Here is a 113550-nt window from a genome sequence, read left to right on the forward strand (position 1 = left end):
CCGCCGGAACGCGCCGGGCCGCTCCTCGGCACCCGCCCGCTCGACCTCGTCGAACAGGTCGCGGATCAACGCGTGCCGGCGCAGCAGCAGATCGACGACGTCGCCGTCGTCCGTCCGCTCGGTGGCCTTGTCATCTTCCCTCATGATCTGCTCCTCGCGGGGTCACCGGCCGGCGCGCAGCCCGTCCACCGGATGCGGTCCTTCGGTCTCCAGCCGGTACTCCTGGCCGCTCTTGGCGCGGTTGTCGGCGATGACCTGCTCGGACGGCAGGGGCTCGCCCCCCATGATCGCCTCCTGCATGCGCTCGAAGCGTTCGTGGGCGTCCTGGACGTAGCCGGTGCCGAGCGTGGTGAAGTCGATCTGGGTGGCGATCAGCTCCCGCAGGTACTCCTTGTTGGGCTCGAAGGTGACCGGGGCGGGCAGTTCGGGGGCGAGCACCTGCTCGGGGTCGCGGCCGTCGTGCTTCTTGAACAGCTCGGCGGCCAGGCGCAGGTGTTCGATCTCCATGTTGAGGTGGAGCTCCCAGATGGCCTTCACCTTGGGGTCGGACTCGGTCTCCATGAACGAGTGGTACAGGTAGCACTCGTTGTACTCGTGGTTGAGGAGCATCTCCCACCAGCTCTCCCCCGGGTCGACCAGCGACTCGTAGTGGGTGACGTGCTCCTCCTCGATCAGGCCGATCTCCTGGTAGAGCTGCCGGGCGATGGGCTCCATGTAGGTGGGGCCGACGTTCATGTAGAAGTTCATGGTCTGCTGCTCGGCCGCCATGATCGTCAACGCGTGCAGCTTCGACAGGGGAGCCGCGCTCGCCTTGTCGTACGGTTCGCGGACGTTGTCCACCGGGTCGCGGTGGTGCAGGTAGGTCGGCCTGCCGGGCATCACCTCGGTCAGGTTGTCGACGATCTTCTCGGCCTTGCGGTGCTCGATCATCTCGTACAGGTTGGCGTACCGGTAGAGATGGTCGAAGTCCTCCAGCACGCCGAACTGGTAGGCCCGCTTGAGGTAGGGGTCGGGTTCCATCCGTGCCACCCACGCGGTCAGGTCCACCGCCACCTGCTCGTAGGCGATCGTGGTCTCCAGCACCGACGCCAGCCCCGGCAGCAGCCAGTTCACCGCCTTCTGCTGCTGCGCCTCGATATAGCGCACCCGTGCGAGCTGCTGCTTGAGCTCCACGCTCGGGCAGTGCCGGGCGAGCTGGTGGCTGAAGAGGATCGCCTCCACCTCGATGCCGTTCATCGCGATGATCCGGCACCGGGTGTAGGGGTCCGCGTGGTCGGGGTCGAGCGGGGTCACGTCCAGCTCGCGCCACGTGCGGAGCTGCTTGTCGAGAGGGATCCCACGCTCGTGCAGAGGGTTGAAGGTCATGGACGCACGCTCCTAGTGGTGTGTCGGGTGGCGGCGGGACAGGAGCAGGCCGAGGCCGATCATCCCTACGGCCAGGACCAGGTGGAGCCAGTTGTCGGGGGTGTTCAGGGGAACGAGGTTGGCGTCGCTGTCGTGGTCCACGATCAGTCCGTAGATCCACAGCAGCCCGTAGACGATCCCCCCGGCGATCAGGAAGTTCCTGGCCCCCTCCCACGTCCGGGACAGCACGACGCCCGCGACGCCGAAGGCCAGGTGGACGATGTTGTGGAGGACGGAGACCTGGAAGACGCCCAGCAGCATGGCGTCGGAGTGGTGGCCCGCGAACCGCAGCGTGTCGTAGTCGGTCGTGATGCCAGGGATGAACCCGAGCACACCGACGAGGAGGAACACCACGCCGCACGCGAAGGCGGCCCACTGCAGGGTTGACCGATCTGTTCGTGCTCGTGTGGTGGCCATTGGCTCTCCCTTGGGGTGTGGCCGGATGGGGAAGGCGCCACGGAGACGCGGCGAGGCGGGGCGACGGAGATGGCGGGATCATGTGCCGGGTACGGCACGGCGTGTGTGACGCGCTGGCCGGAGAAGCTTGAGAGCCTCGACGATCCCCACGGACGCCGGGGAGTCCGGTGCTCTGGAAACACCGGACATTCGGCTGCGGGAACACGGCCCCCGGCCGGTCCGCGGGGATCGCGAGGCCGTCCGAGGACGTCCACCGGCCGGCCCCACCGGTCACCTCGGTGACAGGGGCCGCCCGTGCCCAGGTCGGCGCCGCGACGCGGTTTCATCGAACTCCCATGCCGGAGATTCGTGATGCATCGTCAGCGCGCTGTTGTGCTGGGCCCGTCCCGTACCCCTGTGCCGGGCCTCTAACCTTTGGCGGGGCCGTCTTCGGAGGTCGCGGGTGCGCCGATCCGCCGGGCGATCAGGTGCTGGGCGACGTCGCGAAGTTTGAGATGCGAGTTCTGCGAGGCCCGGCGCAGCTCCGCGAACGCCGTCTCGGCGTCGCAGCGCAGCGCCTGCATGATCATTCCCTTGGCCTGTTCGATCGGCCAGCGGGACGCCATGGTCTCGCGGAGCTGTTCTGCCCTCCGCCGCCCGCGCTCGCCGTCGTCCAGGGACCGCACCAGCAGGGCGGCCTGCGCGGCGAACGCCGACACCAGCGGGACGCTCCCGGGTCCGAGCCGGCCGGGGCGCACCTCGTACACGGTCACCACGGCGACGACCCCGTCCGTCCGTCCTCCCGCGGCCAGGCAGGCCCGGACGCCACGGCGCAGGGCGGCGCGGCAGAAGTCGGGCCAGCGGTCGTCGAGGCGGGTGTCGACCACCAGGACGGGCCGCTCCGAGGTCACCACCTGACCGGCCGGTCCGCGGCGCGGCTCCAGTTCGGCGAGCTCCCCCAAATCCGGATGGGAGGCCACGAGGAGGCGATCTCGCCGTTCGCGGCGCGCCTCGACGGTCGCGCCGCAGACCCCGGCCGCCATCGCGACCTGGTCGGCAAGAACGCTCAAGGCCCGCGACGGGGTGTCGTACGGAAATCTGATCGAGGCCGCTGCCATCAAGACCTTTCGCCGGATGTGGTGACGAATGCCCGAGTACCCACGGGGAAGGACGCCAGTCCGGAGTCAGGCGGGACCGTTCCCGGGGCGGTGGGGGGAGAGAGGATGACCGAATGGTCGGGGGCCGAGGGGTTCGAGGAGAGGCTGCTGAGCTTCCATCGGCGGCTGGACGACCTCCGCGGGTCCTGGACCGGTGACCCGGCGGCGAGCGCGCAGCTCGCCGAGGCGGCCCTCCTCGAACTCGACCTCGCCGCCGAGGAGCTGACGGTCCGGCACGAGGAGATGCGGCGCCGGACGGACCGCCTCGCCGCCGACAAGAGCGCCACCGATCACGAGAAGCAGCTCTTCCGGGCCGCGTTCATGGACGCGGCCACGCCGGCGCTGGTCATCGGCGGTGAGGACGCGGTGATCAAGCGTGCGAACACCGCCGCCCTGCGCCTCCTCGGCATCTCGCCGTCCTACGCCTCCGGGCGTCCCTTCCCTGTCTTCGTCGATCTGGCGTTCCGCGCGCCGTTGCGCTCGATGCTCGCCGCGGTGGCCCGCCGGGGCGGCACGCGGGTGACGCGCAGCCGCCTGGTACGGCGCCGCCTGCCGCCCGCGGACGTCACGCTTCTGCTCACCCGCCTGGACCTGCCCGCGAGCACGCCCCACATCCTGATCGGCGTCCCCGAGCCGTACGCCGGGCCGGGACAGGTCCGGCCAGGCCCGCAGGAGACGGCACAGGACACGCGCGAGCGGGTGGGCCGGGAGGATCTCGTCCTGTCCTTCGCCCGCCTGCTGCTGGACCCGGGCGTGACGACGCGGTCGGCGGGGCGGGCCCTGCTCGACGGGTTCTCCGACTGGCTGGCGATCGACCTGGTCACCGGCGGGACGTGGCGGCGCGAGGTGTCGCTCGGCCCCGTCCCCGAGTCGGCCGAGGGTCCGCTTCGGCGGACCGGCGAACTGGCGCGCCAGGTGCACGCCGCGGGACGGACGCGGGTCGTCGCGCATCTGGAGGATCTCGGCCTGCTGGGGTACGACGAGGCGGGCGCCCCGCTCGCCGTCGCCCTGAAGGCGAGGTCCGTGGTGTGCGCGCCGCTGGGCGCGTCCGGCGCCCTCACCGCCGTCCGGACGACCGCGCGGGCGCCGTTCACGCTGGCGGAGGCGGCGCTGCTGGAGGAACTGTGCGAACTGCTCGCGGCACGGATGGCCCTGGGTCGTGCCCACCCGCCGGACGGTGGTGCCGGGAACCCCGGCGGGGTGGCGGCTACGCGCCCTGGTTGAGGGTGGTGGCCCAGCGGCGGTACTCCTCGGCCTTGCCGCGAGCGCGACCAGGCCCCAGGAACCGGCACCGGGCGAAAAGCCGCTGTCTGCCCGCATGCATGAGTGCGTTCGGGATAGGGCTTACATCGTGGAGCGAACCGAGATCGACCAGGTGTCCCGCCTGCGGGACGACGACGCGTCCCCGCGCGGCCTGGTCCTCGTTCTGAACTCATGAACACCGTCTGACCCCGGCGGCCGTCCACCGCGTCCGCCACCCGGGTCAGCGCACACCGTTCCGCGCCGGGACGGCCCGGCCGACCGGCTCACCGCCGGGCGAGAAGGAGGCAGAATGCCGGAGAACACGCGCCCCGACGACGAGAACGTGCCCTTGGCCGACCGCCGCGCGGGGCAGGAGGACCAGCACGACGAGCCCGACTTCGCCGAGGAGTCCGCCCCGTCCCCGACCGACCCGGCCGGGCAGCCGCGCACCGACCCCGACCGGGACGTCTACGGAGACGACGAGGGCTACGAGGAGCCCACCCGGGCCTGAGCCCGGCCCGGGGCGGCGTGAAGCGGCCGCCGCTCCGGTGCTCTCCCACGCGGAATCCGGACCGGTGAGCCAGGTGCGTGGCCCACCGGACCGGCGTCGTGCTCTCCGGGCAGGTCAGGCGTGGAAGCCGCCGCCCAGGCCGAGCTGTTCCGCGACCTCCTCCAGGTTCTCGAAACGGCGGTCGGGCAGGGCGCGCAGCGCCGACAGGACGCCGTCGGGCGCCTGCTCCTGGCGGGCGCGCTCCACCAGTTCGTCACGGTCGGCGGGAAAGGCGTGGGTCCCGCTGATCCACGTGGCCAGCTCGCTGCGTTCGCCGACCTCGCGGGCGCCGATGCCCTCCGGCGACCTCGGCTCGTGCGCCGGGGAGAAACCCTGGGCCTGTCCGTTGCCCGCGTCTTCGCGCTGCATGGCCGTTGCCTCCTGGTGCTGGTGCTTTCTGGCTGACTACCGGCTCCCATACCCCGCTCCCGGCGGCCAAACGGCCGGTCCCGCGCGACTCGCAAGCCTGTGACCTGGGGTTTCGGCACGGCGAACCGAGCAGCGGAGGATCATGGAGCAGAGCCGGGCACCCGTAGCGGAGGCGTCGGCGGCGAAGGCTAGAGGTCGCCGTCCGCCGCGGGCGTCAGGACGAAGCCGCTCGCCGGGCGGGCCGGGATACGCCGCAGGGAGATCGTGAGGTTCTGCCGGGGGACGTCGTACCGGAGGCCGGCCAGGCGCCGGGCCAGGGCCCGCGTCAGGGCGACGGCCAGATCGTCGCCCGGACACCGGTGGCCCGTGGCGGGGTCGCCGCCGCCCTGCGGGATGAGGTCGAACGGGCCGGGCGGACCGTCGGCGAACCGGCGCGGCTCGAAGACGTAGGGGTCCTTCCACAGGAGCGGGTCGTGGTGCTGCCCGTAGATGTCGAGCAGCACCAGCGAGCCGGCGCGGATCGGCTCCCCGCCGAAGTCCAGGTCCCTGACCGCGAGGCCGCCGACGAACGGGGCGAAGGGGTAGAAGCGCCGGACCTCCTGGACGAACATCTCGGCGTACCCGGCCTCCTCGCGAAGAGGCGCACGGTGGTGCGGCCTGCGGTGCAGGGCGTGGGCGGCGAAGGTCAGCCACCAGCAGACGGCCACGGTCGGACGCAGCACGTTGAGCAGCTCCACCGCGGCCACCCGGGCGTCGATCGTCCGGCCGTCGGCGTCCTGGTGGCGGGCGACGGCCTCGACGGCCGACCCCGGCGCCGCCCGCGCCGCGCCGCCGCGCACGTCCTCGATGAGACGGGCCAGCCACGCCTCACGCCGCCGGCGCGCCGAGCGTGCCCGCCAGTGCCGCGGACCCGGGGTCGCGAAGCCGTCCACCATCGCGACCAGGTCGGCGGCCACCGCCGGGACCTCCGCCTCGTCCAGCGGCACGCCGGACCACGCGCAGACGGCCCGCGTGAGGACGGCCGCCGTCTCGTCGAACAGCACGACCGGCTCGTGGGGACTCCAGGAGTCCACGGCGTCGTCCCACGCGGTCGTCACGTGATCCACCAGACGAGCCACGCCGTCGTCGGTGAGCAGCGCCAGGAACAGCGCCTTGCGCGCGCGATGCGCCGCGCCGTCCAGGGTGTGCACCGCGCCGTGGCCGGTGAGCGTGCTCTTGACCAGGCCGGGCAGGGCCCCGTCCCGGCGTATGTGGCGTTCGTCGTAGAAGAACCGCGCGGCCTCAGGTCCGCGCAGGGCCACCGTCCGCCGTCCCGCCAGCCGCGTGCGCGCCACGCCGCTCCCGGCGGCGCGGCGCATCCGGGCGGGCAGCCATCCGTACCCTTCCAACAGCGCGAACAACGTCTCGTCCATCACGTGCATGGGCAGGTGCTGCCCGGCCGGCCCCCCACGAAACAAGGCGGCGGCCGTCCGCACGGGGCTCGCGAAGCCGCCGCCACACGCCGGACACGTCGGCGGCTCCCCGATCGGGACACGACCCCCGGTACCGATTCATGCCACGAGGTTGCGTTCGATGATGCGGGGAGCCTGCTCATGACGCTTTCCAGACCGGGCGGCGACGATTCACGGAACGGGCCCGTGCCCCGGAGCGTCCCTTCATCGGAGGCGGCGCAGCAGGTAGGTGTCCATGATCCAGCCCTTGCGGTGGCGGGCCTCGGCGCGGAGGTCGCGGATGCGGTCGGTGACCTCGGGGACGGGGCCTTCCACCAGGATCTCGTCGGGGGTGCCCACGTAGGCGCCCCAGTAGATGTGGAAGTCGCCGTCGAGGCCGGCGAAGGCGGTGTGGGCGTCCAGCATGACGACCAGGTCGTCGGCCGTGGGGCCGTCCTCGGCCAGGCGGCGGCCGGTGGTGACGTGCACCGGGCGGCCGACCTGGGTCAGGCTCACGCGGTGGCGCGCGGCCAGCGCGGCCACGCTGCTGATGCCCGGGATGACCTCGTAGTCGAAATGGACGGCGCCCCGGGCGAGGATCTCCTCGACGATGGCGAGCGTGCTGTCGTACAGCCCCGGATCGCCCCAGACCAGGAACGCGCCGGTCTGCCCGTCGGCGAGCTCGTCCTGGACGAGCCGCTCGCAGATCCGCGCGCGGCGGGACCGCCAGTCGTCCACCGCCGCGCCGTAGGCGGCGGCGGTACGGTCGCGCTCGGGGTCGCCGGCCTCGACCACGCGGTACGGGGCCTCGGCGTGCGCCTCGATGAGGGTCCGCCGCAGCCGGATCAGGTCGTCCTTGGCCTCGCCCTTGTCCAGGACGAAGAACACGTCGGCGCGGGCCATCGCCTTGGCCGCCTGCAGGGTCAGGTGATCGGGGTCCCCGGCGCCGATGCCGATGATGAGGATGCGCTTCACCCGCACGAGTCTGCCCTCCCCGCCCGCCGTGCCCACCGCCCGGGGGGCGGGGAGACCGTGACCGCGGGCGCTGAGACAGGAGGGCCGGCGCCGGGTACATCAGGAGCATGGCCCGGATGACGGGGCGGACGCGTCCCGGGTCCGGGGGATTGATTGGCTGGACCTGTACCAGCCGATGCCGGGACGTCGCAGGATGACCAGTCGAAGAGCGTGGCGGCACCGCTCCGTCAAGACCCGTGTGACCACCGTGGCGAGCGCCGCCGCGGCGCTGGTCTGCCTCGCCGCCGCCCTGACGCTGTCGCTGGCCGCGCCCGAGCCCGCGCTCTACGGCACCCCGGCCGTGCTGGCGGGGCTCGTCGGCGGTTCGCTGCTGCTGATCATGGCCACCGCGTTCGGGACGTACTGGATGATGGGCAGGACCCTGCGGCCGGTGCGCGCCATCAGCAGGAAGCTCGCCACGATCCGGCCCTCCACCCTGGGCGAGCGGGTTCCGCTGCCGAGCCATGACGACGAGTTCAAGGAGTTGGCGCGGGCCGCCAACCAGACGCTGGAGCGGGCCCACGCGGCGATCCAGGGCCAGCTGAGGTTCGCCTCGGACACCTCCCACGACCTGCGCAACCCCCTCGCGGGGATGCGCACCGAGATCGAGGAGGCGCTCATGGGCGGGGAGGAGACCGACTGGGTGGAGACCGCCGGCAGGCTGCTGGAGTCGGTCGAGCGGTTGCAGGACCTGGTGACCAACCTGCTGGAGATCTCCCGGCTCGACGCGGGCGTCATGCGCCACCACGACCTCCTCAACCTCGCCGTCCTGGTGGACGGCGAGCTCGACCACCGGCCGGGCAAGGTGAGGGTGGTCAGGAGGTTCGGCAGCGGCGTGATGGTCTACGGGGAGCGGGTCGGACTCACGCGGCTGCTGCACAACCTCATGGACAACGCCGAACGCCACGCCCGCTCCGTGGTCATGGTCACCGTCGAGCACCGGGGCGACGCGGCGGTGCTGGAGGTGTACGACGACGGGAGCGGGGTGCCGCCCGAACAGCGGGAGGTCATCTTCGAGCGCTTCGCCCGCCTGCAGGAGGCGCGTGCCAAGGACAGCGGCGGCACCGGCCTGGGCCTGCCGATCGCCCGGCAGATCGCCGAGGACCACGGCGGCACCCTCGTCCTTGAGGACAGCCCGTCCGGGGCGCGGTTCGTCGCGCGCTTTCCCCGGCCGGCCGCTCCGGGCGCCGGCTTCGCGCTCCTCCCGGGGTGACCCCGGCGGCAGCCGTCAGCAGTAAACCTGGACGTAATCGTCGGCGCCGTCGGCACGCCGGACGCGGTACAGGTCGTAGGGAATTCCCCACAGGTGTACCGTGCGTATGAATTCACTGCCCACAGGAGCTTTTTCCGGGCATCGACCTGCGATTTCGGCCTTGGCGTTGTGCTGGGCGAGAATTGCGAAGACGACCACGACGAGGGCGACGATGCCTATTCTCTTCATACTCTCAGGATAAATTCCCGGGCCGTTCCAGGCGATGGCGCGCCGGCACTCTTAAGACAAAATTAGTCCTCCAGGAAATGCGCGAGCGCGGCCACGGTCAATGCGGCGGTGCCCGTGCGCAGGGTGGGCTCGGGGTCGGGGGCGAAGCGCGGCGAGTGGTTGGCGGGCACGGAGGCGAGCTTGGCGAGCGGCGTGTCGCCGGGCGCCCCGGCCCAGGACCCGGGCGAGAGCGAGCCCACGTACCAGTACGCCGTGGGCACCTCGCCGGCCGCGGCGAAGTGGGGGAAGTCCTCGCTCGCCATCGTCGGGGGCTGGAGCGCGACCGGGCCGAGGCAGCTCTCGTGCGCCCGGCGCACCCGGCGGGCCGCCGCGTCGTGGTTGCGGTTGACCGGGGCGCGGGCGGTGACGGCGATGTCCGGGTCGGGGGCGGCGGAGGCGGCGCACTCGGCGCGGACGACGCGGGAGACGGCCGCCACCGTCCGGTCCACCTGCTCGTCGGAGAACGCGCGCACGGTGATCGACATGGTGGCCGTGGCGGGGATGACGTTGGACCGGCTGCCCGCGTGCAGGGATCCGACCGTGACCACCACGGGCTCCAGGGGGTTGGTCTCGCGGGCCACCACCGCCTGCAGCCGGGTCACGACGGCGGCGGCGGTGACGACGGGGTCGATCGCGAGGTGCGGGGCCGCCGCGTGCCCGCCCTCGCCGTGGATCGTGACGTCGAGCTGTGCCGTGCCGGCCATCAGCACCGGGCCGGCGCCGTGCGCGACCGTTCCGGCGGGCAGCGGGATCAGGTGCTGGGCCAGGGCGACGTCCGGGCGGCCGAAGCGGTCGTACAGGCCGTCGTCGAGCATGGCGCGGGCGCCGGTCAGGGTCTCCTCCGCGGGCTGCCCGACCGCGAGAAGCGTGCCCGACCACTGGTCGCGGCGGCGGGCCAGCAGGCGTACGGCGCCGGCCAGGCAGGCGAGGTGGGCGTCGTGGCCGCAGGCGTGCATGGCGGGCCCGCGCGCGCTGTAGGGGAGGCCGGTCTCTTCGGCGAGGGGCAGGGCGTCGAGCTCGGCGCGGAGCAGCACGGTGGGACCCGGCCCGTTGGCGAGCACGCCTACCACACCGTGCCCGCCAACGGACCGGAGAACCTGGAGGCCTTCCGAGCCGAGCCTGGCGGCAAAGGTGTCGGCCGTGCGGTTCTCCTCCCCGGAAAGCTCGGGATTCTGGTGGATATCCTTATACAAATCCACCAAAACCCCGACATTTCGGGGTAAGTCGGCGAGTACGGCCTGTGCCTTTGCTCGCATCATAACCAGCCCGCCGTGCTCGCGGCACGGTACGCGGCCACCTTGTTGGCCACGCCGAGCTTGGTGATGGCCGAGGACATGTAGTTGCGCACGGTTCCCTCCGACAGGTGCAGGCGTCCGGCGATCTCGGGAAAGGTGAGCCCGTCGCCGGACAGCCGGATGATCTCGGTCTCCCGCGGCGACAGCGGGCTGGTGCCCAGCGCGACGGCCTCGGTGGCCAGCTCGGGGTCGATGTAGCGGCCGCCCCGATGGATGGTCCGCACGGCCTCGGCGAGCGCGCCGGCCGACATCGTGCCCTTGGACAGGAAGCCCCGGACCCCCGACCGCATGGCGCGGTGCAGGTAGCCCGGCTTGGCGTGCCCGGTGAGGATGACGATCCCGCGCCCCGGGCGGGCGGCGGCCAGGAGGGACGCCGTCTGGAGGCCGTCGAGCCCCGGCATGTCGATGTCGAGCAGCACGACGTCGGCGTCGTGCCGGTCGGCCAGGCCGGCGACCAGGTCGCCGCGGTCCGCGGTGCCGACGACCTCGATGTCGTCCTCCAGCGAAAGGATCATCTCCAGCGACTCCCTGATGAGCCGCTCGTCGTCGGCGATCACGACGCGGATCATGTGCGCGCCCCCTTGGTGAGCGGCAGGTTCGCCCGCAGCGTGAACCTGCCCAGACTGGATTCCGCGCTGAACTCCCCGTCCACGGCGGCCACCCGCTCCGCCAGGCCGGTGAGCCCGGAGCCGGAGGCGCGCAGGGAGCCCGCGCCGTCGTTGACGATCTCCACGAGCAGGTCGCCGCCGCTCACCCGCAGCTTGATCGTGCAGGTGGTGGCCTTGGCGTGGCGCAGGATGTTGGTGCCCGCCTCGCGGACGATCCACCCGGACACCTCCTGCACGTCCTGGGGCAGCCCCACCGGCGCGGCGTCCGCGTCGCACCGGATCCCGGCCAGCTCCAGGATCGAGCACACCCCGGCGACCTCGTCGGCCAGCGTGGGGTTGCGGTAGCCGCGCACGAGACTGCGCAGGTCGCGCACGGAGTCCGCGGCGAGCTGCCGGGCGCTCTCGATCTCGGTGGCCGCCCGGCGCGGATCGCGCTCCAGCAGCCGCAGCGCCACCTCGTTCTTCAGCCCGATGACCGACAGCGCGTGCCCCAGCACGTCGTGCAGGTCGCGGGCGAAGCGCAGGCGTTCCTCCACCACGGCGAGCTGGGCCAGCTCGGCCCGGCCGCGGAAGACCTCCTCGGCGAAGTGGCCGAGCCAGCCCAGCGCGCCCACGATGATCGCGGTGAGCGCCGTGCGCAGGATCAGGTCGACCAGGTCGAGCCCGCCGAGCGGCGCCAGCTCGGCGCCGCCGACCAGCGCCTGCCCGGTCAGGAGCAGCGGGACCGCGACGAGCGTGCGGCGCGGGGCCAGGGTGATGGCGGCGAACCCGGCCAGCAGAGCCGGCAGGGCCAGCCAGAGCGGCCCGAAGCACAGCGGCATGGCGAAGGCGGCGCTGCCGCAGATGGCCAGGTCGAGCAGGCGCCGGTCACCGCCCGCGCCGTAGGTCAGGGTCTCCCCCACCACGCGGAAGGCGGTCGCCAGGAACGCCGCGACCCCCAGCCCGGCCAGGACGATCTGGCCTGGGCTGGGGGGCGGGACGGCGGTCAGCCAGTACGCGGCGGGCTCGCCGACGTAGCCGATCGTGACCAGGACGATCACAGCGGCCACGGCCCGCGTGACGCGCTGCGGGGTGAGCAAGGTCATTTGTGTCGAGGATCCCACCGGAAGAACTGCTGGGCCATCCCGAACCCGATGCCGATCCAGGCGCACATCACGCCGAGAGGCTCGGCGCAGGCGTGCAGGGAGCCCAGGAAGTCCACCTGCTGGGGGATCGCCGTGCCGGCCGGGTCGCTGGCGAAGTCCAGCCCGAGGTAGGCGGTCCTGACGATCGCGGCGACCGCCGTGCTGGGCAGGAACTGCGCCGGAGTCTGCAGGAAGTCCGGCAGGCTGGACAGGGGGGCGAACACCCCCGAGCCCGCCGCCATGAGCGCGATCACCGGGGTGACGATCCAGGTCGAGGCCTCGGCGCTGGGCAGCAGTCCGGAGAAGCCGATCGCGATGACCGCGAACATCATCGCGCCCAGCAGCACGGCGAGGATGAGCAGCGGGACGTTGCTGGGGACCGGGGAGTCCAGCACGACCAGCCCGACCGTGACCAGGACGGCGATCTGGATGACGCTCACCACCGTGCCGCTGACCGCCTCGCCGGTGAGGATGGCCATGTCGCTGAGCGGCGTGCCGCGCAGCCGCTTGTAGATGAGCCCGTCCCGCCGGGCCGCCGCCGAGTTGATCACGTTGTAGACGATCCAGAACAGCGTGAACGCGATGAACCCGGGCAGCAGGAACACCCCGGCGTCGAAGCCGAACAGCGTGCCCTTGCGGTGCTGGCTGATGGGGTAGGCCAGCGCCAGGCCGAGCGGCACGAGGACGGCCGTCAGGGCGAAGCCGATGTCGCGCCAGTAGACCCGCTGCGACAGCAGGAACTGCGCGTGGAAGTGCCGTAACCAGGTCATACCACTGCCCTTCCCTGCGCCGCGACGTCGAGGAAGACGTCCTCAAGGGAGGCGGCGCGCACCTCGAGGTCTTGGAGACCGACGGAGTTCTGCTCGGCCCAGGTCAGCAGGGCCAGCAGCGTCGCCTGCGGTTCGCCGGTGAGGATCTCCAGCACCGGGCCGCGCTCCTCCACCCGGGCTCCGGGGAACACCGGGAGCCGGTCGGCCCGGGTCGAGGCGTCGGCGCGGAAGGTGATCCTGGTGTCGGCGCCGCGCGCGATGACCTCGCTCATCGGGCCCTGGCGGACGATCCGCCCGCTGTCCATGATCGCCACATGGTCGGCGAGGAACTCCGCCTCCTCCATATAGTGCGTGGTCAGCAGGATGGACACGCCCTCACGCACGATCCCGGCGAGGTAGCTCCAGGTGGCCCGGCGGGCGTCCGGGTCCAGGCCGGTGGTCGGCTCGTCGAGGAAGAGGAGCCGCGGCCGGCCGAGGACGGCCAGCGCCAGGTCCAGCTTGCGGCGCTCGCCGCCCGACAGCCACCGCACCCGGGTCCTGGCCTTGGACTCCAGCCCGACCAGTTCCAGACTCTCGGCGACGCCGCGGGGGTTCACCGTGAAGCGCCGCCACGCCTTGATCGTCTCGCCGACCGTCAGGTCCTGGAAGAACCCCGCCTCCTGCAGCATGACGCCGATCCGATCGGCGATCTTGGCACGCTGCGCGAAGGGGTCGTGGTCCAGGACCCGTACGGTGCCGGCCGAGGGCTTCAGGTAGCCCTCCAGGACGTCCATGGTGGTCGTCTTGCCGGCGCCGTTCGTGCCGAGAAGGGCGAACACTTCACCGGGCTGCACTTGAAAGGAAATATCGTCGACAGCGGTGAAGTCCCCGTATTTCTGGCGGAGGCCGTGGACTTCGATGACCGGCTTCTCTGTCATGATCCGACCTTAGAAATCTCCGCCGCGTCGCCGGTAGGCCGATCCTTCAGAACCTCGGTGTGACAGGTGTCATGCGCCTCCACCCACAGCAGACGGGCTATCTGCGCCTCCTCGCCCGGGGCCACCCCGAGGCGGTTGTTCATCAGGTGGATGTGGTGAAAGGCCAGGGTGAAGTCGGTACGGGTGCGCGGTCGCGCGGCCGAGCCCAGCATCGCCCAGAAGTCGCCGGCGTAGCCGGTGAGCACCCGCCGGGCGTGCGGGTCGGCCAGGACGCCGTCGATGTGGGCGCGCAGCTTCGCCGCGGGCGCCCGGCCCGGTCCCGGCGCGACGCGGGCGGTCGCCGGCACCGGCCAGACGGCCGTTCTGAGGCCACGGCCCGACCAGTACCACGCGTACTGGTGCAGGAACGCCACGCGCGAGCGTGGCGGCAGCCCGCGGACGATGAGGTCGGTGTGCGCCGCGCCGCACAACACCCGGGCGGCACGGCGCCGGGCGCCCGCGCAGGCGAGCGCGGCCTCGCTGCCGAGCTGGAAGACGCGTTCGGCGAAGGGCACGCCCGCCGCGCCGTACTTGTCGTGCTCGGGTTCGTAGAGCCGTTTCAGCACGGACTCGGCGCGGGCGTTCAGCGGCCCGTCCAGCTCGTCCTCGTAGGCGGCGATCTGGTCCTGCTCGCCGTAGAGGCGGAGGCGGAGGTGGAGGCCCAGGAGGTCGATGTACTGGAGATAGAACCACTGCAAATCAGGAAATTTCGTCTTTAGATTGCTGATGGCCGGGCTTACCACGTCCGCGAGAAGGTCGCGGATCTTGTCGAGGTCGGTGACGTAGGCCCGGTAGTACAGCCACTCACCCATGGCGCACCATCACTCCGTACTCGGTGGCGTGCTCGTCGCCGTGGTCGTCCCTGCCGGGCAGCGCCTCGACCAGCTCGACCACCGCCGCGTCCCCGCGTACCTGCCGCAGCGCCGTCCACACGGCGAGCGGGTGGTCGAACCCGAGCCACTGCGGCTTCTCCGGGCGCGCCACGCCCGCCCGCGGCCCCCGCTGGCGCAGGAAGACCTCCGCGGGCAGGCCCAGCCCCGTCCGCCAGCGCTCGACCTCCGCCAGGAAGCCCACCAGGTCCGCGCCCGGCCGGGGGATCTCGTCGGGCGCGACCCGCCAGCGCTCCCGCCGGTAGACGACCCCGTCGCGTTCCAGGCGCGGGACGTGGCCGGACGCGTCGCCGCCGGGCGGGGACGCCGTCCATGGGTCGCACAAGGTGTGGACGACCCTCTCCACGCCGCGCATCAGTGCCGGCGGGATCGCCCCCAGGTAGGCGAGGGCGGCGGGATGGCCGGTGTGATCGGCCGCCTGGAGCGTGCCGGTGCCGGGATCGTGCCGCAACGTGAACCCGCGCAGGTCGGTCACCCCCTCCCCGGCCAACTCCGCGCCCCAGGAGACGTACGGCAGGCTCCTCAGGGCGGGACGCTGGAAGTCCACCCAGTCGGCGTGGGCGGACCACTGGTAGACGCGGCAGCCGGGATGGCGCTCCCCCAGCCACGCGGCGATGGTCGCCGCCAGCGCGTCGTGCAGCTCCGGCACCACCGCCCAGCGCGCGATCAGGCCGGCGAACCCGGAGTGCACGCGGTTGACGACCAGCAGGTCGCCGGCGGTCTGGTAGAAGACGGTGCTCATGGCGGCCCCGAGCGTCCCGTGCCCCCCGAGGCCGTGCCGCGCCGGCGACGGCCGGTCGGCCGGGAACGGGTCCATGCCCGCCGTCGTGAGGAAGTCGTAGCAGAAGGCCAGCAGGTCGGGCGCGGTCCCGCCGGCGCCGTGCCGGTGCAGGAAGAACTCGACGAGCCGGTCGTACAGCGCCAGCCGGCGGACGCCCGGCGTGAGCGTGCTCGCCACCTGTGCCAGCCGCTCGTCCGGCCCGCGCGCCGCGCTCCCGTGCGCGACGACCTCGTGGAAGAGCGGCACGGCGTCCAGCCAGCGCGGCGGCCGTCCGAAGGCGGAGGCGAGCGCCTGCCCGCAGGCGGCCGAGCCGGCGACACGGTCGGCGGCCGGAGCCCGCGCGAGCTCCGCCTCCAGCCGCGCCGGCCCGGCCACCGCCCCCGCGAGGTCCTCGCCGGCGGCATGCGCCGCGAGCGCGGCGGACAGCGCCGTGAAGTGCCGTCCGTCCGCAAGCGCCCAAGGGGTGACCGGCAGCAGCAGGCCGGTGGCGATCATGCGGCGGGCGGCGCGCAGGGGGACGTCCATCAGCTCGGCCGCCCTGCGCAGCGGCACGGCCCCGGCGGGCAGCCGCGCCCAGGCGTCCGCGTCCCCGCAGTCGGTCAGCTCGTCGTCGCGGAAGAACACCCCGTGGGCGCGGGTGTAGACGGGCAGCAGCCCGCGCACGCGCCCCCCGGCCACGCGCAGGCTCGGGTTGCGCACCACCGGCTGCCAGGACGGCCCGTCGGGGCGCTCGGCCAGGTCCCGCAGCAGCGCGAGCGCCGCCGTGCGCGAGGAGGACACCGCCCGCCCCGCCCGTCCTCCCGGCACGCCCACCGTGGCGAGGCCGGCGAACGGGCTCGGCTTGAGCGCCGTCCTGGTCAGGTAGGACACGGCGCTGCGGACCAGCCGCGCGTCACGGTCCGGCGCCCGCGCGGCCAGCAGCTCGGCGGTGAACAGGGGGCCGGCCAGCGCGAGCGCCTCGAGGATGCCGGGCGTCCTCAGCCACCGCAGCGTCGCGCGGACCGAGGCGGCCAGCTCGGCCTCGGCCGCCTCCGCCGCCTTGGCCAGCCACTCCTCGTGCCCGGTGACCGCCTGCGCGAAGGCCGTGAGCAGGTCGGCGGTCGCCGGGTCGGCGTGGGCCAGCACACGCGCGCGCACCGCCTCAGGCGTGGCCCTGAGGTTGTGGCTGTCGCGGCGGATCCGCAGCGCGGCGCGGCGCACGGCGGGGGCCAGCGCCGGCACCAGCCGGTAGAGGGCGTCGCCGAGCGGCCCGGCCAGCGCCTCGGCCGTCGCCCGGCAGGCGAGGGCCTGCCGTACGGCGGCCATCGTCTCGGGCGCGGCCAGCGCGTCCACGGCCCGCACGGGCAGGCCGCAGACCCGCTCAACCAGCGGTGGCCTGGCCATCGATCTCTCCGCGCAGGATCGCCTTGGCCTTGACGGCCCACTCGGGGTCGTTGCCGGGGCGCCAGTCGGGGGCGCGCCCCTCGGCCTCCGCGGGCGGCAGCCGCTCGGGCAGGCTGCCGAGCAGGAACTCGCCCACCGCCGACTCCCGCAGCCAGTCCAGGCCGAGGATGCGGCTGGAGGGCTCCAGGCTGCCGCTGCCCAGCCCGCACGGCGCCAGGCCCATGGCGGTGGCCACCAGGTACATCGTCTGGTACAGGACGCCGACGTGCTTGAGCGTGACGGCGTAGGCGATGGACTGGTACTTCCACGACAGCCGCTGGAAGCGGGAGGTGATCGTGACGACGATGTCGGGGTCGGCGTACCCGCCGGTGGACAGGGAGCCGAGCCGGGCCAGCGTCTCCCGGTCGTCCTCGGCGGCGTTGACCAGGTGGAGCCGGTGCGCCTCCGGGTCGTAGTAGTAGATGCCGGGCTCCAGCCCCTCGCAGCGGCGCACGGTCAGGTAGAGGCTCAGCTCGTAACTGGCCCCGCCGCACGGCCACGGCAGCGTCGCGCCCTCGTACGGCATGCCGTCGCCCGTGCGCGGCCCGTACCGGCCGCGCACCCGGTGGACCCGGTAGAGGAACTCGGCGAGCTCGCCCAGCGCCATCGGCCGGGGCCCGTAGTCGCGGACGGACTGACGGGCCTCCATGGCGATCAGCAGCCCGGGGTCGCGGGCCGCGATCTCCTCGAAGTCCGGGCGTGGCAGCGCCAGCCCCTCGCCTTCCGGCGCGGGGCGGACCGCCGGCAGCGGCTCGATCGACCCGCGGTGCGGGAAACGGCCGCCGAAGAGCTCGTCGTGCCTGCCGGTCCTGCTGCGCGAGTGGAACAGCAGGTCGTGGAACTCCCACTGGCGCAGCACCGGGTCGTCGGGCGCGTCGGCCCGTTCCACCAGCTCCACTCCCGCCAGGTGGGCGAGCAGTTCCTCCACCAGGCCGATGGGCAGGTCGGGCCCGGCCAGCTCGACCGCGGTCGTCTCCTCGGCCAGCCCGCAGAGCAGGGCGCGGGCGGCCGGCGTGCGGGCGACCACGCGGAACAGGCTGAGCGGCGACTCCACGACCAGCCGGCCGTCCCTGGCGCGCAGGTAGGCGAAGCGCGACAGGCGGACCGGCGTGCGCGGGCCGATCGCCGTCGGTGTGTACGCCGCGTCGCGGGTGCGCGGCTCGACCCGCAGGTGGTCGAGGCCCGCGGCGGGCAGGCTGGTCACGACGAGGTGGCCGAGCCGGGTCAGGACGTGGCCGACCTCCGGCGCGTCCCGGAGCAGCTCCTGGTCGGAGGTGGGCCCCTTGAGCAGCCTCAGCAGGGCCTCCTGGACGGCGGGGCGCACGTTGCGCAGGCGGAGGCCGCCCCAGTCGCCGAGGGTCACCTCCAGCCCGTTCCCGCCGTCGCCACCGTCCTCGTCGAGGGACCGCGCCGCGACGCCGTCGCGGAACACCAGGTACCTGTCTGCGATCATGGCATCTCCTAGAGGAACATCGCGATGGGGTTGAGCTCGTCCTCGGTGCGGGGCCGGTCCAGCCAGCCCAGCTCGACGGGGACGTCGTAGAGGCGGCCGGGCGCGTAACGCGGCCAGAAGTGCCTGAGGCCGGGCACCATGACCTTCACCACCGGCAGGCCGATGTCGGGCCGGGTGTGGTCGAGCACGAGCATCTCCAGCCCCTTGGACTCGACGACGTGCCGGGCGAGCGCGACGTCGTCGAGCAGGTCGGCGCCCGTGGGGTCGGTGAAGTCGGCGGCGGTCCGCGCGGGCGCGTCCTCGGCCGGCAGCAGGTGGTCCTGCTCGTCCAGCACGGCCGTGCGCCACCAGTGGAGCTGGTCGGGGTCGTCGAAGGCGTAGGCGCCGGTGCCGTCGGCGTTGACGCCGATGACGGCGGTGAGGAACTGGTTCATCTCGCTGAGCGCCCGGCCGATGGCGACCTTGACGTCGAAGTGGGCGCCGAAGGAGAACAGGATGTCCTGCACCGGCTTGTCGACCCGGTGGGAGACCGCCACGACCGACGGGACGCCGAGGTCGTTGGTGATGTCGAGGACCCACGTCTCGCGGCCGAGCGAGCGGTACCACTCCCGCCACCGGCCGAAGTACGGCACGTCGAAGGTGGACAGGTCGATGGCCGGGCGGCGCAGCCGGTTGTACCACCACATGGCGACCGTGTCGCGTTCGACCAGCTCCATGAAGCCCTGCAGCACGGCGTCCTCCAGCGAGGTCCCGGCCGCGCAGCCGTTGGAGTCGGCGCCGGTGAACATCGGCCCGGCCGGGTTCGGATAGCTGAAGAACAGCCCGGACGTGGGGAAGTACCGCCGGCGGCCGTGGGTGAGCGACCACATCGGGGTCCACTCGATGCGCGCGTCGGGGTCGAACGGGACGGCCACCCGGTGGAAGTGCGAGGGCCGGGCGTTCCAGGCGTCCCGGTCGGCGAACTGGCGATCGCTGTAGAGGTTGACCTCGTTGGGCGCGATGGCGGCCTCGGGGCCGAGCTCCCGGTAGGAGGCCGTGACGCGCTCCTCGTCGCCGTGGTACAGCACCGAGTACCGCTCGATGGCCTCGCCGACCGCGCTGGCCCTGGCCTGGACGTCCGACATGCCCTTGCCCGAGCTCATGCTGCGCAGCCCGGCCCGCAGGTCGGCCGCGTTCCGCATGGGGACGGCGAAGTTCTGGCCCGCGGTGTAGGCGTGCAGCCCGTCCACCTTCAGCGGGATCTTGATCAGGTTGCTGATCGTGCCGGTGACGGGGCTGATCAGGTGGGCGTGCGCGTCGAGGAACTCCTGCGGGTCCCGGGCCCGGTGGCCGCCGTCGGAGACGGCCGCCTTGGGCGTGCTCCGCAGCGTCACCGGCCTGCGGTGCCGGGCGGACTGCAGGCCGGGGTCGCCGCAGCGGGGGCACTGGGGGCGCTTCGGCACCGCGTGGTGCCGGACGTCCAGGGAGAGACCGTCGACGGTGATCACCTCCGCCTGCTCCACCGGGAGCAGGCCGGGCAGCTCGCCGTATCGGGCGCGGCGCTCGCGGTCGGCGCGGAACACCCCGGTCGCCCACTTGGCCGCGTGCAGCGCGGCCAGCCTGGTGGCCAGGCTCACCGACACGGGGGTGCCGGTGATCGAGGACACCTCCAGGCCCTCGGGCAGGGCGTCCCGCTGCCGCAGGTAGGAGGCCAGCATGTTCTTGGCGGCCAGCCGGACGTGCAGGCATTCGTAGCATCCGGTGACGCCCGCCTCGAAGATCGGCCCCACCCATATCGTCACGCCGACCGGCTTGACCGGCAGCCACGGCGTGGACATGCCGAGGTCGCGCAGCTCCGGCCGCAGGTAGTCGTCGGTGAGCACGACGCGCAGCGCGGGCGGCTCGTCGCCGCCGATCCCGAGCCCGGCGGCGCGGGCGGCTGCGGTGAACCACTCGGCGCGCACGTCGCCGACCGCGACCACCTCGACCGGGGTGGCCGCCGGCGCCGCCAGGGCCGCGTCGCCGTCCAGCCCCGCGGCCTCCCAGTACCCCGCGGCGCGGGCGTCGCTCCCGGGGTCGGCCTCGATCACGTGGCCGGCGGCCATGAGCCGGTCGAGGCCGCGCTCCACGCGCGCGGCGGGGAACTCCTCGGCGAGCAACATCACGATGTCCTGCCGGCTGTGCTTGCCGTCGAGCAGCGGCGCCATCTTCTCGATCAGGACGCCCTCCAGCCGTGTCCGGCCGGGCCGCTCGGAGGTCAGATAGACGGCGTCTCCCGGCACGACGTAGGGGATGACGTACCGCTTGAAGCGGATGGTGCGGCTCACAACCTCTCCTCTCGTAGCGCCCCGTCGGCGACGACGAGGACTCGGTCCGCCTGTCGGATGGTGCTGAGCCGGTGGGCCACCACGACGCGGGTGATCCCGAGATGGGCGACGGCGTCCGCCACCTCGCTCTGCACCTGGTTGTCCAGGGCGCTGGTGGCCTCGTCGAGCAGCAGCACGCGAGGCCGCTTGGCCAGGGCCCTGGCGATGAGCAGGCGCTGGAGCTGGCCTCCGGAGAAGCCGGCGTCGCCGTCGCTGACCCGGGTGGCCAGGCCCATCGGGAGCGCGCGCAGGTCGCCGGCGATGCCGGCCAGCTCGGCCGCCTCCCAGGCCAGGTCGTCGTCCTCAGACCGGCCGCCCAGGATGACCGAGCGCACGTCTCCCCGCGGGGCCGTGCCCTGCTGGGGGACGTAACCGATCCGCGCGCGCAGCGCGTCCAGGTCCAGCGCGGCCAGGTCCTGCCCGTCGTAGCTGACGCGGCCGGAGAGCGGCCGGTCCAGGCCGAGCATGAGCCGCAGCAGCGTGGACTTGCCCGCCCCGGACGGTCCGGTGACGGCCACGAACTCCCCCGGCCGGATGCTCAGGCTCACGCCGTCGAGGATCGGCCCGCAGGCGGTCCGGCAGGCGGTCCGGCAGTCGGTCCCGTCGTCGGTCCGGTAGGCGAAGGAGACGTTCTCCAGCTCGATCAGGCCGGTCGGCTCGGACGGCGCGACCGCCGCGGGCGGGCTCTCCGGCCGCGCGGTCAGGATGGGACGCAGCCGCGCGTGCACCGGGCCGACGGAGAACAGGAGCTGGAGCACCGAGTTGAGGCGGCCGAGGGCCATCGTGAGCTGGATCGCCGCGATCGCGATGACGAGGTACGCGGAGGGGTCCCGCCCGGCCGCCGGCGCGAGGGGCAGCGTGACGGCGAGGAAGGCGGGCTGCGCGGCGGCGATGAGCGCCGCGGCGCGCTCGGCGTACCGCAGGCCCGCGTCGTCGGCGGTCTTCTGCCGGTGGAAGGCCCGCTGCCAGCGGTCGATGACGACGGCCTCCGCGCCGTAGGCGTGGATCTCGTCGATGCCCAGCAGCGCGGGGTACATGAGGGCCTGGACGTCGTCCACGCTCTCGTAGACCTCCTCGTCGTGGCGTTGCTGCCGCCGGGCCAGCCAGGCCAGTCCGGCCAGGATCACGGCCGACAGCGCGAGGGCGGCCACGCCCAGCCACGGGTCGAGCACGGCGAGCAGGGTCAGCGCCAGCGCGGTGAACAGCGCCCCGAGCAGGGCGTCGAGTCCGCCGGAGCCGAGCATGCCGCGCAGCAGGCCGACGCCCTGCGCCCGGCGCAACAGGCGGCGCACGGGGTGGCGGCGGAAGAAGGGCAGGTCCAGGCTCAGCAGCCGGTCCCAGACCGCCGGTTCGAGCGTCCGCTGCATGTGGCTCTGCGTCCGGGTGGCCGCGCGGTCCCGCGCCGCTCCGAGCAGCGTGGTGAGCAGCAGGGCGGCCGGGAGCGCCGCGGCGCACGCGACCGCGAGGCCGGTCCGGCCCGCGGTGAGGGCGCCGATGAGCAGCAGGGCGCCGACGGGCGTGGCGAAGTTCAGCACGGCGGCGATCAGACCGGCCCCGGTCGTGACGGCGACGTGCCCGCGCCCGCCGCGCAGGGCGAACCCGAGCAGGCGGCGGCCGGTGAGCCCGGCGTGCGGCAGGCGGTTCATCGGGCGTTCCCCATCAGCTCGGCGTAGGGCCCGGGGCCCGCGGCCAGCACGGCGTGGGAGCCGCGCTGGACGACCTCGCCCCGGTCCATGACGATCACCTGGTCGCCGGGCCGTACCGTGGTGAGCCGGTGGGCGATCTCCACGATCGTGATGCCGCGGCGGCGCAGGCGCAGGTCGATCTCCCGCTCCAGCTCCTCGTCCAGGGCGTTGGTGGCCTCGTCGAGGATCAGCACGCTCGGCTCGCGGCACAGCGCCCGGGCGAGCGCGAGGCGCTGCCGTTCGCCGCCGGAGAAGTTGCGGCCGTCGGGGTGGACCCTTGCGTGGTCCGGGCCGCCGCGCAGCTCGATCACACGGTCGAGGCACACGGCCGCCAGCGCCTGGCGCATCTGCCACTCGGGCACGCCGGGGTCGCCGAAGGCGAGGTTGTCGGCCACGGTGCCCTCCAGCAGGACGGGCTGCTGCCCGACGTAGGCGACCGAGCGCAGCCACAGGTCGCGGGGCAGTTCGCCGATGGGGGTGCCGTCGAGCAGCACCTCCCCCGTCCACGGCCGCGCGGCGCCGATCAGCACCCGGGCCAGGGTGCTCTTCCCGCTGCCGCTCGCGCCCGCCACGACCACGCGCGATCCGGGCGGCACGTCCAGGGACAGGCCGTGCAGCAGGGGCGGCCGGTTGGCGTCGTAGCCGAAGGTGATGTCGCGCACCTCCAGGTGGCCGGGCAGCGGCGCGAGCGCGGGGTCGTAGGAGGCCGGTACCGCGTAGCGGGGGTCGGGCACCGGCTCCTCGACGTCCTCCAGCATGGCGAAGGCGCTCCGCAGCCGGCCGAGGTCCAGGCCGGAGCGGGCCAGTCCGGCCGCGCCCGCCTGGAAAACGCCGAGCAGCGTGAGCATGGCGACGTTGTCCGGCACGCCGGCGTGCCCGGCCGCGACCTGGAGGGCGCCGATGACCAGGACGGCGAGCCCGGTGACGGCGTCGATCGCGGTGATCGCCGCGGTGTGCCGGCGGCGTACGCCGGCCATGCGCTCGGCGAGCTCGACGCCGCGTTCCTGCGTCCGCACCCACTCGCGCAGCAGCTCGGCCGCGCCGCCCTCCGCCTTGACGGCCTCGATGCGGCCGAGGCCGGCGAGCATCTGGCTCTCCTGGGTGAACTGCTCGGTCATGGCCTCGCCGTGCGCCCCGCGGACGCGGTCGGCCGCACGGCGGATCACGACGGCGTTGAGGCCCGCGCCGGCCAGCGCGATCGCCGCGGGCAACGGGGCGAGCACGGCCATGGCGACCAGGACGGCGGCCAGCGCGACCGCGTTGGCGAGCGCGGGCAGCACCATGGTGGTGATCTGGAGCGCGATGGTGTCGGGCAGCTGGGTCCTGGCCGCCACACCGGCGGTGAACCTGCGGTGGAAGTACGACCCGGGCAGGCGCAGCAGCAGCCGCACCAGCCGCCGGGAGCGCTCCAGGGCCATCGCCAGCATGATCCGGTCGAGCAGGCGCTGCTGGACCAGCACGCCGACGGCAACTCCGGCGGTGAGCGCCGCCAGGCCGAAGCCCGCCAGCCGCCCGAGGTCGTCCCGGCTTCCCCACATGACGGCGCGCACGGCGAACGCCGCGCCGATGGAGCAGGCGACGGCGAGCAGCCCGGCCAGCGTGGCCAGGGTCGCGAGCACCGCGTACGGACGCAGCCACCGCAGGCTGGTCCCCAGCACGCCCCGCGGGCGGCCCTCGGCGCGGAAGTCCGGGCCGGGAGAGAACAGCAGCGCCACGCCGGTGAAGGCGGCGGCGAACTCCACGGGGTCGAGCGCGCGCCGGCCGACGGCCGGGTCGTTGAGCATGACCCGCCCCCGCCGCGAGACCCCCTCGAAGACCGCGAAATGGCCGCGGTGCATCAGCAGCACGGCGGGGGCGGGCAGCCCGGCGGGCACCGGCTGCGCCGGGGTGAGCGTGACGCGCTTGCCCTCCGCGCGCAGGCCGTACTCCTCGGCCGCCCGCACCAGGGCCTTCACCGGCAGGCCGTCGCGTCCGGCGCCGCAGGTGGCGCGCAGTTCGTGGCGCGGCGCGTGCCTGCCGTGCCAGGCCAGCACGATGGCCAGGCAGGCGGCGCCGCAGTCGGTCTCCTCGGCCTGCAGGACGGACGCGGTCCTGATGACCGTCATGCGGCCACCTCCGCCGGGATGGACAGCGGGAGCGTGGCCGGGCCGTGGAAGGCGAGCTCGTCGCGCCAGGCCAGGCCGGTGGCGTCCACCACCGGCGCCGGCGTCATCCGGGCCAGCCGCCGCAGCACGGCCTCGGCCTGCAGCGGCGCGAGCGCGGCGCCGACGCAGAAGTAGGTGCCGTGGCCGAACGACACGCCGGCCCCGCGTTCCCGGTCCGGCCGGTACGCCAACGGGTCGGGGAACCTCGCGGGATCGAGGTTGGCGGCGGCGTACAGCAGCAGCACGGTGTCTCCCGCCCGGATGTCCAGCTCACCCGTCCGGATGTCGCAGGTCGCGACGCGGGCGCCCATGACGGTCGGGGTGTGCAGGCGGACGGCCTCGGCGAACACCGCGGGCGCCGGCCCTGGGTCCGACCGGAGCGCGCGTGCCACGCCGGGGTTGCGGTGCAGGCAGAGCAGGGTGTTGGTGAGGCCCACCGTGACCGTGTCGAAGCCGGTCATGAACAGCAGCATGATGAGGTTCACGACCTCGTCATGATCGATCGCGCCCGCCTCCTTGGCCGCGTTCAGCCGGGAGACCAGGTCGAGGCCGCCGCGCCGCCGTTCCACCAGGTCGCCGACGTAGTCGCGCATGCGCGCGAACTCCGCCTCGGACATGGGGTCGGCGCCCGGTTCCGCGCCGCCGGGGAAGCTGCTGTGGATGTGCGCGGTCAGGGCCTTGGCCCACCGCAGCACCTGGTCCCAGTCCTCCTCGGGCAGTCCGAGCATGGTGCAGGTGACCAGGACGGGCAGCGGCACCGCGACCTCCGAGACGAAGTCGCCCCCGCCGCGGGCGGCCATCCGGTCGATCAGCCGGTCGGCCAGCGCCTGGATCGGCGCGCGCAGCCGCTCGACCGCGCGGCCGGAGAACTCCTTGGTCAGCACGCCGCGCAGCCGGCGGTGGTCGGCGGCGGGCCGCGTGGACATGGACGAGCGGAAGAACTCGACGAACCCGGGGCTCGCCGCCCGCGTCCGCGCGGGGAAGTCCGGCGGCGGCATGACCAGGCCGGGGTTGACGGCCAGGGACGTGACGAGGCCGTGGCCGGAGACGATCCAGGCCCGGCGCAGGCGGACCACCGGAGCCCGGAGCGGGAGCCGGGAGAACAGGTCGTGGGCACGCTCGCCGCGGGCCTCGGCCGAGCACAGGTATTCAAGAACCTCGTGGGCGATTTCAGGCATGCCTCGGACACCTCTGAAGACGTGGACGGTTTTGCCGGCTCGGCGAATTGCCGCCGCCGATAGGGGATCGGCGGCGGCAATTTGAGGGAATTGTTGAAGTGGTAGGTTTCAACAATTCTTCCCGGGACCGTGGGCGGACGGATCCGGGATCATCAGGTGAAGCTGCCCAGGGTGCCGAAGGAGGCGGGGCAGGTGGCGCACCCCAGGGTGCCGAAGCAGTTGCCGGCGGCGGACTCGGTCAGGTCCTCGATGACCAGGTCGTCGATGTGCGGCGTCTCTCGCATTTTGCTCACCTCCCTCCGCGAGGGCCATGGCCCGGCGAGGGGCGCGGCTCAGTGCGAGGTCAGGCAGCCGTAGCTGCCGGCGGTGCTGGGGCAGCCGAAGGTGCCCGCGGTGCCAAGGCACCATCCGGCGCCCGTCTCGGTCAGGTCTTCGATGGACAGGTCCGCGATGTCGTCGTCACGCATGAGGAATCACTCCGATCAGGTGAAGGAGAAGGCGGTGCCCACGCAGGCGGGGCAGGTGAGGGTGCCGAAGGTGCCACCGGTGTTGGTGGTCCCGGCCGCGGCGGTCGCGCCGATCTCCTCGATGACGATGTCGTCGAGGTCGGCCGGCAGAGCGTTGAGTTCCATTCTTTTCACCCCGTTTCCATTTGGCTTACGAGGAGAAAGTAGCCCGGTGGGGAAATGCGGGTCAACGGCCTTAACCGAGTATTAGGATGTTAGGAAAAGGTTAAGCCGAGGCCGGTCGAGATGCCGAACTTCGCCTCGCGGTAATAGCGCACCGCGCCCGGGTGCAGCGGCACGGGCCCGCTGTAGACGGCGGTGCGTTCGTGCAGGTGGCGGGCCTCCGGGTGCGCCTGTTCCAGGGTGGTCCTGGACTCGAAGAGCAGGCGGGTCAGCAGGTACGCCACGTCGGCGCTCATGGAGTCGCGGGCCACCAGGAGGTTGGGCGCGCCCAGGGTGACCACCTTGGCGGCCAGGCCGTACACCTGGGCGGGGACCGTGCGCCGGACGTACACGTGGCCGTATCGGCGCACCAGCTCGGGCGCCTGGTCGCCGAGCGGCAGCAGCCGGATGGGGACGGCCGCGCCCAGCTCGGCGATGGCGGGGGTGGGCAGGCCGCCGGAGAAGAAGAAGCACTCGATGGCGCCCGTGCGCAGGGCCTCGGCGGCGTCGGACACGCCGAGCCGCTCCACCCGGCGCGGGCGCACCCGGAGCAGGTCGAGCAGGCGCAGCGCGACCAGTTCGGTGCCCGAGGCCGGCGGCCCCACCGAGACCACGGCCGCCGCCATGTCGGCCGGCGCGCGGATCGGAGAGTCGGCGCGGACCACGGCCTGCAGGTAGTCGTCGTAGAGCTGGGCCAGGCAGGTGATGGGCTGCGACCGGGCGAACGGCCGCCGTCCCTGCACCGCCAGCGCCACGGCGTCGATCGTGGCGAAGCCGAGGTCGGCCTGCCCCGCCGCGACGAGGTGGAGGTTCTCGATGGAGGCCCCCGTCTCCTTGACGGTCGCGTCCGTGCCCCAGCCGCTCACCACCGACGCGAAGGCCGTGCCCAGGGCGTAGTACACCCCGCCCCGCCCGCCGGTCGCGATCACCAGGCGGCGTATCTGCGTTCGCTGCGCCGAGCAGGCGCACAGCCCGCTCAGCACCAGTCCGGCCAGCACCGTTCGCCGGGTCGTGGAGGTCATGGCGCTCCGAGGGTTCCTAGGGGCACGTCGTCGGGACGGGCGGCCGTCAGACGCAGGCGGACCCGGGCGTCGAGCCCGTGGGGTCGCGCGTCGAGCAGCTCGAACTCCCCGCCGACCCGTTCGATCAGGGTCGCGCAGATGGTCAGGCCCAGGCCCGACCCGGCGATGTTCTGGCTCTCCGCGGCCCGCCAGAACGGCTCCAGCGCCTGTCTGCGGGCCTCCGGCGACATGCCCGGGCCGTCGTCCACGACGTGGACCTCGGCCCAGCCGCCCGCGGCCCTGGCGTGCACCTTGACGGTGCCGCCCGGCTCGCCGAACTTGATGGCGTTGTCCAGCATGGCGTCGAGCACCTGGCCCAGCACGCCCGCGCCGGATTCGGCCACGAGGGTGTCCTTGCCCTCGGCCTCCAGCCATACGCCGCGCCGCTCGGCGAACGACCGCCACGCCGAGGTCCGGTCCTTGACGACCGCGGTGACGTCCTCGACGCACGGCATGATCGTGTCGGAGTCGACGCGGCCGAAGGCCAGCAGGCCCTCGCACACCGTCGTGAGCCGGTCCACCTCCTCCACGCCGGCCGCCAGGTCGTGCGCGGCGGCCGGATGGTCGAAGGCCATGCCCTCCAGTTGCAGCCGCAGGACGGCCAGCGGGGTGCGCAGCTGGTGGCTCGCGTAGGAGACGAACGTGCGCTGGCGCACCACCACCCGCTCGATGGTCTCCCCCATCGCGTTGAAGGTCTCCGCCAGGCTGCGCAGCTCCGGCGGGCCGGCGTACGGGTCGGCGCGCGCGGTGAGCTCGCCTTCCGCGATCGAGGTGACGGCGCGGTGCAGGATGCGCACCGGCCGCAGGATCCAGCGGGTGATGGGCTCCAGGACCAGCAGGGCGACGGCCATGACGACGAGCGCGCCCAGCAGCAGCACGGTCCAGCGGTCCAGGATGCGCGAGCGCAGCGCGCGGGTCGGCGAGCTGGTGAGCACCGCGCCGATGCCCTCGCCCGCCTCGAACACCGGGCTGGCGACGACGAGCGGCTCGCCGTCCCAGGGCCAGACGACCCCGGCGGAGACCGCCCGCTCGCCCGACAGCGCCGTTCTGGCGGGCCCGGCCGCCACGGGGCCGAGGCGCCACACGTCCGAGGAGGTGGCCACGACCTCTCCCTGACGGTCGAGCACGAACACGTCCACGCCGAACAGCGAGCCGTAGCGGCGCAGCGCCTCGGCCATGTCCTCCGGCCGCGCCGAGGCCAGGGCGGTGGCGGCGAGCTGGGCGAAGCGCTCGGTGTCGGCCTGGCGGTCCAGCACGAGCGTCTGCGTGGCCGACCGGGCGGTGGAGACGGCCAGCGGCGCCGCCAGGGAGATCAGCGTCAGCGTGGCGAGGGACAGGAAGACGATGATCACACGGCGACGCACCGCGGCCGCCGTCAGATGGTCTCGGGAAGCGTGATCCGATAGCCGACGCCGCGGACCGTCTCCAGGACGGGGGGCCTGCCGAGCTTGGCGCGCAGGTTGGTGATGTGCACGTCCAGCGTGCGCGCGGCGGCCTTGCCGGTGTCCTGCCAGATCTCGCGCAGCAGTTGCTCCCGGCCGACAACCCTGCCCTCGTTGCCGGCCAGGCGCGCCAGCAGGCCGAACTCCTTCGGCGTCAGCGACAGCGTGCGCCCCGCCCGGTCCGCCGTACGCGAGGTGAGGTCGAGGGTGATGTCGGCGATCCTGATGGTGGAGTTCATGAGCGTGCGCGGGCGGCGCATGACCGCCTGCATGCGGGCTTCCAGCTCGACCATGCTGAACGGCTTGACGAGGTAGTCGTCGGCCCCGGCGCGCAGGCCCAGAATGCGGTCCTGCTCGGCGCCGCGGGCGGAGAGCATGATGATCGGCACGCTGCTGCACTCGCGGATCAGGCGGCAGAACGCGATGCCGTCGCCGTCCGGAAGGCACAGATCGAGCAGCATCAGGTCGTACCCGCTGGCCTTACCGGCGTCCTGACAAGTGGGAGCGTGCATGACCTGATTGCCGAATCGCCGCAATGCGGCGGTGAGCGCGTTCGCCATGCGTAAGTCGTCTTCGACCACCAGCACATGCATGCTATTTCGGTCACCCTCCGTGTCGCGACGCAGCACTCCGGTTACCGCTGACCGGCGTGGCGACCGGCTCAACTCACCTTTCGGTAAGCCAGCAAGGCGAAGCTTATACATTTCGTGCAATCCACATCAAGCCCGTGACCAGCGCCTTTACAACATCGAACTACTTAAAAGGAATATTGACTACTGAACTATCTTTTCTGCTGATCAGTGATCATGCATAGCGGCCGTCAGCTCCTGACAACCCTTTACGGCCAACGAAGGACGCGGCTTAGAGACATCCGTAATCGGGTGATCAGGAGGTTTCCGGCGGCGGCGCCTGCGGCGGGCGCGAGCACAGCCCTGACGGCACCGCCACCCCACGTGCGTGGTGCCTCCATGACGTCACAGCGGCGGCAGCATTGGGTTGTTATGACGCCATTATGGTGTCATGATGACGTCATGGACCTTGCGCCTTACGTCGACCACCTCCGGCGCGAACTCGCCGTGACCGCCGGGGCGGGCGGAGAGGAGGCTCGCGCGCTGGCCGAGCGCCTCGCCGCGACGCTCGAATCGGCCACCCGGCTCGCGCTGCTGGAGGCCCTCTCCGCCGCCGCGGACGAGATCACCCAGGACCTGGCCCCGGGCTCGGTCGAGGTGCGGCTGCGCGGGCGCGACCCCGACTTCGTCGTGACGCCACCGCCGCCGCCACCGGGCGCCCGCCCGCCGGAGGAGGACGAGATCGGGCAGGCCGGGCGACAGCCCGCCCCGCCACCGCCCCCGGACGCCGACGAGGGGGGGACGTCCCGGATCTCGCTGCGGATCCCCGAGCACCTCAAGCCGCGCATCGAGGAGGCGGCCGCGCGCGAGGGGCTGTCGGTCAACGCCTGGCTGGTCCGCGCCGTCGCCGCCGCGCTCGACCCCGGCAGGGCCGGCCCCCGCTCCGGGGAGCGCCCGGCGCAGCGGACCGGCAACCGCTACACCGGATGGGTGCGCTGATGACCACGCCGCCCCACGACAAGGGGTCAGGAACGCTCGCCTTCGACACCCCGGAACCCGTCCTCGCCCTCCTCGACCTGGCGAGCGCCACCGTCCGGATCAACGCGAGCGACCGCACCGACACCGTCGTCGAGATCCGCCCGAGCGACGAGCGCAACGACGCCGACGTGCAGGCCGCCCGGCACACCTCGGCCGACCACGCCGACGGCAGGCTCCTGGTGCGGACCGACAAGGAGCACGGGGGCCCGGCCTCCGGCTGGGGCCTTTCCCTCGGCAAGCTCGTCGAGTCTCCCGCGAGCTGGGCGCGTTCGCTGCTGCTCGGCCCCGGCTCGGTCGACGTGACGATCGACCTGCCGTCCGGCTCCCGCCTCGACGTCAAGACGGCGGGCACCGTCCTGTGCCGGGGACGGCTCGGCGAGGTGGCGGTCACCACGTCCTACGGCGCCGTCCGGATCGAGCAGGCCGGCGGCCGGCTCCGGGTGAAGAGCACCCACGGCGACATCTCGGTCGGCCACGTGTCCGGGCACGCCGACGTGGCCACGACCCACGGCGGCGTCCACATCGGCGAGATCGACGGCACCGCCGCGATCAAGACCGCCCACGGGGAGGTCCGCATCCGCGAGGTGACCGGCGACCTGCGGCTGAACAGCGCCCACGGCGACATCTCCGTCGGCCGCGCCCTGGCCGGCGTCACCGCCAAGACCGCGTACGCCAGCGTGGGGATCGGCGAGATGGTGTCCGGCTCGATCGTCATGACGACCACCGGCGGCGGCCTGGATCTCGGGATCCGGGAGGGCACCGCCGCCTGGCTGGACGTCAGCTCCACGTACGGCACCGTGGACGTCTCCCTCGACCCCGGCGACGACCCCGGCCGTACGGACCGGATCGTCGAGGTGCGGGCCCACACCACCCACGGCGACATCCTCGTTCACCGCTCCTGACGACCAAGGAGACACGCATGTCCGACGCGATCGTGGCCGAGGGCCTGGTCAAGAAGTACGGCGATGTGGCCGCCCTCGACGGGATGGACCTGACCGTCCCCGAAGGGACCGTGTTCGGGCTGCTCGGCCCGAACGGCGCCGGCAAGACCACCACCGTGCGAATCCTCACCACACTGCTCAAGCCGGACGCCGGCCGCGCCACGGTCGCCGGGTTCGACGTCGTCCGTGACGCCCAACGGCTGCGCGCGCACATCGGCGCCTCCGGCCAGTACGCCGCCGTGGACGACCACCTCACCGGCGCCGAGAACCTGGAGATGGTGGGCCGCCTCTACCACCTCGGCGTCGAACGCAGCAGGCTGCGCGCCCGCGATTTGCTGGAGCGCTTCGACCTGACCGACGCCGCCGACCGCCCCGTCCGGGGCTACTCCGGCGGCATGCGACGCCGGCTCGACCTGGCCGGCGCGCTGGTCGCCGCCCCTCCCGTGCTGTTCCTCGACGAGCCCACCACCGGCCTGGACCCCCGGGCCAGGATCGGCCTCTGGGACGTCATCGCCGAGCTCGTCGCGCACGGCACCACCGTGCTGCTCACCACCCAGTACCTGGAGGAGGCCGACCGGCTCGCCGACCGCGTCGCGGTGGTCGACCACGGACGCGTGATCGCGCTCGGCACGGCCGACGAACTGAAGGACCAGGTCGGCGGCGACCGGATCGAGCTGTCGGTGACCAGCGCGGCGAGCCTGGAGAGCGCCGCACGGACGCTGGCGCCGCTGGCCGTCGGGGACGTGCGGATCGACGCCGCCGCCCTGCGGGTGACGATCCCGGTCACCGGCGGTGCGGCCACCCTGACCACGGCGCTCGGCCGCCTGGCCGCCGAGCGGATCACCGTACGCGACGCCGGACTGCGCCGGCCGACCCTGGACGACGTGTTCCTGAGCCTCACGGGAGACGTGACCGGCGCGAAGACGAAGGAGACCGTCCGATGAACACCCTGCGGCTGGCCGTCGCCGACGGCGTGACGATCGCCAAGCGCAACGCCCTGAAGATCCGCAGAGCCCCCGACCTGCTGGGCGGCGTGGTCATGCTCCCGATCGTGTTCGTGCTGCTGTTCGCCTACGTCTTCGGCAGCATGATCGACCTGCCCGGCATATCGTACGCGGAGTACCTGCTGCCCGGGATCTTCGTCCTGACGATCGTCTCCAGCGCGCAGATCACCGGCTACACGCTGACGCAGGACCTCCAGAAGGGCGTCTTCGACCGGTTCCGCACCTTGCCGATGTCGCCCTCCGCGGTGCTCACCGGCCAGACCTTCAGCGACGTGATCATGAATGTGACCAGCATCGTCACCATGGCGCTCGTCGGGCTGGCCGTCGGATGGCGCGTCCACGGCTCGCCGTTCGAGGCCGCCCTCGGGTTCCTGATGCTGCTGCTGTTCGCGTACGCCTTCTCCTGGGTGACGGCCACGGTCGCGCTGGCCCTGCGCACGCCCGAGGTCTTCAACAACGTCGCCACCATCGTGACGTTCCCGCTGGTCTTCCTGTCCAACGCCTTCGTCGACAGCGCGCGGCTGCCCGGGCCGCTGAAGCCGGTCGCCGAATGGAACCCGGTCTCCACGCTCGTCCAGGCCGCGCGCGAACTGTTCGGCAACACCAGCCCGGCCCTCCCCGTGCCCGGCGCCTGGCCGCTGCGGCACGCGGTGCCGGTGTCGCTGATGTGGTCGGTCCTGCTCCTGGTGGTGTTCGTGCCGCTGGCCACGCGGCTCTACAAGAGAGCCGTCAGCCGATGAGCGACCCGGAGGCACGCGTCTCGGAGCAGGAGCGCGACAGGGTGGTGGAGCTGGTCCAGCGGGCGTACGCGGACGGCCGGCTCGGCGCCGCCGACCTGGAACGGTGGCTCGAACGGGCGCTCGGCGCCACCACCTCCCGCGAGCTGGAGCCGGTCGTCGCCGACCTGCCGGGCGACCCCGACGACGTGGTCCACATCACCACCACCGGCGGGCGCGTCACCCGGACGGGCGACTGGCACGTCCCTCGCCGGCTGCGCATCGACTCCGAGTACGGCAGAGTACGGCTCGACCTGTCCTCGGCCCACGTCCCCCATCCGCGGATCGACATCGAACTCCGGCTCGGGTACGGCGGCGCCACGATCATCCTGCCCGCCGGCGCGAGCGCGAACGCCGACGGAGTGCGCACCGATTGGGGCAAGGTGACCTGCAAGGCGGCGGGCCGCCAGATTCCGGGCAGGCTGCACGTCCACGTCACCGGTGAGCTCCCTTACGGCCGCCTGACCATCCGCACCGCACGGCGGTGACGCGGCCCGCCCTGCCGGAGTGCATGCCGTGGATGCCATGGCCGAGCCATAGATCAGCTCGCTGTTGCGGCGGACAAGTGGTATCCAGGCTGGAATCTGCGAAGGTATGGTGAGGCATGTGGCGACGTTCCGGATCAGTGAGGCCGCCGCGCTGCTCGGGGTCAGCTCGGACACCGTCCGCCGGTGGGTGGACGCCGGGCGGCTCGCGGCCGAGCGCGACGAGCACGGCCACCGGCAGGTGGACGGCGCCGACCTGGCCGCATTCGCCCGCGCCCAGATCGGAACGACCGGCGACGGCGGGCGCTCCTCGGCGCGCAACCGCTTCCGCGGGATCGTCACCGAGGTCCGCAAGGACGCGGTGATGGCCCAGGTGGAGATCGCCGCCGGTCCGTTCCGCGTGGTGTCCCTGATGAGCCGCCAGGCCGCCGACGAGCTCGGCCTCGAACCGGGCGTGGCCGCCGTCGCGGTGATCAAATCCACCAACGTCGTCGTGGAGATCCCCGACCACGCGCGCGTGGCAGGCCCCTGAGGAGTCCCCCTTGGCGTACAGCCGCATGTCCCGATGGGCCGTGGCCCTCCCCGTCGCCCTCGCGCTGGCCGCCCTGACCGGCTGCGGGTCCGGCACGCCCGCCTCCACGTCCGCCGCCTCCTCCGGCGGCGGCGCGGCCAAGACGCTGACGGTGTTCGCCGCGGCGTCGCTGACCGGCACGTTCACCGAGCTCGGCACGGCGTTCGAGGCCGCGCACCCGGGCACGTCGGTGAAGTTCAACTTCGGCTCCAGCGCCACGCTGGCCCAGCAGATCACCCAGGGCGCGCCCGCCGACGTCTTCGCCGCCGCCAGCCCCGCCACGATGAAGACCGTCACCGACGCCTCCCTGGCCGGCGCCCCGGCGACGTTCGCGCGCAACGAACTGGAGATCGCCGTCCCGGCCGGCAACCCGGCCAAGGTGGACGAGCTCAAGGACCTGTCCGACCCGAAGGTCAAGGTCGCGCTGTGCGCCCCGCAGGTGCCGTGCGGCGCCGCGGCGCTCAAGGCGCTCGGCGCCGCGGGCCTGAAGGTCACGCCGGTCACCCTGGAACAGGACGTCAAGGCCACCCTCACCAAGGTCGAGCTCGGCGAGGTCGACGCCGCCCTCGTCTACAGGACCGACGTGCTCGCGGCCGGCGGCGAGGTCAAGGGCATCGGCTTCCCCGAGGCCGGCCAGGCGATCAACGACTACCCGATCGCGGCCCTGTTCAACGCCCCCGCGCCCGACATGGCCGGCCGGTTCGTCGACCTGGTGCTCTCCTCGCGGGGCAAGGACGTGCTGGCCAAGGCGGGCTTCGAGACGCCCTGACCCCTATGAGCGCAACGAGGACCGCCCCCCGACGGGGCTCGGACCGCGGCCCCGGAACCGGCGCGGTCACGGGCCGCCCGCCGTGGGTCCTGCTGGCGCCCGCCCTGCTCGGCCTGGCGTTCCTGGTGCTGCCTCTGGCGGGGCTGCTGATCCGCGCGCCCTGGGCCACGCTGCCGCAGCGGCTGACCGAACCGCATGTGCTGCAGGCACTGCGGCTCTCGCTGGTGACCGCCACCCTGGCCACGGCCACCTGCCTGCTGCTGGGCGTGCCGCTGGCCTGGCTGCTGGCCAGGGTGTCCTTCCCCGGCCGGCGGCTGGTGCGCGCCCTGGTGACCGTCCCGCTCGTGCTGCCGCCGGTGGTCGGCGGCGTCGCCCTGCTGCTGGTCCTCGGGCGGCGCGGCCTGGCGGGGCGGTGGCTGGAGGAATCCTTCGGCGTCACGCTGCCCTTCACCACCGCCGGCGTCGTGATCGCCGAGGCGTTCGTGGCGATGCCGTTCCTGGTCATCAGCGTCGAGGGCGCATTGCGCGCCGCCGACCAGCGGTTCGAGGAGGCCGCCGCCACGCTGGGCGCCTCCCGCTGGACCGTCTTCCGGCGGGTCACCCTGCCCCTGGTGTCCCCGGGCGTCGTCGCCGGGGCCGTGCTGTGCTGGGCCAGGGCGCTGGGCGAGTTCGGGGCCACCATCACCTTCGCCGGGAACTTCCCCGGCACCACGCAGACCATGCCGCTGGCCGTCTACCTGGCGCTGGAGACCGAACCGGAGGCGGCCATCGTGCTCAGCCTCGTCCTGCTCGCCGTCTCCGTCCTCGTCCTGGCCGGCCTGCGCGACCGATGGGTGACCGGCCCATGACCCTCGCCGTCTCCGTCCTCCTCCTGGCCGGCCCGCGCGACCGGCGGGTGACCGGCCCATGACCCTCGCCGCCCGGCTCGTCGTCACCCGGCCCGCCTTCACGCTGGACATCTCCCTGAACGTCGCGCCCGGCGAGGTGGTCGCCCTGCTCGGCCCGAACGGCGCCGGAAAGACCACCGCCCTGCGCGCCCTCGCCGGGCTCACCGGCGTCTCCGGCGGGCACATCACCCTGGACGGCGCCCCCCTGCACGACCTGCCCGCCGAAGCGCGTCCCATCGGCATGGTCTTCCAGGACTACCTGCTGTTCCCGCACCTGTCCGCCCTCGACAACGTCGCCTTCGGGCCGCGCTGCCGCGGCGCGGGAAAGGCCGAGGCCCGCCGTATCGCCGCCGGCCTGCTGGAACGCGTGGGCCTCGCCGGGCACGCCGCCGCCAAGCCCCGGCAGTTGTCCGGCGGGCAGGCCCAGCGCGTCGCCCTGGCCCGGGCGCTGGCCGCGCGGCCGCGCCTGCTGCTGCTCGACGAGCCCCTGGCCGCGCTCGACGCGCACACCCGGCTGGAGATCCGCTCGCGGCTGCGCCGTCACCTGGCCGACTTCGACGGCGCGACCGTCCTGGTGACGCACGACCCCCTCGACGCCATGGTGCTCGGCGACCGGCTGATCGTCGTCGAGGACGGCGCGATCGTCCAGCAGGGCGCCCCGGCCGAGGTGGCGCGCCGCCCGCGCACCGACTATGTCGCCCGCCTGGTCGGCCTCAACCTGTACCGGGGGGTCGCCGAGGGTTCCCGGGTCAAGGTGGGCGAGTTGCTGATCAGCACCGCCGGCCCCCTGGAAGGGCCGGCGTTCGTCGCGTTCTCGCCCGCGGCCGTGGCCCTGTACCGCTCCCGGCCGGACGGCAGCCCGCGCAACGTGTGGCAGGCCCGCGTCGAGGGCGTCGAACGCCACGGCGACAACGTCCGCGTCCACCTCGACGGCCCGATCGCCGCCTTCGCCGACATCACCCCCGCCGCCGTGACCGACCTCGACCTCACCCCCGGCCGGGAGGTGTGGGCGTCGGTCAAGGCGACCGAGACCCACACCTACCCGGCGTGAGCGTCATCTTCGTCGAGAAGGCGGCGCGGCCCGGCTCACCCGCAACGGTAGAGCGTGAGCTGCGCGGAGAACGGGCCGGGCGGAGGGTTCGCCGGGGTGGCGGCGCCGCCGTACTCGGCGGGGGGCACGGGAGTGCAGTTCTGGGTGATCCACCGGGTTCGTCCGGTGGACGCGCCCATGCGTGGCGGCCCCGGGTTGTCGGCGGAGGGGGCGAGCACGTAGCGCAGTTCGCCCGAGCGCAGCCATCGATCCAGGTGAGCGAGGGAGGGCGCGGGGTCGCCGCCCATGAAGCCGCCCATGCCGATCACGGTCTCGCGGGTGTTCATGATGTACGGCGCGGCCATGATCGCGCCTCCCTCGATCGCGAGCTTGATCCGCGCCGCCCCCGAACGGCGTACGGCATAGTCCAGCACCCGCCGCTGCTCAGGCCCCAGCTCACTACCACCGAAAGGCTCAGGAAGACCACCCCGCCGAGCCACGGACCCGTCGGGCGCGGCCGGGCCCGACGGACCGGAAGACGGCGTGGCCCCAGGCGTGGGGGCCTGGACGGAGCCTGACGGCCCGGAAGACGGCGTGAGGCCAGGCGTGGGGGCCTGAACAGGGCTTGACGGGTCCGAAGGCGGCGGGAAGCCGGGCATGAAGGGCTGAACCGGGCCGGCGGCCGGGATCACGGGGCCGGCGGGCGGGCCGAAGGCGGTCGCGACCGACCACACCGCCGGGGCGGCCAGCATCGGGACCAGGGCCGCCGTGAGCACGACCCGGCGGTCCCGGGCGATGAGGAGGACGGCGATGGCGGCGACCGCCAGGGCCGGTACGGCGATCCGCAGCCATCCGTGCCAGCCCGGCTCACGCGAGAGCAGCACCCACGCCCAGGCGGAGGTCAGCACGACCGCACCCGGGAGCACGAGCCGTCGCGTCAGGCCGCTGGTCCACCGCCGTTCCGTCAGACCGCCTCCGCGCTCTTCTGTCAGACCGCCCCTTTGGTGCTTCTCTGTCAGACCGTCGCTTCGATGTCCTTCTGTCGAGCCGCTGGTTAGGTGCCCTTCTGTCGAGCCGCTGGTTCGATGGCGTTCCGTCAGGCCGCCGTTTCGGTGCCGGCGTGCCGCCGCCGCGACTCCCGCGCCGGTCAGGGCCGCGATCGGCGGAACCAGCATGGTGGTGTAGTACGGATGGAAGATCCCCTGGGCGAGGCTGAAGACCAGGCCGTTCGTCAGCAGCCAGCCGCCCCAGAGCATCCACCCGGCCCGCCGGGCGCGCCTGCTCTCCTCCGCCGCACCGGTTTCCCGGACGGTGCTCTCTCGCCGCGAGCGGGACCGTATCGCGACCACCAGCGCGCCGCTGAGCACGGCCAGGGAGAGAGGGAGCAGCCAGGTCGCCTGCCCGCCGACCGCGGGGCCGAACATACGCGTGATCCCGGGCGGGTCCCCGAACCCCGCCGCGCCTCCCGGTAGCGGGAAGGGGAACCGGCCCCCAGGTGCGCCGCCCGGTCTGTCCGGTCCCCCGAGACTTCCAGGGCCACCGGAAGCGCCGGGACCGCCGGTGGGCCGGTCCTGTGGAAGGCCGCCGGGGAGCGTACCCTGCGGGGAGCCTCCGGCGGGCGGGCCCTGGGGGAAGCCGCCCCGTGGGGGGCCCTGAGGGAAGCCGCCGGAGCCGCCGAGGACGCGGCCGAGGCCGTTGTAGCCGATGACCAGGTCGCGGGCGGTTCCGTCGGCGCTGCCGCCGATGTACGGGCGTTCGCCGGGCCAGAGGTCGGCGGCGGCGACCCACCACAGTGAGCCGACGGTCAGGACGAGGGCGGCGGCGGCCAGGTCGCGGGGCCAGTGTCGTGGCCGGGTCGCCACCAGGTAGGCGAGCAGGAAGGCGGGCAGGCCGACCCAGGCGGCCAGCATCTTGGTGGTGAACCCGCAGCCGATGAGGAAGGCGGCGAGCACCAGCCAGCCGGTGGCGGCGCGCCGGGACGTCATCGGCGCGACGGACCTGGTGAGCGCGTAGGCGGCGGCCACCATGAGCAGGACGAGCAGGGTGTCGGGCAGGTTGTCCCTGTTGATGACGACGGTGACCGGCGTGAGGGCGAGGACCAGGCCCGCGACGAGGGCGGCGGTCTCCCCGGCCCACCGGCGTACGGTCCGGTGGAGCAGGAACACCGTGGCGACGCCCTCGACCACCTGCGGGAGCAGAAGCGCCCATCCGTGGTAGCCGAAGATCCACGTCGAGATCACCTGCGGCCACAGCGCCATAGGGGGCTTGTCGACGGTGACGACCCCGGCGGGGTCGAAGGAGCCGAACAGGAAGTTCGTGAAGCTCTCCGACATGGATCTGACGGCGGCGCTGTAGTACGGGTTGCCCCAGCCCCACGGCGCCCAGGCGTACAGCACGGCCGCGAGCAGGCAGATCGCCGCCAGGGCGAGCACAGGTGCGCGCGGACGGTCGCGCGCGGACGGCTCGCCGGTGGGAATGGCGGGCGATTCGACGGTCACCATTGGAGGATCCTCACTTTCCGGCCGGACGGAGCATCCAGCGGCGCAGCACCAGGAAGCGGCCCACGGTGCCCAGCGCGCAGGCACCGACGAGGACCGCGAGCTCCAGCCCGGACGGAGGGTCCGGGACCACGGCGTGCAGTGTCAGCAGGGCGCCCGAGGTGAGGGCGTAGTACAGACCGAAGGCGGCCAGGGCGAGCACGTGGATACGGAGCGGCGAGCGCGGCGTGCGACCGTTCGGGGCGGGAAACGTGAGGCGCCGGTTGGCCTCGGTGTTGAGGACCGTCGCGACCGACAAAGCGATCAGATTCGCCGCCAGCACGGGCAACGCGAGCCGCAGCACCGCGTAAAGACCGAGGTGTGCGACCGTGGACAGGGCTCCGACCACCGCGAACGAGGCGATGTGCCAGCGCAGATGGCCGTTCGCCGCCAGCACGGCGTCGGGATGCGCCGGCCGGAGCGCCGGCCTGCGGGGCAGGCCGGGGACGAGCGCGCGTCCCGTGACCTTGGCCCGGGCCACCCTGACCAGTCCGCGCAGGTCATCGAGTACGGTACGCACCAGGTGGACCCGGCTGTCCACGTCCTCCACCCAGTCCACGGGGACCTCGTGCACCCGCAGGCCGTTGTACTCGGCCAGGAGCAGCAGCTCGGTGTCGAAGAACCAGGCGTCGTCCTCGACCCGCTCCAGGAGCGGCCGGACCACGTCGGCCCGCGCGGCCTTGAACCCGCACTGCGCGTCGCTGAACCGCGCCCCGTGCGTGAGCCGGATCAGCGCGTTGTAGCAACGGGAGAGCAGTTCTCTGCGCGGCCCGCGGGCGACGCGCGCCCCGGGGGCCAGGCGAGAGCCGACGGCGATGTCGGAATGGCCGTTGACCAGCGGGACGACGAGGGGCAGCAGCGCGTTGAGCCCGGTGGACAGGTCCACGTCCATGTACGCCACGACGTCGGCCCCGCTGCGCGCCCAGGCGGTGCGCAGGGCCAGGCCCCGGCCCTTGCGCGGGAGGCTCAGCAGCCGCACGCCGGGCAGCCGCGCGGCGAGGCCGGCGGCGATGTCCGGCGTCGCGTCGGTGCTCGCGTTGTCGACGATGGTGATGCTCCAGGCGAACGGGAAGGCGCGGGCCAGGTGGTCACGGAGCACGCCGACGCAGCCGGCGAGCGCCCGTTCCTCGTTGTGGACCGGGACCACGATCTCCACCGTCGCGGTCCGGCCCGGAGGCGCGGACGAGCCGGAGCCCCAGGCCGCCGGGCCCGCACTCGGATGATTCGTCACGGTGTCCGGTATGACGGCGGAATGTGAGAGCCCGCTGGGAGCGCGCGGTTGTCATGTCCGTGCCATCGCACCGGCACGGGCATGACCTGGGGTGTTCACCCTCATACGCCGCACACCCTGACAAAAAGGTATGCCGACTACTTCTTGTGAACAGTCAGGGAATGCACATACAACGGCGGCCATGAACACGGACGAACGCGCACGGGTCCTGGTGGTGGACGACGAGCCGAACATCCGCGAACTGCTCTCCACCGCGCTGCGGATGAGCGGGTTCACCGTGTTCCTGGCCGCGGGCGGCGGCCAGGCCCTCATGCGGGCCGAGCGGGACCGGCCCGACATCGTGCTCCTCGACGTGATGCTGCCCGACCTCAACGGCTTCACCGTGGCCCGCAAGCTCCGCCACCGGGACGGCAACCTGCCGGTGCTGTTCCTCACCGCCCGCGACGCCCACGCCGACCGCATCGCCGGTCTGACGGCGGGCGGCGACGACTACGTCACCAAGCCCTTCGACCTGGAGGAGGTCGTGCTCCGGCTGCGCGCGGTCCTGCGGCGCAGCCGCCCACGGCCCGCGCCGACCGTGCTGCGCTGCGCCGACCTGGAGGCGGACACCGAGACCCGCGCCGTGCGCCGCGGCGACCGCGCGATCCACCTGTCGCCGACCGAGTTCAACCTGCTCCGTTACCTGCTGGCCAACGCCGGGCGCGTGGTGGGCAAGGCGCAGATCCTGGACCAGGTGTGGGGCGACGACTTCGGCGGCGACGCGAGGATCGTGGAGTCGTACATCAGCTACCTGCGCCGGAAGGTCGACGCCACGGCGCCGCCGCTGATCCAGACCCTGCGCGGCGTCGGCTACTGCCTCCGGCCGCCGATCGACCCGGAGGAACCGGAGACGCCCTGATCCGGAGACCGGGCGCGCCGGCGGCCTCCGGACCAGAGAAGGACACATGTCTCCACGCCTCCCGGCTCACTTCCCGCTGATCGCCTTGTCGGCCGCGAGGGCTTCCGTCCTGGTCTTCAGCGTGGCCCGCAGGGTTGCGGCCTCGGCGTCGGCCTTGGCCGAGTCCGCGCGGTCGTTGAGCTTGTACGAACGCACCAGGCCGTCGAGGAGCTTCGTCGCCGTGCCGCCGGCCAGGATCCCCTGGTACAGGTCGCGGTACTGCTCCTGGTAGAGCGCCTTGAAAGCGGGCGTCTTGAGGAACCTCTCCTTGAGCGCATGGCCCATGCGCGGACCACCGCCCCCACCGGGACCCCCGGCCCTACCGGGACCGCCCGCCCCACCGGGACCGCCTGAGCCGCCGGGACCGCCGGACGGCATGGCCTGCTGCCCGGGTCCCTGCGGCCGTCCCTGGGGCTGCGCTCCCTGCGACTGCTGCGCCTGGGGCGCTTGGGGCCCGTTCCGGCCGAAGCCCATGCCGATCGTGTCGTTCACACCGGTCTTGGCGTCGCCGTTGAGCGCGAAGTTGAGGTCCCAGGTGACGACCGTGAACTTCTTGCTGCCCAGGTCGTACCACAGGTAGTAGTTACGCCCCGGCCCGCTCATGTCGTCGAAGTTGACCAGGAGGTTCTGCAGAGCGAGGTAACGGGCGAACGACCGCACGTCCACACGGTCGGCGAGTCCCGCGGCGAACTCGGCGTCCGAGGACTTCTGCACCCACCGGACCAGGTCGATGACGGGCTGCATGTCCCTGCCGCCGACCTTGTTGACCTGCTTGAACTCGGTGGTGTACGCGGTCTGGTCCTCCCCCTTGTAGGTGAAGGTGCTGCTGGCCAGCGACTTGTACAGCACGCCGTCGCCGAGCTCCTCGGCGTAGCCCTTGTCGAGGTACTCCACCAGCAGGCGCGGCGCCGAGGCGCGGCCGTTGACCGTAAAGGAGCCGTAGACGGCGCGTTGCGTGGGCTCGCCGGCCGCCCCGACGACCGCGATGGCGAGGGCCTCGTTCAGCACGGTGGTGGACCCCATGGCCGCCGGCCGCACCGCGAGCTGGGTACGGCCCTGGTAGCGCCGGCCATCGACGAACTCGTCGAAGCTGATCAGCCAGGGCAGCTTCTCCGGCTCCTCGGCCTTCATCGCGGCGCCGAACATCCCGCCGGGGGGCCGTCCGCCGGCTCCCTGCCCCTGCCCCTGTCCTGGCGGCTGGGGCATCCCCGCGGGCGGCTGCTGAGGGAGGCCGCCGGGCGGCGCGAAGCCCTCGGGCGGCCGGAAACCTTCGGGATGACCTCCACCGGGGAACGCGCCGGCCGGCCGGGTCTTGCCCTTCCAGGTCAGACCCATCAGCGTGGAGTTGCCCTTGAGCCGGACGCCGACGCTGCGCACCGTGGTGCCGTCGATCGTCAGGTCGGCTTCGAGGTATTTCTTGTCCCCGTCCTTGAAGTACTCGGTGAGCATGTCCTGGTACGCCTCGTCCCGGAAGGTGAGCTTCACGTCGTGCGGGACGGAGGCGTCGAACAGGTCCTTGGTCCCGGTCAGGTTCTGGGTGACGACGCGGGCCGAGGTGGATCCGGTGGTGACGACGTACGGGCGGATCATGTCGCCGCCGAAGACGCCCGCGCAGGTGGCGAGGAACGCCGCGCAGGCCGCGACGAGCCTCCAGTTCTGCCGGAGCCGGACCGGGACGCGATACCTGAGTCGTGCCATGGCCGGCCTACAGGTCCGTCTGGTCGTATCCGGTGAGGACGGTGACCGACTGCCCGTGGTTGCGCTCGCCCAGGGCGGCGATCACGTCGGCCGGCTCCTTCCCCTTCTTGATCTTGACGGTGTACATCAGCTCGACCAGCGCGCCTCCCCGGATGGACTCCATGCTGACCAGCTCGAACTCGTCGGTGTGCCGGACGAGCACGTCCTGGATGGCCGCGGTGTAGTCGGCGTCCGGGGGGACCTGCACCTTGACCACCTGGCGCCGCACGTTCAGGGCGAACCAGTCGAACCTGTGCATGACCAGGATGATGAGCGAGATGGCGACCGCGGCCACGACGGCGAGCAGGTAGAAGCGGGTGCCGACGGCCATGCCGACGCCCATGACCAGGAAGATGAAGCCGACGTCGCGCGTCTCCTTGATGGCGTTGCGGAACCGGACCACCGACAGGGCGCCCACCAGGGCGAAGGCGCGGGCGATGTTCGAACCGACCACCAGCATGATCAGCGAGATGAGCATGCCGAGGATGACCAGCGTCTGCACATACGACTGGCTGTAGGACACGTTGCGGTGCGTGGCCCGGTAGACCCAGCCGATGATCACGCTGAGGACGAAGGACAGCGCCATGGCGATGGCGATGTCCGCCACGCTGAAGGTGCCGGAAAGGTCCTGGAAGGAGAAGTCCATAATGGGTCAGACCTCCGAAGGGACGATCGGCCGCACGGGCGGGCGGCCGCTGACGTCGTGGTCGCCGTGGCTTTCGCGCGCCTCGTCGGGGCCGAGGTCGCTGCCGGGGACGTGGAAGACGGAGCGCGGGGCCAGCCCGTAGGCCTCGACGCTCTGGCAGTACTTGGACACGCGCATCACTTGGAGCTCGCGCGCGGCGGTCAGGTCGGTGAGCCAGTACGGCACGCGCTCGTTGGCCTTCACCTCGACGATGGTCTTGCCCGGCGGCACGATGAACCGGTTCTCGACGTCGGCGCCCAGGTGGAAGTCCCTGTCCCGGCCCCGTACCCGCCGGTCGAAGGTGACCCGCAGGCCCAGGTCGGCGTCCGTGCCGACGAAGGCGTGGCGCTGGTACCCGGTCACGGTCGTGGCCCGCAGATCGAGCCGGCAGACCAGGTCCAGCACCTCCTCAAGGAAGGCCCGCTGCCCCGGGTCGTGGTCCACCATCGCGCGCCCGTCGCACAGGCGTAGCGCGTCGCGGTACGGCAAACGCACCCGGCGCTTCTGCGTGACACGGTTGACGCGCTGCTTGATCTCCACGAAGACGGGCGTGCCGGCGTCCACCGCGAAGCGGTCGCCGTAGTGCCGGACGCGCAGCTTCCTGCGGAACTTCAGACCTTCGATCTTCTCCCAGTAGAACCGCAGGTTCCGGGTGTCGTAGTAGACGCTCCAGACGCCGTACCCCCGGTCGCCGCTGTTGCCGTCGGGAGCGAGCCGCCGCTCGATGTCGCGCATGAGCTCCGCGGCACGGGCGTTGTCGGCGACGTACTTGATCTCGAAGCGGTTGAAGGCGTGCAGCGTGCCGGGCGTCCGCAGCCGGTGCCCCGCGTCGCCGTTCGCCTCGGCCGATGACGGTCGTTCGACACCGTCCTGACCTGCGCGGATTTCCTTCTTACGGAATCTGAGCATGTCCCTCCTCCCGCGTCAGGGCATATCCGACAGGAGAAAGCTGGGAACAATGTGTGAACGAAAACGAACAGAAGATGAACGACAAATCGCTCAATCTAGGCGAAACGGACGGGCGAGCGGGAGCAGAACCAGGAAAGCCGTGCCCTGGCCGGGAGCGCTCACCACCTCGATCCGGCCGCCGTGCGCCTGGACGAGCGCCGCCGCGATGGCCAGCCCCAGACCCGTACCCCCGTGGCCGCGGGAGCGGCTCGGATCGGCCCGGTAGAAGCGGTCGAACACGTGCGGAAGGTGCCCGGGCTCGATGCCCTGCCCGTCGTCGCGCACCTCGATCAACGCCGCCTCGGCCCCGGGATCGGGCCCCGCGCCGACATGGGCGACGTCCGCTCCCGGCGGCCCGGCCACGGCACGCCTGCCCACCTCGACCCGCACCGGCGTCCCTGCGACCGTGTGCCGCAGGGCGTTGCCGACCAGGTTGGCGATGACCTGGTGCAACCGGTGCTCGTCGCCGAGCACGCACACCGGCTCCCCGGACACGACGAGGTGCACGGACCGGTCCCGATCGGTGGCCCGGGCGGCGTGCACCACGTCCCCCGCGAGCACGCGCAGGTCCACCTCGCTCCGCTCCAGGGTGGGCTCCTGGTCGAGACGGGCGAGCAGCAGCATGTCCTCCACCAGCACGCCCATGCGCTCGGCCTCGCTCTCGATGCGCCTGAGCATGCGCTCGGCCGCCGGGTCCCGCGGGGCCTGGCCGTGCCGGTAGAGCTGGGCGAAGCCGCGGATGGACGTCAGCGGCGTGCGCAGTTCGTGCGAGGCGTCGGCGACGAACCGCCGCAGCCGCCGCTCGGAACGCTCGCGCTCGCGCAGCGCGCGGGCCAGGCGTTCCAGCATCGTGTTCAGCGCCCGGCCGAGCCGCCCGGTCTCCGTCCGCGGATCGTCGTCCTCGACCCGGCGGTCGATGGCGCCGCCGGCGATCACGCAGGCCGTGGCCTCCATCCGGGTCAGCGGGCGCAGGCCGACCCGTACCAGCATCCGGGCGACACCGCCGAGCAGCACCAGGACCAGCAGACCCGCGGCCACCTCGATGACCAGCATCTGCCGTACGGTCTCCCGGTTGGACTCCAGCGACATCGACACCGCGGCGCGCCCGCCCTCCGGCAGGGCCACCACCCGCACCCGCCACTCCGGGGCGTTCTCGCCCCTCCCCGGCAGGGTCACCGGCCCCGGCGGCGGCACGGCGATCACGCGGGCGGGCACGACCGGCCCGTCGTCCACCGCGGCGGGCATCTCGCGCAGCATCACGCCGGTGGGACCGTAGAGGGAGATCCGGAACTGCGTCGGCAGCTCCGGGTCCCGCCCCTCCTCGGGGGGCGGCGGCGGTGGCGGGCGGTGCCCCAGGGTCGCCGCGATCTCGGCGAGCTGGACGTCCACGCGTGACAGCAGCGACCGGTCCAGCAGGAGGACGCCCGCCACGGCGAAGACCGCCAGACCCGCCGCGCACGAGCCGACCAGGGCCATCAGCAGCCGATGCCGGAGCGGCCACGCGCGCCGCGCCGCGAACCTCACGGGCCGCCCTGCAATCGGTAGCCCACCCCGCGCAGGGTGTGGATGAGCGGGGGCCCGCTGGCGTCGATCTTGCGGCGCAGGTAGCTGATATAGGACTCCACGATCCTGCTGTCGCCGTCGAAGTCGTAGTCCCACACCCGGTCGAGGATCTGCGCCCTGCTCACCACCTGTCCGGCATTGATCATCAGATAGCGCAGCAGGCTGAACTCCGTCGGGGACAGATGGATCAGCCGGCCCGCGCGCCGCACCGTATGGGCCTCCTCGTCCAGTTCGAGGTCCGCGCAGCGCAGCACGCCGTCGTCCGCCTGGTCCTCGGCCGGCCGGATCCTGCGCAGGATCGCCCGGATCCGCAGGATCACCTCGTCCAGGCTGAACGGCTTGGTGACGTAGTCGTCCCCACCCGCGGTCAGCCCGGCTATCCGGTCGGCCACCGCGTCCTTGGCGGTCAGGAAGAGCATCAACGGGCCGTCGTCCCCCCGCAGCCGCCGGGCGACCGCGAACCCGTCGAGGTCGGGCAGCATCACGTCGAGCACCACGAGATCGGGCCGCTCGCGCGCCACGGCCTCCAGCGCCAGCGTCCCGTTCGGCGCCGTCCGCACCTCGAAGCCGTTGAGTTCGAGCGCCTCGGACAGCAGATCGCGGATACTCGGCTCGTCGTCGACGACGAGCACCTTCGCGGGCCCCATCCGGTACATGGGCCATTTCTACGGGGGTTAGATGAAAATCCGCTGAGTGTCTTCGCCGAACCCTGAGCCGCTCGTTCTCCTCCTCTGGCATGGCGCCGGGCACGGAGTTATCCACAGTATCCACAGAGTCGTACACAGGTTCGAATGGCTGTCCACAGGCACCGGCGAGACGGGGCGGGAGCGCTCCGCGGGGATGATGCCGGAGGGGCCGAGCGCGCGAGGATGGCCGAGGCACGTCGTGCGCCTTCCGTCCCGGAACGACGGCCGCGTCTCACCCCTCGGACGCGCGGGACGGTACCAGAATCGGGCGGCCCGGCCGGGAAAGAGCAGCTAGACGGGGTGTCGAGGCGATGGTGGCCTGGGTGAAAACCGGGTGAAACTTCACGGCATTTGCCCCAATGTTGGGTGCGGCCGATGAGTTTTGTCGGTGGCGTCGGTCAGTCTGTGCATATGACCACGACCACTTGTGAGACCGAAGGCTGCGACGCCAGCCATGACCACGTTATGTCCGACGACCTTGATCGAGGTACCGTGCCCAGCTCCAAGCTCGACGCGCCTAGATCCGCGCCCGCCGCCTCCGGCCGCACGCCACCGGTGATCCGGCTGCTGGTGCTCGCCACATTCGTGGTCATCCTCAATGAGACCATCATGATCAACGCGATCCCGCCGTTGATGACCGCGCTGCACATCACCGAGCAGACCGCGCAGTGGCTTTCGACCGCGTTCATGCTGACCATGGCCGCGGTCATCCCGATCACCGGGTGGTTCCTGCAGCGGGTGTCCACCCGCACCGCGTACACCACCGCGATGGGGTTGTTCCTGCTCGGCACGGCGCTGGCCGCCATCGCGCCGACGTTCGCGGTGCTGCTCGGCGCCCGCATCATCCAGGCGTCGGGGACGGCCGTGATGATGCCGCTGCTGATGACCACGCTGATGCAGGTCGTGCCCGAGTCGGACCGGGGCCGGGTGATGGGCAACGTCACGCTGGCGATCTCGGTGGCGCCCGCGATGGGCCCGGCGATCTCCGGGGTGATCCTCCAGTTCGGGTCCTGGCGCCTGCTGTTCGCCGTGGTGCTCCCCATCGCCGCCGTGATCACCTGGAGCGGCCTGCGGCAGCTCAAGAACATCGGCGAGCCGCGCACCAGCACGATCGACTGGTTCAGCGTGGTGACCGCCGCGGCCGGGTTCGGCGGCCTCATCTACGGGCTCAGCCGTTTCGAGAGCGGCGACGTCCGCGTCGCCGGCGGCATCGCGGCGGCCGGCCTCGTCCTCGTCGCGATCTTCGTCCTGCGCCAGGTGTCGTTGCAGAAGCGCGACGCGCCGCTGATGGACCTGCGCGCCTTCCGCCACCGCACCTACACGATCGCGCTGATCATGATGGCGGTGGCGTTCATGGCGATGCTCGGCTCGATGATCCTGCTGCCGCTGTACCTGCAGAACGTCCGCGGGCTCACCGCCCTGCAGACCGGCCTGCTCGTGATGCCGGGCGGGCTCGCCATGGGGCTGCTCGGCCCGACCGTCGGCCGCCTCTTCGACCGGTTCGGCGGCCGGGTCCTGGTCGTCCCCGGCGCGATCGGCATCATGCTCGCGCTCGTCGGCTTCACCCAGGTCACGCTGACCATGCCGTACTGGCAGCTCCTCGGTCTGCACGCGCTGCTGATGGTGAGCCTCGCCGCGACGTTCACCCCGGTGTTCACCCTCGGCCTCGGAGCGGTCCCCCCGCGGCTCTACTCCCACGGCAGCTCGATCCTGAGCACGTTGCAGCAGGTCGCCGCGGCCTTCGGCACCGCGCTCGCCATCACCGTGATGAGCGCGCGGGCCGACGCCCTGAAGGCCGCGGGGGTCGGCGACGCGCTCGCCAACCTGCACGGCATGCGGCTGGCCTTCATCATCGGCGCGGTACTGTCCGCCGCCGTGGTCATCACCGCCCTCCTTCTCCCGGCCCGTGCGCAGAAGTCCGAGGAGCTCGCGGAGAGCGGCTCGATCCATTAGGTGTGACGGCCCATTAGGTGTGACGGCGGGGCGCCTTGCCTACGGCTGGAGTCCCACCGTCCAGGGGCGGAGCTTCTCCGGGTTGCGTACCGCCCAGATGTGTTTGACGCGGTCGCCCACGACGTCGAACGCCATCACCCCCGAGATGACGCCGTCGTGCTGGAGCACCAGGCCCGGCCGGCCGTTCACCGTACGCTCCAGCAACGTCAGGCCGGGCGCCCTGCCGGCGAGGTCGACGGCGTAGCGCGCGACCCGCGCGCCGCCCTCGATCGGGTGGAGCAGGGCGCTGACCCGGCCCCCGCCGTCGGCGGTCACCGTGGCGTCCGGGTCGAGCAGGCCGATGAGGGCGTCGATGTCCTTGGCCTCCCAGGCCTGCTTGAAGTCCCTGACGACGCCGGCGTGCCGGGCCGCCGGAGCCGCGGGCTCCCGCGCGGCGCGGACGCGGCGGCGGGCCGAGGAGGCGAGCTGGCGGCATGCCGCCGGCGTACGGCCGACGATCTCCGCCACCTCGGCGAACGAGTGGCAGAAGACGTCGTGCAGGATGAACGCGACCCGCTCGGCCGGGGTCATCGATTCGAGCACGACGAGAAAGGCCATGTTGACCGACTCGTCGAGCGTGATCCGATCGGCGGGGTCGGGCGGGTCGGCCGTGGCGCCGCCTGACGGCCTGTTGATCCATTCGGTGCGATCGGGCAGCGGCTCGGGAATCCATTCACCCACGTAGCGCTCCCGCCGGGCCCGCGCCGAGGCGAGCAGGTCCAGGCAGATGCGGCCGGCGACCTTCGTCAGCCAGGCGCCGGGCGACCGCACGGCCTCCTGCCGCGCCCGGGACATGGCGTACCAGCGGGCGTAGGTCTCCTGGACGACGTCCTCGGCGTCCGCCAGCGACCCGAGGAGCCGGTAGGCGAGGTTGATCAGGTGACGCCGCTCGCTCATGATCGCGCTCAGGCCCGGATCGGACCGGGCGCCCGCCGGTTCTGACCGGCCGCCCGCCGGTTCTGACCGGCCGCGTCCCGGCTCGGAACGGCCGAGTCCGGCCTCGGACCGGCCGCGTCCCGGTTCTGATGGGGTGGTCATGCTGTCGCCGGCTCCCTTGGTCGCGTCCGCTCTCCTCAGTCCCGACGAGACGACCTTCCGGAATGTGAGGCCGGCCGGGCGTGTCGTCGTCGACGGCCTTACCTGGGCCAGGTACGAGGCCCCTCTCCTCACATTCCCGGCGGCTGCCTCGTCGGACTACTGAGGCACCATCCAGCATGCGCGAGGGCGCGACGCTCCCGGCCGGCAGGCGGGTCGCCCGTCGCGGATCCGCGCCGGAACGCCGGTCCCCGTGGCCGGCCGCCACGTGCCGGAGTACCGGCCCGTCCATGCCGGACGCCTCGGACCACGCTCAGATTCCGAAGGGAAACCTCTCAATGTCCACGTCCACGACGACGACCCAGCAGGACGAGCTCCGATCGCGGCTGCCCGACCCGTTCCAGTTCTTCCCCGAGATGGCGCCGATCGCCGGCGCCATGACCAAGGCCGTCCACAACGGTTCGATTCCGCGGACCACCGTCCACCTGGTCCAGTTCCGGGCCGGGCAGATCGTCGGCAGCACGTACCACACGGTCCGGCAGTCCGAAGACCTGCGCGACTGCGGGGAGACGGAGGAGCGCATCAGCGCCGTGGCGTCCTGGCAGGACGCCCCCTACTTCACCGACGCCGAACGGGTCGCGCTCGAACTCGTGGAGGCCGTCCTCACCCCCGACCCGTCCCGCCCCCGCGTCCCGGACGACCTGTACGCCAGGGCCACCGCCCACTACGACGACAAGGCGCTCTGGACCCTCACCCTGGCCATCAGCCAGATCTTCTTCTTCATCCCCGTCGCTTTGATCGCCAGGCCCATCCCCGGCCGGCCCCCCGGCAAGAACTACAAGAAATAACGTCCACAAGCTCAGGGTGAGGCCGCACGGCCGCGCCTCACCCTGAGCGCGGTCGTCCCAGGGTCGGAACGCTCACCGGGCCCGCAGGTCGAACACGCGCTCGACCTGCGCCTTTGGCCGGTGCGGTGGTCAGGGCCCGAGTAGGAAACATCCCGGTAACGGAGCTCACCAACCTCTTGACCTGCTCGTGCACGGTTCTTAGTGTTCCCTCTACATTCTATAGAATCCAGAATCCAGAATATGGAGGAACCGGATGAGCACAGCGGCGCGGGCAGCGGTCGTCGTGGATGCCGCGGGCGCGGTGGAGATCCGGTCCTATGACGTGCCGGAGCCCGGGCCCGGGGAGTTCGTGCTGAAGCTCGAACTGTGCGGCGTCTGTGGCACCGACGCGCACATCTACCAGGGACGCCTGGCCTCCGTCGCCTTCCCCGCGCTGCTCGGGCACGAGATCGTCGGCACGCTGGCCGCGCTCGGCGAGGGGGTCACCGCCGACCACGCGGGGAACCCCGTGACCGTCGGCGACCGCGTCGGCGTCTTCCCCGCGCTGAGCTGCGGACGCTGCTACCAGTGCCAGGTGCGCCGCAGGCCCGCCAACTGCCCGCAGCGGCGCCCCTCCTACGGCTTCGCCTCGCCGGTGACCGACCCGCCGCACCTCACCGGCGGCTTCGCCGAGTACCTGTACGCCGCCAAGGCGGGCACCGTGTTCTACCGCACCGGCCTGCCCGCCGAGGTCGCCGTCCTGCAGGAGCCGATGTCAGTGGCGCTTCACGGCATCGAGCGCGGCGCGGTGGGCATCGGCTCGACGGTGATCGTGCAGGGCGTCGGCGCGATCGGCCTCATGGCCGTGGTCGCGGCCCGCGCGGCGGGCGCGGACCGGATCGTCGCCGTCGGCGCCCCCGACGCGCGGCTTGAGCTGGCGGAGGCCCTCGGCGCCGACGCCACCGTGAGCATCCAGGAACTGACCGACGTGGCCGGACGGCGCCGCGCCGTCTTCGACGCCCTCGGCGCGCCCGGGGCCGACTGCGTGGTCGGCGCCAGCGGCTCCCCGCACGCCTTCATGGAGGCCATCGACCTGGTCGCCGACGGCGGCGTGCTCGCCGAGCTCGGCAACTTCACCGATCGGGGGACGGTGCCCTTCAACCCCTTCAGCGACCTGCTGAAGCGTGACATCACCATCGCCGGCGTGTACGGCGCGGGTCCCGACATGCTGCGCCGCTACCACCACGCGCTGCGGATCCTGGAGCGCGGCGGCTGGCCGTACGACCGTGTGGTCAGCCACCGGGTGCCCCTGGAGCGGGTGCGCGAGGGCCTCACCGCCCTCGGATCCGGCTCCCCCCTCGACGGCCGGGACATCGTCAAGCTCGCGATCGATCCCGCCGCCTGACCCGCACTTCCCGAAGAAGAGAAACCCCGAGACCCGGGGTCCCCGCGAAACCCCCCACGACCAACCCCTGAGATTCACCCCCCTTGAGAGGAGAACCTGCCATGCGCCGATTCCTCCGGCTTGGCGCGGTCGCCGCCGCGTTCGGCCTGACGCTGGCGGGCTGCGGCTCGTCGGCCACCGAGGCCCCCGCGGACGGTGGCGGCCTGGGCACGGCCGAGAAGCCCGTGTCGATCAGAGTCATCGCCAACGACGCCTTCGCCAAGCAGTGGCAGGACCAACTGGTCCCCGAGTTCAGCAAGAAGTACCCGAACATCAAGGTCACCGTGGACGGCGTGCCGTACAACGACCAGCTCGCCAAATCGATGCTGGAGCTGACCAGCCCGACCGCCACCTACGACGTGGTCCTCGGCGACGACCCGTGGTTCCCGCAACTGGCCAAGACCGGCGGCCTGGTGGACCTGAAGACCGACCTGTCGAAGTTCACCGACGCCGGCTACGACTGGGGCGACTTCAACCCGTCGCCGCTGGCCGCCGGGGAGTGGCAGGGCCACCAGTACGGCGTGCCGGTCCGCTCCAACCTGCTGCTGATGTTCTACAACCGGGCGCTGTACAAGAAGGCCAAGGTCGCCGAGCCCACGAAGGAGACGACCTGGGAGCAGTACTTCGCCGACGCGCCCAAGCTGGTGCAGGACACCGACGGCGACGGCAAGAAGGACGCGTGGGCGGTGGGCACCTACTTCACCAAGGACCCGCTGACGCCGACGATCTGGCAGACCGTGCTCAACTCCAACGGCGGCAAGCTGCTCGACGACAAGCTCAAGGTGAGCTTCGACGACGAGAACGGGGTCAAGGCGCTGCAGACGCAGGTCGACCTGCTGAAGTACGCGCCGCCCGGGGCGAGCACCTACCAGTTCAACGAGCCGCTGGAGGCGTTCCGCCAGGGCAAGGTCGCCACGATGTTCATGTGGGGCAGCGTCTACAAGGGCACCGCGATCGACAAGACGACGACCACCCTGTCGGAGGACCAGGTCGGCATCACCACGCTGCCCGCGGGCAGCGCCGGCCCCGGCGCGCACCGCGGCATCTGGTCGGCGGGCATCGCCAAGAAGTCCGCCCACCAGGCCGCCGCGTGGACGTTCCTGCAGTGGGTGACCTCCAAGGAGGGCGAGCAGTGGGTCGGCGCCAACCTCGGCACCTTCCCCGCGCGTAACTCCACGCTGCAGGGCACGCCGCCCGCTCCCTGGCTGAAGCCGGTCTACACCGCCATCACCGACGGCTACGCGGCGATCGCCCAGGGCCAGATGTGGCGGCCGAGGCTGCCCGAGTCGGACGCGGTGCAGCAGATCCTCGCCCTGCAGACCAGCCGGGCGATGTCCGGGCAGGCCACGTCCAAGGACGCGATCCATCAGGCGGCCGTCGACATCTCCGCCCTGCTGAAGTCCAAGGGCTACGCGCAGTGAGTGCGCTCCGCACCCGATCACCCCGGGCGGGGGCGTCCTCCGCCCCTGCCCGGGGGCCCGGTGGTTCCCCCCGCCCGCGCCGGATCCGGCTGGGCGAGCCCGGGACGGCGTGGATCTTCATGGGTCCCGCGCTGGTACTGCTGGCGGGCATGCTGCTCTACCCGATCATCTACACCGTCTGGGTGAGCCTGTCCGACTTCGACCTGGCCACCTTCCAGCCCGGCGGCTGGGTCGGGCTGCGGAACTACCAGGCCGTGCTGGCCGATCCCGGCTTCCTGCAGTCGCTCAAGGTGACCGGGGTCTACCTGGTGATCGCCCTGCCGCTGCAGATGATCCTCGGCTTCGCGCTGGCCTTCCTGCTCAACGTCGAGTGGCGCGGGCGCGGGCTGCTGCGGGCGCTGTTCCTCATCCCGATGGTGGTCGCGCCCGTCGTCGCGGGCGGCGTCTGGCGGATGCTGCTCGACCCGCTCTGGGGCGTGGTGAACTACGCCCTCGGCCTGGTGGGGGTGGGACCGGTCGAGTGGATCGGCGACCCCACGCTCGCCATGGTCAGCCTCATCCTCATCGACACCTGGCGCTGGACGCCGTTCGTGGTGCTGATCGCCTCGGCGGGCATCCTGGCGCTGCCCACCGACGTCTACGAGGCGGCCCGCTCCGACGGCGCCAACCGGTGGCAGATCCTGCGGCACGTCACGATTCCGCTGCTGGTGCCCGTGGTCGCCGCGGCGTTCGTCGTCCGCTGGCTGGGCGCGGTCAAGATGTTCGACATCGCGCTGGCCGCGACCAAGGGCGGCCCCGGGCAGGCGACCGACGTCGTCAACCTCTACATCTACGAGAAGGGCTTCCGCGGCCTGGAGTTCGGCTCGGCGTCCTCGATGGCGACCGTCGTCCTGCTGATCACCATGATCATCACCTATTTCCTGTTCCGCCTCACCCGTCGTCTGGAGAACCGATGGTGAGCACCGGCCGCCTTGGCCGCGCCGCGGCGATCGGCGGCGCGATCCTGGCCACTCTCGTCTTCCTCTTCCCCGTGCTCTACATGGTGAGCATCTCGTTCAAGGTGCCGCGCGACATCTTCACGGTGCCGCCGCGCTGGTTCAGCGAACTCACCCTGGACAACTACACCAGCTACTTCAACCAGGCGCGGATCCTGCCGCGCATGCTGAACACCGTGATCGTGGCGGCCGGCTCGGCGATCATCTCGATGGTCGCGGGCGCGATGGCCGGGTACGCGCTGTCCCGGATGCGGATGCGCGGCGCGGGCGTCGTCGCCGGGCTCATCCTGGCCTCCCGGGCGGTGCCGCCGATCGCGCTGGTCGTCCCCATGTTCCTGGTGGCGCGCAGGCTCGGCCTGACCGACCAGTACATCACCGTGATCCTCGCCTACGTGACGTTCCTGGTGCCGTACGTGGTGTGGCTGATGCGCGCGTTCTTCCGGAGCCTGCCGCCCGAGCTGGAGGAGGCGGCCATGATCGACGGCTGCAACCGGTTCGGCGCGTTCTTCCGGATCATCGTGCCGTGCAGCCTTCCCGGCCTGGTCTCCACGTTGATCTACTGCATCATCCTGGCCTGGGAGGAGCTGCTGTTCGCGCTGATCCTCACCAACGACAAGGCCGTCACGATCCCGGTGGCCATCGCCGGCATCGCGGCCGACACCGAGCACGGCGGCCTGTGGGGCCCGCTGGCGGCGGTCGGCGTGCTGACCGTGCTGCCGGTGGTGATCTTCGCGCTCGCCGTACAGAAATACCTCGTCAAGGGCCTCGCGGACGGAGCGACCAAGGGATGAGAATCCGAGATGTCCGGGCACGCCTCATCGAGCTGCCCTACCCCCGCCCGTTCGTCCCCTCCTGGGCTCCGGAGGGCGCCCACCGCAGCATGTCCGCTGTGATCGTCGAGGTCGAGACCGACGAGGGCGTGGTCGGCGTGGCGGGCGGCGACATGGGGCACTCCACCGGGCCGCTGCTGCTGGAGACCATCCGCGGGTGGATCAGGCCGAGGCTGGTGGGGATGGACCTGTTCGCCACCGGGCACATCGCCAACCACCTGCGTTACGTCGCCGAGTACGTCTTCCCCCGCCCCTGGGTGGTCGGCGTCGCGGTGTGGGACGCGGTCGGCAAGGCGTGCGGGCGTCCGCTGTACCAGTTGTGGGGCGGGCACTCGCGCAAGGTCCGCGCCTACGCCAGCTTCGGCGAGGTCCGCTCCCCTGACCAGCGGGTCGAGGACGCGCTGCGCGTGGTCTCCGAGGGGTTCACCGGCCTGAAACTGCGCGTGCACGCCGACACGGTCGCCGAGGACGTCGCCCAGGTCGCGGCGGTCCGCGAGGCCGTCGGCCCGGACGTCGCCATCATGGTGGACGCCAACCAGGCCGCGGCGCGCTGGCGCTACCGCCCCGACGGCACCCGCGTGCTGTGGGACTTCGACCGGGCGCTGACCACCGCCAAGGAGTTCGCCGCCCTCGGCGTCGCCTGGCTGGAGGAGCCGCTCCCCCGCCACGACTACCGCGCGCTGCGCGAGCTGACCGCGGCCTCGCCGGTCCCGATCGCGGGGGGCGAGCACAACCGGGGCATCGGCCAGCTCGTGCGGATGCTGGAGGACGACTGCTTCAGCATCTACCAGCCGGACGCCAACGAGAGCGAGGACATCGCGGCGCTGCGCGACTTCGGCGCCATGGCCGCGGCCAGGCACCGCAGGGTGATCCCGCACGCCTGGGCCACCGGGCTCGGTGTGGCGGGCAACCTGCAGCTGTGCGCCGCGCTGCCCAACTGCGACTGGCTGGAGTACCCCTACGACCCGCCGGTGATCGTCCCCGAGGCGTTCCACGTCATGCTGGCCGAACCCCTTCTCCCCGATTCCACCGGGCTTGTCGCTGTTCCCGATCTCCCCGGTCTGGGTGTAGAGCTGGACCGCGCGGCGATCGAGCCGCTGACCGTCCAACAGGTCTGAAGGGGTGTCCGCAGCGATGACAGAAACGTTCCCCGCGCAGGGCAGCGCCCAGCAGTTCCGCACCAAGGCGGAGCTGGCGGCGGAGCACATCAAGCAAATGATCATGTCGGGCCAGGCGCCTCCCGGGACGAAGATCGTCACCAGGGTGGTCGCCCAGGCCGTCGGCATCAGCGACACCCCGGTGCGGGAGGCCATCAAGCAACTGGTCTCCGAGGAGTGGCTGGTCGAGCGCCCGCACATCGGCGCGGTCGTCGCCGACTTCACCGTGCAGAACGTGCGCGAGCTGTACGGCATACGGGCCGCGCTGACGTCCCTGGCCCTGCAACTGCACCAGGCCCCGCTCAGCGGGCCCCGGTTGGCGGCGGTGGACGAGGTGCTGGCCGGCTCCACCGTGGCCATCGCCGCGGGCGACGTCGCCGCGTTCGCCGCGCTCAACCGGCGCTTCCACTCGTTGTTATGCGACACCGAGCAGTCCCGGCTCGTGCACCGGATGCTCGTGGGCCTGTGGTCGAAGACCGAGACGGCGCAGCGCGGTTTCCGGCTCGTGCCCTGGCGGCTGCCGCAGTCCCACGCCGAGCACGTGGCGATCAGGGACGCGCTGGCGGAGGGGGACATCGCGCGCGCGAGCGAGCTGCAGCACGCGCACGAGATGGCGGCGATGAACGCGTTGATCCAAGCGATGGACGGTGAAGCATGAGGACAGGACGGGCCCTCGTCGGAGGGCGCTGGCGGGAGACGGCGGAACGCTTCGCGGTGACCGACCCCGCGACCGGCGAGACGATCGCCGAGGTCGCCGAGTGCGGCGCGGAGCTGACCGTCGAGGCCGTCGACGCCGCGTCGGCGGCCCTGCCCGGCTGGCGGGCCATGCCTGCGCACGAGCGGGCGGCGATCATGCGGCAGGCCGCCGCGCTGCTCGCCGCCCGCGCGCGGGAGATCGGCGCGGTCATGACGGCCGAGCAGGGCAAACCGCTGGCCGAGGCCGCGGGCGAGGTGGTCGCGGGAGCCGACCACCTCCTCTGGGCCGCGGAGGAGACCCGCCGCGTGTACGGCGAGACCATCCCGTCGACCGGCGCCGACACGCGCATGTGGCTGCTGCCCGAGCCGGTCGGCGTCGTGGCGGGCATCACGCCGTGGAACTTCCCGGTCTCGATGATCACCAGGAAGCTGGGGCCGGCGCTGGCCGCGGGCTGCACGGTGGTGCTCAAGCCGTCCGAGCTGACCCCCATGTCGGCGATCGCGGTCGCCGAGTGCCTGACCGAGGCGGGCTTCCCGCCGGGGGTGTTCAACCTGGTCACCACGACCAGGCCCGAGGAGTTCGCCGGAGTGGTCATGGCCGACTCCCGGGTGCGGAAGGTGTCCTTCACCGGGTCGACGGCGGTCGGCAGGGAGCTGATCCGGCGCAGCGCGGACGACGTCAAGCGGCTCAGCGTCGAGCTGGGCGGCCACGCCCCCGTGCTCGTCTTCCCCGACGCCGACGTGGCGGCCGCCGCGGCGGGCGTGGCCAGGAGCAAGTTCATGAACGCCGGCCAGGCGTGCACGTCGCCGAACCGCGTCTACGTGCACGAGTCCGTCGCGGCGGAGTTCGTCGACGAGCTGGTCAAGCTCGCCGAGGCGGTCACCGTGGGCGCCGGCGCCGAGCCCGGCGTCACGATGGGCCCGCTGATCGACGACCGCGCCGTGGCCAAGGTCGGCCGCCATGTCGAGGACGCCCTCGCGCACGGGGCCCGCCTGGCGACGACCCGGCGGGAGGGGCCGGGCAGGTTCGTCCCGCCCATGGTGCTGACCGGCGTCACCGACGCCATGCTCGTGTGCCGGGAGGAGACCTTCGGCCCCGTCGCGCCGGTCCTGACGTTCGGCGCGGGCCCCAAGGACGCGGAGAACGCCGGCGGCGTGCAGGACGGGGACGTGGCGGGCGTGCTGGCCAGGGCGAACGCCACGCCGTACGGCCTGGCCGCGTACCTGTGGACGCGCGACCTGGCCCGGACGGTGCGGGTCTGCGAGGAGCTGCAGTTCGGCATCGTCTCGGTCAACGGGGCCCCGCTCGCGCCGCCCCAGGGACCGTTCGGCGGGATCAAGGGCAGCGGGTACGGCCGCGAGGGCGGCCACCACGGCGTGGAGGACTTCGTGGAGTACAAGTACGTGAGCGTGGGGCTGGGACGATGACGGAGCAGACGAACGGCACGGGGGACCGCGCGCCCGCGCGCAGGGAGAACGCGCTGACCAAGGACGCCGCACGCCGGGTCGTGGAGCGCGAGATCACCAGCCGGGTCGACCTGTGCCGTCCCGACGGGCGGCTCAACCCGGCGGCGGTCGGCTGGAGCCGCACTCCCCTGCACCGGGCGAACATCCGCGGCTGGGGACGCACGATGCGCTGGGAATACTGGTGCCTGACCAGCCCCGAGCACGTCTTCGCCTTCAGCGCCTCCAGCCTGGACTACCTGGCCAGCGAGTCCGCCTGGTACCTCGACAGGACCACGGGCAGGGACGTCTCCAGCCGCAGCCTCATCGTGCCGAGCCGGGGCACCTCCTTCTCCGATCGCAGCGGCGAGGGCAGCGTCAGGATCGGCAAGGGCCCGCTCAAGATCGCCGTGGACGAGACGGCCGACGGCACCCGGCTCCGGCTCAGGTCGCCGGAGTTCGAGGCCGACCTGCTGGTCCACCGGATCGAGGGCCGCGACAGCCTGGCGGTGGTCGTGCCCTGGTCGTCGCGGCGCTTCCAGTACACCGTCAAGGACCTCGGGCGGCCGGCGGAGGGCTCGCTGACCGTCAACGGGCGCCGCATCCGCCTGTCGGCCGACGACACCCTCGCCACTCTGGACCACGGCCGCGGGCGCTGGCCCGGCAAGGTCCTGTGGAACTGGGGCGCGGCGTCGGGGCGCTCCGGCGGGCGCGAGGTCGGCGTCCAGATCGGCGGCAAGTGGACCGACGGCACCGGCAGCGTCGAGAACGGCCTGTTCCTCGACGGGCGGCTGCACAAGATCAGTGAAGAGCTGGTGTGGCGCTACGACACCTCCGACTGGATGGCGCCGTGGCGGATCACCGGCGAGCGCGTCGACCTGGAGTTCGTCCCCGAGCACGTCCGCTCGGCCGACGTCACCCGGCTCTACCTGCACAGCAGGGAGGACCAGGCCTTCGGCCGCTACCGGGGCACGGTGGTCGCCGACGACGGCACCGTCGTGGAGATCGACGACCTGTTCGGCTGGGCCGAGGAAGTGTGCAGGCGCTGGTGAGGGAGCGACAGATGACATCCGTTCAGGGCACGGCCTGGAACGACCCCCTGGGCCCCGAGCCGTTCGCGGCGGGGCTGCCCTTCGGGGCGGGCTCCGTCCTCGACCCGCTGCGCCGCGACGACGACCTGGCCGAGCTGACCGGCGACCTGCTCGACGTCCTGGTGGTCGGCGGCGGCGCGACCGGCGCGGGCGCGGCGCTCGACGCCGCCTCGCGCGGCCTGACCACCGCCCTGCTCGAAGGGGGCGACCTGGCCTCCGGCACGTCGAGCAACTCCAGCCGCCTGCTGCACGGCGGCGTGCGCTACCTGGAGCAACTGGAGTTCGGCCTGGTCCGCGAGGCGCTGCACGAGCGCGGCCTGCTGCAGGAGCTGGCGCCACACCTGGTCCGGCGCATGTCGTTCCTGTACCCGCTGACCCACCGCGTGTGGGAGCGCGGGTACGTGGGCGCGGGGCTGACCCTCTACGACGCCCTCGCCGGGCTCGGCGACCGGCACGGCTTCCGCCGCCACCGCCACCTCACCCGCAAGGCCCTGCTCAAGCAGGCCCCGCAGTTGCGCGCGGACGCGGCGGTCGGCGCGCTGTCGTACGACGACGGGCACGTGGACGACGCCCGGCTGGTGCTGGCCCTGGCCCGTACCGCGGCGCGCGAGGGCGCGACCGTGCTGAGCCGGGTCCGCGTCACCGGGCTGGCGACCCGCCCGGGACATACCGTGGCCACCTGCGTCGACACCCTCAGCGGCGAGCGGTTCACCGTCCGCGCCCGCCGGGTGGTGCTGGCCACCGGCCCGTGGTCGGGGCTCACCCAGAAGATGCTCGGCACCGGCCCGGTGCGCGTGCGCGCCTCCAAGGGCGTGCACCTGGTGCTGCCCCGCGAGCGGCTGCCGATGGACAGCGCCCTGATCGCGCGCACGCCGAGCTCGGTGCTGTTCATCATCCCCACGGGCGACGTGGTGCTGCTGGGCACGACGGACACGCCGTGGGACAAGGGCCCCGGGCCCGTGCTGCCGACGGGGGCGGACGTGCGCTACCTGCTCGACCAGGCCAACCTGTGGCTGCGCGAGCCGCTCACGCCCGGCGACGTGCTCGGCGTCTACGCGGGGCTGCGCCCCCTGGTCGACCAGCCCGACCGGGAGCGGACGCAGGCGATCAGCAGGGAGCACGTGGTGCGGGAGGTCGCGCCGGGCTGCGTGGTCGTGGCGGGCGGCAAGCTCACCACCTACCGGGTGATGGCCCGCGACGCGGTGGACGCCGCCGTCGCCGGGCTGCCCGCGGTCAGGCCCTCCGCGACCGAGCACCTGCCGCTGTCCGGCGCGAGCGGCTTCCACCAGGCGTGGTCCCGGCGCGACTCGGCCGCCGCCGCGGCGGGGCTGCCCGTGGCGGCCGTCGAACGGCTGGCCCGCCGCTACGGCGCGGAGTACCCGCTGCTGCTGGCCATGGGACGCCGCGATCCCGCGCTGCTCGACCCGGTGCCGGGGGCGCCCTCGCTGCTGGCCGGCGAGGTGCTCTACGCCGCGCGGCACGAGGCCGCGATGACCGTGGACGACGTGCTGCGCCGCCGCAGCAGGGCCGGACTCGAAACGGCCGACGGGGGCGCGGGCGCGGCGCCGCACGTGGCGGCCCTGCTGGCCGCGGCGCTCGGCCGCGACGAGAGCTGGGCGGCCGAGCAGGCCGCGAGCTACACGCGGACCGCCGAGGTGACCCGCGCGGCGCTGGACACCTCGGACGACGCCGAGCTGGCCCCGCTGCTGGCCGACCTCGCCGGCCGCTGGAGCGGTGCCGCATGAGCGTGCTGGCCGTCGACGCCGGGACCACCGGCGTCACCGCGCTGGTCGTCTCCGAGCAGGGCCGGGTGGTCGCCAAGGGGCACCGCGAGTTCCCCCAGCACTTCCCCGCGCCCGGCCGCGTCGAGCACGACCCCGGCGACATCTGGGCCGCCGTGCTGGACGCCTGTTCCACGGCGCTCGGCGCGGCGGAGCAGGCCGGCGCGACCCCGGTGTCGTGTGTCGGGCTGACCAACCAGCGCGAGACCGTCGTGCTGTGGGACCGCGCGACCCTGCGCCCGGCGACCCGGGCGATCGTCTGGCAGGACCGCCGTTCCGCCGGGGAGTGCGACCGGCTGCGGGAGCACGAGCCCCGGATCCGCGCGCTGACCGGCCTGCCGCTGGACCCGTACTTCTCGGCCACCAAGCTGTCCTGGCTGCGCGCCAACGACCCCGGGACCTGGGACGGCGTGCGGGCGGGCCGCGTCGCGGTCGGCACCGTCGACTCCTACCTGCTGGCCCGGCTCACCGGCGGGCGGCTGCACGCGACCGACCCGTCGAACGCCTCGCGGACGCTGCTGTTCGACCTGGCCGCCGCGCGGTGGTCGGCGGAGCTGACCGAGCTGTTCGGCGTGCCCGAGGCGGCGCTGCCGGAGATCGTCCCGTCGAGCGCGCCGGTCGGCCGCACGGCCCCCGAGCACTTCCTCGGCCTGGACGTGCCGATCTGCGGCATCGCCGGAGACCAGCAGGCCGCGCTGTTCGGGCACGCCGCCTTCGCCCCGGGCGACATGAAGTGCACCTACGGCACCGGCAGCTTCCTGCTGGTCAACACCGGCGACCGGATCGCCGGCGGCGGCGAAGCGCTGCTGTCCACCGTCGCGTGGCAACTGGGCGGCGAGCCGGTGAAGTACGCCCTCGAAGGGTCGGTCTTCGTCACCGGGGCGGCGGTGCAGTGGCTGCGCGACGGGCTCGGCCTGATCGACGACTCGGCGGGCAGCGAGCGGCTGGCCGCCTCGGTGGCCGGCACCGAAGGGCTGGTCTTCGTCCCCGCCCTCACCGGCATCGGCTCCCCGCACTGGGACCCGGCGGCCCGGGGCGCCCTGCTCGGCATCACCAGGGGCACGACCGCCGCCCACCTCGCCCGCGCCGTCCTCGAGGGCATCGCCTACCAGATCCGCGACGTCGTCGAGGCGGTCGCCGGCCCGGCCGGCATCCCCGTCTCCCGGCTGGCGGTCGACGGCGGGGCCTCGGCCAACGACCTGCTCTGCCAGATCCAGGCCGACCTGCTGGGCCGGCCCGTGGCGCGCCCGGAGACCACCGAGACCACCGGCCTCGGCGCGGCCTTCCTCGCGGGCCTGGCGGGCGGCGTGTGGAGCGGCCCCGCCGAGATCGCGGCGGCGCGCGGCGACGTCAAGGTCTTCTCCCCGCGCGAGGTGGCCGAGGACGGCTACCGCCGCTGGCTCGACGCGGTGGACGCGGTCCGGCGGTTCGGCTCGTGACCGCGCCGCAGACCCCGGCGCCGGGGCCGCTCGCCGGGATCAGGGTCGCCGACTTCTCGCGCGTCCTGGCCGGGCCGTACGCCACCATGATCCTCGCCGAGCTCGGCGCGGACGTGGTCAAGGTGGAGCACCCCGGACACGGCGACGACACCCGGGCGTGGGGCCCGCCGTACGCGGGCGGCGAGGCCGCCTACTATCTCGCGCTGAACCGCGGCAAGAGGAGCATCGCGCTCGACGTGAAGCACCCCTCGGGCGGGGAGATCGCCCGCCGGTTGTGCGCCGGGGCGGACGTGGTGATCGAGAACTTCCGGCCGGGCGTCGCCGAGCGCCTGGGGCTCGGCTACGAGACGGTGCGGGGCGGCAACCCTGACGTCGTGTACTGCTCGATCAGCGGCTTCCCCGGCGAGGACCGTCCCGGCTTCGACGCCACGATCCAGGCGGAGAGCGGCTACATGCACATCACCGGCGAGTCCCCGAGCAAGGTGGGGGTGGCGATCACCGACGTGCTCGCCGGGCTGAACGCGGCCGTGGCGATCCTGGGAGCGCTGCACCGGCGCGCGAGCGGAGGCCCCGGCGGGCGGGTGGAGGTCTCGCTCCTCGGCTCCGCCCTGTCCGGGCTGGTCAACGTCGCGCAGAGCGCGCTGATCTCCGGCGAGGAGGCGGTCGCCTACGGCAACGCGCACCCGGCGGTCGTGCCGTACCAGACCTTCCACGCCGCCGACGGCCGCTTCGTGGTCGCCGCGGGCAACGACCGCCTCTTCCGCGCGCTGTGCGGGGCGATCGGCCGTGACGACCTGGCCGCCGACCCGCGCTTCAGCACCAACGCGGGCCGCGTCCGCCACCGCGAGGCCCTGATCGCCGAGCTGGAGGCGGTCTTCGCCACGCGCGGGGCCGAGGAGTGGACCACGCTGCTCGACGCCGCCGGGGTGCCGACCGGCAAGATCCGGGGCGTCCTGGAGGCGCTCAGGGCGGCGCCCGGCTCGACCTTCCAGGTCGAGCACCCGACGGCGGGGCCGCTCGACCTGGTCCGCACCGGGTTCACCGTGGGCGACGCCCGGCACGACGCCGTGCCCCCGCCGCTGCTCGGCCAGCACACCTTCGACCTGCTCGCCGAACTGGGCGTCGGCGACGAGGACGCCGCCCGCCTGGCGCACGAGGGCGTCGTCCGCCAGGCTCCCGCCCCGTCCGCCCGATAGGCGACTACCAGCGGTGCCAGAGCTTCTGACGTATGACGCAGACGCGTCTCTTCGTGCACTTGGCCACCTGGGTCGGGGAGTTGCCGTTCACGATCGTGTTGGACACCTGCTGCACCCCGCGCATGGTGGTGGGGTTCTGGCCGGCGTAGACCTTGTTGTAGCTGCCGTTCCCGATGCGCGAATGGGTGATGCCGTTCCTGCCGTCCCCGGTGCTCGCCGCGCTGCCGACCCGGTCGGCCGTCATGCCGTACGCGTCCGGCGGGGCCAAGGCCAAGGCGCCGAGGCCGCCGGCGAGCAGGACGGTCAGCGCCAGCCGCACGGCGACGGCCGTCCGGTGCGGCGGATTCTCCGTGTGAAGGGTCATTGCTTCGCACACCTGCCCTCGTCGATTCGGATAGGCCGGGGAGAGGGTCTCACTGGTCGCGGAAGCAGGCGATGTGGAACGAACGGGGGGCCGGGGTGCCGTCCGGCGCGTAGGTGCGCACGACCATCTGGTGCGGGTCCTCGTCCAGGCCCACCGTGATCAGGCCGGGCTCCACGGGCTCGGTCAGCGCGCTGCCGATGGTGCCCGCGAAGTTCGTCTTGGCCTTGCCCTGGAGCGGGACCTCCCACCGGATGACGTATTCGTTCGTCCCGTCGAACCGGCAGCCGGCCACCAAGTATCCGCGGTTGACGGACCCGTCGGCCTCGATCACACAGGCCAGCCTTTTCTCGAACTCCGCCATTGTGGTTCCGTTTCCATGAGGCGAAGAAAATGCTCTTCGCCGCCCGTTCCTACAGCGCTTTTCTTTCCAGTCCGGCCCTTCGATAATCCGGGGAGTTCCGGACGCTCACGCCTGGCCGGGCGCCGGCGCCGATCCGCCGGGCGCGGCCTCGGGCGCGGCGGCGCTCCCGTGCGCCCGGCGCGGCGGGGTGAACGTGTGGAGGCTCAGCACGGCCGGCAGGTCGGCGAGGCCGGGCCCTCCGGCGTTCACCCAGGCGACGATGTCGTCGATGATCTGCTCGTCCAGCACGAACCCCAGCCACACGGGACGCCCGCCCGCGGCGCGCCCCTCCCGCGACGGGCTGACGGTGACGACGTTGGAGTAGGCGCACGGCCCCAGGCATTCGTCGACGACGCGGACACGTACCGGCTGGACCAGGCCCCGCCGCAGCCGCCTCGGCTGTTCCTTGTGGCCGACGCCCGGGTGTTTCCTGGCGGTGCCGCAGCAGCAGCCCCGGCACACGGTGACCAGGCATCCTAGCGACCGGCCCGCCCGGGAGGCGGCCCCGCTCACCGCGCCGCCCCCGGCACCGGCGGTTCCGTCCACACCATGACCGCCTCCTGAGCACAGGCCGGACCTTCCCGATCAATCATCGTCCGCGAGGTGTTCCCCGTGCTGGAGCACGACTTTTCCAAGCCATCGGAAAACCTTGTTCAATAACGCTCTCCCCGCACAGGTCAATATTGTTTGACCCTCTTTTCCGCTGCCTGCGCCATGGCGTGACGGTGTCGCCGGGTATGGTGGCAGACGACGTTCTCGCAGAACGGGGAGAACAATGCCGGGACTTACGTACGACCAGCTTCAGAAGAAGGCCAAAGATCTGGCGCCGGAAGAGCGCGAGATATTGGATTCGCCGTACACGATCTCGAACGAGGCGTACGCCGCGCTGCGGTGGGTGCTGCACGACGTCGGCGGCCAGGTCGACATTCCCGCGCCCTATCTGGAGAAGGGCGAGGAGCCGTGGGAGATGAACACCTATCTCACGTGTGAATGCCTGGGCTGGCGCGGCGCCTGGAACTCCGAGGAGCGGCGCAGGCGCGAGAACGATCTCGGTGGGACCCAGTACTTCGGGCTGCCGTACTACGCCCGCTGGATCACGGTGGCGACGAAGTCGCTCGTCGACAAGGGATACATCACGGTCGACGAGCTCGGCGCCAAGATCGACGAGATCCGGGAGCGGTACGAGAAGGGGAAGCAGTGATGGCCAAGCCGAAGTTCGACGTCGGCGACGAGGTGCGCGTACGCAACCAGACCTCGCTGTTCCACACGCGCACCCAGAAGTACACGCGTGGCCATGTCGGTGTGGTCAGTGAGCACCGCCCCGAATGGGTGATCCCCGAGGACGAGGCGTTCGGCCGTGTCGAGGACGGCAGGAAGGAACCCTTCTACGTCGTCCGCTTCAAGCAGACGGAACTGTGGCCGGACTACACCGGGTTCGAGCGCGACACCTTGGAATCGGAGTTCTCGGAGCGCTGGCTGGAGCCGGCGCGCAAGGAGAAGTGATGAGCGGAAGCCACCGTCACGACGGCCACGACGGCCACGACGGCCACGACGGCCACCCCACCTTCCCGGTGGCCTCGCAGGTCAGTGAGTTCGAGATCCTCGAACTCGCCGTCCGGGAACTCGCGATCGAGAAGGGGATCTTCTCGGCCGAGGACCACCGCCGTTTCGCCGAATGGGCGGACGGCGTGGGCCCGCACGGGGGCTCCAAGCTCGTCGCCAAGGCGTGGAACGACCCCGGGTTCAAGCGCCGCCTGCTGGAGAACGGCACGGAGGCGTGCAAGGAGGTGGGCATCGACTGGCTCAAGCCCACGGGTACCGGGACGCCCAGCGACTACACCTTCTTCTACGTGCTGGAGAACACGCCCCAGGTGCACAACGTCATCGTGTGCACGCTGTGCTCCTGTTATCCGCGGCCGGTCCTCGGCATGTCACCCGACTGGTACCGGACCCCGAGCTACCGGCGCCGCATGGTCCGGCGGCCCCGCGAGGTCCTCGCCGAGTTCGGCCTGCACCTGCCGCCGGAGGTCGAGGTCCGCGTGCACGACTCCAACCAGAAGTCCCGGTTCATGGTGATGGCCATGCGCCCGGAGGGCACGGAGGGCTGGAGCGACGAGCAACTCGAACAGATCGTCACCCGCGACACCATGATCGGGGTGGCGCTGCCGAAGGCCGGGCGCACCTCGGACGAGGACGTACAGGCGAAGGCGGCGTGGCGATGAGCGGCGGGACCGGCACGTACGGCGTGCTCATGGAGACGCTCGACGACATCGGCGAGCGCACCGACACCAGCCTGGCCTGCCTGGACGGCGAGCCGGAGCCGTGGGAGTCGCGGATGCAGGTGACCTGCGAATGCCTGTCCAAGGCGGGCGCCCTCGACAACCTGGAGCGCAGGCACGAGGAGGACCGGCTCGGCGAGACGATCTACGTCAGGTTCCCGGTCCGCACGCGCTCGGCGCTCACGGTCGCGCACACGCTCATGGACAGGAACGTCTTCAGCGAGGCGGACCTGCGACGGAAGATGGCGGAGGTGCGGACACGCCTCACCGAGGAGTGACCGCCGCCCGGGCTCAGCCCGGGCCGCCGTCTCCCTCCGGCCCGCCGCTGCGGGCGACGTATCCGAGCGTCACCAGCACGCTGACGGCGGCGATCGCCGTGAGCGCGACGGGCAGCCCGAACCTGAGCAGGATCACGGTGCCGACCGCCGCGCCGACCACCAGCGCGACGATCTGGCCCTCCCTGCGGCCCATCCGCACCCGCGTGCCGGTGCCGATGATGGAGTCCGCCGCCACGTTGGTCAGCGTTCCCGTGACCACCGTCGTCACGATGTCCGGCACCTTGAGGCGGCGTATGACGGTGTTGCGCATCCCCATGGCAAGGCCCAGGATGACGATCAGCGGGTAACGCCCGGACGGGGTGGCCAGCGACAGCACGAAGAACGCCGCGAGGGCGGCGGCCACGTGCAGGACCGTCTCCACGACCAGGCCAAGGACGAGCCGGCGACGCGGGTCCGGCGTCGCGGCGGTCAGTCGGCCGCCGAGCGCGGCGCCGGCGAAGAAGCTCGCCAGCGAGATGAGCGTCGCCACGACGGAGAACTGCGCGACGCCGCCGGCCGCGAAGCCCATCATCAGCAGGTTCCCCGTCATGTTGCTGGTGAAGACCTGGCTGAGCGCCGTGAAGCTGACCGCGTCGACCATTCCCGCGATGGCGGTGAGAGACCCCCAGACCGGCCAGCCGAACCCGCGGAGCTCGTCCGGCCGAGCCGTCTTCCCGGTCCCCATGGTCCGACCTCTTCTCGTCCCTCCCCACGCGGCCGGTCATTGGCGTGCGCCCACCGAAGCTAGGCGACCGGAGAGCGGCGTCAGAGGCCGTCCTGTCGTGTTTTGACAAGCCTTTCCCCCTCCGCCCCAGGCGCATGGGTATGGCTTTTCCCGGAGAGTTCGCCGAGACTGAAAAGGCACGCGACGACGCACGACACGGCCCGATCCCCGTGATCGCCGTGCGCTCCCGTCCCCGGCGCCCCCCGTGGCCGGGCCTCTCCGCGCGGAGGCGGCAGCATTGCGCCCTTTCTCCTCACCCGACCCGTGCGGCGCCGGATGCCGTGCCCATGGACAGGGAGGCCCGCGCACCCTTCCCGCGATGGTCGAGGAGGCCGCCGCGCGCACGCCCGCGGCGATCGCGGTCGTCGGCGAGCGCGCGACCACCTACGCCGAGCAGACGACCACCTACGGCAGGTGCACGACCACCTACGGCGAGCTGGTGCGCGGGATGCGGGCGGTCGCCGCCCGGCTGGCCTCCCATGGAGTGAAGCCCGGCGACGTGGTCGCACTCGCCGCGGCGCGATCGGATCGCTCGCCCGCCCTCGCCCTCGGCATCATGCGCGCGGGCGCGGTCTACCTGCCCCTCGACCCCCTGTACCCGGCCCCGCTGCTCGCCCGCATGCGCGCCACGGCCCCGCTGCGCGCCGTCATCACCGACCCGGCCCCGGGAGTGCCCCCGCCGGAGGTGGCCGCGGACCTGGACGCCCACGACCTGCTTGCACCTGCCGACGTGGAACCGCCACCACTCCCCTTGCCGTGCGGACCGGCCTACGTCATGTTCACCTCCGGGTCCACGGGCACGCCCAAGGGGGTGGTGCTTGGCCACGCGGGGCTCGCCGAGTACGCGCGGGCGCTGCCGGACGGCCTCGGGCTGGGCGGCGCGGACCGCTGTCTCGGCGTGTCGCCGCTCGGCTTCTCCTCCTCGATCCGGGAGCTGCTGCTGCCGCTGGCCCGGGGCGCGACGGTCGTCGTGCCGGGCGAGGAGGAGGCGCGCCTGCCCTGGGGCGTGACGGACCTGGTCCGCGCCACCGGGGTGACCCACTTGGACCTGACGCCGTCGTACTGGCGGGCCGTGACGGACGCGATGCCCACCGGCGAGCTGCGGACCGCCCTGGCGACGGTGCGCGGCGTGCTGTTCGCCAGCGAACCCCTCGACACCGATCTCGCCCACCGGACGCGGGCGCTGCTGCCCGCCGCCCGGGTGTGGAACATGTACGGCTGCACCGAGACCACGGGAATCGTCGCCGCGTACGAGGTCGACGGGACCGAGCCGGCCGACACCCTGGTCCCGATCGGCGCGCCCCTGCGCCACGCGGCGGTGTACCTGCGCCCCCGCCCCGAGGATCCGCCGGGGACGGGCCAGATCGTCGTCACAGGCCGCGCCGTCGCACTCGGCCACCTCGACGGGTCCGGCCTCGCGGACGGGTCCGGGTCCGGCCGCGGGTGTGCCGCCCGCCGGTGGGCGACCGGCGACCTGGCCGTGACCGTGGAGGGCGCGACGGTCTGGACGGGCCGCGTCGATCGCATGCGCAAGGTGCGGGGGATGCGCGTGGCGCCCGAGACGGTGGAACACCATCTGCTGGCCTGCCCCGGGGTGCGGCACGCCGCCGTGGTCGGCGTCACCGAACGCGGGGTGACGTGCGTCGTCGCCGGCACGCCCGGCAGCACTCCCCCGGAGGCGGCCGCACTCATGGCGCGGATGCGCGAACGGCTGCCGGCGCACATGGCGCCCGTCGCCGTCACCGTCGTCGCGGACTGGCCGCTGCTGCCCAACGGCAAGTCCGACCTTCGCCTGCTGACCTCCCGCCACGGGCCGCACGCCCCGGGAGCCGCCGCCACCTGACGAGGGAGTGAGATGTCATCCATCGACGACACCGGGCGCACGGCCCGCCACGTGGTACGCGACCTGTGGTCGCGTCTGCTGCCCGGCGGCCACGGCACCTTCACCGAGTGCGGCGGCGACTCCCTCACCGCGCTACGCCTCATCGGCGCGGTCTACGGAACCTGCGGCGTGCGCATGACCCTGGCGGACCTCGGCACAGCGGCCGACGCCGACGACTTCGGCGAACGCGTCGCCCGCGCACTCACCCGGCCCCCGTCCCCCACCAGCGACGGCCCCGCACGATGACCCCCGACCGGAACCCTCACGCGATGCCCCCCGAACGGGACCCTCGCCCGCTGCCCCCCGGAACGGCCCCCCACGCGACACCCCTTGGAACAGACCCTCACGCGATGCCCCCCGGAACAGACCCCCGTCCGCTGACTCCGGAGGAGGCGGCCCTGTGGCGTCACCAGCGGCGGCACCCGCTCTCCTCGTCCTACAACATCTGCGTGGCGCTGGAGATCGAGGGGCCGGTCGACACGGCGGCGCTCGCCGCGTCCGCCGCCGCGCTCGTCCGGCGCCATCCGTCGTTGCGTACGGCCGCGGACGACGACGGCCTCCACTGGCGGGACGCCGACCCTCCCGTCTGGCGCGCCCCCCGGGTCACGGCGGCCGATCCCGCCTCCTGGGTCCGGGAGGAAGGCGCGGGAGCCGTGCGCGAGGAGGCGCGGCGGCCGTTCTTCCCCGGCCAGGCGCTGCTGCGGACGCTGTACTGGGACCTCGGGCCCGGGGGCGGGGTCCTCCAGCTCACCTTCCACCACTGCGTCTGCGACGGGCTCAGCGTGCGGCTGGCCGTCCGCCAGATCATCGGCGGCTACCGGGACCTGGTGGAGGGCAGGACGGCCCCGGACGCGGAGCCGCCGCCCCTGCCGTACCGGCCGCTCGTCACCCCCGAGGAGGCCCGACGGTTCTGGACGCCGCGCCTGGCCCTGGCCCGGGATGTGCCGGCGCTCGGCCCCGCCGACCCCCGGGCCACGGCGGACACCGGCGTGCTGCTGCGGCGGTTCTGCGACGTGGACGTGCGGGACGTGGCGGCGCCGCGCGCGGCGGCCCTGGGCGTCAGCATGTTCGCCGTGACGCTGGGAGGGCTGGCGGCGGCGCTGGCGCGGTGGAACGGCGAACCGCGGGTGGCGGTCGGGACCCCGTTCAGCCACCGTCCCCCGGCCGAGGACGGCGACGTCGGCTATCGGGTCAGAACTCTGCCCACGCGGATCGAGGTGGCGAAGGGGGACACGCTCGGCTCGCTGGCGGCCCGCGTGGGAGCCGAACTGCGGGACGCGGCCACGCACGCCGACTGGGAGACCGGCGCCGACCTCGGCGCCGCGATGGCCGGCGACTCGGTCGTCGCCGTCAACCTGCTCCAGCCCGCCGGCATGGTCACCCACCACCGGCCGTCCCCGGCCGAGGTCGCCGGCCTGCGCTGGCGGCCGTACCTGCTGCACAACGGCACCGCCAAGTTCCTCATGAACGTCTACGTCGCCGCGTGCGACGGCAAACTGGCACTGACCTTCGAGTGCCGCGCCGGCGGCGAAAGCCGCGAAGAACTGGAATGGCTGGCCGACCTCGCCACCACCACGATCGGCGATGCGTTCACCCTCCCCACAGACCGACCCATCACCACGATCGGCGCCCCAGCCACCCTCCGCGTGGACCAGCCCGCCGCACCGGCTCCCCTCCCTGCGGACCGGATGGTCGCCACGGCCAGGGGGACGACGGTGTCCGCCGTGCGTCCGGACGGGTGGACGCCGCGTGACCTGCTCGCGTGGGCGGCCGGGCGTCCCGATGCCGTCGCCGTCGTGGAGGACCACCCCGGCGGCGCGAGCGCGGCGACCTACGCCCAGATGGCGGAGGCGGTCGAGGAGGCCGCGGGGCGGCTGACGGCAGCCGGGATCGGCCCGGGCCAGGCCATCGCCGTGCGGCTGCCGCGCGGCGCGCCGCTGATCGCCGTGGCGCACGGCGTGCTGATCGCGGGCGGCGTCCTGCTGATGCTCGACCCTGACCTGCCGGCGGCGCGGTCCGAGCACATGCTGGCCGACAGTCGGGCGCGCCTGCTCGTCGAGGAGGACCCGGGCGGCGGGACCTTCACGTCACTGGGACGGCCCCTGCGCGTGACCGCGCTCGGCCCCGGGCCACGGACCATTCCCCTGGAGGACGGCGCCGCCGAGGCGGCCTACGTCATGTACACCTCCGGCTCGACGGGCCGTCCCAAAGGCGTCGCCGTCGGCCGGGAGGCGCTGGCGAACCGGCTGGCGTGGATGCAGCGCGCGTTCCCCGTCGGCCCCGGGGACGTGGTGCTGGCCAAGACGTCGCTCAGCTTCGACGTGTGCCTGTGGGAGCTGCTGTGGCCCACCGCCCACGGCGCGACCATCGTCACGGCCCGGCATGGACGGCACGGAGACGCGGGTTATCTGTCGGACACCATCGCCCGCTACGGGGTGACGGCCGTCCATTTCGTGCCCTCCATGCTGGCCGCCTTCCTCGACGCCGCCGCCGCGCCGATGCCGAGCATGCGCGAGGTGTTCACCAGCGGTGAACCGTTGCCGAGGCCCCTGGCGCACCTGGCGTGGACACGCCTCGGCGCGCGGGTGCACAACCTGTACGGGCCGACCGAGGCGTGCGTCGACGTCACCGCGTGGACGTTCGACCCCGGGGACGGGCGGACGTTCGTGCCCATCGGCCGCCCGATCGACGGCATGCGGGTGCGCGTCCGCGGTCCGGACGGCCGCGAGGTGCCGATCGGCGCCGTCGGAGAGATCGTCGTCGAGGGGGTGGGCGTGGCCCTCGGCTACCTCGGCGGGCCGGCCGGGGAACGCGCCCGGTTCGCCGTCGAGCCGGGCACGGGGCGTCGTTCGTACCGCACCGGCGACCTCGGCCGGTGGCGCGCCGGCCAGGTGCTGCGGTTCCTCGGCCGCCTCGACGACCAGGTGAAGATCAACGGCCAGCGCGTGGAACTGGAGGAGATCGACGCGGTCCTCACCGAGCATCCGGCCGTCTCGGCGGCGGGCGTGCTGTACCGGGCGCAGGTCTCCGGGCCGCGCCGCCTGCACGCGTACCTGGTGCTCCGCGGCGAGGTCTCGGCGGGCGAGCTGCGCGCCCACGCCGCCGGCCGCCTGCCGCGCCCGATGGTCCCGACCCTGTTCACGGCGGTGGACCGCCTGCCGTACCAGGCGAGCGGAAAACTCGCCCGCGCCAAGCTGGACGACCTGACCGGCCGGGACCTTCCCTGGCCGACGAAGCCGGACGGCCTTGCCGGGCGGAACCTCCCCCGGCCCGTTGAGCCGGACGGCGTGGCCGAGCGGGACGGCGTGGCCGGGCGGGACGGCGTGGCCGGGCGGGAGCTCGCCTGGTCTGCCGACCGCGGGGCTCGGGACGGCGCGGCGGTGTACGCCCTGGTGCACGCCCGGGTGGGCGAGCTGCTGGGGCTGGCGGAGGTCCCCTTGGACACCGATCTGTTCCACCTCGGCGTCGACTCCATCAACGCGGTACGGCTGGTGGGGACGCTGCGCGAGGCAGGCGTCGCGGCCGAGGTGGCCGACCTGTTCGAAGCACGGACGCTACGGGCGCTCGCGGCCCGGCTCGACGCGCGCGGCGACGCCCACGAGACCGCGCCGCCTGAGGCCTGGCGGCAGGAGCGCTGGCGCGGTCATCGCGTGCTGCGGCGGTTCCCGTTGGCTCGGCTGCAGATGGGGCTGGTCTACCACCAGGATGTGAGCGGCGACTATCTGACGTACGTCACCGGTTACGAGCTCGACGGTGAGGTGGACTCAGAGCTGCTGCGCGGGGCGATCGCCGAGGCGGCGGGGCGGCATGAGGCCGTGCGCACCGGGTTCGACCTCTCCGCCGAGGGCGGTCCCGAGCAGGTCGTCGTGGACGAGGTCACCACGCGCCTGGTCGAGCACGATCTCACCGCCGCGGGGGACGAGGCGTTCGGCCGCTGGCTGGAACGCGTGCGCCGGGAGCCGTTCCCGTGGGACTCCCCGCCGTTGTTCGGCTTCCACCTGCACCGGCTGGCGCGCGACCGGGCCGTCCTGTCCATCGTGGAGCCGTTCCTGGACGGCTGGAGCGTCGCGGTGCTGGGACGCGACATCCTGGACTCCTACGAACGCGCCCGGTCGGCACGCGCGGGTACCCCTCCCCCGCGCACCGCGCGCGAGCCGGTCGCGGCGATCCCGTCCTACGAGACGTTCGTCGGCCTGGAGCGCGCGGCGGCCGAGGACGAATCGGCGCTGGCCCACTGGCGCGGGGTCGTCACGCGTCCCGGCGTCGCCTGGCGGCCGGCGCTGGCGCCCGACGACCCCGAGACGCCCCGCGCCTGGCACCGCGATGACCACGTGTTCGCCGAGGACGAGCTGCGCGCGCTGCGCGCGGCGGCCTCCGCCTTGCGGGTGTCCCTGCGCACGCTGATGTGGGCCGTCCACATGCGCACCGTCGCGCTGTTCACCGGGCGCCCGCTCACCGGGTCCACACTGGTGGTCAACGGGCGTCCGGAGGTTCCCGGCGGCGAGGCGATGTGCGGGCTGTTCCTGAACTTCATGCCGGTGGTCGCCGAGGTGGGCCGGGACACCACGTGGCGCGATCTGGCCGGCCAGATGGTGCGGGCGGAACAGCTCTCCTGGCGTCACCGGCGCACCCCGTACGCGACGGTGAAGGCCCTGGCGCCCGGATTCGAGCCCTCGACGGTCTTCAACTACACCGAGTTCCACCTCTACCGCGAGCTGATGGGGGACCCGGGCCGGGCGCTCCGCGTCCGGAGCGTCAGCGGGCTGGACCAGACCTACATGGACCTCACGGTGCAGTGCTCCCTGGACGCCACCGGCCGCCGGCTCCGGGTGTCGGTGGAGCACCGCGCCCCGGCCGTCACCGCGGCGGACGCGCGCCGCTTCCTGTCCTGCCTGGTGCACGCCGCCCGCGCGGCGGCGCGCGACGTGGACTCCCCGGTGGACGCCGACCGGCTGCCCCCCGAGGAGCTGGCGCGCGTCACCGCGGCGGGCCGCGGACCGGACCGCGCCTGGCCCGTCGAGCTGACGCTGCCGCGCGCCGTGGACGGGCACGCCGAGGCGCGCCCGCGCGCCGTGGCCGTGGAGGACGCCGCCGAGTCCTACACCTACGCGGAACTGGCGGCGCTGAGCCGGCAGTACGCCGCCGGCATCCTGCGGCACGCGACCGGGCCGCACCCCGTCGTCGGGGTGACGGCGCCCCGCTCCGCGCGCTTCTGGGCCTGCGTGCTCGCCGTCTGGCGGGCGGGGGGCACCTACCTGCCGCTGCCGGACGGGACGCCGCCCGCGCGCCTGGCGGCCATGGCCGCGCGCGCCGGAGCCGAGGTGGTCTTCACCGACCCCCGCCACGCCACCGTCCTGCCCGAGTTGCCGGCGTCCGTGCGGCTGCTCGCCCTGGAAGGGCTGGAAGGGCCCGCGGCCGTGCCCGCGCGACCGCAGGCGGCGTGCGCGTACATCCTGTTCACCTCGGGGTCCACCGGCAGCCCGAAGGGCGTGCGGATTGGGCCTGCCGCGATGGCCAACCACTGGTGGAGCAAGGTGGACCTGCTCGGCCTCGACGAGGGCTGCGTCGTGGCCCAGTCGGCTCCGGCGTCGTTCGACGTCTCCCTGTGGCAGTTCGCGGTGCCGTGGCTGCGCGGCGGGCGGGCCGTCGTACTGGAGGACGACCTGCTGCTGGACCCGGCGCGGCTGTTCGCCCGGCTGGAGGAGCGGGGAGTGCGCCTGTACGAGACGACGCCGAGCCATCTGGCGGCGCTGCTGGACGCGGCCGGGCACCGGGCGACGCCCTGGCCGCGGCCGGGGGGCGCGCTGGACCACCTCATGGTGACCGGTGAGGCGGCCGGTGCCGAGGTGTGCCGCCGCTGGCTCGCCGCGGGCGGCCCGCCGATCGTGAACGCCTACGGCCCGACCGAGTGCGCCGACGACATCACGCACATGGTGATCGACGATCCGGGCATCACCGGCGCCGTGCCGATCGGCCGTCCGATCCCGAACGTCGTCTGCGAGGTCACCGACGAGGCGGGGCGTGTGCTGCCGCTCGGCGTCGAGGGAGAGCTGCGCGTGCGGGGCGCCTGCCTGGGGCTCGGCTATCTGGAGCCGGAGGACGAGGCCGGGCGGTTCCTGCGCGCGGAGGACGGCGAGGTGGTGGCGTACCGCACCGGCGACCGGGCGCGGTTCGGGGAGGACGGCGCGCTTCTCTGGCTGGGGCGGGACGACGGGCAGGTCAAGGTGCGGGGGCGCCGGATCGAGCTGGGCGATGTGGAGGCGCATCTGCGCGGCCATCCCGCCGTCCGTGACGCGGCGGCCGTCGTGCCGGACGGCGGTGGCCGCCTGCGGGCCGTCGTCGTGGCGGGGCCGCCGGGCGTGGACCGCGCCGCGCTGCTGAGGCACCTGTCCGCGCGCGTTCCGTCGTGGATGTTCCCCGACGAGTTCGTCTTCGCCGACGCGCTGCCGCTCACGTCCCACGGCAAGCTGGACCGCGGCGCGCTGGCGGGACCCGGTTACACGGCGGACGCGGGCCGGGCGTCCGGTGCGCCGGCCCGGCCGAGGGCGGAGCTCGGGGAGCTCGCGGGCCTCGACGCGATCGTGGCGGCGGAGTGGGAGGCGATCACCGGGCGTGTCCCCGGGCCGGACAGCCACTTCTACGCCGACGGCGCGGGCTCTTTGGACAGCGTCCGCCTCATCGCCCGGCTCGGCGCGCGCCTCGGCCGCGCGCCGAGCGTCGCCGACCTGCTGGACGCGCCCGTCTACGCCGACTTCGTCGCGCGGCTACGCGGCCGGAATCAGCACCCATTGAGTTAGCCGACCCCGCTATGTACATTATAAGTAATCTAGTCGTGACGCTGTGTCGATCTAGTCCCCGCGACCGGCGCCACCACGGGATCCCGCTGTTTCGGGGGAGTCACTCCGCGTGACACACGGTCCTATCAATCGGTGCATACTGTGACCTCGAAGGAGACGTCCGTGGCACAGACAACCGTCCCCGCGTCCCGGCCATTACCCCTGACCATTCCCATCCAGACGATCATCCCGTGGGCGGTCCTGGCCGCCGTCCTGTCGCTCCTCTTCCTCTACTTCGTCGGCGTCGAACAGGGGGCGTTCTCGCTCTTCGGCGGCCAGTCCGTCCACGAGTTCGTCCACGACGGGCGGCACCTTCTCGGATTCCCCTGCCACTGACCGGCACGGGGAGACACCATGACCATGGGCCCCTTGCTGGTACGCGGAATGCTGGCCGGGCTCGTCGCGGCCGCGCTCGACCTGGTGTTCGCCTGGATCATCGGTGAGCCGCAGGTCAACCTGGCCATCGCCTTCGAGGCGCGGCAGTCCGCCGCCGCGGGCATGGCCGAAGAGCCCGAGCTGATCTCGCGGACCGTCCAGCAGACCTTCGGCCTCGCGGTCGCGGTCGGGCTGTTCGGCGTGGCCGTCGGCGGCCTGTTCGCCGTGGCGTTCGCCGTCGCCTTCGGACGGCTCGGCGCGTTCGGCCCGCGCGCCACGGCGGCACTGCTGGCCGGCGGCGGCTTCGTCGCCGTCGCGCTGGTGCCGTTCCTGAAATATCCCGCCAACCCGCCCGCTGTGGGTTCGCACGACACCGTCGCGACCCGGACCGGGCTCTACTTCGCGCTGGTCGCGATCGCGATCGCCGTCGCGATCGTCTCCGTCCAGGTGGGGCGTCACCTCGCCGCACGGCTCGGCAACTGGAACGCCGCACTGGCCGCCGGCGCGATATCCCTGCTCGTCATCATCGTCTCCTATCTGATCCTGCCGAAGGTCGACGAGGTCTCCGCGAACTTCCCCGCCACGGTCCTGTGGGAGTTCCGCCTCGCGTCCCTCGGCGTGCAGGCCGTCATCTGGACCACGCTCGGTCTGGTGTTCGGCGTGCTCACGGAGCGCTTCCTGGCCTCCCGCACCCGGGCGGCCCAGGTGACCGCGCCGGCGGCCTGACCCGCCGGTCGCGCTCCTTTCCGCGGCCCCGACTCCGGCCACGTCCTCCTCCCCCCCGACGTGGCCGGCCCGGACCCCGACCCCCGCAGGTCACGCGTCCCTCTTCGCGGCGGATACCCGGGAGACGCGCTAATGATCGGCAAAGTAAGTGAGCGCCGCGTTTGCGTGACGGCCGCCTCGGCAACGCAAGCAGCGGGGGCTTCACCACGCGGCCGGGACGGGCGCGGCCGGTGGCGAGGGGGAACGAATGCAGAGCGGTCTGAACACCGGCGACTCCGCCTGGATGCTGGTCAGCACCGCGATGGTGCTCCTGATGACCCCCGGCCTCGCCTTCTTCTACGGGGGCATGGTCCGCTCCAGGAACCTCCTGACCATGCTCTACATGAGCTACATCTGCATCAGCCTGGTGACCATCGTCTGGTTCGCCTACGGCTACGGGCTCGCCTTCGGCAGGGATCTCGGCGGCGCCGGCCTCATCGGGTGGAGCAACTTCCTGTTCAGCGGCATCAGTCCCGGACAGGGCTACGGCCGCATCGCCGCCTACATCTTCGCCGCGTTCCAGGCGACCTTCTCCATCATCACCGTCGCGCTCATCAGCGGCTCGATAGCGGGACGCGCGCGCTTCGGCCCGTGGATCGCCTTCGTCGTCCTCTGGGTCACCTTCGTGTACACCCCGATCGCCCACTGGGTGTTCTCGCCCACCGGCTGGATCAACAAGTGGAAGGTGATGGACTTCGCGGGCGGCCTGGTCGTCGAGCTGAACTCCGGGATCGCGGGGCTGGCGCTGGCGCTGGTGCTCGGCCGCGGCGTCGCCTTCCGGCGCCGGGAGGGGCCGCGCCCGGACAACATCCCGTACGTCCTGCTGGGGCTGGGCCTGCTGTGGTTCGGCTGGTTCGGGTTCAACGCCGGCTCGGCGCTGACCGACGGCGCCCTGGCCTCGCGCGCGTTCGTCAGCACGATGATCGCGGGCTGCGCCGCGCTGCTGACCTGGCGCCTGCTGGAGTGGATCCGCTTCAAGCGGCTGACCCGGCTCGGCTCCTCCAGCGGGGCGCTGGCCGGCCTCGTGGCCATCACCCCGTCGTGCGCGTTCGTCAACGTCACCGGCGCGTTCTTCATCGGGGTGATCGCCGCCATCGTCTGCACCTACGCCGTGGAGATGAAGCTCGTCCTCGGCTACGACGACACGCTGGACGTCACCGGGCTGCACGGGGTGGGCGGAATCGTCGGGGTCCTGGCACTGGGCTTCTTCGCCACCGGCGAGCTGCGTGGAAGTCCCGGCCTGTTCCACGGCGGCTCGGTGGCGGTGCTCGGCAAACAGGCCGCCGCGGTCGGGGCCGTCGGGCTCTACAGCTTTCTCATGACCTACCTCATCGGGACGGTCGTCGACAGGCTGTTCCGCATGCGCATGACGGACGAGGAGCAGGAAAAGGGCTCCGACGCCCACTTCGCCGCGGGCTGATCCCGCCCCGGCCCATCCCAGGAGGAAGCCATGTCCCGGACCGCCCTCGGCCTCCCGGCCCGGATCACGGCCTGCCTCTTCGACATGGACGGCGTGCTCACCAGCACTGTGAAGCTGCACAAGGCGGCCTGGAAGCAGACCTTCGACGCGTTCCTGCGCGAGCGCGAAGGGCCCGGATTCTCGCCGTTCACGGAGGAGGACTACGACCGGCACGTGGACGGGCGGCCGCGCGCCGACGGAGTGCGCGACTTCCTCGCCTCCCGGGGCATCCGCCTTCCGGAGGGACACCCGGACGACCCGCCGGACGCCGACACGGTCAACGGGGTGGGCACCCGGAAGAACGAACTGCTGTTGTCCCTGATCAAGCAACATGGCATCGCGGCGTATCCCGGCTCGCTGACATACCTGCGGGCCGTGCGGGACGCCGGCCTGGCCATCGGCGTGGTCACCTCGTCGCGCAACGCGCCGGCCGTCCTGGAGGCGGCGGGACTGACCGATTTCGTGCACGCCAGGATCGACGGCACGGTGATCGCCGAACGGCACCTGCGGGGAAAGCCGGAGCCGGACTCCTACCTGGCCGGAGCCGAGGCCCTCGGTGTGCGTCCCCCCGACGCGGCGGTCTTCGAGGACGCGCTCGCCGGCGTCGCGGCCGGCCGGGCCGGCGGCTTCGGCTGCGTCGTCGGCGTCGACCGCGCCCACCAGGCGGACGCCCTGCGCGCGCACGGCGCCGACATCGTCGTGAGCGATCTCGCGGACCTGCTCGACCGGCCGGAAGGGGAGGCGGCACGATGATCAGGCACCCGGCGTTCCCCGTCGAGCCCTGGGCCGTGCGGGAGAGCCGGCTGGACCTGGACGTGCTGGCCCAGAGCGAATCGCTGTTCGCGCTGTCCAACGGGCACATCGGCCTGCGCGGCAACCTGGAGGAGGGCGAGCCGCACGGCGAGCCGGGCACCTACCTCGACGGGTTCTACGAGCTGAGACCGCTCCCCTACGCCGAGGCGGGCTACGGGTATCCGGAGTCCGGGCAGACGGTGGTGAACGTCACCAACGGCAAGCTGATCAGGCTGCTGGTCGACGACGAGCCGTTCGACGTGCGCGACGGCACCCTCCACGAGCACGAACGCGTCCTGGACCTGCGCGCGGGCACGCTGTCCCGCAGGCTCCGCTGGAGTTCGCCGACCGGCGGCCAGGTGCGGCTGAGCAGCACGCGGCTGGTGTCCTTCGCCCAGCGCGCGGTGGCCGCCATCCTGTACGAGGTGGAGGCCGTCGGCGAGCCGCGGCACGTGGTCGTGCAGTCGGAGCTGGTCGCCAACGAGACCCTGGGGTGCGCGGCCGGGGACCCGCGGGCGGCCACCCGTCTGGAGTCGCCGCTGGTCCTCGGGGAGAACCTCCCGGCGAAGGACGGCGTGGCGGTCATGGTCCACCACACGCGGGCCAGTGGGCTGCCGGTGGCCGCCGCGATGTGGCACGAGATCGACGGACCTGAGGACATGCGCGTCGACGCGGCGGGCACGGGCGACGTCAACCGGGTGACGATCGCCACGCTCCTCACCCCCGGCCGGCGGCTGCGGCTGGTCAAGTACCTGTCCTACGGCTGGTCGCCCGAACGGTCGCGGTCCGCGCTGCACGACCAGGTCGTCGCGGCGCTGGCCGCCGCGCGCCTGGTGGGCTGGGAGGGGCTGCGCACGCGGCAGCGCCGGTTCCTCGACGACTTCTGGCACGGCGCCGACGTGGAGGTCGAGGGAGACGCCGAGGTGCAGCAGGCCGTGCGCTTCGCGATGTTCCACCTGCTCCAGTCGGCCGCGCGCGTGCAGGACGCCCCCATCCCCGCCAAGGGGCTGACCGGGGCCGGGTACGACGGGCACGCGTTCTGGGACACCGAGGCCTACGTGCTGCCGGTGCTCACCTACACCTACCCGCGGGCCGTCGCGGCGGCGCTGGAGTGGCGGAAGTCCACTCTGCCCCCGGCGAAGCAGCGTGCCGCGCAACTCGGCCTGGCCGGGGCCACCTTCCCGTGGCGGACGATCAACGGCCAGGAGTGCTCCGGGTACTGGCCGGCCGGGACCGCGGCGTTCCACATCAACGCCGCCGTCGCCCACGCGGTCACGCAGTACGCCGACGTCACCGGGGACGCGGCGTTCGAGCGGGACACGGGCCTGCCGCTGCTGGTCGAGACGGCCCGGCTGTGGCGCGCCCTCGGCCACCACACCGCCGAGGGGAGGTACCGCATCGACGGCGTGACCGGCCCGGACGAGTACAGCGCCGTCGCCGACAACAACGTGTACACCAACCTGATGGCGCAGCTGAACCTGCGCGAGGCGGCGGCGGCCGCGGGCCGCCATCCCGACCTGGCCGCACGGCTCGGCGTCACGGAAGAGGAGATCAGGCGGTGGTGTGACGCGGCGGCCGCGATGTCCGTCCCCTATGACGAGCGGCTGGGCGTCCACGCCCAGAGCGAGGGGTTCACCCAGCACGACGTGTGGGACTTCGCCGCCACCACGCCGGAGCGGTATCCGCTGTTCCTCCATTTCCCGTACTTCAACCTCTACCGCCAGCAGGTGGTCAAACAGGCCGATCTCGTCCTGGCCATGCACCTGCGCGGCGACGCCTTCACACCCGAGCAGAAGGCCCGCAACTTCGCGTACTACGAGGCGCTGACCGTCCGGGACTCGTCCCTGTCCGCCTGCACGCAGGCGGTCATCGCCGCCGAGGTGGGACAGCTCGAACTCGCCTACCGCTACCTCGGCGAGGCGGCGCTGATGGACCTGGACAACCTGGAGAGGAACACCCTCGACGGGCTGCACATGGCCTCGCTGGCCGGGGTGTGGATCGCCCTGGTCGCGGGATTCGGCGGCCTGCGCGCGGCCCGCGGCGACCTGTGCTTCGCCCCGCGGCTGCCGCGGGACATCACCCGGCTCGTCTTCCGGCTCCGGCGCCGCGGCAGCCTGCTCCAGGTGAACGTCACGGAGAAGGCCACCACCTACCGGCTGCTGGACGGCCCGCCGGTCGCGCTGACCCACCACCGCGAACGGTTCTCGCTGAAGGGTGAGCCCGTCACCCTGCCCAATCCGCCGGCGCCGGCCGCGGTTCCGCGCGTCCACCAGCCCGCCGGCCGCGAGCCGCTCTCCCGCCGTCCCGACCGGCGGGCCCGCGAGCCCTGACCCACTCCACCTCGCCGGACCCTCGCGCGCATTGACAGCGGATGACGTCCGTGTTCGCATGAAGGGCGGTCGCTCAAGCGCCGGAAACGAGGGCTTGGCATGTCGCGGGTCGACCATGTCTTCGAGCGCACATTACGCCGCACCCCGTTGCGCCACGCGGCGCTGTCGATACGGGGCCGGACCTGCCACTTCGGGCTCAAGCTCGAAGAGCACGGGACCACGGGGTCGGTCAAGGCCCGCACCGCGGTGGCGCTGTTGCGCGCACTGCACCGCGAACGCCCGCTCGAACCGGGCACCGTGGTCGTCGAATCGACCTCGGGGAACCTGGCCCTGGCCATGGCGCACGTCCTGTCCGCCATCGGCTGCCACTTCCTGGCCGTCGTGGACCTGAAGACGCCGCGCGCCACCCGGCGGGCGCTGCGCGACCAGGGCGCCCGGCTCGTCGTGGTGGACGAGGCCGACGGGGAGGGCGGCTACCTGCTGCGCAGGCTCGATGTGGTCCGCCGGATCCGCGCGGAGCATCCGGAGTACCGGTGGCCCAACCAGTACGAGAACCCGGCGAGCCCTCATGTGCACCAGCACAGCACCGGGCCGGAGATCGCCGCCCAGGCGGGGGCCGCGCTGAGCGCCGTGTACGCCCCGGTCTCGACGGGGGGAACATGCGCGGGCATCGCCGCCTTCGTGCGCGAGCACCGGCCCGCCGTCAGGTGCGTCGCCGTCGACGTCACCGGTTCGGTGGCGCTCGGCGGCACCGCCGGGCGGCGGCTCATCCCCGGCATAGGCGCGAGCCGCCGGTCCGCGTTCCTGCGCGGGACCGAGTACGACCGCGCGGCCCACGTGGACGACGTCGAGGCCATCGCCCTCTGCCGGATCCTGCGCGACGACCTCGGCATGATGGCCGGCGGCTCCACCGGGTGCGTCGTGCGCGCGCTGCTGGACGACGTCACCGCGGGCGCGGCGGGGACGTTTCCCGTCTGCCTGGCCGCAGACGGCGGCGCCAAGTATCTCGACACCATCTACTCCGACGGCTGGCTCGAAGAGCAGGGCATCGACGACGCCCTCGGCCGCGCGATAGGACGGCTGCGCGCGGACGGGCTCGCCTTCGCGTGGCGGCCGCCATGACGGACGGCGGGCGTCCACGCGTGCGCGTGCGGCGCTCCCGGTCACACCTTGGAGGTCCCGTCCCGTGGACATCAACCTCCCGGTCACACTCAGGAGGTCTCATCCCGTGGACATCAACCTCCCGGTCATACTCAGGAGGTTTCGTCCCGTGGACTTCGAGCCCCATCCCGGTCACGAGTTCCGCTATCTGACCCGCGCGGACGTCGTCGAAGCGGCCCGCGGTGTGGACGTCGTCGGCGCGGTGGCCGAGGCGCTGGTCCTGCACGGGCAGGGCCGGACGGTCCTTCCCGAAGAGGCGTACCTGGGATGGACGACCCCCGGCGGCGCCGCGGCCCGCTGCCTGGCGATGCCGGGCGCGCTGACCGGAGGGCCGCGGCCGGTGATCGGCCTGAAAACGATCAACGCGAGCCTCGCCAACCCGGACCGGGGCATTCCCCGTTCCCAGGGCTTCACCCTGCTCCTCGATCCGGACACCGCCCGCCCGCTCGCCCTCATGGAGGCCGCCTACGTCAGCGCGATGCGCACTGCGGCGGTCACAGCCCTCGCGGCGCGGCACCTCGCCGTCGCGTCCCCGCGGTCCCTCGCGCTCATCGGCTGCGGCACGCTGGCGCGCGCCCACGCGGCGCTGCTGCTCGACACCGTGCCCACGCTCGAAGAGATCCGCGTGTACGACATCGCCCCGGACCGCGCGCGGAGCCTGCTGGGGTTCGTCGCCGGTCTGCCGCGCGGCGCGCACGTCGCGGCGAAGGCGGCCGAGAGCGCCCGCGCGTGCGTGGCCGGCGCCGATCTCGTCGTCCCCGTCACCACCGTCACCGAGGGGTACATTCCGCCCGGCTGGCTCGAACCAGGCGCACTGGTCGCGCACGTCTCCCTCGACGACCTCACCGAGGAGGCCGTGCTGACCGCCGACCTGCTCGTGGTCGACGACTGGAGCCTGGTACGCGACGACCCACGGCGCCTGCTCGGCCGCATGCACCGCGCGGGAAGCCTCCTCGGCCCGCACGGCGAACCCTGGCCCGGCGCGCCCCCGCGGCCACGCGCCCGGAAGGTGGACGCGTCCCTGGCGGACATCGTGACCGGCCGCCACCCCGGCAGGCGCCGCGAGTCCGACATCGTCGTCAGCAACCCCTTCGGCATGGCGATCCTTGACGTCGCCGTGGCCGCCCGCGTCCACGCCGAGGCCGAGTCCCGGGACATCGGCCGCCTGCTCGGCATCTGAGCCGAGGCCATCGTCCCTGGCGCGGCGGACCGGTCCCGGTGCGCCGGTCAGGTGTTGGCGATGAAGTCGGTGACCAGGCGGTTGAACTCGTCGGCGTGTTCGATCATCGCCCAGTGGCCGCAGCGGTTGAGCAGGACCAGGCGGCTGTCGGGGATGTTCGCCAGCAGGTACAGCGAGGTCTCGAAGGGGACGACGCGGTCGTCGCGGCCGTGGATGAGCAGGGTCGGCACCTGGATGGACGGCAGCAGCTCCGGCTTCACCCACGTAGGGAGCGGAGCCCCCTTCGGGAGGCCGGCCACGTAGTTGCGCAGGTGTTCGGGGCGGGCGAGTGCGGCGTCCGAACGTGCCTGGCACAGCTCGGGAGTGGCGAAGCGGGCCTTGTCGTACACCATGATCTCGACGAGCCGGCGCATGTTCTCCGGGCTCGCGTCGCGGTAGGCCTCGATCAGCACCTTGAGGCCCTCGGACGGGCCGTCGCCCGCGCCGAAGAGCGTGGGCATCCGGCCGACGGGCGGCCCCATGGTGACCAGGTGCGAGATCCGGCCGGGATGCTCGGTGGCCAGCCGCAGCGCGGTCTGGCCGCCCATCGAGTTGCCGACGAACGCCGCCTTCTCGATGCCGAGGGCGTCCAGGAACCCGATCGCGGCCGCCACGTGGTCGAGCTGGTCGACGGTCGCCGGGTCCGACTCGCCCCAGCCGGGCATGTCGACGGCGTACACGTGGAAGTGCCGGGCCAGCGCCTCGATGTTGCCGGCGAAGTTGCTCCACCCGGTGGCGCCGGGCCCGCTGCCGTGCAGCAGGACGACGGGGTGGCCGGAGCCCGCTTCGTAGGAGCGGAGCGTCCAGTCGCCGGTGTGGACGGTGCGCGCGAGGTCGCGGGGGTCGAGGGCCATCAGCGGGACGCTCCGTCCGGCGCGGCGGCGAGCAGCTCGGCGACGGCGCCCGGGGGGCGGTGGCCCCAGCTGTGCAGCTTGTCGAGCGTCCTCACCTCCCACGTCGCGTCGTCGATGATCAGCCCGCCCCAGCCGTACTCGACGCTGAAGCCGGAGGGGGTGAAGACGTAGAAGCTGAACATGTGGTCGTTCGGGTGCATGCCGAGGGTCATCTCGAACGGCTGTCGTGCGTCCATACACCGGTCGTAGGCCGTGCCGACGTCGCGGATGTCGGTCACCTCGACCATGAAGTGATGGGTCTTCTTCGGCGACGGCAGGTCGCCGAAGGCGACGGTGTGGTGGCGGCCGTTGCAGTGCAGGAAGATCAGGTCGGCGACCACGCCCGGGGCCAGTTCCTCGACGATGGTGTCGCTGATCTTGAAGCCGAGCAGGCCGACGTAGAAGCCGAGGTAGGTCTCCCGGGAGACGCCCTGCGCGAGGAGGACCTGGTGACCCGCGCCGCCCGCGCCGGTCACGAAGCCGCCGAGCAGCTTCGCGGACGCGAACGGCGTGGCGGCGTCGGCCAGGCCGGTGACCAGCTCGATCCGGTTGCCCATCGGGTCCGTGGTGACGAAGATCCGCTCCACCTGGCGTGCGGCGGCGAGGGCGGCGTCGCCTTCGGTGACCTCGATCCCGGCCCCGCGCAGCTTCTCGGCCAGCGCGTCGAGCGCGGCGGCGTCCGAGACCTCGTAGCCGGTGGCCGCCAGGTCGTCGGCCGGGCCGCCGGTGACGATCCAGCGGTGCGCCTTCTCGTCGGTGCGCAGCGTGAATCCGTCGCCGGTCCTCGCTCCGATCTGCATGCCCAGCAGGTCGACGGCGAAGCGCTCCCATGCGGCGAGGTCGCTCACCTCGTAGACGACGTAGCCGAGCTCTTTGACTCCGGACATCGGTCTTCTCCTCCTTCTTCGGTGTTCTCGGGTCGGGTCCGGCGCGACCGCTCTCAGGCGGGCACGGCGAGGCCGCTGATGTCGGCCGCGGCGACGAACCTGTCGGGACGCAGCGCCACGGCGCGGGCGCCGTACCTGCGCAGCCAGGGCAGGAGGACCTCGTCCAGGTCGATCAGCTCGCCGGGGCCCTGGGTGTACGCCGTCTTCGGCCGCACCGCGACGTAGCGGGCGCCGAGCGCGTCCCAGTCCGCCTTCTCCTCCGCCGTCAGCAGCGTCGCGGGGTCGACGTCGTCGCCGAGCAGCACGAAGCCGTCGCCGAGGAGGTCGTCCAGGCGCGCCATCCTGCCGATCGCGTCCCCGGCGATCGGCTGCGGGATCATCCGGCCGACGATGCTGGCGTCGCCGAGCGGACCCCTGATCCACCCGCCCGCGAGCACCGGCGGGGCGGTGAGCGGCGGCTCGAAGGGGGTCACGGTGTCCTCGGGCACCGCGTTCATCGCGGCCTGCTCCTCCTCGGACAGTTCCTGCTTGATGACCCGCCCGAGCTGGGTGGCGAGCGCGGTGTAGAAGGCGGCGTTCGGACGCCGCTCGGCCTCGTAGGTGTCCAGCCAGCTCTCGGGCAGCTCGCCCTTGATCACGCGGGCGAGTTTCCAGCCCAGGTCGTGGGCGTCGCGCATCCCGGTCTGCATCCCGGCGCCCGCCCACGGCGGCATCAGATGGGCCGCGTCGCCGGCGAGGAACACCCGGCCCCGGCGCCAGGTGTCGGCCATCCGGGTGTGGTGCTTGTAGAAGGCGTGCTGGTGGATCTCGACGTCCTTCTCGGTGACGCCGAGCGCCTTGAGCAGCGGCCACACCTCGGCGCTGGTCGGGTAGTCCGCCGGGGACTCGTCGGGTTTGAGGGGAATCTCCCACCGGTGGTTGCCCGCGGAGAGCGCGATGTCGACGACCGGGCGCTCCTTGTCGGACCAGAAGGTCAGGAAGTCGCGGTCGGGCCACCACCGCTTGACGCGGCAGTCGATGACCACCCAGGTGACGTCGCCCGTGTCGCCCAGCAGCCGGCAGCCCACCTGGCCGCGGACGGTGCTGCTGCCGCCGTCGGCGCCGATCGCGTACCGGGCGCGGACGGTGCGGCGCTCGCCGGTCGCGGTATGCGTCCAGGCGACGGTGACGCCGTCGGCGTCCTGGTCGACGCCCGTGACCTCGGCGCCGTAGTGGACGGCGACGCGGTCGCCGTGGTCCCGCGCGGCGGCGCGCAGCTCGACCTCCATCGTCGGCTGGTAGATGTTGTAGAAGCGCGGCCTGCGGCCCAGCGTCGAGGGCGGGTGCTCGACCCGCATGATCTCCGTGCCGTCGTAGGTGACCCAGCGCAGGGCCCGCTGGGGGTCGATCTTCTTCTCGATCCGCTCGTCCACGCCGAGGTCCTGGAAGATCCGCATCGTCCAGTCGTTGACGGTCACGGCCCGGGCCCGGGGGTAGATGTCCTCGTCGCGCTCAAGGGCGACGGCGGACACGCCGTACTTGGCGAGGGTGAGCGCGGCGATCACTCCGGTCGGGCCGTACCCGACGATCGCGACGTCCGCGTCGTGGCTCTCGGTCATAGCGGTGACTCCGTGGTCTCGGCCGCAGGTGACCCACGGCACTTTTGGACCGAACGTTCGGTACAAGTGTGAGGAGCTAACAACGTGCCGCGGCGACATGTCAAGAGGTCATCCGCCCCACCCGCGGCGGTACGGCCCGGCCGGGGAGACGGGCCACCCCCGCCGGGTCCCTAGACTTCGGCGCGTGGAGAAGCCCGCGCAGGAGGCGCACACCGGGAACCGCCGCGGCCGCCGGTCACGGCAGGAGATCCTCGACGCGGCGGCGCGGGTGATGTCCGTCCGCGGCTACGCCGGCACGTCGATCTCGACGCTCGTCAAGGAGACGGGCCTGCCGAAGAGCGCCTTCTACCACCACTTCGAGTCCAAGGCGGGGCTGCTCTCGGCCGTCATGGCGCAGGGGGCGCGGGGCTTCTTCGACGCCATGCGCGAGGCCCACAGGAACCCGCCGGAGCAGGGCGCCCCGCGCGAGCGTCTCGGCTGGTACCTGCGCAAGACGGGCGAGGTCTTCGTGCACCGCGAGGAGTTCCTGCGCCTGCTGCTCGTGCTGGTGATGAGTCACGAGGCGGCCGAGGCCCCGGAGGCGCAGCGGACCGTGAGCGCCGTCCGGGACGAGGGACGCGACTACATGCGGCACATGATCCGCTCGTCGTTCATGAGCGAGGGCGAGGACGCCGCGAACGCGGTCGCCGACGCCCTCGGGCACTTCGGCATGGCCGGGTTCGACGGCGCGTTCGTCTCGCTCCAGTCGGAGGACGGCAAGCCGATCGCGGAGTTCATGGACCAGCTCGCCGACGCCATGGTGGCGCTCGGCGCGGCGCTGCTCGCCAGGCGCTGAGACGGGTCCCATGCCTCGACACTGTCACGCGGGCCGCTTCTCGCGCGCGGCGACGAGCGTGAGCGCGATGTCGACGATCATGTCCTCCTGTCCGCCCACGAGACGCCGGCGGCCGCACTCCATGAGGATGTCCCGGACGTCCAGCTCGTACCGCGCGGCGGCCGCCTCCGCGTGGCGCAGGAAGGACGAGTACACGCCGGCGTACCCCAGCGTGAGAGTCTCCCGGTCCACGCGCACCGGACGGTCCTGCAGCGGGCGGACGATGTCGTCGGCGGCGTCCTGGAGCCGGAACAGGTCGCAGCGGTGCTCGAAGTCCGAGAGGTCCGCGACCGCGATGAACGCCTCCAGCGGGCAGTTGCCCGCGCCCGCGCCGTGCCCGGCCAGCGACGCGTCCACCCGGCGGACGCCGTTCTCGACCGCCACGACCGAGTTCGCGACCGACAGCGAGAGGTTCTCGTGGGCGTGGATGCCGATCTCGGTCCCGGCGTCCAGCACGTCGCGGTAGGCGCGCACCCGCGCGGCCACGTCGTTCATCGTGAGCCGGCCGCCGGAGTCGGTGACGTAGACGCAGTGCGCGCCGTAGGACTCCATCAGCCGCGCCTGCCGGGCCAGCTCCTCCGGCGGGGCCATGTGGGACAGCATCAGGAAGCCGGACACGTCCATGCCGAGCTCGCGCGCCGCGGCGATGTGCTGGGCGGAGATGTCGGCCTCGGTGCAGTGCGTGGCGACCCGGACGGAGCGGACGCCGAGGTCGTAGGCGTGCCGCAGCTCGCGGACGGTGCCGACGCCGGGCAGCAGCAGCGTGGTGAGGCGGGCGTTCTCCAGCACCGAGGCCGCGGCCTCGATCCACTCCCAGTCGGTGTGCGAGCCGGGGCCGTAGTTGACCGACCCTCCGGCGAGGCCGTCGCCGTGCGCGACCTCGATCGCGTCGACGCCCGCCTGGTCGAGCGCGGTGACGATGCGCTTGACGTCCTCCAGGCCGACCCGATGGCGTACGGCGTGCATGCCGTCGCGCAGGGTGACGTCCTGGACGAAGATCGGGATGCCCATCAGAGGCCCGCCTTCCCTGCCGCGATGCGCTCCGCGACCCGCAGGCCGGCGGAGGTCATGATGTCGAGGTTGCCGGCGTAGGCCGGGAGGTAGTGCGCGGCGCCCTCGACCTCCAGGAAGACCGACACCTGGTGGGTGGGCGGCGAACCTCCGCCGGCGAGCAGCGTCCCGACCGGCTGACCGGCGGGGATCTCGGTGATCTGGACCTGCTGCTTGAGCCGGTAGCCGGGGACGTAGGCGGCGACGTCGGCGACCATCTTCTCTACCGACCGCGTGATCTCCTCCCGCACGTCCGGGTCCGGCGCCGTGACGAGGCAGAACACCGTGTCCCGCATGATCAGCGGCGGTTCGGCGGGGTTGAGCACGATGATCGCCTTGCCGCGGCGCGCCCCGCCGACCCGCTCGATGGCGGCCGCGGTGGTCTCGGTGAACTCGTCGATGTTGGCGCGGGTGCCGGGGCCGGCCGACTTCGAGGCGATCGACGCGACGATCTCGGCGTACTCGACCGTCGCCACGCGGCCGACCGCGGCGACGATCGGGATGGTGGCCTGGCCGCCGCAGGTGACCATGTTGACGTCCGGGGCGTCGAGGTGCGCGTCCAGGTTGACGGCGGGGACGACGTAGGGCCCGATCGCCGCCGGGGTCAGGTCGATCAACCGCCTGCCGAGCGGGATCAGCTTCGCGGCGTTCGCCTCGTGCGCCTTGGCCGAGGTCGCGTCGAAGACGATGCCGATCTCGCCGAAGCCCGGCAGCGCGATCAGTCCGTCGACGCCCTCGTGCGTGGTCGGCACGCCGAGACGGGCGGCGCGGGCCAGGCCGTCCGACGCGGGATCGATCCCGACCATGGCCCCCATCTCCAGGTGCCGCGCGCCGCGCAGCACCTTGATCATCAGGTCGGTGCCGATGTTGCCGGATCCGATGATCGCGACCTTGGTCCTGCTCATGACGCCGTCCCTCCGGTGAAGCGTGCCGTCACGGCGCCGAGCCCGGACAGCGTGGCGGTCACGGTGTCGCCCGCCGCCACCGGCCGCATCGGACCGAGCGCCCCGGACAGGACGACCTGCCCGGCGCGCAGCGGAAGGCCGAGGTCACGGGCCGTGCGGGCCAGCCACACCACGGCTTCGATCGGGTCGCCGAGGCAGGCGGCGCCGGTCCCCGTGGAGACCTCCTCGCCGCCGACGCGCATCGACATCACCACGTCCACCGGCTCGAACTCGTCGAGGGTGCGGCGTTCCCGCCCGAGCACGTAGGCGCCTGAGGACGCGTTGTCGGCGACCGTGTCGCCGAAGGAGATGTCCCATCCGGCGATCCGGCTGCCGCAGACCTCCAGCGCGGCGACGCCGTACCCGACCGCGTCGCGCACCTGCGCGGCGTCGAGCGGGCCGTCGGCCAGATCGGCACGGAGCACGAACGCGATCTCCGCCTCGACCCGCGGCTGGAGCACCCGCGCGACCGGGATCGCGTCGCCGTCGGCGTACGCCATGTCGTCGAAGAGGACGCCGAGGTCGGGCCGGTCGACGCCGAGCTGCCGCTGGACGGCCTCCGAGGTCAGGCCGATCTTGCGGCCGACGATCCCGGCGCCCGCGGCGAGGCGGCGCCCGGTGAGCTCGGCCTGCACCGCGTACGCGGCGGCCAGGTCGTCCGGGCCGATCAGGTCCCGCACGGGCGCGCACGGCACGCCGGACGCGGACGCCCCGGCGAGCCGCTCGGCCGCGGCGGCGATGGCGGACTGGCTCGCGGTGGCGAGCCCGGTGCTTTCTGTCACCCTCCCCACTCTGTGGCCGGGGCCAGGCCCCCGACCAGCACTTCGTCTCGTTCAGCGATACGCTGCGAGGGTGACGGGACCGGCTGACCTCGACACCGTGCTGGGCAAGGCGGTGACGATCCTGCGCGCCTTCCGCGCCGAGGACCGTGTCGTCAGCCTCGCCGAGCTGGTGCGGCGCACCGGCCTCCACAAGGCGACCGTGCACCGGCTGTCCGGCGACCTGGTCACCAACCGCCTGCTCGAACGCGCCGGCGGCGGCTACCGGCTCAGTGGCGGCCTCTTCGAGCTCGGGATGCTCGCGTCGCTGGAGCGCAGCCTGCTGGAGGTGGCGATCCCGTTCCTCCAGGACCTGTACGAGCGCACCCACGAGACCGTCCACCTCGGGGTGCGTGAGGGCCACGACGTCGTCTACCTCGCCAAGATCGGCGGCCACCAGCAGGCCAGGGCGCCGTCCCGCACCGGCGGGCGGATGCCGCTGCACTGCACCGCGATCGGCAAGGCACTGCTCGCGCACGCCGACGCAGGGCTGCGGCGCGCGGTGCTGTCCGGGCCGCTCGAACGCCGCACGCCGCACACCGTCGTCGCGCCGGGCATCCTGCGCCGCCAGCTCGGGCGCGTCACCGAGACCGGCGTCGCGTTCGAGACGGAGGAATCGACCGCCGGGCTCGCGTGCGTCGCCGCGCCCGTGCTGGGACGCGACGACGAGCCGCTCGCCGCGATCAGCGTGGCCGGCCCGGTCGGCCGGTTCCGGCCCGAGGTGCACGTGACGGCGGTGCGCGCGGCGGCGGCCGCCCTGGCCGCCACCCTCATCCGGCGGGACTTCCTCGTCTGACCCGCCCTAGCCGTCTGCCGGGTCCCCTCCGTCCACGCCACCCGAACCGTCCGCGCCGTCCGGGCCGACTGCGCCGTCCGGGTCCGCGCCGCGGAGGGTGCGGGCGATGGCGTCGACCGCGGTGGTGAGGGCGGCGATGAGGGCGGTGAGGTGATCCGGGGTGTAGCGGACGCTGGGCATCGAGATCGACAGGGCGGCCACGGTGGCGCCGGCGCGGTCCTTCACCGCGCGCCCCACCGCGACCACGCCCCGCTCGGTGCGCTCCAGGTTGAGCGCGACGCCGCTGCGGCGCACCGCCCGCAGCTCCAGGCGGAGCCTCGCCAGGTCGGGCGGCTCCTCGCCGAGATCGCGTCGCTCGTCGCCGGCGTACAGGGTTTCGAGTTCCTCGTCCGAGAGCGCCGCCAGCGTGATCAGGCCGCCGCTGGCCTGGTGGGCGGGGAAGACCATGCCCTCGCGGCCGTCGACCCGCAGGGCCCGCGCGCACTCGACCGAGGCGATGAACCGGACGGTCCTGCCGGTGCGGATGCTGAGGTTGACCGTCTCGTCGATCCGGTCGACCAGGGCGCGCATCGGCCCGAGGGCCGCCACCCGCAGCGCGCCGACGTCGGAGCGGGCCCGCTCGGCGAGCGCGAGGATGGGGCCCACCCGGTAGGTGCGGTCCTCGTCCCGCACCGCGAAGTCGCGGTAGACCAGGGCGGCCAGCAGGCGGTGCGCCGTGGAGCGCGCGACGCCGAGTCGCTCGGCCGCCGCCGACACCGTGATCGCCCCGTCGAGCTGGAGGATCTGCGCGAGCCTGAGGGCATGGTCGACGCTGCTCGGCGCGTACGCCGGTGGGGTCTTCATCGACTTCGCCATACGACCGATCCTGACACGGATTGTTCTGCTGTGCAGAATCCTCTGTTCCAGATTCGGCCCGGTCCCGGATAGTCGGGAGCATGTCCGATACGCATGCCGTCACGTCGCCGGTCAGCATCACCGCCGTGGACCGGCCCGACCAGCCTCCCGCCGGTCCCGCGCTTGACGATCTCTACCGCGGCTTTGAGAAGGCCCTGCTCGTCCCGTTGTGGACGGAGATCGGCGACCTGATGCCCGGGCATCCGCGCTCCAGCGCGCAGCCGCACCGCTGGGAGTGGAACCGGCTCCTCGAACTCGCCGGCCGCGCCGGGGACCTGGTGCCGGTCGGCCGCGGCGGCGAGCGCCGCGCGATCGCCCTCGCCAACCCGAGCCTGGGCGGCCGGCCCTACGCGACGCCGACCCTGTGGGCCGCGATCCAGTACCTGATGCCGGGCGAGGACGCGCCCGAGCACCGGCACACCCAGAACGCGTTCCGCTTCGTCGTCGAGGGCGAGGGCGTGTGGACGGTGGTCGAGCGCGACCCGGTGCCGATGCGCCGGGGCGACTTCCTCCCCCAGCCCGGCATGCACTGGCACGCCCACCACAACGCGGCGAGCACGCCGATGGCCTGGCTCGACGGGCTCGACATCCCGTTCCAGTACGGCGTCGAGGGGCAGTTCTTCGACTTCGGCCGGGACACCCTCTCCACGGAGGAGCACGCCACCCCCGACCGTTCCCGCTCGGAGCGGCTCTGGGGACACCCCGGCCTGGCGCCGGTCTCCCAGCTCGGCCGCCCCAAGGGCACCCCGCTGCTGTGCTACCGCTGGACCGACACCGACGCCGCGCTGAACGACCAGCTCGCCCTGGAGCGGGAGGGTCACGGCGGCACCGTCGAACCCGGCCACGCCCTGGTCCGCTACACCGACCCGGCCACCGCCGGCGACGTGCTCCCGACGATCCGGGCGCAGTTCCACCGGATCACGGCGGGCACCGAGACCGCGCCGCACCGGGAGACCGGCTCGTCGGTCTACCAGGTCTTCGACGGGTCCGGCCGGGTCACCGTAGGGGACCACTCCTGGACGGTGACCCGCGGCGACCTCTTCGTCGTCCCGTCCTGGCAGCCGCTGTCGATCCGCTCGGAGGCGTCGGCGTCCGACTCCGACTCCGGCGCGCTCGACCTGTTCCAGTTCGGCGACGCCCCGATCTTCACCAAACTCAACCTGTTCCGCAGCCACACCGAGAAGGACGACCGATGAAGCTGGCCACCATCCGCCTGGACGACCACCGCACCACGGCCGTACGCGTCGACGGCGACGAGCTCGTCGAGGTGGGCATGCCCGACGTCGGCGCGGTGCTGGCCGCTCCCGGCGGCCTCGACGCCGCGGCGTCGGCCGACGGCCCCCGGCGCCCGCTGGCCGGAGCCGACCTGGCCCCGGTGGTGCCGCGGCCGGGCAAGGTCGTCTGCACCGGCCTGAACTACCGCAACCACATCACGGAGATGGGCCGCGACCTGCCGGAGTACCCGACCCTATTCTGCAAGTTCGCCGACAGCCTCATCGGCGCCGCCGACGACATCGTGCGCCCGGCGGAGACCGAGCAGTTCGACTGGGAGGCCGAGCTGGCCGTCGTCATCGGCCGCCAGGTGCGCCGGGCGGACGAGGAGCAGGCGATCGCCGCGATCGCCGGGTTCACCGTGCTCAACGACATCACCTGCCGCGACTGGCAGTTCCGCACCCGGGAATGGCTGCAGGGCAAGGTCTGGGACTCCACGACCCCGATCGGCCCCTACCTCGTCACCGCGGACGAGACCGGTCCCCGGCCGGCGCTCGGCATCCGCTGCGAGGTCGACGGCCGGGTGGTGCAGTCCGACAACACCGGCGACCTGCTCTTCGACCCGGTCCACCTGGTCCGCTACGTCTCGACGATGGTGCGGCTCAACCCGGGCGACGTGATCGCGACCGGCACGCCCGGCGGCGTCGGCCACGCGCGCAAGCCACAGGTCTTCCTCAACGGCGGCGAGCTGGTCGTGACCGAGATCGAGGCGCTGGGCAGGCTGGCGAACCGCGTCGTCCCCGAGGGCGCGTGATGGCGCGCGACCTGGCCACCACGCTCGCCTGGGTCGACACGGGGACCCGGCTGTGCGCGTCGGCGATCGCCGGACTCTCCGAGCGGGAGTACGGCGCCCCGTCCGCGCTGCCCGGCTGGACGCGCAAGCACGTCGTGGCGCACCTGGCGGCGAACGCCGAGGCGATCGGCAACCTGGTCCACTGGGCGGGCACCGGCGAGGAGACGCCGATGTACGCCTCGCCGGAGGAGCGCGCCGCGGGCATCGAGAGGGGCTCCCTGCTCGGCGCCGGCGAGCTGACCCGGTGGTTCACCGAGTCGGCCGCGAGCCTGGCCGCCGCGATGGCGGCACTGCCGGAGGATGCGTGGCGGGCCGAGGTGGTGACCGCGCAGGGGCGCACCGTGCCGGCGAGCGAGACCCCGTGGATGCGTTCCCGGGAGGTCATGGTGCACGCCGTGGACCTCGCGACCGGGCACACCTTCGCCGACCTGCCCGAGGACTTCCTGCGGGCGCTGCGTGAGGACGTCAGCGCCAAGCGGGGGAACGTGCCCGCCGTCGAGGGGACCCTGGCCGACGTGACCGCCTACCTGGCCGGACGGTCCTCGGCCGGCGTGACCTCTCCCGGCGGCGGCCCTCCCCCGGTCCTGCCGCCCTGGCTGTGACGGGAAGGACCGACCCCATGGGCACCTCCAGCGCCGACGTGATCGTCATCGGCGGCGGCATCGGCGGCCTCTCCGCCGCGCTCGCCCTGGCCCGCCGGGGCCTGCGGGTCCGGGTGCACGAGCAGGCGTCCGCGTTCGGCGAGGTCGGCGCCGGCCTCCAGCTCGCGCCGAACTGCACCCGCATCCTGGACCGCTACGGCCTGCTCGGGGAGGCGACCGCCCTCGGCGTGCTGCCCGAGTCCATGGTCATGAAGGACGCGGTGGACGCCGGGGAGCTGACCCGGCTGGACCTGCGCGACGTCGAACGCCGTTACGGCCACCCCTACCTGGTGATCCATCGCAGCGACCTGCACGGCATCCTGCTGCGCGCCTGCGACCGGGCGGGCGTCGAGCTGCTGACCGACGCCCGCTGCACGTCGTACGAGAACGTCGCCGGCGGCGCCCGGGTCCGCTTCGCCGACGGGGGAACCGACGAGGCGGAGGTGGTGATCGCCGCGGACGGGCTGCACTCGGTCGCCCGTGAGCTGCTGGTCCGCGACGAGCCGGTCAGCTCGGCGTACGTCGCCTACCGCGGCGCCGTGCCGTTCGAGAAGGTGGCCGGCAACGATGTCCACGAGAAGGACGTCGTCGTGTACGTCGGCCCGCGTTGCCATTTCGTGCAGTATCCGCTGCGGGGCGGCGAAATGTTGAACCAGGTCGCCGTGTTCGAGTCGCGGAAGGCACGGGCCGGCGAGGAGGACTGGGGCACCCCGGACGAGCTGGACGCGGCGTTCGCGGGCACCTGCGCCCCGGTCCAGAAGGGGTTGCCGTCCATGTGGCGCGACCGGTGGTGGCGGATGTACGACCGCGACCCGATCATGACCTGGGTGACCGGCAGGATCGCGCTGCTCGGCGACGCGGCGCACCCGCCCCTGCAGTACATGGCGCAGGGCGCGATCATGGCGATCGAGGACGGCTGGGTGCTCGGCGAGCACGTCGCCGCCCAGGGCGCCCGGCGGACCGGGCACGGCTCGGGCGTCGACTGGGACAAGGTGCTCGCCGCCTACGAGGCGGTGCGGCCCGAGCACTGCCGCCGGGTCGTCACCACCGCCCGGGCGTGGGGCGACCTGTGGCACCTCGACGGCGACCGGAGGCTCCGGCGCAACGCCCTCCTCCACGGCCGCGACGTCCACGACTACACGTTCGTCGACTGGATCTTCGGCCCCACCGCACTGACCCCCGAGGACGAACCGGAGATGTTCCGCCCCATCCCCCTCGACACCGTGCCCCTGTGACCCTCAGGGGCGGGTCGCGGAGGCCAGGAACATCGGGACGGCGAGGAACAGGCGTCCTCGCCGTCCGCGTTCCGCCTGTTCCTCGATCCAGCCTCGCGCCTGACGGGCGGTGACGGCTCCCGCGCGCCGCGCGGCGTCGGCGACGCCGGACAGCATGGGGAGCAGGGGGAACATGGCCGTGCCGGTGAAGACGCCCGTGTGGACCTCGACCGCCACGTCGGTGAAGCCGGCGTCCAGCAGGAGGTTGCGATACCCGCGGGCGGCGCGGGGGTTCGTCACGGCGTCAGCCCGGGCGTGGACGATCGTCCGCGTCAGCGACCAATCGTCGGAGTCGATCACGAAGGTGTCCCAGTCCTGGCCGACGAGGACCACGCGCCCGTCGCGGCCGAGCACGCGCCGCGCCTCGGCGAGGGCCCGCGCCGGGTCGGCGAGCTCGTGGTAGACCTTGTCCGCCCGGTACCCGGCCGCCTGCCCGTCCTCAAGCGGCAGGTCGCCGGCGTCGCCGAGGCGGACGTCCAGCTCCGGCCCGCGCCGCCGCGCCGCCTCGACCATCCGCCCGGCCGCGTCGACGCCGATCGCCCGCATGCCTCTGGCGTTCAGCTCGGCGACGGCCCGTCCGGCGCCACAGCCCACGTCCACCACGCACGCCCCGGGAGCGAGCCGCAACAGCTCGTAGGACCGGTCACGAAGCTCCTTCGCGCCCGGCTGCGCGTCCACGGCGTCCAGCAGGGCGACCAGCGAGGTGACGGGGTCGCCGGAGGCGCCCGGTGAGGTGTGCGTCGACATGCGCCCCAGCTTCCGACTTAATGTCGGCATGAAGTCAAGCGGTGATTCCTCTCCTCCGGTCCCGTCCGTGCCCAGGGAGCGGGCGATGAGCATCGGGGAGATCGCGGCACGGTTCGGCCTGGCGCCGCACGTGCTGCGCCACTGGGAGTCCGTCGGGCTGCTCTCCCCGTCCCGCGTGGCCGGCGACCGCCGCCGGTACGGGCCGGACGACCTCTACCGGATCGCGGTCATCCTGCGCGCCAAGGAGGCCGGCCTGAGCCTGGACGACGTCCGGCGGATGATGACGTCCCGCGACGCGCGGCGCCGGCGTGCCCTGCTGGAACGCCACAGGACGGACCTGGTCCGCCGCATCGCGGAGGCGCGGGCGTCGCTCGACCTGATCGACTGCGCCCTGGAGTGCGACCACGAGGACTTCTCCTCCTGCCGGCACTTCCAGACCATGGTCGAGGAACGGGTCGGCCTCCCGGCACCGCCACGGGCATGAGACCACCCAGGCCCGGCCGAGCGGGCCCCGGCTGCGGCGCGCGGGCGGGCGGGGGCGCGGCTGAGAGCTTTTTCGCCGAATACGACCGAACTCCGTTTAGTCACCCCGGCCGCCTCCTTATCGGGCCGGTCCGATAACGCCGGACCCAATTCCGGAGGGCGACCGGTTCGTGACGGAGGTCCCCGGATTCGGCGATCCACAGGCGCGCGTCCGGTTCCGAGCGTACGGGGTGTGGAATATCGCGGACCCAAAACCCTCCCGTCCCGATCATCGGTACGGCGCCGGCGCGGTTCCGCACATCGCGTCGCCGAATACACACGCGCCGGAGCGGCGCCCGGTCCGGGAGAGCGGCACCGGCGGCCGATTCGCGCCGGTAATCGCAGACCAGCGGCCGGGCCACCGGACTCGTCCCTGGTCGGAGGGGCCGGGCCGCCGCGAATCCGTTCTCCCGGCGGTCCGCGTCACCGTCCCTCACATGAACTCGTCATCGGGTGTGAAATGGACACCGCACGGTCGGCCGCAACCAATGGTTCCGGGCCGATCGGATGGCCGCCCCCGTGCTTCCGGCCCGTTTCATAATCCGGTGAAGGTCTATTGCGCCGCATATTCGTCTGACCAATTCACAAGCCAGCGCCACTGACGGTGAGGACATTCTCTGCCACGTAGCGCGATGTGACGAAGGTCATAATTCCCTACGCAGTTGGACGCCGGCGGCCATTCATGCCCACCCTTCGCGTCAACCCCTATGCCCACGGTGACGATACTGACCGCGAAGGTAAGAAGCGTCCTACCCCGGCGGCGTACACCACTGCCCCCGACAGGCATTCCGCCATGATCCGTTCAGAAAGTAAGAGCGCCATAAAGAATGGCGGAATGGCGCTCTGACAAACGTGTTTGCAAACCGATGTGCGGCTATGTACTGTCACTTTCGGGACGGCGGCCTTTAGGCAGTCGAACGGCTAATGTCGGGGAGTGTTCATCTGAAATCCATTGTTCGCACCGCCTTCCACGAGTACGTCGCCCCGCGCGACGTATCAGCGGGAAGACGGAATCCACCGCACGGTGAAAAGACCCGCACACGGCACTCCGAAAGGAATACTCGTGCGTAGAAGGTTGAGTTTCGCCCTTGTCACGCTGGCCACCACGGCCGGGCTCGCCCTGCCGATGGGCAGCGCGATGGCGCAGAGCCCCGAGCCCGGCGCGAAGAACGCGCCGGCCTCCACCTACCACCTTTCCCGTCCCGCCAAGACCGCACTGGAGGACCGGACCGAGGTCTCCAAGGCCGCGAAGATCATTCGCACCGCCGTGGAGAACGGCGCCAACAGCGGTTACGGCAACATCGTCGTGACCGACGACGCCGTTCAGCTCTTCTGGAAGGGCGCCCTGCCCGCGTCGATCAGCAGCGCGCTGACCGACGCGCGGGAGAGCGTGACGGTCGAGGTCCTGCCCGCCGACTACTCGCTGGCCGAGCTGGAGAGCCAGGCGGAGATCATCGCGCAGGACATCAGGTCGGACCTGACCGGCCCGGTCATCGGCGTGCAGCTCGCCCCTGACTCCAGCGGTCTGATCCTGCGCATCCGCAAGGACGCCAACCCGGGCCAGCTCGGCGTCCCCTCGGTGAACGTGCCGTACACCACCCAGGAGTCCGAGGTTCCCACCCTGACCTCGCGTCAGGTGGACACGGCCCCGTACTCGGGCGGCATCGTCCTCACCAACCAGGACCCCGGCGTGCAGTACTCGTGCTCCAGCGGGTTCGGCGTCACGAAGAACAACGTGAAGTACCTGCTGACCGCGGGTCACTGCGGCCAGGTCGGCAGCCAGTTCCGCAACAGCACCACGACCGTCGGCTCCGCGACGCAGAAGCACTCGTCGCATGACCTGCTGCTGGTTTCGGCCAACGCGGCCGGGACCATCTACGACGGTCCGGTCACGACCACGGCCAAGAAGGGCGTCGTCGGCTGGGACTACGTCTACTCCGGTGACATCGTGAAGTCCTCCGGGGCCACCAGCGGCACCGTCCCCAGGCTGTGGGTGACCGGCAACGTCTACGCGCTCGTCGTCAACGACGTCTACGGCAACAGTGTGGTCATCACCAACCAGATCGAGACCGTTCAGCTCGACGGCCTGACGCCGGCCGCGGGCGGCGACAGCGGCGCCCCCATCTTCGTCGACTACGGCACGACGGGGAAGGTGGTCGCCAAGGGTTCCGCGTCCGCGGTCAGTGGCACCAGCCTGTTCTTCCAGCCCTTCTCCTCGGCGGTCGTGGACTTCGGCGTCGCCCCGATCCCGGGCTGACCGGCGCCCGGCGCGCGACGCCGGGCACCGGCCGCACATAGCACCGTCCCCGACGCCACATAGCCAGAAGACCGGCCGTTCCCAATGATGTGAAAGCCCCGGCGGGTACCTCTCCCACTCGCCGGGGACTTTCTCATTTCCCTTTCTTCATCGCAGGCTCCGGCTTCCCGGTGTTTCAGAGAGGACACCCGGAAGCCGGCCCGGAATCAGTCCGTGAGCCCGTACGCCCGGATGACCGTCTGGCTCACCCGCATACCGCCGGTCGCGGTCGCCGTGACGCGCAGGGACACGAAATCCCCCTTGGCGGACGGTTTCACCACGGCGGAGTATTGCCACTCGGAGCCTTTCCGTACCGTGGCCGGCTGCCAGGTCGCGCCGTCGTCGTACGACGCCTCCACCGTCAGATGCTTCATCTGTAAATAGGGGGCCATCGGGATGCGGTCGATGCTGATGCCGACCGGGATGTTCACCGTGCGCTTCGCCCGGTTCAGCGTGTCGAGCCCGGTCGGGGAGATCCGCGCGGCCAGACGCGAGATCGGCATCGGCCACGCGGCGGTCTCGGAGTCGAACGTCCAGCTCGTCTCCACCCGGGTCGCGAGCGAGGCCCACGGCACGTTCCGCGTGCTGACCTCCGTCAGCGTGTAGGAGGCGGCCTTCCCGGGCAACGTCGCGTCGAGGCCGCACGAGATGCCGCCCCTCGGCACCACGCAGGTGGTGTGCCCGAGCACCTTGCCGCCCGACGTGAGCGTCGCCTCACCCTCGCTGTACATCTCCATGCCGATCCGGCCGGGCTCGGGGTCGGCGTACTGCCATCCGCCCGCGAAGCTCAGCTCATCGCCCTCTCTGACCAGGTCGCCCGGCTGAAGGCCGGGCCCGTAGGCGGCGCGGCCCCAGACCTCGCTGTAGGACCTGTCCACGACGTACCGGCCGACGCTCAGCACGTTCTGGCCGGGCCCGAGGTGCAGCACCGTGTCCCAGGCGAGGCCGGGCTGGTAGGTGCGGTAGTTGACCAGCGTGCCGGGCAACACGATTCGCGTCGACACGAACGGGCTCCCCGACGGCGCCGCCGCGATGGCTCCCGGCACCTCCAGGCCCGCGCCGCGGTTCGCCATGGTGATCTTCGCCAGGTCCTTGACGGCGGCGTTGTAGACCGGGTTGTCGGGCAGGCCGTCCCGGTACACCTTGACCAGGTCATAGCGGACGTTGTCCCCGTTGTCCCCACTGCTCTTGTACCACACGTTGTGGACCTGGTACATGGCACCCGGCACACGTGAGGGAATGACATAGAGATCCCCCACCGGAGGTCCCGTGACCGAACCGGCGAACAGCGACCGGAACACGCGACCCCCCGCCTGGTGGGTGATGGCCGAGATCGCGGTCGGCTCCTGGAGGGCGTCCGGATCGTCCAGGGTGACGGTGACCTTCCGCCCCTTCCGCGCGTCCAGCACCACCTCCTTGTGGCCGGCGTCCACGTGGACCACCGTGTGGGCGATGGCGCTGTAGGCGTCGCGCCAGGTGAAGTCGGTGTTGACCATGTACCCCTGTACCGTCCAGTCTCCGGCCGGCAGCCTGGCCTGGCCGACGCCCTCGTAGAGCGCCACGTTCTCCAGCCAGTCCCGCTCCAGGTCGTAGACCAGGGCGCTGCTGTTCACGGCGGGCTCGCCGTTCCTGTCGAGCACCTTGAACGTGACGTCGTACGTCTCGGGCTCGACGTAGGCGCCGGCCAGGGTGCGCAGCACCACGTCGTCGCCGGCCGAGGCGACGAGCACGCCGGGGTACTCGCCCGGGTCGGCGTCCGAGGCGGCCATGGCCAGCGTCACCGAGGCCTGCCCGTGCGCGGGCACCTTGAGCCGCTGCGACGCGAGCTTCAGCAGCCCGCGGGGCAGCGTGACGCCGGGCCGCGCGCTCTCCATGCGCAGGTCGAGGATGAGCGACGCGTCACCCGAGTTGGTGTAGGTGACGGTCCTGGTCACCGTGGCGTTCTCCGCCTCGCCGTACGGCAGCGTCGTCCACAGGTTGCCGGGCGTGGCCGTCACCTGCCGGCCGGTCGCCGCCGCCACGTCGACGCGCCCGGCGCCCTGCTCGTAGGGGCCGAGTTCCGCGCTGGGGACGGCGGTCCCGATCAGCGCGCCCTTCAGTTCCTCCGCCTTCCAGTCCGGATGCGCCTGGGCCAGGATCGCCGCCGCGCCCGCGACGTGCGCCGCGGCCAGCGACGTGCCGCTCTCCGGGGTGTACATGCCGTTCGGGTCGAGCCCGATCGACGTCCCGGCGGTGATCGCCACCCCGGGCGCGGTGATGTCCGGCTTCACCGCGTGGTCGCCGGTGCGCGGCCCCCGGCCGGAGAAGCCGGCGAGCATGTCGCTCTTGTTGACCGCGCCGACGGTGAGCGCGGCGTCCGCGGTCCCGGGGCTGGAGAGCGTGGCCCTGCCCGGCCCGTCGTTGCCCGCGGCGACGACGAACAGCGTCCCGTAGAGCTCGGTGAGGGTGTTGACCGCCTCCTCCAGCGGGTCGGACTGCTGGCTGTCCCACATCGTGCCGAGGCTCAGCAGAGCCACCTTGGCCTTGACCTCGGCGGCGGCCCAGTCCATCCCCCTGAGGATGGAGGAGTCGCTGTACCCGGCGAGGACGCCGGCCACCTTCCCGATGGCGAGCTTGGCGTCCGGCGCCACTCCCCGGTACTTGCCGCCCGACCCCTTCCCGGACCCGGCGATCACCGAGGCCAGGTGGGTGCCGTGCCCCATGCCGTCCATGAGGTTGCCCTCGCCGGAGAAGTCGGCCGTGTCGGCGACGGCGTTCTGGAGGTCCGGATGCCGGGAGTCGTAGCCGTTGTCGAGCACGGCCACCGTCACACCCTTGCCGGTCAGGCCGCGCTTCCACGCGACCGGCGCGCCGATCTGCGGCACGCTGCGGTCCAGGTACGGGGTGCGCTTGCCGTCCAGCCACACCTTGGTGACGCCGCCGGCGAGCGAGCGGCCCGCCGAGCCCGCCGAGCCCGCCGTCAGTTCCTGCCACGCCTGCCCCGCGCCGCTCTTGGCGACCTTCATCGCCGACAGCTTGAGCGCGTCGCTGCGCCAGCCGCCCGCGGCCGCCTTCGCGGCGAGGCGCGGCGGCGACGACGACCGGACGATCAGCGGCACTTCCTTGCTGTGGCCGTCGTCGTAGCCCCACGCCACCAGTTGCGTGATGTCGAACAGGCGCCTGTCCATGAGGCCGCGCGCGACGAGCGGCAGCGCGTCGACGGGGAAGACGCTCAGGTGGCCGTCGCGTTCCTGGGCGGTGAACTGCATCTTCTCGCGGCCCGGGCCGCGCTCGATCTCGTAGGTGGGGCCCGAGGCGCCCTGCGCGTACAACGTGATCCGGTCTCCGGTCACCAAGGTGACGACGGCGGCCCTCGGCACGCGCCCGGCGCCGCGCGCCTTCTTCCCGGCGGTCCCGCGCGGGCCGTCCGCCGATATCGGCGCCCCGGCTTTCCGCGCGCCGGGCGAATAATTCGATACGCGGGCGGAATCGCTTTGTGCGCGCTCGACTCCATTCGGTGCGGACGCATTCGCGGCGCCGAGCGGCAGGGCCAGCCCGAGCGTGGCGGCCAGCCCGAAAATCGTGGTCTTTCTTTTCCAGGTCATCGGCGCCGTCCCTTCTCCGGACGGCTTGATCTAGGTGTTCCGGTACGTGTCGTACGAGATGTCGGCAGCGTGAACGCGCTCGCTGCCGACGCCGGGTTCTGTGGGGGGTGCGTCACAGATCCTCCTGTCGGCTCGTCTGGGCCGCCATTCGGCAGGCGACGCCTCCACTCCTAGCACAAACCCGATCAATAGTCATGAAGTGCGTAGTAATCCCACTTCACCCTGTCAAGGACCGGCCGACCCCGCCTCTCACCGCCGTTTTCCGCGGTGTTCAACCGGCGGGCGCCGGCCTTTTCCGTGACACTTTATGGTGCGGTCGCTCGGCCCTTTTCGGGCAATAGCAGGCGATTATCTATTCCGTGAAATGGCACCGGCGGGCTCGGCGCCGGCCGTGGTCGCCGCCTTCGGCGCGCGCATCAGCAGAAGGCTCAGCACGGCGCCGCCCGCCGCGATGATCCCCGCCCCGACGAAGGCCGCCTGGAAGCCGCCGGTGAGCCGGGCCGCGTCACCCAGCTCCGCGGCGCCGCGCGAGGTCGCGACCGCCGTCATGACGGCGAGGCCGAGAGCCGAGCCCACCTGGTAGGTGGTGTTGACGATGCCGGAGGCCAGGCCGCTCTCCTCCGGCCGCACTCCCGACATCGCCGACATCATCGCGGGGATGTAGGCCAGCGACATGCCGGCGGCGGCGACGAGCGAGGCGGGCAGCACGTCGGCGGCGAACACGCCCTCGGCCCTGACCAGGGACAGCCCCGCCACTCCCGCCGCCAGGACCAGCAGGCCGACGACGATCAGCGGCTTGGCGCCGAAGCGGCCGAGCAGGCGGGCCGTGACGCCGATCATGAAGATCATGATGGTCACGGTCATCGGGAGCAGGGCCGCGCCGCCGGCGAACGCGCCGTACCCTAGGACCTGCTGAAGGTAGAGGTTGAGGAAGTACCACATCGGGATCCAGGCGGCGCCCAGCAGCGCCATCGCCAGGTTGGCGGTGGCGAGGCCGGGAGTGCGCCAGACGCCGAGCGGCATGAGCGGCGCGCGGACCGTCCGCTGAACGAGCAGGAACAGCGCGAGCAGGGCGACCGCCCCGGCCAGTTCCAGCAGGGTCGCGGCCGAGCTCCAGCCCTGCCCGGGCGCCCGCACGATGGCGAACACCGCCAGGGCGATGCCGGCGGTGACCGCGACGGCGCCGAGGACGTCGACCGTGCCGCGCCTGCCGCCGACCGCCGGCAGCAGGGCGGGGACGGCCAGCAGCGTCGCCACGCCGATGGGGATGTAGATGATGAAGACCCACGGCCAGCTCAGGTATTCGGCGATGACGCCGCCGAGGAAGACGCCGGCGGTGCCGCCGGCGGGGGCGGCGGCACCGTACAGGGCCATGGCCTTGCCGAGTTCGCGCCGGTCGTGGCCGAAGAGCATCATGAGCAGGGTCATCGAGGCGGGCGCGATCAGCGCGCCGCCGACCCCTTGGACGCCGCGGCCGGCGATCTCGACCCAGGCGTCACCCGCCGCGGCGGCGACGGCCGACCCGGCGATCAGGATGACCCAGCCGGCGACGAAGACCTTGCGGGCGCCGAGGAGGTCGGACAGCCGGCCGCCGAGCAGCAGCAGGCCGCCGAAGGCGATGACGTAGGCGTTGAAGACCCATTGCAGACCGCTCTGGGTGAAGCCGAGGTCGCGTTGGATGTCGGGCAGCGCGACGCCGATGATCGAGGTGTCCATGATGACCATGAACTGCGCGGCGGCGAGCACGATGAGTGCCCGCCATCTGCGCGGGCTGATGGCGTCCATGCGGAAACTCCTGTTCCCCGCGTCCACGCCGAGTGGCAGGATGCGGGAGGGGGTGGGTGTGATCTCGAAACAGACCGGCCCCTGCGAGTGGGCGTGCATGCCGGTGCACGCCCACCTTTCATGTCAGCGGCCGGAAGGCGCCTGACGCGCCGCCGCCCACGTGACCATGCCGTCGGCGGCACCCCGCGCCCGCGCCTCGGTGTCCCTTCCGTTCTGAATACCCCTAGGGGGTAGGTGTATCGGACGGCAGGACGTTAACATACCCCCCAGGGGTTAGCAAGCAGGTCTCAGCGGGCGCTGTAGCCGCCGTCCACGGTGATGACGCTGCCGGTGACGCCGCGGGACTCGTCCGAGGCGAGCCAGAGGCAGGCGTTCGCGACGTCGTACGCCGAGACCAGCCGCCGGGTCGGCTGGCCGTCCACGAAGACCTGCTCCTGGCGCTCGGCCGGGATGCCGAGGGCGTCGGCGATGCCGCCGAGCATCCGGCCCTCCAGCTCCGGCTCGTCGCGGACCGATCCCGGGCACAACGCGTTGACCCGGACGCCGGACGTCGCGTAGTCCAGCGCGGCGGCGCGGGTGAGCCCGACGAGCCCGTGCTTGGCCGCCGTGTAGTTCGCGAAGTGCGGGTAGCCGACCACGCCCGCGGTCGAGGCGACGTTGACCACGCTGCCGGCCCCGCGGTCCAGCATGTGCGGGACGACCAGGCGCATCATGCGCCAAGCGCCGGTCAGGTCGACGTCCACCATGAGCCGCCACTGCTCCTCGTCCAGCCCGTGGGCCGGGTGGCCCGCGGGCGTGGCCAGGCCCGCGTTGTTCACCAGGACGTCGGCGCGTCCGAGCCGGTCCAGCGTGTCGCCGACCGCCGCCGCGAGGTCGTCCGGGGAGCGCACGTCGGCGTGGCAGGTGACGACGGTCGCGCCGCGCTCCTCGCACAGCCGGCCGGTCATGCGCAACTGGGCCGCGGTCCCCAGCGGGTAGGTGGCGCCGGGGATGTCCGCGGCCACGTCGATCAGGGCGAGGTCGGCGCCTTCCGCCGCGAGCGCGAGCGCGCAGGCGCGGCCGATGCCGCGAGCGGCGCCCGTGACGATCGCGACCCTGTGGTCCAGGCGGCCGGCGCGCCGGGGTGAAGTCGTCGTCACAGCACCTTCCTCGTGGGTCATGCCGGACGGGCCTGCCGCCGCAGCACCGCCGCGAGCCCGCGCACGGTGGGGTTGAGGTAGATCTCGCGGGGCGGCAGCTCGGCCAGCCCGTGTTCGGCCATCACGGTGAGCAGGCGGATCGCGGTCAGCGAGTTCCCGCCCAGGTCGAAGAAGTTGTCGTCGGGACCGACGGGCGTCCGCAGGACCGCGGTCCACGCCGCCCGCACCGCCTCCTCGACGTCCCCGTTGACCAGTGCGGCCGGCGCGACCGGCGCGGCCGGGGCGGGTGCGGCCGTGGAGAGCTCGGCGAGCCGGTCCACGTCGAGCTTCCCGTTGGCGGTCAGCGGCAACGCCGCCACGACCGTGACCGAGGCGGGCACCATGTAGTCCGGCAGGACGCGGGCGACGCGGCGGCGGACCTCCTGCCCGGACGCGGCGTCCCCGGCGACGACGTAGGCGTCGAGCCGGGCGCTGTCCGGGTCCGGCCCCCGGCGGAGCACCACGGCGGCGGCCGTCACGGCGGGAACGGCCAGCAGCGCCGCCCGGATCTCCTCGGGCTCGATGCGGTACCCGCGCAGCTTGACCTGGTCGTCCAACCGGCCGAGATGTTCGAGCCGCCCGTCGGGGAGCAGCCGGCCGCGGTCGCCGCTGCGGTACATCCTGCCCGCCGTGAACGGGTCGGCCGCGAAGCGTTCGGCCGTCACCGCGGGAAGGTTGAGGTAGCCGTCGGCCACACCCGCGCCGCCCACCCAGATCTCCCCCGGCACACCGGGGGGCAGCAGCCGGCCCTCCTCGTCCATGACGTACACGTGCCAGCCGGGGATCGGCGGTCCGACCGAGCGGGACCCGGTCAGCGCGTCCCACCGCGTCACCGTCTGCGCCGTCACGTGGACGGTCGTCTCGGTGATGCCGTACATGTTCACCACCCGGCACTCGTCCTCCGGGTGCCGGTCGAACCAGCGGAGCAGGACGCGGGGGTCGAGCGCCTCGCCGCCCAGGATCACCAGCCGGACGGCCAGCGGCTCCGGCCGGGTGTGGTCGTGGTCGATCAGGTGGGTGAGCGCCGAGGGCGTCTGGTTCAGGACCGTGACCCCCGTGCGGCGCAGCAGCTCGTGGAAGCTCGCCGGAGACCGGGCCACCAGGTAGGGGACCACGACGAGCCGCCCGCCGGTGAGCAGGCACCCCCAGATCTCCCACACGGAGAAGTCGAAGGCCGGCGAATGGAAGAAGGACCACACGTCCTCGGGCGACAGCCCGAAGTCCCGCTCGGTCGCCGCGATGAGAGCGGCCACGTTCCGGTGCGGCACCATCACGCCCTTGGGCCGCCCGGTGGACCCCGAGGTGTAGATGACATAGGCGGGATCGTCCGGCGTGACGCGCACGGGGTCGCCCGGGGTGCCGCTCACGGGGTCGGCGGGCGTGCCGCCGCCCTCGGCGAGCAGGGTCTCGACGGTCAGCACCGGCACAGCGCGGGCCTCGTCCCCGGCCGTGTCCCCGGCCTCGTGTCCAGCCTCGTCTCCGGCCTTGTTCTCGGCCGCGACGAGCAGCGCGGCGTCCGAGTCGCGGAGGATCGCGGCGATCCGCTCCGCGGGATAGCTCGGATGCAGCGGCACGTACGCGGCCCCGGCCTTGAGGACGCCGAGCATGGTCGCGATGAGGTCCGGGGACGGGTCCAGGCGGACGCCGACCCGTGAACCGGCGGTGACGCCGCGCCGGCGCAGGCCGGCGGCGAGCCTCCCGGCGCGCGCGTCCAGTTCCCGGTACGTCAGCGACCCGCCGTCGTCCTCGACCGCGATCCGGTCCGGGTGCGCGGCGGCGCGGGCGGCCAGGGCCTCATGCACGCAGACGGCCGGCGCGTCCACCGCGTGGCGCGGGCGGCCGAGCCGGGCCACCCGCCGCTTCTCGGCGTCGTCGAGAAGCTCGACCTGGTCCAGAGGCGACGACGGCGATGCGGTCAGCAGCCGCCCGGCCACGTGCAGGGTGTGCCCGACGAACCGCGCGGCGGTGTCGCGGCCGAACCGGTCGAGCCGGTGGTGGCACTCGCCGACGACGCGCCCGTCCGGCAGCAGGTCCACCGTGAGCGTCAGCGGGTAGAGCGGCGCCAGGTGCGGGACGTACGCGTCCTCGTCCCGCCGCGCCACCAGCACCCCGGCCGGGGCGCTCAGCACGTCGGGCAGCGCGGGATCACCGGACGGCTCCCAGGGCACCCCGGCGGCGAGCCGGTCGCGTACGCCCGACAGGTACCGGCCGATGGTCGTCTCCCCCTTGGCGTCCGTGGGGACGAGGGTCAGCGTCTCGGCGCGCGCGGCGCCGTCCGGGGCGGTGGACAGGGCCGTGCCGACCAGCGCCCGATCGGTGCGCGCGTACCGGGCGAGCACCAGGCCGGCCGCCGCCACCAGGACGGCGTGCAGCTCGGCGGGTGACACGTCCGGCGCCACGGGCACCCGGAACCGCCGTACCCCGTGCCCGGCGCCACTCTCCTCACGCCACGCCCGCGTCTCACCACGGAGGTCGCGGACGGCTCCGGCGAGCTCGTCCAGGTCGGCGTGCGGCCCGCCGGGCGGGGCCGTGACCTCGGCGCCGGTGAGGATCGACCTGGCGACGGGGCCGAGCAGCGCCCGTCCGATCCGGGCCCGGTGCGCGACGACGACGAGGTCGGCGGCGCCGCCGGCGTACCGGAGGAGCACGGCCCGCAGCGGGGCACGGCCCGGGGCGAGTGGACGGTGCAGCTCGGCGGTCCTGCGGCGCCGGGCGAGCGGGCCGTCCGCCGCGCCGGAGACGTCCTCGGCCCACAGCCGCGGGGCCGCGTCGCCCAGGTCTCCCACGTCGTGCGCGTCGCCCACGGCGAGGAAGGGGTGATCCGCCGTGAGCCGGGCGAGATTCCGCGCCAGTGATTCGGCGGCCGGCGCGTCCGCGATCCGGAACGCGGCGGAGTGGCACAGCCGGGCGGCCTTCTCGGCCGCGGACAGGTGCGGCTCCCTGGGCGCCGGGTCACCCATGGGACAGTCGCCCGACGAGCGCGAGGATCTCGGCCGCGGAGTCGACCAGGTACATGTGCCCGCCGGGCAACTCGGCCACGTGGAACTCCGCGGCGGTGGCCGTGGCCCACCCCTCCAGCTCCGCCCGGGAGACGAGCCCGTCGTCGGCGCCGCGCACCGCCGTGATCGGCACGCGCAGCGGCGGGCGGGAGGCCGGCGGCCGGTAGTTCTCGTGCATCTCCACGTCGGCCCGCAGGCAGGGCAGCAGCAGCTCCCGCATCGTGGGATCCTCCAGCGCCGGATGCGAGTACCCGGCGAACTCCAGGACCCGCGCCAGGAATTCCTCGTCCGGCAGCCCGGTCGCCCGGTTCGCCCGCACCTCGGCGGGGCCGGGGGAACCGCTCACGACGAGGTGCGCGACGTCCGGACCGCCCGCGTCCTTGAGGCGGTGCGCCATCTCGTAGGCGAGGATCGCGCCCAGGCTGTGCCCGAAGATCACGACACGGGACCGCCCTGCCAGCTTTTCGAGCACCTCCCCGGCGAGGCCGTCGACCGCCTCGTGGACGTCCCGGTACGGGGTCTCGGTGAACCGCTGCTCCCGGCCGGGGAGCTGGACCGGGACGACCTCGACGGCCTCCGGGTCGTGGCCGCGCCAGGGCCGGAAGAACCCGGCGCCCGCACCCGCGTACGGGAAGCACACCAACGTCGCGGGGTCCGCCTTCGTGCCTCGCATCGACCGCTGCTCCTTCGAGGGCTCGCCATCATTCGGAATCGTCATCGCGCCGGCCGGCGTAAGGGGCGGAAGAACCGGCGGACGTCCTCGGTGAACAGTTCGGGCACCTCCAGCGCGGCGAAGTGGCCCCCGGTGTCGAACTCGGTCCAGGACGTGATGTTCGGGTTGGTGCGCTCGGCGAAGCGCCGGATCGGCGGCGCCACGTCGCCGGGGAACACCGCCACGCCGAACGGGACGGTCAGCGTCTCCGGCAGGCCGAAGGTCGCCGCCGAGTCCTTGTAGAGGCGGGCGGAGGACGCCGCGGTGCCGGTCAGCCAGTAGAGCATCACGTTGGTGAGGATGCGGTCGCGGCGCACCGCGTCCTCCGGGACCGCCGCCGGGCGGCTCCACTCCTTGAACTTCTCCACGATCCAGGCGAGCTGGCCGACCGGGGAGTCCGCGAGCGCGTGCGCGACCGTGTGCGGGCGATGGGTCTGCACCTGCGCGTATCCGGACAGCTCCGTGTTGAAGACATGAAGCCGGTCCACTCTCTCCATCTCGGCGGGAGTGAGCGCGGCCATGTCCCTGGGGTCGCCGGACGGGAAGGTGAGCAGGAAGTTCACGTGCACGCCGACGACGTGGTCCGGTGCGTGGACGCCGAGCCGGCGGGAGATCAACGATCCGAAGTCGCCGCCCTGCGCGCCGTAGCGGGGGTAGCCGAGCAGCTCCATCAGCTCGGCCCAGGCGGACGCGACCCGCGCGACGCCCCAGCCGGTGTCAGGGGTGGGCCCGGACAGGCCGAACCCCGGAATGGAGGGGATCACCACGTGGAAGGCGTCCGCGGGGTCGCCGCCGTGCGCCGCGGGATCGGTGAGCGGATCGATGACGTCGAGGAACTCCACCACGGAGCCCGGCCACCCATGCGTGATGACCAGCGGGAGCGCGTCCGGCTCGGGGGACCTGACGTGGAGGAAGTGGACGGTGGCGCCGGATATCTCGGCGGTGAACTGGTGGTGGGAGTTCAGCTCCGCCTCGGCCTTGCGCCAGTCGTAGGACGTGCGCCAGTACGCGACGAGGTCCTTGAGGTAGTCGACGGGGACGCCGTCGTCCCAGCCGGTGCCGGCGGGCTGGCGCGCCCAGCGGGTGCGGGCCAGCCGGTCCGCCAGGTCGTCGAGGTCCGCCTGCGGGATGTCCACGCGAAACGGCCGGACAAGACCATCAGAGACCATCGCTTCTCCTCATTGAACCCGCGCCGGGGAGCGGGTCACGAAAAGGCGGGCGGGCACGGCGGATTCCGGGCAGGGCCTCCGGCGCGGGCATCCGCGGCCCCCGCCGGCGTCACAGGCGAGCATAAACAAGGTCCGCCGGAGAATCACGCTGTCCATTGACGCTCTTCCCGCGGCCTCTCCATATCTTGGACTCCTCGCGGTGACCCGGCACAATTGCCACCGACGAGTCGGGAAAGCGCCGCGCGCATGGCGGTCGCGACGGCATCCGAATGGCGCACCGCCCGGAAGGAGAAGTGGCATGTCTTTCGGCGCGCAC

100 protein-coding genes (1 of these 100 running past the window's edge) are annotated in these 113550 nt (G+C 72.7%); 48 read left to right on the plus strand and 52 right to left on the minus strand.

Going from position 1 to position 113550, the window contains the following annotated elements; translation table 11 throughout:
- From BJ982_RS05035 to BJ982_RS05050, 4 genes are all read right to left on the minus strand, one after another.
- Positions 1-144 carry the beginning of a hemerythrin domain-containing protein gene (locus BJ982_RS05035; RefSeq protein ID WP_184877009.1) on the minus strand. Its footprint begins 441 nt before the window's first position, so only the first 144 of its 585 coding nucleotides appear in the window; its start codon is at positions 142-144; its stop codon lies beyond the left edge, outside the window.
- Between the two features lie 18 nt (positions 145-162).
- Positions 163-1365 (minus strand): hypothetical protein, encoded by a 1203-nt coding sequence (locus BJ982_RS05040; protein WP_184877011.1) that lies wholly within the window; start codon positions 1363-1365, stop codon positions 163-165.
- Between the two features lie 12 nt (positions 1366-1377).
- Entirely contained in the window at positions 1378-1821 is a 444-nt protein-coding gene (locus BJ982_RS05045; RefSeq protein WP_184877013.1) for a DUF4383 domain-containing protein, read from the minus strand.
- Positions 1822-2228: 407 nt separating this feature from the next.
- On the minus strand, positions 2229-2870 hold the full coding sequence (locus tag BJ982_RS05050) for a GAF and ANTAR domain-containing protein (protein WP_184877015.1): 642 nt from the start codon (positions 2868-2870) through the stop codon (positions 2229-2231).
- A 153-nt stretch (positions 2871-3023) separates the two neighbouring features.
- On the opposite strand from BJ982_RS05050, the gene BJ982_RS05055 reads away from it, so the two are divergent.
- Together BJ982_RS05055 and BJ982_RS05060 are read left to right on the plus strand one after the other, a co-directional pair.
- Positions 3024-4181, plus strand: a complete 1158-nt coding sequence (locus BJ982_RS05055) for a nitrogen regulation protein NR(II) (protein ID WP_184877017.1) — start codon at positions 3024-3026, stop codon at positions 4179-4181.
- A gap of 328 nt (positions 4182-4509) precedes the next feature.
- Positions 4510-4710 carry a hypothetical protein gene (locus tag BJ982_RS05060; protein ID WP_184877019.1) on the plus strand — a complete coding sequence of 67 codons (201 nt, stop codon included), beginning with the start codon at positions 4510-4512 and terminating at the stop codon, positions 4708-4710.
- 114 nt (positions 4711-4824) lie between these two features.
- Here the strand turns inward: BJ982_RS05060 and BJ982_RS05065 are convergent, their stop codons facing one another.
- The 3 genes from BJ982_RS05065 to cobF form a co-directional block, all read right to left on the minus strand.
- Complete coding sequence (locus tag BJ982_RS05065) at positions 4825-5118, minus strand: DUF2795 domain-containing protein (protein ID WP_184877021.1); 294 nt, start codon at positions 5116-5118, stop codon at positions 4825-4827.
- Positions 5119-5306: 188 nt separating this feature from the next.
- On the minus strand, positions 5307-6530 hold the full coding sequence (locus BJ982_RS05070; RefSeq protein WP_184877023.1) for a cytochrome P450: 1224 nt from the start codon (positions 6528-6530) through the stop codon (positions 5307-5309).
- Between the two features lie 243 nt (positions 6531-6773).
- The gene (gene cobF, locus BJ982_RS05075; RefSeq protein WP_184877025.1) at positions 6774-7523 is read right to left on the minus strand and encodes a precorrin-6A synthase (deacetylating); all 750 of its coding nucleotides are present in this window, start codon (positions 7521-7523) and stop codon (positions 6774-6776) included.
- A 193-nt stretch (positions 7524-7716) separates the two neighbouring features.
- Here cobF and BJ982_RS05080 point away from each other — a divergent pair, with 193 nt between their 5' ends.
- On the plus strand, positions 7717-8775 hold the full coding sequence (locus tag BJ982_RS05080; protein WP_184877027.1) for a sensor histidine kinase: 1059 nt from the start codon (positions 7717-7719) through the stop codon (positions 8773-8775).
- A gap of 15 nt (positions 8776-8790) precedes the next feature.
- Here the strand turns inward: BJ982_RS05080 and BJ982_RS05085 are convergent, their stop codons facing one another.
- From BJ982_RS05085 to BJ982_RS05165, 19 genes are all read right to left on the minus strand, one after another.
- Entirely contained in the window at positions 8791-9003 is a 213-nt protein-coding gene (locus BJ982_RS05085; protein ID WP_184877029.1) for a hypothetical protein, read from the minus strand.
- 62 nt (positions 9004-9065) lie between these two features.
- A complete protein-coding gene (locus tag BJ982_RS05090; protein WP_184877031.1) occupies positions 9066-10301 on the minus strand; it encodes an amidohydrolase in 1236 nt (411 codons plus the stop codon).
- Complete coding sequence (locus BJ982_RS05095) at positions 10298-10906, minus strand: response regulator transcription factor (RefSeq protein ID WP_184877033.1); 609 nt, start codon at positions 10904-10906, stop codon at positions 10298-10300. The genes BJ982_RS05090 and BJ982_RS05095 overlap by 4 nt, the downstream gene beginning before the upstream one ends.
- Positions 10903-12030, minus strand: a complete 1128-nt coding sequence (locus tag BJ982_RS05100) for a sensor histidine kinase (RefSeq protein WP_184877035.1) — start codon at positions 12028-12030, stop codon at positions 10903-10905. The genes BJ982_RS05095 and BJ982_RS05100 overlap by 4 nt, the downstream gene beginning before the upstream one ends.
- Positions 12027-12839 (minus strand): ABC transporter permease, encoded by an 813-nt coding sequence (locus tag BJ982_RS05105; protein ID WP_184877037.1) that lies wholly within the window; start codon positions 12837-12839, stop codon positions 12027-12029. The genes BJ982_RS05100 and BJ982_RS05105 overlap by 4 nt, the downstream gene beginning before the upstream one ends.
- A complete protein-coding gene (locus BJ982_RS05110; RefSeq protein WP_184877038.1) occupies positions 12836-13756 on the minus strand; it encodes an ABC transporter ATP-binding protein in 921 nt (306 codons plus the stop codon). Before BJ982_RS05110 ends, BJ982_RS05105 begins: the two co-directional genes overlap by 4 nt.
- Positions 13753-14607 (minus strand): thiopeptide-type bacteriocin biosynthesis protein, encoded by an 855-nt coding sequence (locus BJ982_RS05115; RefSeq protein WP_184877040.1) that lies wholly within the window; start codon positions 14605-14607, stop codon positions 13753-13755. The genes BJ982_RS05110 and BJ982_RS05115 overlap by 4 nt, the downstream gene beginning before the upstream one ends.
- Positions 14600-16849 carry a hypothetical protein gene (locus BJ982_RS05120; protein WP_184877042.1) on the minus strand — a complete coding sequence of 750 codons (2250 nt, stop codon included), beginning with the start codon at positions 16847-16849 and terminating at the stop codon, positions 14600-14602. The genes BJ982_RS05115 and BJ982_RS05120 overlap by 8 nt, the downstream gene beginning before the upstream one ends.
- A complete protein-coding gene (locus BJ982_RS05125) occupies positions 16827-18341 on the minus strand; it encodes a SagB/ThcOx family dehydrogenase (protein WP_184877044.1) in 1515 nt (504 codons plus the stop codon). Before BJ982_RS05125 ends, BJ982_RS05120 begins: the two co-directional genes overlap by 23 nt.
- Before the next feature lie 8 nt (positions 18342-18349).
- Complete coding sequence (locus BJ982_RS05130; RefSeq protein WP_184877046.1) at positions 18350-20647, minus strand: TOMM precursor leader peptide-binding protein; 2298 nt, start codon at positions 20645-20647, stop codon at positions 18350-18352.
- Positions 20644-22332: an ATP-binding cassette domain-containing protein gene (locus tag BJ982_RS05135; RefSeq protein ID WP_184877048.1), complete on the minus strand. Its 1689-nt coding sequence runs from the start codon at positions 22330-22332 to the stop codon at positions 20644-20646. Before BJ982_RS05135 ends, BJ982_RS05130 begins: the two co-directional genes overlap by 4 nt.
- Positions 22329-24476 carry an ATP-binding cassette domain-containing protein gene (locus BJ982_RS05140; protein WP_184877051.1) on the minus strand — a complete coding sequence of 716 codons (2148 nt, stop codon included), beginning with the start codon at positions 24474-24476 and terminating at the stop codon, positions 22329-22331. Before BJ982_RS05140 ends, BJ982_RS05135 begins: the two co-directional genes overlap by 4 nt.
- On the minus strand, positions 24473-25693 hold the full coding sequence (locus tag BJ982_RS05145; RefSeq protein WP_184877053.1) for a cytochrome P450: 1221 nt from the start codon (positions 25691-25693) through the stop codon (positions 24473-24475). The genes BJ982_RS05140 and BJ982_RS05145 overlap by 4 nt, the downstream gene beginning before the upstream one ends.
- Positions 25694-25845: 152 nt before the next feature.
- Entirely contained in the window at positions 25846-25977 is a 132-nt protein-coding gene (locus BJ982_RS38955) for a hypothetical protein (protein WP_260413719.1), read from the minus strand.
- Between the two features lie 48 nt (positions 25978-26025).
- The gene (locus BJ982_RS38960) at positions 26026-26160 is read right to left on the minus strand and encodes a hypothetical protein (RefSeq protein ID WP_260413720.1); all 135 of its coding nucleotides are present in this window, start codon (positions 26158-26160) and stop codon (positions 26026-26028) included.
- Between the two features lie 15 nt (positions 26161-26175).
- On the minus strand, positions 26176-26325 hold the full coding sequence (locus BJ982_RS05150) for a RiPP peptide (protein WP_184877055.1): 150 nt from the start codon (positions 26323-26325) through the stop codon (positions 26176-26178).
- Positions 26326-26414: 89 nt separating this feature from the next.
- Entirely contained in the window at positions 26415-27383 is a 969-nt protein-coding gene (locus BJ982_RS05155; protein ID WP_184877057.1) for a TAXI family TRAP transporter solute-binding subunit, read from the minus strand.
- Positions 27380-28786: a sensor histidine kinase gene (locus BJ982_RS40255; protein WP_184877059.1), complete on the minus strand. Its 1407-nt coding sequence runs from the start codon at positions 28784-28786 to the stop codon at positions 27380-27382. Before BJ982_RS40255 ends, BJ982_RS05155 begins: the two co-directional genes overlap by 4 nt.
- Before the next feature lie 11 nt (positions 28787-28797).
- The gene (locus BJ982_RS05165) at positions 28798-29457 is read right to left on the minus strand and encodes a response regulator transcription factor (protein WP_184877061.1); all 660 of its coding nucleotides are present in this window, start codon (positions 29455-29457) and stop codon (positions 28798-28800) included.
- A gap of 438 nt (positions 29458-29895) precedes the next feature.
- On the opposite strand from BJ982_RS05165, the gene BJ982_RS05170 reads away from it, so the two are divergent.
- The 9 genes from BJ982_RS05170 to BJ982_RS05210 all read left to right on the plus strand — a co-directional run bounded on the left by BJ982_RS05170 (position 29896) and on the right by BJ982_RS05210 (position 36955).
- Positions 29896-30432 (plus strand): toxin-antitoxin system HicB family antitoxin, encoded by a 537-nt coding sequence (locus BJ982_RS05170; RefSeq protein WP_184877063.1) that lies wholly within the window; start codon positions 29896-29898, stop codon positions 30430-30432.
- Entirely contained in the window at positions 30432-31373 is a 942-nt protein-coding gene (locus tag BJ982_RS05175; protein ID WP_184877065.1) for a DUF4097 family beta strand repeat-containing protein, read from the plus strand. Before BJ982_RS05170 ends, BJ982_RS05175 begins: the two co-directional genes overlap by 1 nt.
- A 17-nt stretch (positions 31374-31390) precedes the next feature.
- A complete protein-coding gene (locus BJ982_RS05180) occupies positions 31391-32356 on the plus strand; it encodes an ATP-binding cassette domain-containing protein (RefSeq protein ID WP_184877067.1) in 966 nt (321 codons plus the stop codon).
- A complete protein-coding gene (locus BJ982_RS05185; protein WP_184877069.1) occupies positions 32353-33156 on the plus strand; it encodes an ABC transporter permease in 804 nt (267 codons plus the stop codon). Before BJ982_RS05180 ends, BJ982_RS05185 begins: the two co-directional genes overlap by 4 nt.
- The gene (locus tag BJ982_RS05190) at positions 33153-33680 is read left to right on the plus strand and encodes a DUF1707 SHOCT-like domain-containing protein (protein ID WP_184877071.1); all 528 of its coding nucleotides are present in this window, start codon (positions 33153-33155) and stop codon (positions 33678-33680) included. Before BJ982_RS05185 ends, BJ982_RS05190 begins: the two co-directional genes overlap by 4 nt.
- A gap of 118 nt (positions 33681-33798) precedes the next feature.
- Positions 33799-34209, plus strand: a complete 411-nt coding sequence (locus BJ982_RS05195) for a TOBE domain-containing protein (RefSeq protein ID WP_184877073.1) — start codon at positions 33799-33801, stop codon at positions 34207-34209.
- Positions 34210-34234: 25 nt separating this feature from the next.
- Positions 34235-35017, plus strand: coding sequence for a molybdate ABC transporter substrate-binding protein (modA, locus tag BJ982_RS05200; RefSeq protein ID WP_184888446.1), 783 nt, complete (start codon positions 34235-34237; stop codon positions 35015-35017).
- A 5-nt stretch (positions 35018-35022) separates the two neighbouring features.
- Entirely contained in the window at positions 35023-35865 is an 843-nt protein-coding gene (locus tag BJ982_RS05205; protein ID WP_184877076.1) for an ABC transporter permease, read from the plus strand.
- A gap of 58 nt (positions 35866-35923) precedes the next feature.
- Entirely contained in the window at positions 35924-36955 is a 1032-nt protein-coding gene (locus tag BJ982_RS05210) for an ABC transporter ATP-binding protein (protein ID WP_184877078.1), read from the plus strand.
- Between the two features lie 35 nt (positions 36956-36990).
- Here the strand turns inward: BJ982_RS05210 and BJ982_RS05215 are convergent, their stop codons facing one another.
- Together BJ982_RS05215 and BJ982_RS40260 are read right to left on the minus strand one after the other, a co-directional pair.
- Positions 36991-39435, minus strand: a complete 2445-nt coding sequence (locus BJ982_RS05215; RefSeq protein WP_184877080.1) for a glycosyltransferase family 39 protein — start codon at positions 39433-39435, stop codon at positions 36991-36993.
- 10 nt (positions 39436-39445) lie between these two features.
- Entirely contained in the window at positions 39446-40702 is a 1257-nt protein-coding gene (locus tag BJ982_RS40260; RefSeq protein ID WP_203959278.1) for a bifunctional glycosyltransferase family 2/GtrA family protein, read from the minus strand.
- Between the two features lie 181 nt (positions 40703-40883).
- Here BJ982_RS40260 and BJ982_RS05225 point away from each other — a divergent pair, with 181 nt between their 5' ends.
- The gene (locus tag BJ982_RS05225; RefSeq protein ID WP_184877082.1) at positions 40884-41600 is read left to right on the plus strand and encodes a response regulator transcription factor; all 717 of its coding nucleotides are present in this window, start codon (positions 40884-40886) and stop codon (positions 41598-41600) included.
- 66 nt (positions 41601-41666) lie between these two features.
- Here the strand turns inward: BJ982_RS05225 and BJ982_RS05230 are convergent, their stop codons facing one another.
- From BJ982_RS05230 to BJ982_RS05250, 5 genes are all read right to left on the minus strand, one after another.
- Positions 41667-43337, minus strand: coding sequence for a CotH kinase family protein (locus BJ982_RS05230; protein WP_184877084.1), 1671 nt, complete (start codon positions 43335-43337; stop codon positions 41667-41669).
- A gap of 7 nt (positions 43338-43344) precedes the next feature.
- Positions 43345-44022 carry a DUF4956 domain-containing protein gene (locus BJ982_RS05235; RefSeq protein ID WP_184877085.1) on the minus strand — a complete coding sequence of 226 codons (678 nt, stop codon included), beginning with the start codon at positions 44020-44022 and terminating at the stop codon, positions 43345-43347.
- Positions 44023-44028: 6 nt separating this feature from the next.
- Entirely contained in the window at positions 44029-44970 is a 942-nt protein-coding gene (locus BJ982_RS05240) for a polyphosphate polymerase domain-containing protein (protein WP_184877087.1), read from the minus strand.
- 90 nt (positions 44971-45060) lie between these two features.
- Entirely contained in the window at positions 45061-46533 is a 1473-nt protein-coding gene (locus BJ982_RS40265; RefSeq protein ID WP_203959279.1) for a HAMP domain-containing sensor histidine kinase, read from the minus strand.
- Positions 46530-47219, minus strand: coding sequence for a response regulator transcription factor (locus BJ982_RS05250; protein WP_260413725.1), 690 nt, complete (start codon positions 47217-47219; stop codon positions 46530-46532). The genes BJ982_RS40265 and BJ982_RS05250 overlap by 4 nt, the downstream gene beginning before the upstream one ends.
- A 531-nt stretch (positions 47220-47750) precedes the next feature.
- Between BJ982_RS05250 and BJ982_RS05255 the strand changes: the two genes are divergently transcribed.
- A complete protein-coding gene (locus BJ982_RS05255; RefSeq protein ID WP_239123283.1) occupies positions 47751-49211 on the plus strand; it encodes an MDR family MFS transporter in 1461 nt (486 codons plus the stop codon).
- Between the two features lie 39 nt (positions 49212-49250).
- Here the strand turns inward: BJ982_RS05255 and sigJ are convergent, their stop codons facing one another.
- Positions 49251-50147, minus strand: a complete 897-nt coding sequence (sigJ, locus tag BJ982_RS05260; protein WP_203959280.1) for an RNA polymerase sigma factor SigJ — start codon at positions 50145-50147, stop codon at positions 49251-49253.
- 476 nt (positions 50148-50623) lie between these two features.
- Between sigJ and BJ982_RS05265 the strand changes: the two genes are divergently transcribed.
- The 12 genes from BJ982_RS05265 to BJ982_RS05320 all read left to right on the plus strand — a co-directional run bounded on the left by BJ982_RS05265 (position 50624) and on the right by BJ982_RS05320 (position 64605).
- Positions 50624-51133, plus strand: coding sequence for a carboxymuconolactone decarboxylase family protein (locus tag BJ982_RS05265; protein ID WP_184877095.1), 510 nt, complete (start codon positions 50624-50626; stop codon positions 51131-51133).
- Positions 51134-51386: 253 nt separating this feature from the next.
- Positions 51387-52517 (plus strand): zinc-dependent alcohol dehydrogenase, encoded by a 1131-nt coding sequence (locus tag BJ982_RS05270; protein WP_184877097.1) that lies wholly within the window; start codon positions 51387-51389, stop codon positions 52515-52517.
- Between the two features lie 101 nt (positions 52518-52618).
- Positions 52619-53977 carry an ABC transporter substrate-binding protein gene (locus BJ982_RS05275; RefSeq protein WP_184877099.1) on the plus strand — a complete coding sequence of 453 codons (1359 nt, stop codon included), beginning with the start codon at positions 52619-52621 and terminating at the stop codon, positions 53975-53977.
- A 119-nt stretch (positions 53978-54096) separates the two neighbouring features.
- The gene (locus BJ982_RS05280; RefSeq protein WP_184877101.1) at positions 54097-54936 is read left to right on the plus strand and encodes a carbohydrate ABC transporter permease; all 840 of its coding nucleotides are present in this window, start codon (positions 54097-54099) and stop codon (positions 54934-54936) included.
- Complete coding sequence (locus tag BJ982_RS05285; RefSeq protein WP_184877103.1) at positions 54930-55763, plus strand: carbohydrate ABC transporter permease; 834 nt, start codon at positions 54930-54932, stop codon at positions 55761-55763. Before BJ982_RS05280 ends, BJ982_RS05285 begins: the two co-directional genes overlap by 7 nt.
- A complete protein-coding gene (locus BJ982_RS05290) occupies positions 55760-56920 on the plus strand; it encodes a mandelate racemase/muconate lactonizing enzyme family protein (RefSeq protein WP_184877105.1) in 1161 nt (386 codons plus the stop codon). Before BJ982_RS05285 ends, BJ982_RS05290 begins: the two co-directional genes overlap by 4 nt.
- A 16-nt stretch (positions 56921-56936) precedes the next feature.
- A complete protein-coding gene (locus BJ982_RS05295; RefSeq protein WP_184877106.1) occupies positions 56937-57617 on the plus strand; it encodes a GntR family transcriptional regulator in 681 nt (226 codons plus the stop codon).
- Positions 57614-59083: an NAD-dependent succinate-semialdehyde dehydrogenase gene (locus tag BJ982_RS05300; protein WP_184877108.1), complete on the plus strand. Its 1470-nt coding sequence runs from the start codon at positions 57614-57616 to the stop codon at positions 59081-59083. Before BJ982_RS05295 ends, BJ982_RS05300 begins: the two co-directional genes overlap by 4 nt.
- Entirely contained in the window at positions 59080-60150 is a 1071-nt protein-coding gene (locus BJ982_RS05305) for a DUF2804 domain-containing protein (RefSeq protein ID WP_239123284.1), read from the plus strand. The genes BJ982_RS05300 and BJ982_RS05305 overlap by 4 nt, the downstream gene beginning before the upstream one ends.
- Positions 60151-60161: 11 nt before the next feature.
- On the plus strand, positions 60162-61934 hold the full coding sequence (locus BJ982_RS05310; RefSeq protein ID WP_184877109.1) for a glycerol-3-phosphate dehydrogenase/oxidase: 1773 nt from the start codon (positions 60162-60164) through the stop codon (positions 61932-61934).
- Entirely contained in the window at positions 61931-63409 is a 1479-nt protein-coding gene (locus BJ982_RS05315) for an FGGY family carbohydrate kinase (protein WP_184877111.1), read from the plus strand. The genes BJ982_RS05310 and BJ982_RS05315 overlap by 4 nt, the downstream gene beginning before the upstream one ends.
- The gene (locus tag BJ982_RS05320) at positions 63406-64605 is read left to right on the plus strand and encodes a CaiB/BaiF CoA transferase family protein (RefSeq protein ID WP_184877113.1); all 1200 of its coding nucleotides are present in this window, start codon (positions 63406-63408) and stop codon (positions 64603-64605) included. The genes BJ982_RS05315 and BJ982_RS05320 overlap by 4 nt, the downstream gene beginning before the upstream one ends.
- 4 nt (positions 64606-64609) lie before the next feature.
- Here the strand turns inward: BJ982_RS05320 and BJ982_RS05325 are convergent, their stop codons facing one another.
- The 3 genes from BJ982_RS05325 to BJ982_RS05335 all read right to left on the minus strand — a co-directional run bounded on the left by BJ982_RS05325 (position 64610) and on the right by BJ982_RS05335 (position 65915).
- Positions 64610-64969, minus strand: a complete 360-nt coding sequence (locus BJ982_RS05325; RefSeq protein WP_184877116.1) for a hypothetical protein — start codon at positions 64967-64969, stop codon at positions 64610-64612.
- Positions 64970-65018: 49 nt separating this feature from the next.
- A complete protein-coding gene (locus BJ982_RS05330) occupies positions 65019-65330 on the minus strand; it encodes a hypothetical protein (protein WP_184877118.1) in 312 nt (103 codons plus the stop codon).
- 105 nt (positions 65331-65435) lie between these two features.
- Positions 65436-65915, minus strand: a complete 480-nt coding sequence (locus BJ982_RS05335; RefSeq protein ID WP_203959282.1) for a (2Fe-2S) ferredoxin domain-containing protein — start codon at positions 65913-65915, stop codon at positions 65436-65438.
- Between the two features lie 229 nt (positions 65916-66144).
- On the opposite strand from BJ982_RS05335, the gene BJ982_RS05340 reads away from it, so the two are divergent.
- From BJ982_RS05340 to BJ982_RS05355, 4 genes are read left to right on the plus strand one after another with little or no spacing between them, the layout of a single operon-like run.
- Positions 66145-66570, plus strand: a complete 426-nt coding sequence (locus tag BJ982_RS05340; protein WP_184877120.1) for an SH3-like domain-containing protein — start codon at positions 66145-66147, stop codon at positions 66568-66570.
- Positions 66570-66872, plus strand: a complete 303-nt coding sequence (locus BJ982_RS05345) for an SH3-like domain-containing protein (protein ID WP_184877122.1) — start codon at positions 66570-66572, stop codon at positions 66870-66872. The genes BJ982_RS05340 and BJ982_RS05345 overlap by 1 nt, the downstream gene beginning before the upstream one ends.
- Positions 66872-67591, plus strand: coding sequence for a thiocyanate hydrolase subunit gamma (gene scnC, locus BJ982_RS05350; protein WP_239123285.1), 720 nt, complete (start codon positions 66872-66874; stop codon positions 67589-67591). Before BJ982_RS05345 ends, scnC begins: the two co-directional genes overlap by 1 nt.
- On the plus strand, positions 67588-67926 hold the full coding sequence (locus tag BJ982_RS05355; protein WP_184877124.1) for a ScnB: 339 nt from the start codon (positions 67588-67590) through the stop codon (positions 67924-67926). The genes scnC and BJ982_RS05355 overlap by 4 nt, the downstream gene beginning before the upstream one ends.
- Positions 67927-67939: 13 nt before the next feature.
- On the opposite strand, the gene BJ982_RS05360 is transcribed toward BJ982_RS05355, so the two are convergent.
- Complete coding sequence (locus BJ982_RS05360) at positions 67940-68650, minus strand: YoaK family protein (RefSeq protein ID WP_184877127.1); 711 nt, start codon at positions 68648-68650, stop codon at positions 67940-67942.
- Between the two features lie 358 nt (positions 68651-69008).
- On the opposite strand from BJ982_RS05360, the gene BJ982_RS05365 reads away from it, so the two are divergent.
- From BJ982_RS05365 to BJ982_RS05410, 10 genes are all read left to right on the plus strand, one after another.
- A complete protein-coding gene (locus tag BJ982_RS05365; protein ID WP_184877129.1) occupies positions 69009-70532 on the plus strand; it encodes an AMP-binding protein in 1524 nt (507 codons plus the stop codon).
- Between the two features lie 12 nt (positions 70533-70544).
- A complete protein-coding gene (locus BJ982_RS05370; RefSeq protein WP_184877130.1) occupies positions 70545-70817 on the plus strand; it encodes an acyl carrier protein in 273 nt (90 codons plus the stop codon).
- A 104-nt stretch (positions 70818-70921) separates the two neighbouring features.
- Positions 70922-77368 (plus strand): non-ribosomal peptide synthetase, encoded by a 6447-nt coding sequence (locus tag BJ982_RS05375; protein WP_184877132.1) that lies wholly within the window; start codon positions 70922-70924, stop codon positions 77366-77368.
- Positions 77369-77530: 162 nt separating this feature from the next.
- Positions 77531-77743 (plus strand): CbtB domain-containing protein, encoded by a 213-nt coding sequence (locus BJ982_RS05380; RefSeq protein WP_203959283.1) that lies wholly within the window; start codon positions 77531-77533, stop codon positions 77741-77743.
- Between the two features lie 18 nt (positions 77744-77761).
- Positions 77762-78508: a CbtA family protein gene (locus BJ982_RS05385; protein WP_184877137.1), complete on the plus strand. Its 747-nt coding sequence runs from the start codon at positions 77762-77764 to the stop codon at positions 78506-78508.
- Between the two features lie 247 nt (positions 78509-78755).
- On the plus strand, positions 78756-79967 hold the full coding sequence (locus BJ982_RS05390; RefSeq protein ID WP_184877139.1) for an ammonium transporter: 1212 nt from the start codon (positions 78756-78758) through the stop codon (positions 79965-79967).
- A gap of 30 nt (positions 79968-79997) precedes the next feature.
- Positions 79998-80759 (plus strand): beta-phosphoglucomutase family hydrolase, encoded by a 762-nt coding sequence (locus BJ982_RS05395; RefSeq protein WP_184877141.1) that lies wholly within the window; start codon positions 79998-80000, stop codon positions 80757-80759.
- Positions 80756-83128, plus strand: a complete 2373-nt coding sequence (locus tag BJ982_RS05400; RefSeq protein ID WP_184877143.1) for a glycoside hydrolase family 65 protein — start codon at positions 80756-80758, stop codon at positions 83126-83128. Before BJ982_RS05395 ends, BJ982_RS05400 begins: the two co-directional genes overlap by 4 nt.
- A 99-nt stretch (positions 83129-83227) precedes the next feature.
- The gene (locus BJ982_RS05405; protein WP_184877145.1) at positions 83228-84250 is read left to right on the plus strand and encodes a pyridoxal-phosphate dependent enzyme; all 1023 of its coding nucleotides are present in this window, start codon (positions 83228-83230) and stop codon (positions 84248-84250) included.
- A gap of 148 nt (positions 84251-84398) precedes the next feature.
- Positions 84399-85469: an ornithine cyclodeaminase family protein gene (locus tag BJ982_RS05410; RefSeq protein ID WP_239123287.1), complete on the plus strand. Its 1071-nt coding sequence runs from the start codon at positions 84399-84401 to the stop codon at positions 85467-85469.
- Positions 85470-85516: 47 nt separating this feature from the next.
- Here the strand turns inward: BJ982_RS05410 and BJ982_RS05415 are convergent, their stop codons facing one another.
- From BJ982_RS05415 to BJ982_RS05425, 3 genes are read right to left on the minus strand one after another with little or no spacing between them, the layout of a single operon-like run.
- Positions 85517-86362 carry an alpha/beta fold hydrolase gene (locus BJ982_RS05415; protein WP_184877147.1) on the minus strand — a complete coding sequence of 282 codons (846 nt, stop codon included), beginning with the start codon at positions 86360-86362 and terminating at the stop codon, positions 85517-85519.
- A complete protein-coding gene (locus BJ982_RS05420) occupies positions 86362-87288 on the minus strand; it encodes a VOC family protein (RefSeq protein WP_184877149.1) in 927 nt (308 codons plus the stop codon). Before BJ982_RS05420 ends, BJ982_RS05415 begins: the two co-directional genes overlap by 1 nt.
- Positions 87289-87341: 53 nt before the next feature.
- On the minus strand, positions 87342-88886 hold the full coding sequence (locus BJ982_RS05425) for a bifunctional 3-(3-hydroxy-phenyl)propionate/3-hydroxycinnamic acid hydroxylase (protein WP_184877150.1): 1545 nt from the start codon (positions 88884-88886) through the stop codon (positions 87342-87344).
- 184 nt (positions 88887-89070) lie between these two features.
- Between BJ982_RS05425 and BJ982_RS05430 the strand changes: the two genes are divergently transcribed.
- Entirely contained in the window at positions 89071-89721 is a 651-nt protein-coding gene (locus BJ982_RS05430; RefSeq protein WP_203959284.1) for a TetR/AcrR family transcriptional regulator, read from the plus strand.
- A 24-nt stretch (positions 89722-89745) separates the two neighbouring features.
- On the opposite strand, the gene dmpG is transcribed toward BJ982_RS05430, so the two are convergent.
- Genes dmpG through BJ982_RS05445 form a run of 3 tightly spaced genes read right to left on the minus strand, consistent with a single transcriptional unit; the run spans position 89746 to position 92536 of the window.
- On the minus strand, positions 89746-90771 hold the full coding sequence (gene dmpG / locus BJ982_RS05435; protein WP_184877154.1) for a 4-hydroxy-2-oxovalerate aldolase: 1026 nt from the start codon (positions 90769-90771) through the stop codon (positions 89746-89748).
- Positions 90771-91715 (minus strand): acetaldehyde dehydrogenase (acetylating), encoded by a 945-nt coding sequence (locus tag BJ982_RS05440; protein WP_184877156.1) that lies wholly within the window; start codon positions 91713-91715, stop codon positions 90771-90773. The genes dmpG and BJ982_RS05440 overlap by 1 nt, the downstream gene beginning before the upstream one ends.
- Positions 91712-92536 carry a 2-keto-4-pentenoate hydratase gene (locus BJ982_RS05445; protein WP_184877158.1) on the minus strand — a complete coding sequence of 275 codons (825 nt, stop codon included), beginning with the start codon at positions 92534-92536 and terminating at the stop codon, positions 91712-91714. The genes BJ982_RS05440 and BJ982_RS05445 overlap by 4 nt, the downstream gene beginning before the upstream one ends.
- 70 nt (positions 92537-92606) lie before the next feature.
- Between BJ982_RS05445 and BJ982_RS05450 the strand changes: the two genes are divergently transcribed.
- A complete protein-coding gene (locus BJ982_RS05450) occupies positions 92607-93368 on the plus strand; it encodes an IclR family transcriptional regulator (protein ID WP_184877159.1) in 762 nt (253 codons plus the stop codon).
- Between the two features lie 6 nt (positions 93369-93374).
- Here the strand turns inward: BJ982_RS05450 and BJ982_RS05455 are convergent, their stop codons facing one another.
- Positions 93375-94223 (minus strand): IclR family transcriptional regulator, encoded by an 849-nt coding sequence (locus BJ982_RS05455; protein ID WP_184877160.1) that lies wholly within the window; start codon positions 94221-94223, stop codon positions 93375-93377.
- Between the two features lie 80 nt (positions 94224-94303).
- Between BJ982_RS05455 and BJ982_RS05460 the strand changes: the two genes are divergently transcribed.
- The 4 genes from BJ982_RS05460 to BJ982_RS05475 are packed head-to-tail and all read left to right on the plus strand — an operon-like array spanning position 94304 to position 98203.
- A complete protein-coding gene (locus BJ982_RS05460) occupies positions 94304-95458 on the plus strand; it encodes a cupin domain-containing protein (protein WP_184877161.1) in 1155 nt (384 codons plus the stop codon).
- A complete protein-coding gene (locus BJ982_RS05465) occupies positions 95455-96288 on the plus strand; it encodes a fumarylacetoacetate hydrolase family protein (protein ID WP_184877162.1) in 834 nt (277 codons plus the stop codon). The genes BJ982_RS05460 and BJ982_RS05465 overlap by 4 nt, the downstream gene beginning before the upstream one ends.
- Positions 96288-96929, plus strand: coding sequence for a maleylpyruvate isomerase family mycothiol-dependent enzyme (locus tag BJ982_RS05470; RefSeq protein WP_184877163.1), 642 nt, complete (start codon positions 96288-96290; stop codon positions 96927-96929). Before BJ982_RS05465 ends, BJ982_RS05470 begins: the two co-directional genes overlap by 1 nt.
- Before the next feature lie 17 nt (positions 96930-96946).
- Complete coding sequence (locus BJ982_RS05475) at positions 96947-98203, plus strand: FAD-dependent oxidoreductase (RefSeq protein ID WP_184877164.1); 1257 nt, start codon at positions 96947-96949, stop codon at positions 98201-98203.
- Between the two features lie 3 nt (positions 98204-98206).
- On the opposite strand, the gene BJ982_RS05480 is transcribed toward BJ982_RS05475, so the two are convergent.
- Positions 98207-98989, minus strand: a complete 783-nt coding sequence (locus tag BJ982_RS05480) for a methyltransferase domain-containing protein (protein WP_184877166.1) — start codon at positions 98987-98989, stop codon at positions 98207-98209.
- A gap of 85 nt (positions 98990-99074) precedes the next feature.
- Here BJ982_RS05480 and BJ982_RS05485 point away from each other — a divergent pair, with 85 nt between their 5' ends.
- Positions 99075-99473 (plus strand): MerR family transcriptional regulator, encoded by a 399-nt coding sequence (locus BJ982_RS05485; protein WP_184877168.1) that lies wholly within the window; start codon positions 99075-99077, stop codon positions 99471-99473.
- Positions 99474-100574: 1101 nt separating this feature from the next.
- Complete coding sequence (locus BJ982_RS05490; RefSeq protein ID WP_184877169.1) at positions 100575-101768, plus strand: chymotrypsin family serine protease; 1194 nt, start codon at positions 100575-100577, stop codon at positions 101766-101768.
- A 206-nt stretch (positions 101769-101974) separates the two neighbouring features.
- Here BJ982_RS05490 and BJ982_RS05495 read toward each other — a convergent pair whose 3' ends face one another.
- The 6 genes from BJ982_RS05495 to BJ982_RS05520 form a co-directional block, all read right to left on the minus strand.
- On the minus strand, positions 101975-105391 hold the full coding sequence (locus tag BJ982_RS05495) for a S8 family serine peptidase (protein ID WP_184877170.1): 3417 nt from the start codon (positions 105389-105391) through the stop codon (positions 101975-101977).
- 348 nt (positions 105392-105739) lie between these two features.
- Positions 105740-107176 carry an MFS transporter gene (locus BJ982_RS05500; protein ID WP_184877172.1) on the minus strand — a complete coding sequence of 479 codons (1437 nt, stop codon included), beginning with the start codon at positions 107174-107176 and terminating at the stop codon, positions 105740-105742.
- A 287-nt stretch (positions 107177-107463) separates the two neighbouring features.
- Positions 107464-108315 (minus strand): SDR family oxidoreductase, encoded by an 852-nt coding sequence (locus BJ982_RS05505; RefSeq protein WP_203959285.1) that lies wholly within the window; start codon positions 108313-108315, stop codon positions 107464-107466.
- Between the two features lie 17 nt (positions 108316-108332).
- Positions 108333-111314 (minus strand): amino acid adenylation domain-containing protein, encoded by a 2982-nt coding sequence (locus BJ982_RS05510; RefSeq protein ID WP_184877176.1) that lies wholly within the window; start codon positions 111312-111314, stop codon positions 108333-108335.
- The gene (locus BJ982_RS05515; protein WP_184877178.1) at positions 111307-112026 is read right to left on the minus strand and encodes a thioesterase II family protein; all 720 of its coding nucleotides are present in this window, start codon (positions 112024-112026) and stop codon (positions 111307-111309) included. The genes BJ982_RS05510 and BJ982_RS05515 overlap by 8 nt, the downstream gene beginning before the upstream one ends.
- A 41-nt stretch (positions 112027-112067) precedes the next feature.
- Positions 112068-113234 carry an epoxide hydrolase family protein gene (locus BJ982_RS05520; protein ID WP_184877180.1) on the minus strand — a complete coding sequence of 389 codons (1167 nt, stop codon included), beginning with the start codon at positions 113232-113234 and terminating at the stop codon, positions 112068-112070.
- Positions 113235-113550 lie beyond the last annotated feature (316 nt).

Source organism: Sphaerisporangium siamense (assembly GCF_014205275.1).
Taxonomy (GTDB): Bacteria; Actinomycetota; Actinomycetes; order Streptosporangiales; family Streptosporangiaceae; genus Sphaerisporangium; species Sphaerisporangium siamense.

Excerpts from the sequence above, each read along its gene's own strand:
- BJ982_RS05040 (WP_184877011.1), bottom strand. The coding sequence starts at position 1,365 with ATGACCTTCAACCCTCTGCACGAGCGTGGGATCCCTCTCGACAAGCAG.
- BJ982_RS05045 (WP_184877013.1), bottom strand. The coding sequence starts at position 1,821 with ATGGCCACCACACGAGCACGAACAGATCGGTCAACCCTGCAGTGGGCC.
- BJ982_RS05055 (WP_184877017.1), top strand. The coding sequence starts at position 3,024 with ATGACCGAATGGTCGGGGGCCGAGGGGTTCGAGGAGAGGCTGCTGAGC.
- BJ982_RS05060 (WP_184877019.1), top strand. The coding sequence starts at position 4,510 with ATGCCGGAGAACACGCGCCCCGACGACGAGAACGTGCCCTTGGCCGAC.
- BJ982_RS05065 (WP_184877021.1), bottom strand. The coding sequence starts at position 5,118 with ATGCAGCGCGAAGACGCGGGCAACGGACAGGCCCAGGGTTTCTCCCCG.
- BJ982_RS05070 (WP_184877023.1), bottom strand. The coding sequence starts at position 6,530 with ATGGACGAGACGTTGTTCGCGCTGTTGGAAGGGTACGGATGGCTGCCC.
- BJ982_RS05080 (WP_184877027.1), top strand. The coding sequence starts at position 7,717 with ATGACCAGTCGAAGAGCGTGGCGGCACCGCTCCGTCAAGACCCGTGTG.
- BJ982_RS05085 (WP_184877029.1), bottom strand. The coding sequence starts at position 9,003 with ATGAAGAGAATAGGCATCGTCGCCCTCGTCGTGGTCGTCTTCGCAATT.
- BJ982_RS05090 (WP_184877031.1), bottom strand. The coding sequence starts at position 10,301 with ATGATGCGAGCAAAGGCACAGGCCGTACTCGCCGACTTACCCCGAAAT.
- BJ982_RS05095 (WP_184877033.1), bottom strand. The coding sequence starts at position 10,906 with ATGATCCGCGTCGTGATCGCCGACGACGAGCGGCTCATCAGGGAGTCG.
- BJ982_RS05100 (WP_184877035.1), bottom strand. The coding sequence starts at position 12,030 with ATGACCTTGCTCACCCCGCAGCGCGTCACGCGGGCCGTGGCCGCTGTG.
- BJ982_RS05105 (WP_184877037.1), bottom strand. The coding sequence starts at position 12,839 with ATGACCTGGTTACGGCACTTCCACGCGCAGTTCCTGCTGTCGCAGCGG.
- BJ982_RS05110 (WP_184877038.1), bottom strand. The coding sequence starts at position 13,756 with ATGACAGAGAAGCCGGTCATCGAAGTCCACGGCCTCCGCCAGAAATAC.
- BJ982_RS05115 (WP_184877040.1), bottom strand. The coding sequence starts at position 14,607 with ATGGGTGAGTGGCTGTACTACCGGGCCTACGTCACCGACCTCGACAAG.
- BJ982_RS05120 (WP_184877042.1), bottom strand. The coding sequence starts at position 16,849 with ATGGCCAGGCCACCGCTGGTTGAGCGGGTCTGCGGCCTGCCCGTGCGG.
- BJ982_RS05125 (WP_184877044.1), bottom strand. The coding sequence starts at position 18,341 with ATGATCGCAGACAGGTACCTGGTGTTCCGCGACGGCGTCGCGGCGCGG.
- BJ982_RS05135 (WP_184877048.1), bottom strand. The coding sequence starts at position 22,332 with ATGAACCGCCTGCCGCACGCCGGGCTCACCGGCCGCCGCCTGCTCGGG.
- BJ982_RS05140 (WP_184877051.1), bottom strand. The coding sequence starts at position 24,476 with ATGACGGTCATCAGGACCGCGTCCGTCCTGCAGGCCGAGGAGACCGAC.
- BJ982_RS05145 (WP_184877053.1), bottom strand. The coding sequence starts at position 25,693 with ATGCCTGAAATCGCCCACGAGGTTCTTGAATACCTGTGCTCGGCCGAG.
- BJ982_RS38955 (WP_260413719.1), bottom strand. The coding sequence starts at position 25,977 with ATGCGAGAGACGCCGCACATCGACGACCTGGTCATCGAGGACCTGACC.
- BJ982_RS38960 (WP_260413720.1), bottom strand. The coding sequence starts at position 26,160 with ATGCGTGACGACGACATCGCGGACCTGTCCATCGAAGACCTGACCGAG.
- BJ982_RS05150 (WP_184877055.1), bottom strand. The coding sequence starts at position 26,325 with ATGGAACTCAACGCTCTGCCGGCCGACCTCGACGACATCGTCATCGAG.
- BJ982_RS05155 (WP_184877057.1), bottom strand. The coding sequence starts at position 27,383 with ATGACCTCCACGACCCGGCGAACGGTGCTGGCCGGACTGGTGCTGAGC.
- BJ982_RS05165 (WP_184877061.1), bottom strand. The coding sequence starts at position 29,457 with ATGCATGTGCTGGTGGTCGAAGACGACTTACGCATGGCGAACGCGCTC.
- BJ982_RS05170 (WP_184877063.1), top strand. The coding sequence starts at position 29,896 with ATGGACCTTGCGCCTTACGTCGACCACCTCCGGCGCGAACTCGCCGTG.
- BJ982_RS05175 (WP_184877065.1), top strand. The coding sequence starts at position 30,432 with ATGACCACGCCGCCCCACGACAAGGGGTCAGGAACGCTCGCCTTCGAC.
- BJ982_RS05180 (WP_184877067.1), top strand. The coding sequence starts at position 31,391 with ATGTCCGACGCGATCGTGGCCGAGGGCCTGGTCAAGAAGTACGGCGAT.
- BJ982_RS05185 (WP_184877069.1), top strand. The coding sequence starts at position 32,353 with ATGAACACCCTGCGGCTGGCCGTCGCCGACGGCGTGACGATCGCCAAG.
- BJ982_RS05190 (WP_184877071.1), top strand. The coding sequence starts at position 33,153 with ATGAGCGACCCGGAGGCACGCGTCTCGGAGCAGGAGCGCGACAGGGTG.
- modA (WP_184888446.1), top strand. The coding sequence starts at position 34,235 with ATGTCCCGATGGGCCGTGGCCCTCCCCGTCGCCCTCGCGCTGGCCGCC.
- BJ982_RS05205 (WP_184877076.1), top strand. The coding sequence starts at position 35,023 with ATGAGCGCAACGAGGACCGCCCCCCGACGGGGCTCGGACCGCGGCCCC.
- BJ982_RS05210 (WP_184877078.1), top strand. The coding sequence starts at position 35,924 with ATGACCCTCGCCGCCCGGCTCGTCGTCACCCGGCCCGCCTTCACGCTG.
- BJ982_RS05215 (WP_184877080.1), bottom strand. The coding sequence starts at position 39,435 with ATGGTGACCGTCGAATCGCCCGCCATTCCCACCGGCGAGCCGTCCGCG.
- BJ982_RS05225 (WP_184877082.1), top strand. The coding sequence starts at position 40,884 with ATGAACACGGACGAACGCGCACGGGTCCTGGTGGTGGACGACGAGCCG.
- BJ982_RS05230 (WP_184877084.1), bottom strand. The coding sequence starts at position 43,337 with ATGGCACGACTCAGGTATCGCGTCCCGGTCCGGCTCCGGCAGAACTGG.
- BJ982_RS05235 (WP_184877085.1), bottom strand. The coding sequence starts at position 44,022 with ATGGACTTCTCCTTCCAGGACCTTTCCGGCACCTTCAGCGTGGCGGAC.
- BJ982_RS05240 (WP_184877087.1), bottom strand. The coding sequence starts at position 44,970 with ATGCTCAGATTCCGTAAGAAGGAAATCCGCGCAGGTCAGGACGGTGTC.
- BJ982_RS05250 (WP_260413725.1), bottom strand. The coding sequence starts at position 47,219 with ATGGGGCCCGCGAAGGTGCTCGTCGTCGACGACGAGCCGAGTATCCGC.
- sigJ (WP_203959280.1), bottom strand. The coding sequence starts at position 50,147 with ATGAGCGAGCGGCGTCACCTGATCAACCTCGCCTACCGGCTCCTCGGG.
- BJ982_RS05265 (WP_184877095.1), top strand. The coding sequence starts at position 50,624 with ATGTCCACGTCCACGACGACGACCCAGCAGGACGAGCTCCGATCGCGG.
- BJ982_RS05270 (WP_184877097.1), top strand. The coding sequence starts at position 51,387 with ATGAGCACAGCGGCGCGGGCAGCGGTCGTCGTGGATGCCGCGGGCGCG.
- BJ982_RS05275 (WP_184877099.1), top strand. The coding sequence starts at position 52,619 with ATGCGCCGATTCCTCCGGCTTGGCGCGGTCGCCGCCGCGTTCGGCCTG.
- BJ982_RS05280 (WP_184877101.1), top strand. The coding sequence starts at position 54,097 with ATGGGTCCCGCGCTGGTACTGCTGGCGGGCATGCTGCTCTACCCGATC.
- BJ982_RS05285 (WP_184877103.1), top strand. The coding sequence starts at position 54,930 with ATGGTGAGCACCGGCCGCCTTGGCCGCGCCGCGGCGATCGGCGGCGCG.
- BJ982_RS05290 (WP_184877105.1), top strand. The coding sequence starts at position 55,760 with ATGAGAATCCGAGATGTCCGGGCACGCCTCATCGAGCTGCCCTACCCC.
- BJ982_RS05295 (WP_184877106.1), top strand. The coding sequence starts at position 56,937 with ATGACAGAAACGTTCCCCGCGCAGGGCAGCGCCCAGCAGTTCCGCACC.
- BJ982_RS05300 (WP_184877108.1), top strand. The coding sequence starts at position 57,614 with ATGAGGACAGGACGGGCCCTCGTCGGAGGGCGCTGGCGGGAGACGGCG.
- BJ982_RS05305 (WP_239123284.1), top strand. The coding sequence starts at position 59,080 with ATGACGGAGCAGACGAACGGCACGGGGGACCGCGCGCCCGCGCGCAGG.
- BJ982_RS05310 (WP_184877109.1), top strand. The coding sequence starts at position 60,162 with ATGACATCCGTTCAGGGCACGGCCTGGAACGACCCCCTGGGCCCCGAG.
- BJ982_RS05315 (WP_184877111.1), top strand. The coding sequence starts at position 61,931 with ATGAGCGTGCTGGCCGTCGACGCCGGGACCACCGGCGTCACCGCGCTG.
- BJ982_RS05325 (WP_184877116.1), bottom strand. The coding sequence starts at position 64,969 with ATGACCCTTCACACGGAGAATCCGCCGCACCGGACGGCCGTCGCCGTG.
- BJ982_RS05330 (WP_184877118.1), bottom strand. The coding sequence starts at position 65,330 with ATGGCGGAGTTCGAGAAAAGGCTGGCCTGTGTGATCGAGGCCGACGGG.
- BJ982_RS05340 (WP_184877120.1), top strand. The coding sequence starts at position 66,145 with ATGCCGGGACTTACGTACGACCAGCTTCAGAAGAAGGCCAAAGATCTG.
- BJ982_RS05345 (WP_184877122.1), top strand. The coding sequence starts at position 66,570 with ATGGCCAAGCCGAAGTTCGACGTCGGCGACGAGGTGCGCGTACGCAAC.
- scnC (WP_239123285.1), top strand. The coding sequence starts at position 66,872 with ATGAGCGGAAGCCACCGTCACGACGGCCACGACGGCCACGACGGCCAC.
- BJ982_RS05355 (WP_184877124.1), top strand. The coding sequence starts at position 67,588 with ATGAGCGGCGGGACCGGCACGTACGGCGTGCTCATGGAGACGCTCGAC.
- BJ982_RS05360 (WP_184877127.1), bottom strand. The coding sequence starts at position 68,650 with ATGGGGACCGGGAAGACGGCTCGGCCGGACGAGCTCCGCGGGTTCGGC.
- BJ982_RS05365 (WP_184877129.1), top strand. The coding sequence starts at position 69,009 with ATGGTCGAGGAGGCCGCCGCGCGCACGCCCGCGGCGATCGCGGTCGTC.
- BJ982_RS05370 (WP_184877130.1), top strand. The coding sequence starts at position 70,545 with ATGTCATCCATCGACGACACCGGGCGCACGGCCCGCCACGTGGTACGC.
- BJ982_RS05375 (WP_184877132.1), top strand. The coding sequence starts at position 70,922 with ATGCCCCCCGGAACAGACCCCCGTCCGCTGACTCCGGAGGAGGCGGCC.
- BJ982_RS05385 (WP_184877137.1), top strand. The coding sequence starts at position 77,762 with ATGACCATGGGCCCCTTGCTGGTACGCGGAATGCTGGCCGGGCTCGTC.
- BJ982_RS05390 (WP_184877139.1), top strand. The coding sequence starts at position 78,756 with ATGCAGAGCGGTCTGAACACCGGCGACTCCGCCTGGATGCTGGTCAGC.
- BJ982_RS05395 (WP_184877141.1), top strand. The coding sequence starts at position 79,998 with ATGTCCCGGACCGCCCTCGGCCTCCCGGCCCGGATCACGGCCTGCCTC.
- BJ982_RS05400 (WP_184877143.1), top strand. The coding sequence starts at position 80,756 with ATGATCAGGCACCCGGCGTTCCCCGTCGAGCCCTGGGCCGTGCGGGAG.
- BJ982_RS05405 (WP_184877145.1), top strand. The coding sequence starts at position 83,228 with ATGTCGCGGGTCGACCATGTCTTCGAGCGCACATTACGCCGCACCCCG.
- BJ982_RS05415 (WP_184877147.1), bottom strand. The coding sequence starts at position 86,362 with ATGGCCCTCGACCCCCGCGACCTCGCGCGCACCGTCCACACCGGCGAC.
- BJ982_RS05420 (WP_184877149.1), bottom strand. The coding sequence starts at position 87,288 with ATGTCCGGAGTCAAAGAGCTCGGCTACGTCGTCTACGAGGTGAGCGAC.
- BJ982_RS05425 (WP_184877150.1), bottom strand. The coding sequence starts at position 88,886 with ATGACCGAGAGCCACGACGCGGACGTCGCGATCGTCGGGTACGGCCCG.
- dmpG (WP_184877154.1), bottom strand. The coding sequence starts at position 90,771 with ATGGGCATCCCGATCTTCGTCCAGGACGTCACCCTGCGCGACGGCATG.
- BJ982_RS05440 (WP_184877156.1), bottom strand. The coding sequence starts at position 91,715 with ATGAGCAGGACCAAGGTCGCGATCATCGGATCCGGCAACATCGGCACC.
- BJ982_RS05455 (WP_184877160.1), bottom strand. The coding sequence starts at position 94,223 with ATGGCGAAGTCGATGAAGACCCCACCGGCGTACGCGCCGAGCAGCGTC.
- BJ982_RS05460 (WP_184877161.1), top strand. The coding sequence starts at position 94,304 with ATGTCCGATACGCATGCCGTCACGTCGCCGGTCAGCATCACCGCCGTG.
- BJ982_RS05465 (WP_184877162.1), top strand. The coding sequence starts at position 95,455 with ATGAAGCTGGCCACCATCCGCCTGGACGACCACCGCACCACGGCCGTA.
- BJ982_RS05470 (WP_184877163.1), top strand. The coding sequence starts at position 96,288 with ATGGCGCGCGACCTGGCCACCACGCTCGCCTGGGTCGACACGGGGACC.
- BJ982_RS05475 (WP_184877164.1), top strand. The coding sequence starts at position 96,947 with ATGGGCACCTCCAGCGCCGACGTGATCGTCATCGGCGGCGGCATCGGC.
- BJ982_RS05480 (WP_184877166.1), bottom strand. The coding sequence starts at position 98,989 with ATGTCGACGCACACCTCACCGGGCGCCTCCGGCGACCCCGTCACCTCG.
- BJ982_RS05485 (WP_184877168.1), top strand. The coding sequence starts at position 99,075 with ATGAGCATCGGGGAGATCGCGGCACGGTTCGGCCTGGCGCCGCACGTG.
- BJ982_RS05495 (WP_184877170.1), bottom strand. The coding sequence starts at position 105,391 with ATGACCTGGAAAAGAAAGACCACGATTTTCGGGCTGGCCGCCACGCTC.
- BJ982_RS05500 (WP_184877172.1), bottom strand. The coding sequence starts at position 107,176 with ATGGACGCCATCAGCCCGCGCAGATGGCGGGCACTCATCGTGCTCGCC.
- BJ982_RS05510 (WP_184877176.1), bottom strand. The coding sequence starts at position 111,314 with ATGGGTGACCCGGCGCCCAGGGAGCCGCACCTGTCCGCGGCCGAGAAG.
- BJ982_RS05515 (WP_184877178.1), bottom strand. The coding sequence starts at position 112,026 with ATGCGAGGCACGAAGGCGGACCCCGCGACGTTGGTGTGCTTCCCGTAC.
- BJ982_RS05520 (WP_184877180.1), bottom strand. The coding sequence starts at position 113,234 with ATGGTCTCTGATGGTCTTGTCCGGCCGTTTCGCGTGGACATCCCGCAG.